Origin of the sequence: Cryobacterium luteum, from assembly GCF_900110125.1 — a bacterium.
Taxonomy (GTDB): domain Bacteria; phylum Actinomycetota; class Actinomycetes; order Actinomycetales; family Microbacteriaceae; genus Cryobacterium; species Cryobacterium luteum.
The window spans coordinates 57672-169324 of record NZ_FOCN01000001.1; the positions used below are offsets into that span (position 1 = coordinate 57672).

The window sequence follows — 111653 nt, forward strand, 5'->3', positions numbered from 1 at the left end:
CATGAAGCTCAAGACGCCCGCGTTGTAAGCGGGGTGGTCGCCGTCCCAAATGTCGACGGTGACGCCGTCGGACACCCGGGCGACGAACGCCCGAGCCTCCTCGCGAATGATCGCCAGACGCGCCTTCACCGGAGCCACATCGTCGGCGAAGTTGGCGATAATCGTCGACAACGACGAGAACGTCTGCCCCAGCGCCGCGGAATCCACGGCGACCGGCGCCATCACCTCCAGCAACTCGGCTGACTCCGGCGCCACATACACACCCGACAACCCCGCCCACTGCGTGACAACCGCGGCGCCCTTCTCGGTCACCGCCGTACCCGCCGTCGAAAAGCCCGTCGCCGACCCGGCCAGCGTCGCCGGATCGATATCCGCCCCCGGAATCAGATCGGGCTGAATCAGATCGCCATCAACCAGGCACATCTGCGCGGCCATCAGGACGCACCGGTGAAGAACGACAGGTCACCGGATGACGCGGCCTGGCTCGCCGCCGCCTGCGCGGTCGCCGCCATCTCCTCGTCACCCTGCACATACCCGATGGTGGCGGTGCTGGCCCCGAGCGAGCCCGCCGTGATGCGGTTGCCGATGGCGATCAGGCGGTTCTGCTCGCTCGTGATCAGCGCCTGCACGGCTGCCGGAACGTCGGCCAGGCCGGAGCCGGCACCGCTGCTGAGCTCGGAGAATGCCGTCGACATGCCGTCGAGCGCACTGCTCAGCTCGGTCGCGGCGGTTTCCACCGATGCGAGCACGGACTGCACGCCAGGCGCGTTGATACTCCAGCCGCTCATTCCCCCGAGCCTTTCCGTGCGCCCGAAGGCAGACGTTTATCCGATGTTTTGAACGGCGGAACGACCACGAGCGAGAGCGGCCTGAGCGGTCTCATCGTTCGACGCGAGGGAGGTGCGCAGGGACGTGATGATCTGCTTCACCTGCCCGGCCACCGTGTTCCAACGAATTTCCTTCGACGCGTACTCTTCCGACACGCCGTCTGCCTGGTAATCGGCCATCATGGCCTTCACATCGGCGTCGCGCTGGTCGATGAGGGCCTCGAGTCGACCCGCAATAGCGTTGAAGTTGTCCTGCGCATTCTGTGATGCAGCAATGTCATAGTCGCGACGATCCGCCGCGTTACCGCCTGAAGCCATGAGAGTGCCCCTATCCCCGTGAACCGAACCGAGCCGAGTCGAAACCCGCCCCGGATTGTGCTGATGTCGTCTGGTCAGCGAACTCCTGGTCGGCCTGGCCGAAGGCCACATCCTGGTCGGCGATACCGGTGAGGATCGACGACAGCGCGCCGTTCAACTCAGCCGAAATGGAATCCGTCTCGTTCTTGAACCGATCGAATGCCGCACGGCCAGCACCATTGAACCGGCCCTCGAGCGGCGCAGCGGCCTCGAACAACTGCTTCACCAGCGTGCCGAGGTCGTCAGACGACGTGCTGGTCTTCTTGACGAGATGCGACAGAACGTCGGCCCCCATCGCGAACTTCATGCCGGACATCGTGTACCCCCAATAGTCGGTGAGCCCTCAGGATAGGCCACCAAGCTGTACAGCGGGGGTTTTTGGGTAAAGCTGCACAATCCTAGATGAAATGCTACCCCCCGTACGCGCAGCGCCCACCCCACCCCCAAGGTGGGTGAGACCTCAGGATAGGCTACTCATTAACCTCGGGGATTTTGGGCAATGGGGCGACGTCGTTGGCGCGCCGGGGAACCCCACTGTGGGTGATCTATCGGAAGCTGGGGTGCACACGTGGGCAACGCACTCCTCGGCGCGATCAGTTGCGGCCGGTGCGGCGCCCGGTTGCCCACCCTCGGCCACTACTGCGACCGCTGCGGCGTCGTGCGCATCGCAGCCCTGGCGCCTGGATCGAGCCACGGCATGCTCGGCGGCGTCGTGCCGGCCAGCGTCAGCCTGCGGCTCTGGTCCCTTTCTCTCGATGCCGTCCCAGCCGTTGTGCTGGTCGCCCTCGCCGTGGGCGGGGCGCTCACCGGGCACGGTGCCGTGGCTGTCCTGCTCGCATTGCTGCTCGCGGCGTTCCTGGTGCTTCAGGTCGCACTCTTCACCACGTTCGGGCGCAGCGTGGGTCGGTTGCTGCTCGGGCTGCGCACGGTCGACTCCCTCACCGGCCTGCCGCCGACGACTGTTCGGGCCGCGGCCTCGGTGCTGGTCGTGACGCCCCAGGCGGCGGGCGCGACCGTCACCACCAACCTGCGTCGCGGACGCGACCCGCTTGCTCCCGCCCTGCCCCCGCTCGGCGCCGACCAACTCGGGCACAACGTGCGCCCCTCGCACTCGACCGCGCACACCGGCGGCCTCGAAGCCGTCAGCATCGATGCGGCCGGGCCAGCGACGGTGATGCCGGAGGTTGCGCGCGAACCCGTGGCGCAGCATCCGCTCGACGCACCGGCGACACTCGCAGCACCCGCAGCACCCGCAGCACCCGCGGTACCCGCGCGCGCGGTGCAGCCGGCCGACGACGGCTACGCGCCGAAGCCGCCGGAAGTGGCGATGGTCAGCATCGTGCTCGACAACGACCAGACCCTGCAGGTCGCGTCGTCGCTGCTGATGGGTCGACGACCGGCCAATCGAGCGGATGGCGCGCAGCATCCGCTGTTCGCCTGGGCCGACCTGTCGCGCACCCTGTCGAAGACGCATGCCCTGCTCACCTGGTCGGGATCACTGCTCTGGGTGACCGACCTCGGCTCCGCGAACGGAACCACCTTGGTGACGCCGTCAGGCGAGCGGATGCGCCTCGTCGCCGGAACACCCACCGCCGCCGCCAGCGGCTGCACGGTGGAGCTCGGCGATCGTACCTTCGGGGTGCGCGTGCCTGAGACCACCAACGCCGAGACAATGGAAAGAAGGTCGGCCGGTGTCTTCTGACCACGATGTGGTGCTGCTGGAAACAGTCAAAACGCACCGCGACCGGCTGCGTGCCGCCTTTCTGTTCGGCGAGTTGTCGGAGCGTCGCACGGCCAATGACAATGTGCGCCGAGTGATCGGGAGCATGGTGCTGGCCGCCGTGCTGTGTGCGGGCTGCATCGGCGTCTCGTTCGTGGTGGACCTGCTGGCGCAGCGCGCCGCTGCTGCCAGCCAGACCCAGACCCCCGTCGCCCCGGTGCCCACACCGACGACAGCAGTAGAAACGGACACCCCGTGAGTGGATTCACCCGGCTCACCATTGTGGGCCGCACGCGCAAGGCCGAAATCGTCGTGCCCAACGACGAGACGATCGCTGCGCTCATTCCCCAGCTGATGGACCTGCTCGACGAGAACACCGGGTCCGTGGCCCGCCCGCTCACCCTCGTACGCGCGACCGGTCAGCAGCTGGACACCGCGTTGACGCTGGCCGACCAGGAGGTCGCGGCCGGTGAGCTGCTGCGCCTGCTGCGGGTGGACGAAGCTCCGGCGCCGCCCGAAGTCGCCGACGTGACCGACGTCGTCGCTGAAGCCCGCGACGATCGGCGCGGCCTCTGGCAGGCTGCACACCGACAGGGCGTCGGTGCCGTGCTGGTCGGCCTGCTCACCGGCACCGCTGGCTGGCTCGCGATCCCCCTGGGAACGTCGGCCACCCCGGTCGCGCTCGGGCTCGGCATCGCCTTTCTGGGCTGCCTCGCCGTCGCCACGGCCCTCGGCCTGCTCGGTCGACGCTGGCCGGCCATCGGCTTCACCGCCGCCGCGTTCGGCCTGGTTCCGGCGACGGCGCTCGCTCTCGCATCCGCTCTGCTGCCAACGGATGCCGCAGCCCCCGCCGCCATCGTCGCCTTCGGCCTCGCCTGGCTCACGATCGGCCTGGCCCTCGGAATCGGTCTGGGCCTCCGCCCGGCCCTGCGGGCGAGCGCCCTCGCCCTTATTCTGGTCGTTCTCGCACTCGCGCTGCCGTTCATCGGTGTCGGCGGGCTGGAAACGGCCGGGATCGTCGGAATCACGGCTGCTCTGATGTGCGGCCTGCTGCCCTGGTACGCCATGAACAGTTCGGGACTGACCGGACTCGATGACCTCGTGATCGCGGGCCGGCTCACCCACCGCGCGGCGGTGCTGACGACCGTCAACGACGCCTATCGCTCGCTGACCTGGTCGACGGTGGCCGTGGCCGTGCCGCTCTTCGTCACCGCCACCGCGCTCGCCGCCTCGGCCAACGGGTGGGCGATCGCGCTCGGCGCTGCCCTCGCCGTGGTCACGGCCCTGCGCACGCGCGCCTTTCCGCTGGCCGCCCAGGCGATCACCCTGTGGGCGGCGGCGCTGCTCACCCTCGTGCTGGTGGCATTCGCGCACGCCGACGGCTGGGGCATCATCGTCGCGCTCGTGGCGCTGGCCGCGATCACCCTGGTGACCGTGGCGCTGACCCCGCCGCCGCACACCAGGGCCCGACTGCGACGGGTGGGCAACGGCATCGAGATGCTCGCTGTCGTCTCGCTGCTGCCCGTACTGCTGGGCATTTTCGGCATCTACCCCGACCTGCTGGGAACGTTCTAAGTGTCACGCATCGCGTCGGCGCTGCGCTCGCTTCCGCTGGCCGTGCTGGGCAGCGCGAGCGCCCGCCTGCACGACCTCACCCAAGCGGATGCGCGCATTCGCATGCCACTCACCCTCAACCGGCGCATCGGGGTGGTGCAGGTGGCCGGCGGCGTCGGGGCATCCGTTGTGGCGGCGAGCATCGCCAGCATCTTCGCGCACCGCCGCACCGGTCTGGTACTCGGCGTGAACGCCTCGGCCGGTTCGCACAATATGCTCTGGCACGCCGGAGTCGGCAGCGGTGACGCCGTCGCGGGCCAGGCCGCGCCGGCGACGCCGAGTGAGACCCGGCACGCCACCGCGGGGTTGGGCGTGGCACCGTCGGGCCTGATCGGGCTGGAACTGCGCGACCCGTCGCAACCGACCACTCCGGCCGCGAGCCGCACCTGGTTCGACCTGATCAACCCGCGCTCGCGCTTCTTCGACCTCGTCATCACCGACTGGGGAGTACGCGGCTGGCAGATCGACCTGTCCCAGGTGGCCGTGGCCAGCCACGTCATCTGCGTCGTCACCCGGTCGGAACGCCACGCCATCGAAGAAGCGGCCGCGATCGTTCCGGCCTTGCTCGGCCGGGCCGATGCCCCCCGCATCGTGTTCGTGATCGTCGATGTCGGTGGCGGGGCACGACTGACGCCCCGCCTGGGCATACTGCCGCACCTCGGCGTGCCGATCGTGCACGTGCCGTACGATGCGGCGGCCGGCGGCGCCACCCCCGTGGCCAGCGAAGACCTGAGCACGGCAGCCCGCATCGCCCACGCCATCCTGGCGGGCACCATCCTGGCCGAGGCGCAGCTGACGCTGCTGCCGGGCCCCGCCCGAATCGAGGCCCGGCGATGACCCTGAAACTCATCCACCGTCCCACCCGGGTCACCCGGCCGTTGCGACGCCCGGAACCCGAGATCATCTCCCCGCCGCCGGCCATGCAGGACGGAGCCCAGGGTGGGCTGCCCATCCAGGCGCTCATCCCGGTGCTCGGCGCGGCGACCAGCGTGGTCATGATGGTGACGCTGCGCGGCAACGCCCTGTTCATGGTGATCGGCGCTCTCATTCTCATCGTCGCGATCGTCGGCGGCCTGGCCATGGCCCTCACCCAGCGCGGCAACGCCGCCCGCACCCGCCGCGTGCAGCGCGAACGTTACCTCGACTACCTCGAACGGCTCCGCTCCCGTATGCGCGGCCGCGGCAAGGATGTACGCGCGCTGGCATCACTGCTGAGCCCCGAACCGGCCGCCCTGATCGAGCTCGTCCGCGATCCCGGCCGCCTGTGGGAGCGCCGCCGCCAGCACGCCGATTTTCTGCGTCCCCGGCTCGGTCTGGGCGATCAGACCTGGTTCGACCTGATCATTCCGGCTGAACAGAACCCGGTGCAGCCCTTCGACCCGATTCTTGCGGGCGAAGCCGGCCAGGTCGCCCTGCACTACTCCACCCTGCGCGGTATGCCGATCGAGCTGCGGCTCGACGGGGCCGGCACCGTCGCCATCATCGGCGACCGCTCCGACACCGTGCAGGTCGCGCGTGCGCTCATGCTGCAGCTGGCGGCCCTGCACGCCCCTGACGATGTGCACCTCGCCATCGCCTACCCACCCGGCGCGGCCGGCGACTGGGCCGGCGTCGACCTGCTCCCGCACTTCGTCGACGAATCCACCTTCGACGGACCGGTTCCGGCTCGCCGTGTCGCGCCCGATATCACGGCCCTGCGCAAGGTGCTCGGCCAGGAACTCGGAGATCGGGCGCGGCTCGCCGCGACATCCAAGCGCAGCGGCAGCAACGCCGTGGTCGCCGAGAACTCCCGGCTCATCGTTTTTGTCGACGACTACGGCCACGTGGCATCCGCCCTGCCGGTGCCCGATGCCGACCTGTCGCCGTCCGACCTGCGCATCACCATGGTGCACCTGCTCAGCGATCGGCTGCACGAGCCGTCGGACGTGACCATCCGGGTGACGGTCGCCGACGGAAACGCCGAAATAACGGATGCCCGCGACGACGCCGACGGTCAGGTCGCGGTGCAGCGGGCCGTGCTCGACCGCATTTCCGGGGCGCTGTTCGAGACGGTCGCCCGCATGCTCACGCCGCTGCGGCTGAATCTCACCCGTCAGGACGAGGTGGAATCAGCGCGAGCCGTGGATATCGCCGAGCTACTGGAGATCGACGACATTGCCAACTTCGACACGGCATCCGCTTGGGAACAGCGTTCACCGCGTGACTTTCTGCGCGTGCCGATCGGGCTCGATGATTTCGGCGAACCGGTGCTGCTCGACCTGAAGGAATCCGCCCAGCTCGGCATGGGACCGCACGGCCTGTGCATCGGGGCGACCGGTTCGGGCAAGAGCGAACTGCTGCGCACCCTGATTCTGGCGCTCGCCCTCTCGCACGGACCCAAGGACGTGAGCATGGTGCTCGTGGACTACAAGGGCGGCGCGGCCTTCGCCCCGTTCGCCGGTCTGCCGCACGTGGCCGGCATCATCGACAACCTCGCCGATGACCCGCAGCTCACCCAGCGGGCCCGCGTGAGCATCGCCGGGGAGGTGGTGCGGCGCCAGCAGTTGCTCAAGGACGCCGACAACTCCCCCTCGATCACCCACTACCGCGAGCTGCAGGCCACCCGGCCCGACCTGCCGGCACTGCCGCACCTGCTCATCGTGATCGACGAGTTCGGCGAGCTGCTCGCCGCCGAACCTGACTTCGTCGACCTGCTGCTGACCATTGGCCGCATCGGGCGCTCGATCGGGGTACACCTGTTGCTCTCCAGCCAGCGCATCGAAGCCGGAAAACTGCGCGGCCTCGAAACGTACCTCTCCTATCGCGTGGGGCTGCGCACGTTCTCGGCCTCGGAAAGCTCGATCGTGCTCGACACGCCCGATGCCTTTCACCTGCCGGCCATTCCCGGCTTCGCCTATCTCAAGGTCGACACCTCCGTGTACCGCCGGTTCCGCTCCGGCTACGTCTCCGGCGCCCTCGCCCTGGCTGAGCTGACGCCGAGCGACCTCGGCGGCGACCGGCTCGAAGCCCGCCGGCTGCCGCTGTACAACGGGCTCGGCCAGCGTGACGACTCCGAGACCGCCGAAGAGGCCCTCGCCCGACCGACGACCGGGCGCATCCTCGTTGACGCCGCCGTCGACGAACTGCGCCACGCCGACCAGGCCGTGCCGCCGATCTGGCTGTCGCCACTGCCAGAGCGGATGGCGCTCTCCCGCATCATCGCGGACGCGCCAGCGGCGAATCTGCAGGTGGCGATGGGCCTGCTCGACGAGCCCGAGAAGCAACGACAGGACCCGTGGCTGGTCGACCTCACCCGTAGCGGCGGCCACCTGGCCATCTTCGGGGCCCCGCAGACCGGGCGCAGCACCTTTCTGCGCACCATGGCCGTATCGCTGTCGCTGACCCACACGCCGCGGCAGGTCAGCGTGTACGCGATGGACTTCACCGGTTCCGGACTCACCCGGATCGACGGTTTTCCGCACGTGGGCGGCGTCGCGACCCGGTCGAATCCGGACCGGTTGCGGCGTCTACTGGAGGAACTCGCCGCCATGCTGAACGTGCGAGAACGCCTGTTCGCCGAACGCGGCATCGACTCGCTCGCCACCCTGCGCAGCCAGCACGCCGCCGGACGCATTCCCGAGCTCGTGGCCGCCGACATCGTGTTGCTGGTCGACGGGCTCGGGGCGCTGCGCGCCGACTTCGAAGGCCTCGAACCGGCGCTCTACGACCTGCTGGCACGCGGGTCGAGCTTCGGCATGCACGTGGTCATGTCGATGACCCGCTGGAACGAGCTGCGCATGGCGCAGCAACCCCTCATCGGCACCCGCATCGAACTGCGCCTGAACGACGCCATGGATTCGCAGATGGGCCGCAAACTGTCCGCCACGCTGCGGGTCGACCAGCCGGGGCGAGCGCTCACCGACTCCGGCCTGTTCGCGCAGATCGCGCTGCCGGTACTCGAAGACACCGCCGACGAGCTCATCGGTGACGAACTCGCAGCGCTCGCCGCCCGCTCGGCGCGCAGCTGGGAGGGCCCGGCGGCGGCACCGATTCGACTGCTGCCGGAGAGTTTCTCGGCCGACGAACTGCCCGACGCGATCGACTCCCCCGACGCGGTGCCGTTCGGGTTGCGCCAGGACACCATGGAACCCGCTTACCTCGACCTGGCCGCGACCGACCAGCACCTGCTGGTATTCGGTGACCACGCTTCGGGCAAGTCCACCCTGCTGCAGGGCCTGATCCAGGGCCTGACCGATCGGTACACACCCGACGAGCTCGTCATCGCGATCATGGACGTGCGGGGGGAAATCTCGGTGGCCTGCCCCGACGACTACCTGGGCGGAGTCGCCGCATCGAGCGGCGAGGCCCGTACGCTCGCCACGGCGATCGCTGGGGAACTGACGGCGCGGCAGGCATCCGCTGACCGCACCGTGGGGCCGCGCATCGTCGTCATCGCCGACGACCTCGATATTCTCGCCTCCGGCGGCACCGAACCGCTGAACCCGCTGCTGCCGTTTTTGCCGAGCGCCCGCGAGCTGCGACTGAACGTCATCGTGACGCGTCCGGTCGCCGGCGCGACGCGGGCACTCTACGACGTCGTGCTGCAGTCGCTGCGTGACACCGGGGCCACGAGCCTGATCCTCAACGGCGAACGCTCCGAAGGGCAGATCTCACCCGGTGTGTATGCCGAGCAGCTCCCGCCAGGGCGCGGGCGTCTGGTGCGACGCGGTGACCGGCCGCGCATCGTGCAGATCGCCCAGGCGCGCGTGCCGGTGGTGGTCTCGTGACCGTGCGCATCGTGCTCGCCGGCACAGCCGGCGGTGTGGGTACAACCACCCTCACGGCACTCTTGTTCGATCGCGTCTCCACCTCGGGCGGCGTCGCCACCCTGGCCGACCACACCTCGGGCGACCTCGGCGCGCGGCTGGCCAGGGGCGACGGCTCCGCCCTGGTCGACCCCACGGTCCTGCTGCATGACCTGGGCGCGCACGCCGAGGGTGAAGGACTCGACCTGCTCGAATCACCGAGCGGTCTCGGCATCGTGGTGACGGCGAACACTCCGATCGGGCTCGCGGCCGCGCATCGTGTGCTGCAGGCAGTGCGGGCGAGGTACAGCGAGGCGGGGCTGGCGCGCACAACCGTTGTGGCCATCTCCAACGGTCGGCGCCCGGGCACTGCCGGGCTGCTCGACGCCCTCTGGTCGGAGTTTGGGCGCGAGATTCTCGTGGTGCTCGGTCACGACCCGGCCCTCGCCGGCGGCGGCCCCATCGCCGCCCACCGGCTGGACTGGCGCACTGTGACGGTGCGCGACCAGATCGTTCGCCGGCTCCGGACCCTACCGGGCGGACTGTAGGCGGCTAGTTCGCTCGGGGCAGGCCGACTGCGGAGGTCGACCCTGTGCCGGGGTGAACTCACCGCACGCTGGATACTGTTCTGTACGGGAGTAAACCGGGGTCAGACGCCGGCGCGGTCGGCGAGGCCGCGCACGAAGGCGGCCTGGCCGGCGTGCTGCAGGTCGTCGGAGAGCACGCTCGCCAGACGCACGCCGACGGTGACGGCGGGGGTCCAGGACTCGTCGACGATCCGGTCGAGGTCGGCGGCGGCCAGGCTGCCCAGGTAGGCGACGGTTGCGGTGTGCACGGCGTCGTAGTAGCCGCCGAGCAGCTCGGCGTCGGCTTGCACTGCGGCGACATCGGCGGAGGTGTGTCCGTAACCGGTGGCCGTCGGCCCGAACGGCAGGGCGAAACGGTCAGCCCAGCCCTGGTCGGCATACACCTGGGCGGTGCCGGCAAGGTCGGCGAGGTGGTCGTCCTGCACGCGGGACAGGTGCCAGGTGAGCCAGGCGATGGTGTTGGCGTCGGCATCCGCTCGAAAGGTGAGGGTGGCCACGGTGGCATCCTTCAAGGCGCGATGCAGGGTGCCCTGAATGCGGGAGAACTCTTCGATGAGCAGTTCGGACGGGGTCATGGGTCTCCTTGGTTGTTCCTTCACCGTACTCCCGCTTGCGGACGGGGCCCGGGCCCCGTCCACCGGCCCAGTCTAAAAACTTGGCCCAGGAACGGGGCCCGGGCCCCGTCCCTGAAAAGCTCCGAGGGGGCACCGTGCGGGGGCCCGAAGTTTCGCAAATCTCCGCGGTCGTGAACGAGACCGGCCAGTATGACGACATCAGCGGTGGTACGCGCTCACCTCGGTGGCCTTGACCGAGAGCCAGACCGTTGAGCCCAGCTGCAGGCCGAGATCGGCGACCGCGGCGGGGGTGAGCTCCGCGATGATCTCGGGGTCGCCGCTCGTGCGCAGGCGCACCCCGCTGCTGCCCGGCTCGATGCCGGTCACCCGGGCCGACCAGACGTTGCGCGGGCTCGCGTGACGCGGCTGTTCCGTCTGCACCACAACGGATGCCGGGCGAAAGACAGCTGCGGCCGACGCGTTCCCCGACCCGGGCGCGAGCGGGATTCGCGGGCTCTCGGCGGGGTCATCGAGGGCTTCGAGGGCTTCGGCGATTCCGGCGGCTTCGGGGTCATCGGAGGCTATGGCTTCAGCGGCGGGTCCGGCGGAGGCGAGGGCTGCGGCATCCGCTGGACGCACCGCGAAGGTGCGGCCGTCGGGGGCCACGATGGCTCCGTTTTGCACGGTTCCGACCACGAGGTTGACCCCGGCGAGGGCCGCGACGAACGGGTTGCGGGGGGCGGCGAGCACGGCAGCGGTCGTGCCCTCGTCGATGAGGGTGCCGTCGTGCAGCACGGCGACGCGATCCGCGAGTACGACCGCGTCGACGATGTCGTGGGTGACGATGATGGCGCTCGTTCCGGTTTCGGCGAGCTGTTCGCGAATGAGTTGGCGCATGAGCGGCGCCGTTTCGGCGTCGAGGCCGGCCATCGGTTCGTCGAGCAGCAGCACGCGCGGGCCGGCGGCGAGGGCACGGGCGAGGGCTACGCGCTGCTGTTGTCCGCCGGAGAGCGCCCCGGGCACGCTGTCGCCGAGGCCGGTCAGGCCGACGCGGTCCAGCCAGCGGTCGGCCTGCTGTCGGGCCTGGGCAGCGTTCAGGCGGGCTTCGCCGACGCGCAGCGCGAAGGCCACGTTGGCGCGGGCGCTGAGGTGCGGAAAAAGCAGGGGCTCCTGCCCAAGCAGACCGATGGCCCTGTTTTCGGGCGCCACGACACGCCCCGGCGCGGTGAGAACGGTGCCGTCGAGGGCGACGCTTCCGCTGGACGGGGTGGCCAGGCCGGCGAGCAGCTCGAGCACGGTCGATTTGCCGGAGCCGTTCGGGCCGAGGAGTGCGAGCACTTCGCCGGGAGCGAGCGTGAGCCGCAGATCGAGGGAGAACGAGCCGCGGGTGAGCTGCAGATTGGCCGTGAGCAGTGCGTTGGCGGCGGATTTCCAGAGGGCGGGGGTCATGAATCGCTCCGATTCCGGCCAGCGGGGCGAGCAGGAATTAGGGTCGGTCGCGGGGTTGCGGCTCGCGTCGGTGCGGTTCTGGCCTGATGCGGACTCGCGGACCGGGCGCGGCCGGCGGCATCCGTGGCCGCCCGGGCGCGCGGGCAGAACGCGGGTCGAAGGTCGGCGCGACCGGCGGCATCCACTGCCATTCGTGTGCGCTGGCAGAACGCAGGTCGAAGGTCGGCGGGACCGGCGGCATCCACGGTGACCGGCGTCACGAGAGCACGCTCGCTCGGCGGGTTCCGACCAGCACGAGGATGATCACGGCGACCGCGATCAGCAGCAGCGACAGGGCGACGGCCTGGTCGGTCGTCACACCCGAGCCGTTGAAGGCGGTGTAGATGGCGAGGGGCATGGTGCGGGTGACTCCGGTCTGGTTGCCGGCGAACAGGGCTGTTGCGCCAAATTCGCCCAGGGCGCGAGCGAAGCTCAGCACCGTTCCGGCGAGCAGCCCCGGGCCGACGAGCGGCAGGGTGATGCGGGCGAAAACGGTGCCGCGACCGGCGCCGAGGGTCGCGGCGACCCGTTCGTAGCGCACGCCCGCGGTGCGCAGGGCGCCCTCGACCGCGATCACGAGGAACGGCAGGGCCACGAAGGTCTGCGCGATGACGACGGCGGCGGTCGTGAAGGGAATGCGCAGCCCGGCCAGTTCGAGGGTGCTGCCGAGCACACCGCCGCGTCCGAGCAGGGAGAGCAGCGCGATGCCGCCGACGAGGGGCGGCAATACGAGCGGCACGGTCACGAGGGTGCGCAGCAGGCCGGCCACGCGCGGCGTCGACCGGGCGATGACGACGGCCAGCGGCACGCCGAGCAGCAGGCAGAGCACGGTTGAAACGGATGCCGTCGCGAGCGACAGTCCCAGCGGCTGCAGGGCTTCCGCCGAGAGGAGCAGGGCGGGCAGGGCGGGCCAGTCAACCTTGAGCAGGAGTCCGGCGAGCGGCAACACCAGCAGGGCCAGGCCGATGCTCGCGGGCAGGTAGAGCAGGCGCGGGATCATGCGCGGCCGTCCGGGTTCGGGCGCTGTCCTCGCACCTTTTCTTCCCGGGCCCGGGAAGGCAGTCCAGGTCACGGGGCGAGAAATCCGTGGGCGGCGAGCACGGCCTGACCGGCGGGCGACAGCACGAGATCGACGAAAGCCTGGGCGGCCGCAGCGTGCGCGCTGCCCTGCACGACCGCGATCGGATAGTGCCCGACGACCGCGTCCGCTCCGGCCGGAGTGACGCCCTCGACGCGGCCCGGGTTGGCGGCGACGTCCGTCGTGTAGACGAGGCCGGCATCCGCTTCGCCGCCGGCGATCTTGGTGACGACGGCCGTCACATTCTGCTCCTCACTCGCCGGCGTGAGGGTGACGCCCGCGTTGGCGAGCAGGGTAGCGGATGCCGCCCCGCACGGAACCTGGGCCGCACACAACACGGTGATCACGCCGGGGCGGGCGAGATCTTCGAGATTTTCGATCTTCAGCGGGTTGCCCGGGGCGACCGCGATACGCAGGGTGTTCCCGGCGAACAGGGTGGCCGGGCCGGTGTACCCGGCGGAGGCGAGCGGCTGCAGGTTGATCTGGTCGGCGCTCGCGAACACGTCGGCGGGGGCACCGGCTCTGATCTGGGTGGCGAGGGTGGCGGATCCGTCGTAGGTGACCTGCACGTCGATGCCCGGATTCTCGTCTTCGAGAAGCACAGCGAGCGCGTCGAAAGCCCCGGTGAGGGACGCAGCGGCGTAGACGCTGAGGGTCTGCGGCTCGAGCTCGGTGGCCGGCGAGCCGGCGTCCGTGGCGGTCGATGGCGCACAGCCGGTCAGGGTCAGGGCGAGCACGGCCAGGGTTGCCAGGGCTAGGCGGGTCATGACATCCGTCCCGGGGTTTCGACGATCACGTTGGTGGCCTTGATCACGGCAACGCTGAGCGAGCCAATCTCGAGGCCAAGTTCGCGCACGGCCTCGCTCGACATGAGCGAGACGATGCGGTGCGGGCCACATTGCAGTTCGACCTGGGCCATGACCGTGTCCATCGTGATAGCCGTGACAATGCCGACGAACCGGTTGCGGGCGCTGCGGCCCACACTCGAGGGGTCTGCCGGGGCGCTCGCCTGGTCGACGGCGAACGCGGCGAGCGCTGCGCCGTCTACCGCACGGCGACCGGATGCGTCGGCATCCGCTGCGAGACGGCCACCGTCGACCCAGCGTCGCACAGTGTCGTCACTGACGCCGAGCAGCTCGGCGGCCTCGCTGATCCGATATTGCGTCATAAATTGCACGATAGCACCGCATTTGCGGTTTCAGGCCGCTGGTTGACCCTGGTTCTTCGCGACAACCCGTGGCTAATTCAGGAAGTCGGCGTTCGGATGGCCGAAATACCGTCGTTTCGGGGCGATTGCCGGGTGATTTCCTGAATTAGCCCCCGCACCGGCCGACGCACGCGCATAACTCCTGCACATTGGTCGCGACAGCCAGCACAGCCCACGGAAACAGGGCCATCACGCCTCGGGCGGCGGCAGATTGCAGGAGTTATGCGCGGCTACCCGGGGCAGACGAGGGGTCATGGCATCGCACGGGGCGAATGGTCCGGAGGCGAGCACGCGGGACGCTGGCCTGAAATGGGTGGCCGCGGCGCCGCGCAGCGCCTAGCGTTAAGTCATGGCTATTCCTCCCCTTGTTGAGCCCGTCGACCGGCTCAGCACATCCGAATCCGTGCGCACCGCTCGCCAGCGTCGCCTCCCCCAGCTCAATGAACTCGGCCAGCGCCGCCTCGCCAACGCCCGGGTGCTCGTGCTCGGCGCCGGCGGACTCGGCTCCCCCGCCCTGCTCTACCTCGCAGCGGCCGGAGTGGGCACCATCGGCATCGTCGACGGCGACGACGTGGAACCGAGCAATCTGCAGCGCCAGATCATCCACGGCCAAGCGGATGTCGGCCGCCCGAAGGTAGACAGCGCTGCGGAACGTATCGCCGAGATCGCCCCCGAATCCACCGTGGTGCGGCACACCGAACGCCTAGTCTTGGCCAACGCGGCCGAGATCATCGGCGGCTACGACGTGGTCATCGACGGCACCGACAATTTTCCGACCCGATTCCTCGTGAACGACACCTGCGCGCGCCTGGGACTGCCGCTGGTGTGGGCATCCGTTTTGCGCTTCGACGCGCAACTTTCGGTATTCTGGGCCACCCCGCCCAAGGGCTCGGGCGTGACGGGCGTGCACCTGCGCGACCTGTTCCCGACGCCGCCGGCCGAGGGAGAGGTGCCCAACTGCGCCGACGCCGGTGTGCTCGGCGCGCTCTGTGGTCAGGTCGGGTCGCTCATGGCGACCGAGACCATCAAGCTCATCACCGGCATCGGCTCGCCGCTGATCGGCCGAGTGCTCGTGATTGACGCGCTGTCGGGTCGGTTCAGCGAGATCCCCCTGCTCGGAACCGGCATTGCCGCCGAGCCGACCGCCGCCGAGATTGCCGCCGAGCTCGCGCAGGCTTCCACGGCGAGTATCCCTGAAATTTCGAGTGTTGAACTCGTCACTCGCCTCGCCGCCCAGAGCGCTGCCACCGACAATTTTCTCGTCGTGGATGTGCGCGAGCCGAGCGAGTACGCCGAGAGCTCGATTCCGACGGCTCGGCTGCTGCCCCTCGGCGAGCTGTTGACCGATGGCGTGCTCTCACCGAGCGGCCGCGCCGCCCTGCCCGACGACACCCCGCTGATCGTGCACTGTCACGCCGGCGGCCGCGCCGCCCGGGCCGCGAACGCGCTGCGCGAGGCCGGTTTCACCGACGTGTCGGTGCTGACCGGCGGGATCCTCGCCTGGGATGACCTCGTCACGGCCGGCCGGGCGCCCGGATTCGGCAGCCGCTGGGCTTCACTCGAGACCACCGCGACCGGGCGGCACGCGTCAGCGCGTGATGAGGCCGGCAGCACCGGCCGGCCCGACAGCCTGGTCTGACCGTGACCGACACGCACCGACCCGACCTGCCCGCAGGCGCTGCCGCCGGGCTTTTTGCCGAGTCGGGGCTTCCTGAGAGCGCTGCCCGCGCCGCAGCGACGAGCGACCGCGTGGGCAACTCCCACGACGGGCACCGCCACACGCACACCGACAAAGCGGATGCCTGCGCCCCCGCCGCGTCCGCCCGCACCGTTTCCGAGCAACTCGCGTTCGTGCTCGGCAGTGTCGCTCCCCTGCCGCCCGTGCGCGTCGAGCTCGACGCAGCCCGCGGGCTCGTGCTGGCCGAAGACGTGCTCACCGTGACCGACACGCCGCCCTTCCACAACTCCGCGATGGACGGTTACGCCGTCATCCGCGCGGACCTGCTCGGGGCATCCGTTCGGAACCCGATCACCCTGACCGTCGTCGCCGACCTCGCCGCCGGCACCGCCGAGAACCCGCGTCTGGTGCCCGGGCAGGTTGCGCGCATCATGACCGGCGCGCCGATTCCCGACGGAGCAGATGCCGTCGTGCCGATCGAGGACACCGACCAGGGCACCGAGTTGGTCACGATCGTTGCAGCGCCAGCGGTCGCGGCTCATGTGCGCCGGGCCGGCGAGGACGCCCACGCCGGCGATCGGGTGCTCGCCGCGGGCAGTGTGCTGTGGCCCGCCCGAGTCGCCGCTGCAGCGAGCGCCGGAACGAGCACGGTGCTCGTGCACCCCGCACCGCGGGTGGCCGTCATCTCGACCGGAAGCGAACTCGTCACACCGGGCAGCCCGACCCGTCGCGGCCAGATTCCCGACTCGAACTCCTTTCTGCTCTCGGCGGCCGTCGCCGAGGCCGGCGGCATTCCCGTGCGGATCGGCGCCGTGCCCGACGACGACGATGTGCTGCGTGCCTTGTTGGCCGAACTGGCCGGCACGGTCGACGTGATCGTGCTCTCCGGCGGTGTGAGCGTCGGAGCGTACGACGTGGTCAAAGCCGTGCTGAAACCGCTCGGCACCGTCGACTTCGGACCGGTCAAGATGCAACCCGGCAAGCCGCAGGGATTCGGACACTGGCCCGCCGACGACAACGTGCCCGGACCACTCATCTTCGCCCTGCCCGGCAACCCGGTTAGCGCCTACGTGTCGTTCGAGGTGTTCGTGCGTCCCGCGCTGCGGCGGCTGCTCGGGCACGGCACCGCCCAGCCCCCCGACCCGACGCTGGAGCCGACCGGCGCGGCGATCGACGAGCCCGCGTTGACGGACAGCGACACGGGTGCCGCCAGCACAAGAACCAGAACCAGCACCAGCACCAGCCACGCCGCAACAGACCAGCACACACCGGACCACCCGGCCCTGCACCGACGCACCGTCACTGCCACCGTGACCGACGGCTGGAACTCTCCGCCCGGACGCGCCCAATACATGCCTGTGATCGTGACCGACCACACCGTGATCGAGCACGATCCCGCCCTCATGACGGCCGAGGGCAGCACGAGTGCCAGCGCCGGCAGCATCCGCTTGGAAGTGCGCCCGGCCTCCCGCGGAGGGTCGGGTTCGCACCTGGTCGCCGGACTGGCCCAGGCCAAAGGACTCGCCATCGTGCCCGAAGACACGATTCACATTCGCGGCGGCGACCGCATCACTGTCATGCTGACATCATGACGCACACCACCGACACGACCGGCGCGCCCGTGCCCGCTCAGCCGTTCACCCACCTCGACTCGACCGGACAGGCCCGCATGGTCGACGTGACCAACAAGGTTCCCACCGTGCGCAGCGCCACCGCCGCCGGCTTCGTGCGCTGCGGCCCGAGAGTGATCGCGGCCCTCCGCGACGGCACCGCACCCAAGGGCGACGTGCTCGCCGTGGCCCGCATCGCCGGAATCCAGGGTGCCAAGAAGACCGCCGATCTGCTGCCCCTGGCCCACGTGATCGGGGTACACGGCGCCGTCGTCGACCTGATCGTTGAAGATGACCGCGTCAGCATCACCGCCACCGTGCGCACCGCCGACCGCACCGGCGTCGAAATGGAGGCATTCACCGCCGTCTCGGTCGCCGCCCTCGCCGTCGTGGACATGGTCAAGGGCCTCGACAAGTCCGTCACGATCGAGAACGTGCGCCTGCTCGCCAAGAGCGGCGGCAAGAGCGGCGACTGGCTGCGCGCGTGACCTGGCCGTCTGCCGCGCACACTGTTCGCTCAAACGGATGCCCCCACCCGGCGCGCACCCGCCGCGCACCCGCCGCACCCCGCCAACCATGAGCGCGCCCGAAACGGGTAGCCGCTACGCCGATTACCGTAGCGGCTACCCAAACCGGGCGCGGTCACGGCCTGGGAACCCCTCATGAGCCCACATCCCACCACCATCGACCTCATCGTGCTCGCCGGTGGACGCGGCAGCCGTCTCGGCGGCGCACTCAAGCCCGCTGTCGAAGTGGCGGGGCGCACCCTGCTCTCCCGCGTGCTCGACGCCCGCCCGGTCGCCCGGCACGCGGTCGTGGTCGGTCCGCCCGCTGCTCGGCCCGCTGCCGGCGACCATGCGGGTGCTGCCTTGAACTGGGCCCTCGAAGATCCACCGTTTGGCGGCCCGGTGGCCGGCATCGCGGCCGGCCTGACGACCCTCGCGGCGAACGCCGATGAGCCCGCCGACTGGTTGCTCGTGCTCGCCTGCGATCTGCCCTGGGGAGCGGATGCCGCGCGCCTGCTGGTCGCGGCAGCATCCGCTCTTGATACGGCGAGCCTCACGGCACCGCTCGACCCGGCACCGCTCGACCCGGCACCGCCGGCGCCTGCTCTCGACCGGCCGGAACACGATACCGTTCCGAGCGTCGACGGGGTGCACCTGTTCGACGCCAGCGGCCATGCGCAGTGGCTCGCCGCAATCTACCGGGCCCCCGCCCTGCGAGCCGCCGTCAGTCGCCTGGGCGATCGCGTCAACGGTGCCAGCATGCGCGAGCTGCTCGCGGGGCTGAACCTCGACGGGCTGCCAGACGAATCCGAAACCGGCACCGACGTCGACACGTGGCAGGATGTTGAGAGCAGTTCCAACCGTTTGACCCACGCAAACCCGACCGAGGAGTGACCCCGAATGAGCTCTGCACCGCTGCCTCCCGAGGCGCTCGACGAGTGGCTCACGGCCCTCGCCGATCGGCTCCAGCTCGATCCGGCCGACGTGCCGGTGGGTGACCTGCTCGATGTGGCCCGCGACGTCGCCCATAACGTGGCCCGACCGGCCGCGCCGCTCAGCACCTTTCTGATCGGCCTGGCCGCCGCGAAGAACGGCGGAACCGGCGCCGACATCGAAGCCGCCTGCACCGCCGCGAGCGAACTCGCCCGCGACTGGGCGCCCGAGAAACTCTGATGGCAACCCTGCGATTTTTCGCCGGCGCCGCCGAAGCCGCGCAGACCGAGACGGCCACGCTCGACGCCGGCACGATCGGCGAACTGCGCACCCAGCTCGGCGAGCACTACGGCAGCAAGTTCGTGCGCGTGCTCGGCCTCTGCTCACTCCTCGTGAACGGCGCCCGCGCGAGCGATGACGCGGTCACGCTCGCGCCCACCGACACGGTCGACGTACTTCCACCCTTCGCCGGCGGCTGACCCCGTTCATATCTGCGGAGATTTTTAGCTGAACGCCCCGGCCCGGCGGCGAAACAGGCGTTTTCGCGCCGATCTCCGCAGTTCTGAACGGCCACCCCGGTAGTACGTCACAAACCGACCCAGGAATTCGTTCCGTCGACCTCGTATTGCTTCTTCCAGATCGGAACCTCGGCCTTCACGGTTTCCACGAGCGATTCGCAGGCCGCGAATGCATCACCGCGGTGCGCGCTCGCGACCGCCGCGACGAGGGCAAGGTCGCCCACGTCGAGATGTCCGATGCGGTGACTGACCGCCAACACCACGAGCGGATGCTGCCCCCGCACCCGGTCGGCGATCTCACTGATACGGCGCCCCGCGTCGGGATGCGCACTGTAGTCGAGACCCGTGACGCGGCCCGTGGCATCGGGATCGTGGTCGCGCACCTGCCCGATGAACGTCACCACGGCGCCGTGCGTCGCATCGGACACGGCCGAAATGTGCTCGCCGACGTCGAGCGGCGACTGTGTGACCCGGGCGAAGCCGGCAGCCATCAGTGGTCGCCGCCGTCGAGCTGATCGATGACGTGCCGTACGAGCGGCGCGAGGATGGCCACACCGTCGCGCACCGCGCCGACCGAGCCGGGCAGGTTCACCACCAGCGCACCGTTGTTGCCGACCGAATCGGCGATGCCGGCGATACCGCGGGAGAGCACCGCGGTGGGGATCGTCGCGACGCTGACGGCGCGCATCCGCTCGGAGATGCCCGGCAGAATCGTGTTCAGCAGCGTGGCCGTGCCCTCGGGCGTGAGGTCGCGGGCCGAGACCCCGGTGCCGCCGGTCGTCACGACGAGGCGGGCGCCGTCGCCGAGCGCCGCCGAAATGGCCCCGGCCACACTCTCGATTCCGTCAGGCACCACGCGCGGCGCACCAGCCGGAATGCCGACCTCCAAGAGCGCATCGACCGCGGCCGGCCCCGACCGATCCTCGCGTTCGCCGCGCGAACAGCGATCAGACACGGTGATCACGACGGCCCCGAGTTCGGCCCCAAGCTTGAGCTGAGTTTTCACCGTTCCACAGTACCCCGACGCAGGCAGAGCGCTCCGACCCAAGCGGATGCCCGCCCGTGCTCGCGGCAGGCGGTCGAGCTCCCGGCACGGGTTGGAACACGTGCCAACCGGGCGTACGCGTGCCACGAGCGACCGGAGGAGGCAGCGGGCCGGCCACCGGCATCCGCTTTGGCGGGATTCATTTGTCACGGTGTTTGCCCGATGCACCCCGATCGGCAAGCGAACAAGCTTGCTAGTACAACGGGCCGCATGCCCGACCGAACAACCGAGGAAGCCCATGTCAACCGTCTCACCCCCACGTGTCACGTCCACGCTGAAGCCGGACCTCTCCAACTGGGATCCGGAACACGACGAAACCTGGGATTCACGCCTCGCCTGGCGCACGCTGTGGATCACGACCTTCAGCATGACCCTCGGTTTCGCCGCCTGGTACCTGGTCAGCGCGATCGCGCCCAGGCTCAATGACATTGGCTTCGACCTCAGCACCAGCCAGCTGTATTGGCTCGTCGCGCTGCCCGGCTTGGCCGCCGGACTGCTGCGCCTCGTGTTCATGTTCCTGCCGCCGATTCTCGGCACCCGCATTCTCGTCGCCCTCTCCAGCGCCCTGCTGCTGCTGCCGATGATCGGCTGGACCCTCGTCGCTCGCGACGTGTCCACCCCATACTGGGTGCTGCTCGCGCTCTCGTTCGCGGCCGGTATCGGCGGCGGCAGCTTCTCTGGTTTCATGGCCTCGACCAGCTACTTCTTTCCCAAGCGCCTCGCCGGAACCGCACTCGGCCTGCAGGCGGGCCTCGGCAACTTCGGCATCGGCCTCATCCAGCTGCTCACCCCCTGGGTCGTCGGTTTCGGCCTGCTCGGCACGGCCGCCCTCACCCCGGAGAGCGACTCGAACGGTGAACTGGTCTGGCTGCACAACGGCGGACTCGTGCTCATCCCCTGGGTCATCCTCGCTGTCATCCTCGCTCTGCTCTTTCTCAAGCGAGTGCCGATCAAGGCCAACTTTCGGCAGCAGCTCGACATCTTCAAGGTCAAGCACACCTGGATCATGACCGCCATCTACCTGATGAGTTTCGGCGCCTTCAGCGGCCTGGCCGCGCAGATGGGCCTGATCATTCTCAACGTCTACGGCGACTTTCCCGACGCTCCCAACCCGCTCGCCTTCGCTTTCATCGGCCCCGTCGTCGGCGCCCTGGTGCGCGCGGCCTCCGGCCCGCTCTGCGACCGGTTCGGCGGCGCCATCTTCACCTTCATCGGCGGCGCGGGCATGGCTGTCGGTACCCTGGTCACAGTGTTCTTCCTCACCCCGACGAGCGTCAACGAGTTCTCCGGCTTTCTCACCGGCATGATCATCATCTTCTTCTTCTCCGGCCTGGCCAACGCCGGAACGTTCAAGCAGATGCCGATGATCTTCCCCAAGCGGCAGGCCGGCGGCGCGATCGGCTGGACCGCCGCGATCGCCGCCTTCGGACCGTTCATCGTAGGTATGGCCCTCACCGCCATGAGCCCGACGGCGTTCTTCATCGGCTGCTCGGTGTTCTGCGTGATCTGCACCGGCCTCGCCTGGTTCTACTACGCCCGGCCCGGCGCGCCCAACCCGAGCTGACGCTCCCTCCTCCCACCCGAGGCCCCCTCTCCTCCAGCGGGGGTCCTCGGGTCTTTTTCTGCCCGGGGGGCCATACTGGAACGATGGAACCCATCGGCGGCGACCCGGTCTGCTGGCTCGAACAGGTCTGCCCGGAGTGCGGCGCCTACGTCTCCGGCGAGCTGCCCGCCCCCTGCTGGCGCTGCAATACGGTGGTCTCGCCGAGCTGAGCCTGCCCGCGGGGGCCGCGCGCGGCATCCGTCACCCGCCCGCGCCCAGCGGATGCCGCCTCGCCGCCCGCAAACCGCCCCCTCGCCCAAACGGGCAAACCCTCATACAGTCAGAGCACGCTTTCGAGGGAGGACCACGCAATGGCCGACCAACAGACTTTCGTGATTGTGGGGGCGTCGCTCGCGGGGGCGAGCGCGGCCCGCACCCTGCGCGATGAGGGCTTTCGCGGGGAGGTCCACCTCATCGGCGCCGAAGAACACCTTCCCTATATTCGCCCGCCGCTGTCGAAGGACTATCTCGCCGGCAGCGCCGACCGGGCATCGGTCTTCGTGGAAAGCAAGTCCTGGTACTCCGACTGCGACGTGCAGTTTCACCCCGGCACGCGCGCGGTCAGCCTCGACCTCGAGGATCGCCGGGTCGGCACGGATGATGGCGGATCACGCCGGTACGACCGTCTGCTGTTGACCACGGGTTCCCGGCCTCGCCGCCTGACCGTGCCGGGGGCCACCCTGGCCGGCGTGCATTACCTGCGCACCCTCGACGACTCCGACCTGTTGCACTCGCTGCTCGCCGACGGCGGCAAACGGCTCGTCGTCGTGGGTTCGGGCTGGATCGGCCTGGAAGTAGCCGCGACGGCCCGAACCCTCGGCAACGACATCACCGTTCTCGAACGCGGCGCCGTACCGCTCGCTGCGGCGCTCGGCAGTGAACTCGGCGCCCTGTTCGCAACCCTGCACGAGGAGCACGGGGTGACCGTGCGCCGATCCGTGGTGGTCGAGGGCCTGGTCGGTGTCGGCGGCCAGGTGACCGGGGTGCTGCTGGCCGGCGGCGAAATCGTACCCGCCGACCTCGTACTGGTGGGCATCGGCGTTGTCCCGAACGTGGAACTCGCCCAGAAGGCCGGGCTGGCCGTCGACAATGGAATCCTGGTCGACGCCAACCTGGAGACGAGCGACCCGCACGTGTTCGCGGCGGGCGATGTGGCCAACGCGCAGCATCCGCTCGTGAATCTGCGCCTGCGCAGTGAACACTGGGCGAACGCCCTGAACGGCGGCCCGGTCGCAGCCAGGGCGATGCTCGGCCAGGATGTCTCTTTCGACGCCATCCCGTACTTCTACACCGACCAGTTCGACCTCGGCATGGAGTATTCCGGCTTTGGACCGCTCACGCGCGGCGCCGAGCTGGTCTACCGCGGCGACCGAGCCAGCCGGGAGTTCGTGGTGTTCTGGCTGAACGCCGGCCGGGTGGTCGCCGGCATGAACGTGAACGTCTGGAACGTCAACGACGCCGTGCAGGCCCTCATTCGCCGCGGTGACCCGGTCGATCCTGCCCGCCTGGCCGACGAGTCCATCTCCCTCGAGCGGGTCTAGCGCCCCGACACACGACCGGTGCAAGCGGATGCCGCCGCACCGGTCGTGCCGCGAGCTGCTGCCGCACATCCGGACTGAGGGGGCGAGCTGCGCGGCTACTCCTCGAGGTACTCCGCGAGCAACCGGGCATGGTTGACGTGCGGGTCCTTGGCCCCGTAGATCAGGGTGGTGACCCCCTGGGCGGCGAGCGCGCGCAGCTGCACGACGGCCGCTTTCGTCTCGGGCTGAGAGTCGAGCTCGGCGCGGTAGCGTAGCGCGAACTCGTCCAGGCGCTCGGGGTCGTGGTTCCACCAGGTGCGCAATGCGGGCGAGGGGGCAACCTCCTTCAACCACTCGGTGAGATCGGCGCGCTCCTTGGAGACACCGCGCGGCCAGAGTCGATCGACCAGCACCCGACATCCATCGGCAGTGGATGCCTCCTCATAAGCCCTCTTGATACGCACCATAAAAAAAGACTACTTGCGTGAACGTTCCAGCGGGCGTTCGCTCTTCTCCCAACCGCGGCGCGGGGCGCGCGATCCGGCGCCGCGGGGGTTGTCCCGTGAGCGGTAGACCACGTAGGGGCGCACGAGGTAGCCGAGCGGCGCCGAGAACACGTGCACCAGACGGGTGAACGGCCAGAGCAGGAACAGCGTCGTGGCGGTGAGCACGTGCAGCTGAAAGAAGAACGGCACATCGCTCATGAGCGAGGGGTCGGGCTGCAGGCTGTACAGCGAGCGGATCCACGGCGAGATCGACCCGCGGTAGTCGTAGCCGCCGCCGAAGATCTGGTACAGCACGGTGGCGGTCGTGCCGAAGGCGATGGTTCCGGCCAGGAACACATACATGACCTTGTCCATCACCGTCGTGACGAGCAGCACCCGCTTGGTCAGGCGGCGCCGGTAGATCAAAATGGCGAGCCCGGCCACGGTGAGCACGGCCGCGAAACTGCCGAGCCAGGTGGCCCCGAGGTGGTACATGTGCTCGGTCACGCCGAAGAATTCCAGCCACGGCTTGGGAATGAACAGGCCAACGACATGCCCGCCGATCACCATCAGAATGCCGTAATGGAACATGGGCGATCCCCAGCGCAGCAGCCGGTTCTCGTAGGTCTGGCTCGAGCGCGACGTCCAGCCGAACTGGTCGTAGCGGTAGCGCAGCAGGTGGCCGACCACGAACACCCCGGAGGCGGCGTAGGGAAAGGCGACCCAGAGCAGGTAATCCCAGGCGGTCATACTCTCACATCTTCGTTCGTGTGCGCGGAAAACGGCTTCAAATTGCCGAGGTAGGTCATACCGACCGTCTCGGTCGGCGGTCCCTCATTGACCAGGTTGAGGTAACGTTCGCGGGTCTCGTCGTCGATCACCGGCAGCGAGAGGCACACCGCCTCGACGAGGTGCGCGTATGGGCTCTCGAACTTCTCGAGCGCCGCACGCAGCACCTCGATGCCGTCGCGGTGCGCGGAGAGCAGCTCCTGCGCGATCGGGGAGTCCGACAGCGCCGAGAATTCGAGCACCATCGGCAGGTAGTCGGGCAATTCGTCGGCGTCTACCTGCCAGCCGGCCGCCCGGTAGGCCTCGACGAACCGTACCAACGCCATGCCGCGACGACGGGTGTCGCCGGCCGCATAGTAGGTGAGGTACGGGCAGCACTTGCGTTTCAGGTCGAAGGTTGCGGTGAAGTGGGTCTCGAGCTGCTGCTGGCTGAGCGGGTTGACCGCGGTGAAAAACGCCGCGAAGCTGCGGTGCAGCTCACCCGGCAGATCTGCAACGGATGCCTCCACCAGCGCGAACTGCGCCCGCCTTGCCGGCGTGGGGTAGTCCAACAGGATGGACGCCGCCATGTGCGCGAGGACCCCCTGCTCAGGCGTCAGCGGAACGGCCGCGAACGACCTGGGGGCGACCTTGGGCGCGCGAAAACCGAAGTTCATGCGGCGCGCGAGCGTGGCGGTGTTCATGCCGGGCTCCCGGCATCCGCTACCGGCGGGAACATGCCCTTGGGCACGCCGCCACCGTTCCAATTGAGCAGGTTGATGCGGCCGGGGGTCGCCGGGCGGGTCTTGATGATCGGGGAGTCCCCGACCATCTGGTTGTAGTTGTCGACCGTCGCGTTCAGCGGCATGCCGGGGGTGTTGCCATAGGGGCCCGAGGGACCGGGGTCGCCGGCGTTGTGGGGGCCGGCGTGCGACGTGGGGCCGCCCATGCCGGGACCGCCGTCGTTGTCGAGCGAGCAGCCGAGCTCGTCGAGCTCCCGCGCGGTCTCTACGTGTGCCTTGGGAATGACGTAGCGATCCTCGTACTTGGCGATCGCGAGCAGCCGGTACATGGCGGTGATGGTCTCACCGGTCATGCCGACCGCGTTGGGAATGCGCTCATCGGGCTCGTTGCCGAGGAAGATGCCGCGCATGTAGGCGCGCATCGCGGCGAGCTTGCGGAGCGACAGTTCCACCGGCACGACGTCGCCAGCCGAGAACAGCCCGGCGAGGTATTCCACCGGAATGCGCAGCTTGTCGATGGCGGCGAACAGGGTGCGTGCGTCTTCGCCGTCGCTGCCGGAGTTGCTCACGACGTCGACGACGGGCGAGAGCGGGGGGATGTACCAGACCATGGGCATGGTGCGGTATTCCGGGTGCAGCGGCAGGGCCACCTCGAACTCGGAGATGAGCTTGTAAATAGGGCTGTTCTGGGCGGCTTCGATCCAATCGTCAGCCATGCCCTCCGCCTTGGCGGCGGCGATGACCTCGGGGTCGAAGGGGTCGAGAAAACAGGCGCGCTGGGCATTGAGCAGGTCCTGATCGTTCTCGATCGAGGCTGCGGCGAGCACGGCATCGGCGTCGTACAGCATGAGGCCAAGGTAACGCAGACGTCCGACACAGGTTTCGGAGCAGATGGTGGGCTTGCCCTGCTCGATCAACGGGTAGCAGAGCGTGCACTTCTCGGCCTTGCCCGTTTTGTGGTTGAAGTAGACCTTCTTGTATGGGCAGGCGGAGACGCACATGCGCCAGCCACGGCAGGCGTCTTCGTCGACGAGCACGATGCCGTCTTCTTCACGCTTGTACATGGCGCCGGACGGGCAGGCCGCAACGCAGGCGGGGTTCAGGCAGTGCTCGCAGATGCGCGGCAGGTAGAACATGAAGGTCTCTTCGAACTCCATCTTCACCTTCTCGCTCATGGTCGCGAGGATCGGGTCTTGCGCAGCCGTCTCCTGCGAGCCGCCGAGGTCGTCGTCCCAGTTGCCCGACCATTTGATGTCGATGTCCTGGCCGGTCAGCAGCGACTTGGGGCGCGCGACCGGGCTCTGCGTGCCCGCCGGGGCGGTGGTGAGCATGTCGTAGTCGTAGGTCCACGGCTCGTAGTAGTCGTCGATCTGCGGCAGGTTGGGGTTGTTGAAGATCTGGGAGAGCTTCTTCAGCCGCCCGCCGGCCTTGAGCTGCAGGCGGCCGCGCTTATTGCGCACCCAGCCGCCCTTCCACTTCTCCTGGTCTTCGTATTCGCGCGGGTAGCCGAGGCCTGGCCGGGTTTCCACGTTGTTGAACCAGGCGTATTCCACGCCGGTGCGGTTGGTCCACACCTGCTTGCAGGTGACCGAGCAGGTGTGACACCCGATGCACTTGTCGAGGTTCATGATCATCGACATCTGGGCCATGACACGCATTAGTAATCCACTTTCTGGCTGCGACGACGAATCACGGTGACCTCGTCGCGTTGGTTCCCGGTCGGGCCGAGGTAGTTGAAGGCGAACGACAGCTGGGCGTAGCCGCCGATCAGGTGAGAAGGTTTCAAGAGGATGCGGGTGAGCGAGTTGTTGGTACCGCCGCGCATGCCGCTGGTTTCAGCGACCGGCACGTTGATGGTGCGGTCCTTCGCGTGGTACATGTACACCGTGCCCTCCGGCATGCGGTGCGACACGACCGCCCGCGCGACGACGACGCCGTTGCGGTTATAGGACTCGATCCACTCGTTGTCGCGCACGCCGATCTTGTCGGCGTCCTGCGGGCTCATCCAGATGGTGGGCCCGCCCCGCGACAGCGAGAGCATGAGCAGGTTGTCCTGGTACTCGGAGTGGATCGACCACTTCGAGTGCGGGGTGAGATAACGCACGGCGACCTCGGCGTGACCTTTGGCGCCGGGCGCCCCGGTCGAGGTGGTTGCGCCGACGATGGAGTCGTCGAACAGGCGGTGCATGTCAAGCGGCGGCCGAAAGATGGGCAGTTGCTCGCCGAGTTCGATCATCCAGTCGTGGTCGAGGTAGAAGTGCTGGCGGCCGGTGAGGGTGTGCCAGGGCTTCAGGTGTTCAACGTTGATGGTGAAGGCGCTGTAGCGGCGACCGCCGTGCTCGGAGCCCGACCATTCCGGGGAGGTGAGCACCGGAACCGGCGCACCCTGAACATCCGGGTAGGAGAAGCGTCGGCCCTCGTTGTCGCTGGCCAGCTGGGCGAGCTTCACGCCGGTGCGTTCCTCGAGCTGCCGAAAACCCTGCGTGCCGAGGCGGCCGTTGGTGGTGCCCGAGAGGGCGAGCACCATTTCGCAGGCGTGGATCGCAGTCGAGAGTCGGGGCCGTCCGGCGGCGGGCCCGCTGGGCACCAGTCCGTTCTTCTTGCCGAGGTAGGCCACCTCCACGTCGGGGTTGAACTTCACGCCCTTGGTGACCATGCCGAGCTTCTCGGTGAGCGGGCCGAGCGCGCCGAGCTTTGCGGCGAAGGCCGGGTAGTCGCGTTCCACGACGACGAGTTTGGGCATGGTGACCCCGGGAATGAGCGGCTGGTCGTTCAGCACGGTGCCGTGCGGGGTGGCCATGCCGTCGGGGGTGTCATGCTGCAGGGGCGCCGCGACCAGGTCCTTGCGCACCCCGAGGTGCGTCACCGACATCTCGGAGATCTTCGCGGCGAGCACGTGAAAGATGTCGAAGTCGGTCTTGGCCTGCCACGGCGGGGCGATCGCCGGGTTGAACGAGTGAATGAACGGATGCATGTCCGTCGTCGACAGGTCGTTCTTCTCGTACCAGGTGGCCGGCGGCAGCACGACGTCGCTGTAGATGGTCGTCGACGTCATGCGGAAATCGCTCGTGACGAGCAGGTCGAGCTTGCCTTCCGGGGCGCTTTCGTGCCATTTCATGGTCTGCGGGCGGCGAGCCGGCATGGATTCGACGGCGCGCACGGCGGAAGGCGCTCCGAGCAGGTGCTTGAGAAAATACTCGTTGCCCTTACCCGAGGAGCCGAGCACGTTGGCGCGCCACACCACGAGCACCCGCGGAAAGTTCTCGGGCGCGTCGGGGTCTTCGCAGGAGAACTCGAGCGAGCCGTCTTTCAGCGAATCGACGACGTATTCGGCCGGTTCCTGCCCCGCGGCAACCGCGTCGTCGACGAGGTCGAGCGAGTTGCGGTTGAAGGTGGGGTAGCTCGGCATCCAGCCGCGCTTGGCCGATTCGACCATGGTGTCCGCGGTGGTGCGGCCCTTGAAGATGCCGGCGCCGAGCGGGCTGGAGAGGGTGTCGGCGGAGAGGCCGTCGTAGCGCCACTGGTCGGTGGCGAGGTAGAAGAAGCCGGTGCCGATCATCTGGCGCGGCGGCCTCACCCAGTCCAGGCCGAAGGCGTACTGGCCGTAGCCGGTGAGCGGTCGCACCTTTTCCTGGCCGACATAGTGGGCCCAGCCGCCGCCGTTGACGCCCTGGCAGCCGGTCATGGTGGTCAGGGCGAGAAAGGCGCGGTAGATGGTGTCGGAGTGGAACCAGTGGTTGGTGCCGGCTCCCATCAGAATCATCGAGCGCCCCTCGGAGTCCTCGGCGTTCTGGGCGAACTCCCGGCCGATGCGGGCGGCGGCCTGCCACGGCACGGAGGTGATCTCCTCCTGCCAGGCGGGGGTGCCCGGGGTGGAGGCGTCGTCGTAGCCGGTGGGCCATTCGCCCGGCAGGCCGGGCCGGCCGACGCCGTACTGGGCGAGCAGCAGGTCGAACACGGTCGTCACGAGCACACCGGCGACCTCCCGCACGGGCACGCCGCGGCGCACGATGCCGGCGGCGCCGGCGTGCTGTTCGCCGACGCTGTCAGCGCCCGGCGTTTCGTCGAAGCGGGGCAGGTCGATCGCGACGGTGGCACCGTCGTAGTCGGGGGCATCCGCTATAGAGAGGAGCGGGTCGCGGCCCTCGAGGTCGAGGTTCCACTTGCCCTTGTCGGCCTCGCTGAACCGGTGGCCGATCGAACCGTTCGGCACGAAGGCCTCACCGTTCTCGTCGAGCATGACGGTTTTGAAGGCGGCACTCGAAACGGATGCGTCGGTGCCGGGCAGCGCGTCGGCCGTCAGGAATTTGCCGGGAACCCAGGCGTCCTGGCGCGGGGTGAGCGCGATCAGGTAGGCCGAGTCGCTGAACTTCTTCATGTACTCGACGAAGCGCGGCGTGCGGCGGTCAACCAGGAATTCTTTCAGAATGACGTGGCCCATGGCGAGGGCGAGGGCGCCGTCGGTGCCGGGGTGCACGGCGAGCCACTCGTCGGCGAACTTGGAGTTGTCGGCGTAGTCGGGCGAGACGGTGATGACCTTCTGGCCGCGATAGCGGGCCTCGACCATAAAGTGGGCGTCGGGGGTGCGGGTGACGGGCACGTTGGAGCCCCACATGATGAGGTAGCTGGAGTTCCACCAGTCGGCCGATTCGGGCACGTCGGTCTGGTCGCCGAACACCTGCGGGCTCGCCACGGGCAGGTCGGCGTACCAGTCGTAGAACGAGAGCATGGTGCCGCCGAGCAGCGAGATGAAACGGTTGCCGACGCCCTGCGACACGATCGACATGGCCGGAATCGGGCTGAAGCCGACGACCCGGTCTGGGCCGAACTTCTTGATGGTGTGCACGTGGGCGGCGGCGACGATCTCGGCGGCTTCATCCCAGCTGGCACGCACCAGGCCGCCCTGGCCGCGGGCGCTCTTGTACTGGCGGGCGGTCTCGGGGTTGCCGGTGATCTCGGCCCAGGCCAGCACGGGGTCGCCGAGGCGGGCCTTGGCTTCGCGGTAGAGGTTGAGCAGCACGCCGCGCACGTAGGGGTAACGCACCCGGGTGGGCGAGTAGGTGTACCAGCTGAAGGCGGCGCCGCGGGGGCAGCCCCGCGGCTCGTACTCGGGGCTGTCCGGGCCGACACTGGGGTAGTCGGTCTGCTGGGTTTCCCAGGTGATGATGCCGTCCTTGACGTACACCTTCCAGGAGCAGCTGCCGGTGCAGTTCACGCCGTGGGTGCTGCGCACCTCTTTGTCGTGGGTCCAGCGGTCACGGTAGAACGTGTCGGCGCTGCGGCCGCCGTTCTTGAACACCGTGCGCAGGTCTTCGCTGGTCTCGCCCCGGCGCAGAAAGCGACCGAGCTTGATCAGCGAGTCGGCGACGGGGCCGTCGGTGCCGGGCTTGGTCGTGCCGGCGGAGGTACTGATGCGCTTGTTCACGGCTGTCCCTTGCTTATGCGGGCAGTGCCGAAGCGGCATCAACCCTCAAACAAGCTTCGCCGCACCTTAAATTCGCAACAACGGCAAACCACCGTGAATAATGTTTTGACCCGGCGCATAACAAACACGAAAGGGCGGGGAAAGCGGTGGTCGGGGGTGGTGGACCCGGTTTTGGTGGCTAAATCAGGAAAACCGGGCTTCGGCGTGCGGTGCGCCCCTGATTCAGTGCCCAGGGCGCGAGGCGCCGGGTAGATTTCCTGAATTAGCCACCGCTCGCGGTGCAGCAGGAGTGCTTGGGGCGGGCTCGTCGTCGCGGGCCACCGGAATGGCGACGACATCGATCACGCAGAGGTGGGGCGCATCGACGAGGTTCAGGCCCACCGCACGTAGTGGGCCGTCAGCCTGCTCCAGCACACCCTGAATCAGGCGGTAGTGCACTCCGCAGACCTCGGGGTGGTCTTTGACCATTTCCGAGTACGGGCAGTCGCGCAGGTGGAGCTGTTCGCGGTTCGCGGCGATACTCGCGTCAAAGCCGGCCTGGTCGAGGTGGTCGTCGAGCGCGTCGAGCTGGCGTTGCGCGGCCGGACCGGCGCAACCGGCCACGGCGGCCTGGCCGGCGGGCAGCATGCGTCGCAGCTGATCGGCACGCTCCTGCGCGGCCTCGATCTTGCGGCTGCGAATCGAGCCCAGCTCGGTGCTGACCCCGCCCGCAGCGCTGTAGAGCATCTTGGGCCGGCCCTTGCTGTCACGCGGCTGGGGCGCACAGGTGACGAAACCCTCGCTGATCAGACGGTCGAGGTGTTCGCGGGCGGTGTTGTGGTGCAGGCCGGCCGCTTCGGCGAGGTCGTTCACGGTCATCGTTCCGCGGCTCTGCAGCTGGTAGAGCAAATTCATGCGGCTCAGACTGGCGAGCGTCTTGTAACTCGGGGGTTGGGCGGCCATGGTCCCATTATGTCTCCCCAAAATAGGTGGCACCCGAGTTCGAGATATTTTGTACCCATTTACCCAGCACCGGTTTTACAGGAAAACTTTAGAAACAAAGCCTTAGGGTTGAAGAACGTAATCAGCAGGAAAGTGGGACCGAATGGCGGCCAAAGCGCGCACGCGATCGACAGCAGAAGTCAAGACTGCCGGTGGTGAACCCGCCGACAGCCTGCGTGGCTTCTACGAACAGATGTCGCTCGTGCGCGCGTTCGAGCTGCGCTCCAGCGAGATGTACGCCCGGGCCAAGATCGGCGGCTACTGCCATTTGAACCTCGGCGAAGAAGCCACCGTGGTCGGCCTGATGGCGGCCATCGAGGCCCGGGACTACCTGTTCACCGGCTACCGTGACCACGGCTACGCCTTGCTGCGCGGCCTGTCGCCCGAGCGGGTGATGGCTGAACTGTTCGGCAAGGTCACCGGCGTCTCCGGCGGACGCGGCGGCTCCATGCACCTCTTCGACCAGGAAACGCGCCTGTTCGGCGGCTACGGCATCGTCGGCGGGCAGATTCCCCCGGCCACCGGCGCCGCACTCGCCCTGAAGTACCAGGAGTCGGCCGGCCCCGACGCTGCCGCCGTGATGTGCCTGCTCGGCGACGGCACCACCAATATCGGTGCGTTCCACGAATCGCTCAACCTCGCCGGGCTGTGGAAGCTGCCGATCGTCTACGTGATCGTCAACAATGGGCTCGGCATGGGAACAACGGTGGAGAAGGCATCCGCTGAACCGGAATTGTACAAGCGGGCCGCCTCGTACCGCATGCCCGGCGTGCGGGTCGACGGCGACGATGTGCTCGCCGTGCGCGATGCCGCCCGCGACGCCCTGAAGCAAGCCCGCGAGACGCGCCAACCGGTGCTGCTCGAGGTCATGTGCTACCGGCTGCGCGGCCACTCCGTGGTCGACCCGGCCCGGTACCGCTCGAGCGAAGACACCACGATCGCCCAGCAGTCCGACCCGGTGCCGAGCTTTCGCACCGAGCTGATCACCGCCGGCGTGCTCAGCGAAGCGGATGCCGCCGCCATCGACGAGGCCGCCGATGCGCGGGTCACCGAGGCGGTCACCTTCGCCGAGGAAAGCCCGGAGCCCGACCCCAAGGACCTGTTCGCGTACGTGTACGCGACCGCGGTGGCGAACGCGCCATCCGCTCTGCCCGGAGAACCCGTTATGGACGCACTGTGACTGACAAAGTAGCACCCGCCACCCGCACGATCACCTACCGCCAGGCGCTCAACGAAACCCTGCGCGCCGAGCTCGAACACGACGACAAGGTCTTTCTCATCGGCGAAGAGATCGGCGTGTTTGAGGGGTCCTACAAGATCACCGCCGGCCTGCTCGAAGACTTCGGACCCGAGCGGGTGCTCGACGCGCCGATCGCCGAAGAAGGTTTCGTGGGCGCCGCCCTCGGCGCCGCCATGCTCGGCATGCGGCCCGTGGTCGAGATCATGACCATCAACTTCAGCCTCATCGCGATCGATCAGATCGTGAACCACGCCGCCAAGATGCGATCGATGTTCGCCGGGCAGGTCTCCATTCCGCTGGTCATTCGTATGCCCGGCGGCGGCGGCCAGCAGCTCGCCGCCACCCACTCGCAAAACCTCGAGGTCTGGTACGCGCACATTCCCGGGCTCAAGGTCGTGGCCCCGTCGACCCCGGCCGACGCCAAGGCGCTGCTCACCGCGGCCATTCGTGATGACGACCCGGTGATCTTTCTGGAGAACCTCTCGCTCTACAGCACCAAGGGCGAAGTGCCCGATGGCGAGCAGGTCGCCGAGATCGGCAAGGCCGCCGTCGTCAAGACCGGCACCGACCTCACCATTGTGAGCTATTCACGCGGTACAACGACCGCCCTCGAGGTGGCCCACCAGCTCGAAGCCGAGGGCCTCTCAATCGAGGTCGTCGACCTGCGCAGCCTCCGTCCGCTCGACCGCGACACCATCTGCGGCTCGGTTCGCAAGACCGGCCACGCCGTCGTCTTCGAAGACGACTGGCTCAGCTACGGCATCGGCGCCGAGATCTCGGCGACCATCGGCGAGGGCGTCTTCGACTTTCTCGACGCCCCGGTGCGCCGCGTCGCCGCCGCCGAGGTGCCGCTGCCCTACGCCAAATCGCTCGAGCGAACCGCGCTGCCCAGCGCCGCCGACCTCGCCCGCGTTGTGCGCGACGTGCTCAATATTTCCTCCACCCCGAACGACAAGTAGGAGCCGGCCATGCCCGACGTCATCATGCCCCGCCTCTCCGACACCATGGAGGAGGGCGAACTCAGCCGTTGGATGAAGCAGGTCGGCGACGAGATCCACAAGGGCGATGTGCTCGCCGAGATCGAGACCGACAAGGCCACGATGGATCTCGAAGCCTTCGACAACGGCATCCTCGAGCAACACCTCGTGGCCGCCGGCGCCCTCGTGCCCATCGGTGAGCCGGTGGCCCGCATCGGCGACGGCAGCAATATCGTCACGGGTGACGCGGCGCCCGCAGCGCCGGCTGTCGCAGCGCCGGCTGTCGTCGTGGCTCCCCCAGCGGATGCCCCCGCTCCCGTCGTGGCTGCAGCCGCGGCTGCCGCAGCCCCCGCCACGCCAACCCCCACCGGCGAGCTGCGTACCTCGCCCGCACCCACCGGCGAGCTGCGTACCTCGCCCGCACCCACCGGCGAGCTGCGTACCTCGCCCGCACCCACGGGCGAGCTGCGTACCTCGCCGCTGGCCCGCAAGATCGGCCGCGAGCACGGCATCGACCTGCACACCCTGACCGGCACCGGCCCGCAGGGCCGGATCACGCGCACCGACGTGGATTCGGCCATCGCGAAGCAGCAGACGGCTCCGGCGAAGGCCGCCGCTCCGGCACCCGTCGTCGCCACATCCGCCGCGGCATCCGGTGCGAACGAGTCCGTCGACGTGCCGGTCAGCCGCATTCGTGCCGTCACGGCCCGCCGACTCACCGAGAGCCAGGCCGTGCCGCACTTCTTCCTCACCAGCGTCGTCAACGTGGAACGCCTCGTCGCCTTCCGCGCCGACGTCAACGAGTCGCTCGCCGCGCTCGGCACCAAGGTGAGCCTGAACGACCTGTTCGTGCGGGCCAGCGCGGTCGCACTGCGCGCGCACCCCGAAGTCAACGCGTCCTGGGGCGACGGTGTCATCCGGCGCCACCAGCACGTCAACGTGGGCGTGGCCGTCGCGACCGACGACGGGCTGCTCGTTCCCGTCGTCGCCGATGCCGACCAGAAGCCGCTCGGCGCCATCGCCGTGGAGACCCGCGCACTGGCCGGCCTGGCCCGCAGCGGCGGCCTGTCCCTGGGGCAGATGACCGGCGGAACCTTCACCATCAGCAACCTCGGCATGTTCGGCATCGACTCCTTCACGGCCGTGTTGAACCCGCCGGAAGCCGGAATCCTGGCGATCGGCGCGGCAACCGACGTGCCCGCCGTGCGGGACGGCATTCTGGTGACCGTTCCCACGGTCAAGATCACCCTCACCGTCGATCATCGGGTGCTCGACGGGGCCGTCGCGGCCGCGTTCCTGCGCGACCTCGTCGCCCTGCTCGAGGAGCCGCTGCGCATCGTTCTGTGAGTCCAGCCTGATTAAGAGCACACTACTACTCGCAAATCAGGGCTACTGTTGAAGCGTGGACTCCGAAGAACGCACTCCCGCCTGGCATGCCGCGCTCGCGTCGCCGATCCGGCGCAGCGTGCTCGACTTTCTGGTTGCCTCCGGCGTGCCGCAGAGCGCAGCGGATGTCGCCGCCCAAATGAACCTGCACGTCACCACCGCCCGGTTCCACCTCGACCAGCTGCTGGCCGCCCGGCTGATTGAACGCGAGCCCGACCGGTCCGGCCAGCGCGGGCGGCCGCGCATCCGCTTCACCGCCGTGGTCGCCGCCCAGGGCAACCCGCAAAACCAGCTCAGCCATGCCCTCGCCAGCGTGCTCGCCGAGGATGACGACGGCGGCCGGGCCCGGGCCATTCGGGCGGGCGAGAAATGGTCGGAGGCCTTCGCCGGCGGCCTTGCCACCTCAAGCGGCACGGGCGCCGCACCGCTGGTCGACCTGCTCGAGCGGCTCGAATTCGCTCCGCAACTCAATGAGGAACAGCAATCGATCGCACTCACGACCTGCCCGTTTCGCGAGGCGGCCCGTGAGAACCCCACCGTGGTCTGCTCCGTGCACCTCGGGCTCATTCAACGGGCGGCCCGCACGCTCGGCCAGGACGACACGGCGGTTACGCTGCGCCCCTTCGTGGGCCCGCACCTCTGCGTCGTCAACCTCGGCAGCGACTGGACCGCGCAGCCCAGCCCCGCGGCCCTCGACGACGAGGTCAGCACCAACAACGCCCCGGAAGCTTAACCCCGTCGTAGCCGCGGCGGCGGCGCGGGCGGCACGAGCTTGGCAGCCACCACGTCCTGCATCGCGAGCGTGACCAGGCCGCGTTTGGTCTCCACCGAAACGGATGCCGCGCTCCGCTCCCGCAGAAACCCGAGCGCGTCGGTGTAGCCACCCGGGATGCGGGTGCGCACGACGACGCGGGTGCCGAGCGGGGCATCCGCTAGAAAAGTGAAGGGATCGCTCACCGCATCAGGCTGTACTCTTCGACCCGCGCGGACTCCCCGGCGATGAGAATGATGTCGCCGTCCTCGATCACGGTGTCGAGTGAGGTGTAGCTCCAGCCTCGGCCCGGCCGGTGGAACGCGGTCACGGTGACACCGTAGCGGGCACGCACCTTGGCCTCGCCGAGCGGCATACCGATCAGGGAGCGCGGCGGAGCCGTCTTGACCAGGGCGAAGTTCTCGCCGATCTCGATGTAGTCCTGCATGGCACCGCGCACCAGGTGGGCAACCCGCTGCCCCATGTCCTTCTCCGGCGAGATGACGTGGTGCACTCCCAGCTGGGTGAGAATTTCACCGTGCGGATCGCTGACCGCCTTGGCCCAGATATTGGGAATGCCGAGCTTGAGCAGCAGCGACGCGGTGAGGATATTCGCCTGAATATCACCGCCGATGGCCACGACCACGCTGGAGAAGTCAGGCACCGAGAGTTCCCGCAGGGTCGCCTCTTTGGTGGAGTCGGCGCGCACCACGTGGGTGAGCAGCCGGTTGTGCAGCTGTACGACCTCCTCGTCGCCATCGATACCGAGCACCTCGGTACCGCTCTTCATGAGCTCGAGGGCGAGAGCACTGCCGAACCGTCCCAGGCCAATCACGACAACCGATTCCGCTTCGGCGAGGCGGGCGGGGTCGCGATGCCCGAACAGCGAATATTTAGCCAATGATCGGCCTTTCCTTGGGGAGTTCGTAGGTGGTGTGCCGTTCGCGCAGGGCAATGGCCGAGGCGAACGTGATGGGTCCGAGCCGGCCGATGAACATGAGCAGGATCAGGATGACCTGCCCTTCCCACGGTAATCCCGCTGTGATTCCGGTCGATAGCCCCACAGTGGCGAAGGCACTGATCGCTTCGAACAGCAGGGCATCGAGCGAGATGTCCGTCATGAGCATGAGGGCCGCCGTCGCGGCGATGATCACCCCGACGGCGAGCAGGGCGATCGTGATGGCTTCCCGGTGCACCGCCCGGGAGAGCCGCTTGCCGAAGACGTTGACAGCGACCTGGCCGCGCACCTCGGTGTAGAGAATGAAGAACAGCACGGCGAAGGTCGTGATCTTGATCCCGCCGGCGGTACCGGCCGGGCCACCACCGATCAGCATCAGAACGTCCATACCGAGCAGGGTGGCCGAGTCGAGGTCGGCGATATCGACGCTGTTGAAACCGGCGGTGCGCGTCTGCACGGACTGGAAGAATCCGACCAGCAGCTTGCCGGGCCAGTCCAGGGCGCCGAGCGTATTCGGATTCGACCATTCCACGGCGGTGATATATGCCGTTCCAAGAATGAGCAGCACGAGGGTGCCGGTGATGACGATGCGGGTGTTCATGGTCCAGGTGCGAATCGACCAGCTGAACGGGCGCGCGCGCAGGTGCCGCCGTAGCTGCACGATCACGGGGAAGCCCAGCCCACCCAAAATGATCGCGGCGCAGATGGGCAGGCAGATCCAGGCATCCGTCGCGTAGCCCATGAGGTTGTCGCTGAACAGGGCGAAGCCCGCGTTGTTGAAACTGGATACGGAATGGAAGATTCCCAGCCAGATGGCGCGGCCGACCGGTTCGCCGTAGCCGAGCATGAAGCGCAGTGCGAGCAGCACCGCCACTGTGGCCTCGATGGCGAGCGAGATGCGCACGACACCGAACACGAGCCCCTTCACGTCTTCGAGTCCGACGCTTTTGGTTTCGGCTGCGGCCGTGATGCGGGAGCGAAGGGACAGCTTGCGGGCGATCGCGAGGCCCACGACGGAGGCGAAGGACATGATGCCGAAGCCGCCGATCTGAATGAGCAGCAGGATCACCACCTGACCGAACGACGTCCAAAAAACCGCCGTGTCGACGACCGTCAGCCCGGTGACGCACACGGCGCTGGTCGCGGTGAACAGCGCCTCCAGGAACGAGGCTCCGCCGGGTCCTACCCGGGCGGTCGGCAGCATGAGCAGCGCGGTGCCGACCAGAATGGTGAGGGCAAAGCCGGTGACGACGACCTGCGCCGGATGGAGGCGGTACCGCTTTGCTGTGTTGCCGCGTACGCGGACGGCCCGGGAATGCACGGAGCTAACTCTACGCCGGGCCGACCATCGGTTCTCGTGATTTCCGGGCGTCGGCTACTACTCGATCTAGACGGATTCGTCTACCCCCGCGGCGGAGTACAGAAATACCGCCCCAAGTGCGCGATACTCAAACCCTGGGGGAATACGAAATACATGGTGCGCGAGGGGCTTGAACCGGCAGATCTGCACGTTCTGCGACCCAGAAAGCAGCTGGTAGCCCGGGCGCTGATTGCCGCGTTGTCCTTGCTGCTCCCCCTGCTGCTCGTGCTGTACTGGCTCACCATCCCCCGAAACACCTGGATGTTCGTGGCCACCGTTCAGCTCGGGCTGACCATTCTGGCCGTCGTGGCCGTGTGCGGGGTGCGCAGGATGACCGTCACCGTCACCGCCGCGCGGGTGGAGAGCCGCAACCTGCTGGGTCGGGTGACCGCGTTCGATACCAGCGCGATCGCCAGTGTCGTACTCGTCAACCTGTACCAGAGCGGAACGCTCGACACGCTTACCCACCTGTATCTGCTCGACTCCGCCGGCGAGGTGCTGTTGCGCCTGCGCGGCCAGGTCTGGCCTCGATCAGGCCTGGAAGAGCTCGTCGACACGCTCGGGGTCGCGGTCCTGCGCCCCCCAGACCCGCTCACCATGGCCGATCTCGGCCGCCTCCGACCCCAGCTGGTGCGCCGGCGCGCGCGACGGGCAGCCCGCCAGGGCGTCTCGTGACCGCGGCCCGACCTCGTCACGCGGTCGCCCGGCGCTGATTCTCGACACGTCTGCGGGCGGCGCTCGGCGCATCCGTCAGGCTGTGGTCTCTTTGTGACGTAGTCGCTCGAGCCGGCGCCGAGCGGCAAGTTCACGTTCACCGTCGAGCTTGGCGGCGACCGGAGCCCACAACACGATGGCAACCCCGGCGCCGAGCAGCAACCCGCCGATGGTGTCGGTGAGCCAGTGCGCGCCCAAATAGGTGCGGCTGAGCAGCATCACGATCGTGTAGGCGGCGCCGGTGAGTGCCACCCACAGCCGCGGAAAGATGATTAAGAGGCAGACCGCCATGGTCGCCGCGTTCGCGACATGACCGGAGGGAAACGACCCGAAATCAGAGGTGACCAGCATATCCTCGGGGCGCGCGCGCCCGAACACCTGCTTGAGCAGCTGCACACCGCCCGCACTCAGCACTGTTGCCACGACGTAGTACCCGGCCGCCCAGGGCCGTTTGATGAGCACGACGATGAGGGTGACGGCGAGCGGTACGACGAGCACACCGAACAGACCACCGCCCAGGGCGTTCATGAACAGCGAGGGAATCTCCCAGATCGGCGAGCGGTGCTCGATGATCTCGTCCATCCACTCGGTGTCCACCTCGAGGGCGATTCCGTTGGCGCGCACGACCACGACGAGGCCGAGCAGGGCAGCGAGTGCCACGGCGGAAAACCCGCTGATGAGGGGCCAGCGACGGGAGATGCGGCGGGCAGCGGGGTCTGCGGCGCGTTCCGGTTTACTCATCCCGCCATAGTAGAGGAGCCGGCCACAATCGGGCCCGCAACCGGCCGTGCCACCATCCGCTCCCCCTCTTATTTTCCGGGCCCGGGCCCGGAAAGCGGGACCACGATAGAACATGGGCCCGGTTGCACAACATGGGCCCGGCCACAGCCTGGGACGGGGCCCGGGCCCCGTCCCAGGGCCCAGTTTATAAACTGGGCCCAGGGCCGCAACATGGGCCCGGGCGGCGAACGACGCGGCGGGCCGACTCAGCGGGCGAGTGCCGGAACGCGGCTCGGGCGCACAATGAGCCAGAGTGAGAGAATCGAGATCACCGCGGTGACGCCCATAACGGATGCCATCGGTATCGACGTTCCCACCCCGAGTACGCCCACGATCGGCGAGATCAGACCAGCCACCCCGAAGTTGGCCGCGCCGAGCAGCGACGCCGCCGTGCCGGCCTCATGACCATGGGCGTTGAGGGCGATGACCTGCACGCTGGGCAGCGTGAAGCCGCAGGCCGCGATGAAGAACCAGAGCGGCACGAGGGTGCCCCACAGGCCCATTCCGGCCACATCGAGCAGCACGATCGCCCCGGCGGTGATGGCCAGTACGACCGTGGAGACCGAGAGGATCCACTGCGGCCCAATATTGAACCGGTGCATCAGCCGCGAGCTCAGCTGCACCCCGGTGACCACGCCGAGGGAGTTGACGGCGAACAGCAGACCGTACTCCTGCGGGCTGAACGCGTACACATCCTGAAACAGAAACGGTGACGCCGATAGGTACGAGAACAGTCCGGTGAAGGTCATCGCGCCGATAATGGCCACACCGACGAAGGTGCGGTCGCTCAGCACCGCCTTGTAGCGCTGGCCCAGGGTGTTGTGCCCCTTGGCATGCCGTTCGCTCTCGGGCAGGGTCTCCACAATCCAGAAGGCGACCGCCAGAATCACGATGACGCCGTAGGCGGCGAGCACCCAGAAGATGCCGCGCCAGTTCATGACGAGCAGCAGCTGCGACCCGATCACCGGAGCCAGCACCGGCGCGAGTCCACTGACCAGCGCGAGGCGGGAGAGCATGCGCACGAGTGGCTTGCCACCGAACAGGTCGCGCACCATCGCCATCGCCACGACAGCGCCGGCCGCGGCTCCAAACCCCTGCAGCACCCGGAACACCGCGAGCATGACGATCTCGTTCGAGAGAGCAGCACCGACACAGGCGAGAATGTGCACGCCGGTCGCCAGCATGAGCGGCAGCCGGCGACCGACCTTGTCGCTCCACGGCCCCACGACCAGCTGCCCGAAGCCGAAACCGATCATGGTTCCGGTCAGGGTGAGCTGAATGACCGAGGGCAGCACACCGAATTCGCTTTCCAGGGTGGGGAACGCCGGCAGGTACAGGTCGATGGTGAACGGGCCGAGCGCGGTGAGCGCGCCGAGAATGAGAATGTAGACGATGCGCTGGCGGCGAGTCAGTTTGTCCCCGGGGTGCGCGGCGGTGGAGGTGAGTTGCGCGGCGCTAACCACGGGGATACTGGCAGTAATCACGAAAGCGGATGTCCTTGGCTGGTCTGCGGGCTGGTCTGCGGGCTGGTCTGCGGGCTGAATCGGGGAGCCGGGTCGGGCCCGGCAGGAGCGGGGGTGACGGTGTCGGTAACGGTGTCGGCCACCCTAGGACCAAGCGCACGCAGACCCGCAGTATTCCCGCGCTCTCGCTTCGGGTTCAGCAACAACGCCTCAAAAGCGAGTTCAGCCGCCCCGATCATGAGCAGGTTCGAGCCGAGCACGGTCGGCCTGATGGTCAGGTCAGCGAATGCCGCCGGCAGGGTCAACGCGGCGACGGCGACGTTCAGCCGGTCAGGGTCGACCGCCTGCAACGCCGCGAGAAAGCCGCCGAGCACGATCAGCTGCGGGTTGAGCACGTTGACCGCGCCGGCCAGGGCCACGGCCAGACAATCGAGCTGCCGGTTGACCAGGGCGCGCACGGCGGGCCGGTCGGAGGCGAGCAGCGCGCGTTCGAGGGCGTCAGCATCCGTTTCTGAAGCCGACAAGCCGAGCGCCGCGAGCAGGGCTCCGCGGGTGACTTCGGCTTCGAGGGTGCCGGCGAGGCCGGCCGAATCGGTGTCGGTCCCCGCGCTCACCCGGGTGTGGCCGAACTCCCCCGCGTAGCCGGCCCGTCCCGTGGCGGCGACTCCCCCGACGACGAGTCCGCCGCCGATGCCGCTCGACCCGCCGTTGAGATAGATCAGGTCGGTCAGGCCCCGGCCGGCACCGAAGTAGTGCTCGGCCGTGACGCCGAGGCTCGCATCGTTGGCCGCCACGACCGGCAGGCCCGTCGCCCGGGCCAGCAGGTCGCCGAGAGGCTCGTCGACCCAGCCGAGGTGCGGGGCATGGCGCACGAGGCCGTCGCTCGCCCGCACGAGGCCGGGCACCGCCACTCCTATTCCGATTATGGAATATTCGGCGGGGCTCGCGCGCAGCTCGGCGACGATGTTCGCGGTGATGCGCACGGCCTCGGCAACACTCGGCGACGACGACGTGGCCCAGCGGATGCGCCGGTGCACGACGCCGCTCAGGGCGACGACTCCCACGGTGATCGCGTCAACCTCCGGATTCACCGCAATGGCCACCACGCGATCGCTCGCGGCGACGATCGGACTGGGCCGGCCGGCCAGCCGGGTTGGATCGGGAGCACGCTCCTCGACCAGGTCGCGGGATGCCAGTTCAGAAACGAGGTCACCAACGGTCGACCGGTTGAGGCCGGTCACCCGGGTCAGTTCGGCGCGCGACGCAGCACCGTTGCGGTGCACCAGGCGCAGGATGATCGACAGATTGTGGCGACGGAGATCGTCGTGGTTGGTGCCCTGCACAGGATTCCTCTGTTCGTGTCGGGTCTCACGGGCCGTTCAAACGGACCGCAGACCATCGTGATACGTTGCCCCAGCCTACAAACCCGTCGAGCCCCCAGGAGTATCGCATGAGAATCATCGTCACCGGAGGAAGCGGAAAACTCGGCCGCAGCGTCGTCGCACGACTTGCCGGGGAGGGCCACGAAGTACTCAACCTGGATCAGGCCGGTACTCGCGGGCCTGGTTTTCTCAGCATCGACCTCACCAACTACGGCGAGGTTCTCGATGCGTTCCACGGTGTTGACGACACCGCGACCGGTTTCGACGCTCTCGTTCATCTGGCGGCCGTACCGGCCCCGGGCATCCGCTCTGATGTGGCGACGTTCCACAACAATATGCTCACGAGCTACAACGTGTTCCAGGCGGCTCGCCGCACCGGCATTCCGCGCATCGTGTACGCCTCGAGCGAGACGGTGCTCGGCCTGCCGTTCAACCTCGACCCGCCCTACCTGCCGGTCGACGAGGAGTATGCGGCCCGGCCGGAAAGCACCTATTCCCTGGTCAAACACCTCGAGGAACAATTGGCCATCCAGCTGGTGCGCTGGGACCCAACGCTGAGCGTGACCGCCCTGCGCTTCTCCAACGTGATGGACCCGGAGGACTACGCCGCCTTCGCCGGCTACGACGAGGACCCCCGCACCCGCAAATGGAACCTGTGGGGCTACATTGACGGGCGGGACGGCGCCCAGGCCGTTTCGCGCGCGCTGGCCACCGCCGGTGCGGGGTTCGAGACCTTCATCATTGCCGCGGCCGATACGGTGTCAAACCGATCAAGCTCCGACCTGGCCGCCCAGGTCTTTCCGCGGGTCGGGTTCACCCGCCCGGTGACCGAACACGAGACCCTGCTCGGCATCGACAAGGCTCGCCGCCTGCTCGGTTATTCTCCGGAGCACAGCTGGCGCGACCACGCGTAGCATCCGCTCAAAAAAATCGTCGCCGCACCCAAAAATGCGATATGTTGTACAAACCAACAAATCATCACTGCAGCTGATTGGACGTACCGATATGACCTTGAGCAACCTGAGCCTGACCCCCACCCGTGACGACAAATTCTCCTTCGGGCTGTGGACCGTCGGCTACGACGGCAGCGACCCGTTCGGTGGACCCACCCGGCCGAAACTCGACGTCGTCGACGCGGTGACCAATCTGGCCGAGCTCGGCGCCTACGGACTCACCTTTCATGACGACGACCTGTTCGATTTCGGTTCAACGGATGCCGCGCGCCAGTCGCAGATCGAGCGCCTCAAGCAGGCGCTCGCCGACACCGGCCTCGTCATTCCGATGGTCACCACCAACCTGTTCAGCGCGCCGGTCTTCAAGGACGGCGGCTTCACCTCCAACGACCGGGCCGTGCGCCGCTTCGCACTGCGCAAGGTGCTGCGCAATATCGACCTGGCCGCCGAGCTCGGCGCGAAGACGTTCGTCATGTGGGGCGGCCGGGAGGGCGCCGAGTATGACGCGGCCAAGGACATCCGTTCGGCGCTCGAACGGTATCGCGAGGCCGTCAACCTGCTCGGAGACTATGTCACCGATAAGGGTTACGACATCCGTTTCGCCATTGAGCCCAAACCCAACGAACCACGCGGCGATATTCTGCTGCCGACCGTCGGCCATGCGATGGCCTTCATCGAGACCCTCGAGCGCCCCGACATGGTCGGCGTGAACCCCGAGGTCGGGCACGAGCAGATGGCCGGACTCAACTTTGCCGCCGGCATCGCCCAGGCGCTGTACCAGGGCAAGCTGTTCCACATCGACCTGAACGGCCAGCGCGGCATCAAGTACGACCAGGACCTCGTGTTCGGCCACGGCGACCTGCAGAACGCGTTCGCGCTCGTGGACCTGCTCGAAAACGGCGGCCCAGACGGAGGCCAGACCTACACCGGGCCGCGTCACTTCGACTACAAGCCCAGCCGCACCGAAGACGTCGCCGGGGTCTGGACCTCGGCCGCCGCCAACATGCGCACCTATCTGCTGCTCAAGCAGCGTGCCGCGTCGTTCCGCGCCGACCCCGAGGTGCAGGCAGCCCTCGCCGCGTCGCGGGTGCCGGAGCTGGCCAACACCACCCTCGGCGCCGGGGAAAGCTACGACGACCTGCTCGCCGACCGCAGCGCGTATGAAGACTTCGAGACCGAGGCATACTTCGGCGGCCGGGGCTTCGGCTTCGTACACCTGCAGCAGCTGGCCCTCGAGCACCTGCTCGGCGCGCGGTAGCTCCCTGCCGTCGGCCCGCACCGGATGCCTCGGGGGCTAATTCAGGAAATCCGCCCGCGTTCGCCCCCGCGCGCCCCGTAACATCGGGGCCGAGCAAGAGCTCCCGCCCCCGATTTCCTGAATTAGCCCCACCTCGCGCATGACTCCTGCAAATTCCGGCCGGCGACTTTGGCACCCGCGTGTTTACGCCGAAGTCGGCGGGCGGCCGCGCAGATTGCAGGAGTCATGCGCCCTGAAGCTCAGAACGGAGAAAGTCACGTCGCTGGTTGCCGGGGTCGATTCGTCGACACGGAGTTGCACGGTGGTCATTCGGGAGGCCGACCCGGCCGTGCGCGCCAGTGCGGCGCAGGTGTTCGCCGCCCCGGTCGTGGTACGGGCACCCGGCGAAGATGTCGCTGACGGCGCCGCCGTGCAGGCGGCCTGGGCCCTCAGCGGCACCCGACCGGCCTGGGCGGCGACCAGCGCGGCCGAGCCGACGCCCGACTTTCGCCCGATCATCCGCGCCCGGTACGCGGCGCACGCGCTCGCCTGATCCCGGGCCTTCCGGCGAACAGAACGGATCAGCCGGCGAACAGAACGGGTCAGCCGGCGGCCATGGAACGGGTCAGCCGGCGAGCGACGCCACCATGGCCTCGATGCGGTCCGGGGACAGCGCGTGGTGGATGGCGAGCATGCTCGCGCCCAGAATGGCCGCATTGGGCCCGGCGCTGGACTGGGTGATCTGCAGATGCTGGGTGGCGAGCGGGTTGGAGCGTGAATAGACGATTTCCCGCACCCCCGCGATCAGATGCTCCCCGGCCTGGGCCATCGACCCGCCGAGCACGATGACCGAGGGATTGATCAGGTTGACGCACATGGTGAGCACCTCCCCCATGTCCCGCCCGGCCTGACGCACGGCCCGGATCGCCTCGAGGTTGCCCTGTTTCACGAGGTCGACCACGTGCTGGCTCGTGGTCACCGGCAGGCCCTCGGCGGCGAGCAGGCGGGTCAGCGCCGCCCCGGAGGCGACGGCTTCGAGGCAGCCATCGTTGCCGCAGCGGCAGGGCACGCCGGCACCACGGGCGATCTGAACGTGCCCGAGGTCACCGGCGATACCCTGCGCCCCGCGTTGCAGGTAGCCGCCGGAGATGACGCCGGCGCCGATGCCGGTGGCAACCTTCATGAAGATGAGGTGGTCGGTGCCCGACCAGGCGAATTCCCGTTCGCCGAGCGCCATGAGGTTCACGTCGTTGTCGACAAGCACGGGAACCCGAAAGCGCTGTTGAAGCCAGCCGGGCACGTCGAAGCGGTCCCAGCCCGGCATGATCGGCGGGTTGATCGGGCGCCCGCTTCGGTGCTCGACCGGGCCGGGCAGGCCCACGCCGATCGCGAGCAGGTCAGCCGTGGATCGTTTGCTGTCGCTGAACAACCGCGCGCCGGCGTCGATCACCCAGTTCAGCACGACCTCAGGGCCCTCCGAGATTTCGAGAGAGGTGGAGTCCTGCACGAGGGTGCTTCCGCCGAGGTCACTCAGCGCGATCCGAATGTGGCTCGCACCGATATCTACCGCCAGCACGAACTTGTTGCCGGACTGCAGGGCGAATTGCGACGACGGTCGTCCCCCGGTCGACGTGGCGTTTCCGGCCGGGCCGACCAGGCCGAGGCGGGTAAGGGCGTCGACGCGCAGGGCAACGGTGGATCGGGCCAGGCCCGACAGGTCGGCGAGTTCCGTGCGGGTACGCGGTTGTCCGTCGCGCAACACCTGAAAAAGGTCACTCGCTCCGGCCGAACCAAGGGCGTTGACGTGACTTATGTCGACCATCAGGCAATTCAACCACACGAATCATTCGAACTCCGGTACTTTCCAAGCGGATGCCGCGGCACCGGCCGCCCACATCGCCCGCGTCGGTCAGCGCCACGGCAGCAACGGCGACCCCGCCTGGGTCGCCGCCTCGGCCGGCGGGACCACCCCAGCCGCCACGGCGCCGGGCCGGGTGCGCCCCGTTTTCAATAGCGATTGGTAGGTGACGGGCTGCCCGGCCACGGCGTAGCCCAGCAGCGCGTAGAACAGCTGACCGCGACTGACCGAATGCCGCCGGTTGAACCGAAACACCCATTCGTCAACATAGGCGGGCAGGTGCTCAGCGCTGACCGCGCCCTGGCGCGGTCCCATCAGCCAGTGGTTCGCCTGGAACACCACGCGACGCACGGCCGGAAGCACCTGGCGGGTGGGGGCACCGGGCGTCAGGGTCGGTCGGGCCACGTGGGCGTACCGGTCCCGGATGCCGGCGGGGTACGCCGACCAGTCGTGGGTCACGACCCGGCTGCCCGGCTCGACCGAATCCAGCAGGAACGCGGCCAGCTGCGCGGTGCCGGCGGCGGGGATCACCGCGACGCGCGCGCGGCCGAGACCGTCGGCATCCACTTCGACCGCCACCGCAAACAGAACCCGGCTCAGCGCACCCCGCCCGGGAACCGAGCCGCCGAGATACGACACGTCCACCTCCACATTGCCGCGCAGGCGGTCCCGGCCCGGTTGCACCATGACGGAGCGGTAGCGGTGCAGCATCGCCCAGGCAGTCTGCAGCGAGCCAAGCTCGGTCTCCCGGTGCAGTTGGCTGGCCGACAGCCCGGTTTTGCTGTTCACGAGCAGCCAGGCGGCGCTGAACCAGACGAAGAGCGAGGTGCGGGTGCCGTGAAAGATGGTGCCGGCGAGGGCGGAGACCCGTTTGCCGCACCCGGCGCAGCGCCAACGCGCATCCGGCGCCCGCCAGCCGTGGGCGTGCGCACACGCCGGGCACCGAAAACCATTTGGCCAGCGCAGCCAGTCGAGGTAATCCAGGCACTTCCACTCTTCGTCGAACCACAGGCGCAGGTCGGCATACGAGTTCGGGTAGGCGGGTCGTGCCGGCACTGGCATACCCCCCAGACTAGGGCATCGAACACGAAACCCCGGGAGACCAAAAATAAGGGGGTTTCCACTTCGCTGCCCTCAAGCGGATGCCCCGGCGGCGCATTCCGAGGCGGGACCGGTGCCCGGTCGGGGCACCGAACGGCAAATACGTCGAGGTCCTTCCGGTTATTCAGACACCGAAGTGTGCACTTACCGTGGCGACAGCGGCCCGCTCACCTGCGAGTTGGGCCGTGATCTCAACGAGGAGAAGCAGATATGCGCACGAAGCACGGACTTCGACTGCCCGTGGGGGTAGTGATGGCCACCCTGATGGTCGCCGCCCTCACCGCGACACCGGCCGCAGCCGCCCCCGGTGACACAGCACCCCCGGGCAAGCCCGGCAAACCCAGCCCGACGGCCCCCACCGACTCGAGCTTTCAGAAAGTCACCCTCGACGCCACCCCGGGCGAGCCGCTCGACCTGGCCGTGCTGCCCAACAACGACGTGTTGCACACCACCCGGGCCGGTGACATCTGGCTCAACGACGCAACGACGGGGCTCAACACGCTCGCCGCGACGATCGACGTGTACCAGCACGACGAGGAGGGCCTGCAGAGCATCGCCCTCGACCCGAAGTTCGGCACACCGGGCAACAACTGGATCTACCTGTATTACTCCGCTCCGCAGAACACGCCGCTCGACGACCCCGCCACCGTAGGCGTGAACGAAGGCGACGCGCCGACCACCGGAACGGCGGCGGACTTCGCCCCGTTCGAGGGTTCGATCACGCTGTCCCGATTCCAGTTCGACGGCGCCGTGTTCGACCTCGCGAGCGAGCAGAACATCATGGAGGTCGACGTGGATCGCGGCATCTGCTGCCACGTCGGCGGAGACATCGTCTTCGATGCGGCCGGCAACCTCTACCTCTCCACCGGCGACGATTCGAACCCGTTCTCGTCCGACGGTTTCACGCCCATCGACGAGCGGCTCGAGAGCAACCCGGCCTTCGACGCGCAGCGCAGTTCGGGCAACACCAATGACCTGCGCGGCAAGATTTTGCGTATCACTCCCGGCGTCGATGGCGGCTATACCATTCCGGAGGGCAATCTGTTCGCCCCGGGAACCGATCTCACTCGGCCGGAAATCTACGTGATGGGCATGCGCAATCCGTTCCGCATCGAGCTCAACCAGAAAACCGGTGAGCTCTACGTGGCCGATTACTCGCCCGACGCCCGCACCGCCGACCCCCTGCGGGGACCGGCCGGAACCGGCAAGTGGACGAGCATCACCGCGGCGTCGAACTACGGCTGGCCGTACTGCGCCACCGCGGAGCTGCCCTATGTGGACTTCGACTTCGCCACCGGCATCTCGGGAGCGCCCTTCGACTGCGCCGCTCCCGTGAACGACTCGCCCCGCAACACCGGCCTGCGCGAGCTGCCCCCCGTGGTGCAGCCCGACGTCTGGTACGGCTACGGCGAGTCCGCCGAGTTCCCGCAGCTGGAAACCGGGGGCATCGGCCCGATGGCCGGCCCCGCGTATGTCTTCGACAAGAAGGCGTCAAAGGGAAAGGCATCCGTTGCCTGGCCCGAGTATTACGACGGCGTGTCCATGATGTACGAGTGGACCCGTGACTATATCAAGGGCATGACGCTCACCGACGGCGAGCTGGCCAAGATCGAGGCCGTGGTCGATTCGATCGTCGTCGACAACCCCATCGATATGGAGTTCGGCCCGAACGGCGCACTCTACGTACTCGAGTACGGCGACGGCTACTTCGCGCAGAACCCCGACGCGCAGCTCTCGCGCATCGACTTCGTGGGCGACCAGGGCAACCGTTCGCCCCTCCCGATGGCCGCCGGCACGCCCACCGCGGGCGCGTCACCGCTCACCGTGGAGTTCTCCAGCGAGGGAACCACCGACCCGGAGGGCGACAAGCTCAGCTACGCCTGGGACTTCGAGTCCGACGGAATCGTCGACTCGCGCGAACAGAATCCCACCCACACCTATGAGACCGACGGCGCGTTCACCGCCTCGCTGCAGGTGACGGATGCCGGCGGCAAGGACCGCGGTCGGTTCACCTCGGCCGAGGTCGAGATCGAGGTCGGCAACCAGGCACCGGTCGTGACCTTCATCACCCCGGTCGTCGGCCAGGACTTCGAGTTCGGCGACACGGTGGCCTACGAGATTCTCGTGACCGACGACCAGGCGGTCGACTGCTCGCTCGTGTCCGTGACCTACATTCTGGGTCACGACTCGCACGGCCACCCGATCACCACCTCCGGCGGCTGCACCGGAACCATCACCACCACGGTTCCTTCCGGCCACAACCCGGAGACCGACGATCTGTCGGGCGTCTTCAACGCCTCCTACACGGATGCCGGCGGCGACTCCTCGGGACCGCTCACCGGCAGTGCCGAAGTTGTTCTGCGCTCCAACTGATCTCTGCCTCGCACTCACTACCCAGGAAAGGTATTCCCATGTGTTTCGGATTTGACGGAGCGAGTGAACTGAACAAGTCGCTCGAAGGCAAGAAGAACCTCAACCGCCGCAATTTTCTGCGCGGCGCACTCGCGGCCGGTGCCGGTGCCGGCCTCGCCGTGGCCGGCGCAAGCTCGGCCATGGCGGCGCCGGGCGGCCACCCGGGCCACGGTTTGGGAGGCAAGCCCGGCAAGGGCCGCAAGGTGCCGCCGGGACTGATCAGCATCCAGCTGTACACGCTGCGCTCGATCATGAGCGGCGACGGCGTCGACGCCACGTTCGAGGCCCTCGCCGACTACGGCTATACCAAGGTGGAACTGGCCGGGCTCTACGGCCGTACCCCCGAGGCCATGCGGGCGTACCTCGACGAGCTCGGCATCACACCGAGCTCGAGCCACGACGGCATCAGCAATTCGCCCGCTGCGTTGCAGGCGAAGATCGCCGGCGCGGTGACCCTCGGCCAGACGTACATGAACGTGCCCTATCTGGCTTCGAGTGTGGCCGACGACTGGCGCCGGTGGGCTGACCAGATGAACGCCGAGGCAGCCGTTGCGCAGAAAGCCGGGATCAAGTACGGCTACCACAACCACGCACACGAGTTCACGACCGACCTCGGTGGCGGGCTCACCCCGTGGGAGGTCTTCACGTCCCGGCTCGACCCGAAGCTCGTGCACCTCGAGGTGGACCTGTACTGGGCTGTGACCGGCGGTGTGGGGGTCGGCGCGGCCGACCCGGTGCAGTTCGCGATCGACGTGATCACGGATGCGCCGCAGAAAGTGCTCGAGTACCACGTGAAGGACCGCGACGCGGCCGGCGGATTCGCCGACCTCGGCACCGGCACGATCGACTTCGCGCGCATCTTCGACGCCCACCCGGTGAAGCTGTACGCAGTCGAGAACGACCAGCCCGACGTGACCGCGTTGCAGACCGCGGAGGTGGGCTACAACTACCTGCGCGAACTGCGCTTCTAGCGCTCGCTGGCACGACAACGGCGCCCCCGTGAGGGGCGCCGTTGCTGTGCCACCCGAACCCTCGCGGCACGTGTTCGCCTGCGTGGCACTCGTTGGAACGAGTGCCACGTTCTCAAACGAGTGCCGCGAGCGGGTCGGGTGGAGCAGGTTAGACGGGAACGGGCGCCGCGAGGCCGGCGAGCTGCAGGAGCAGGTCGCGCACCTCGGTGGCGGCGATGACCTCCCGGGCGGCAGCCGGGTCGGAGCAGAGCAGCACGGGGCCGTCGGCGGCGCTCTCCGGCAGGCGCCCGTGGGAACCACGCACGCAGGAGGGATCGAGCGGCACTACGCGCATGGCGTAGCGCAGCCCCAGCTTCTTTTTGGCCAGGTTGCGGGCCGCTCGCAGCTTGACGAAGCGGTCGTCGGGGTCGAAGAACAGCTCGGCCGGGTCGTAGCCGGGTTTCTTGTGAATCTCCACGCCGCGCGCGAAGTCCGGCGCTTGGGCGTCGTCAAGCCAGTAGTAGTAGGTGAACCATGCCCGCTTCTCGGCCACCACCACGAACTCACCACTCCGCTCATGGTCGAGGCCGTACCGGGCCTGACCCTCAGCATCGAGCACCTCGGCCACGCCGGGCAGCGCTTCGAGCAGTGCGTGCACGTGGGAAAGATCGGCGGGATTCTGCACGTAGACGTGCGCGATCTGGTGGTCGGCGACGGCGAAAGCGCGCGACGTCCAGGGGTCGAGCAGCTCCCCGCTCGCATTCGTCTGAACCTCGAGCAGCCCCTCGCGGCGCAGCATCCGGTTCACGTCGACGGGCTGGTCGACGTTTGTGATGCCGTATTCGCTGAGCACCACGACGGTCACGCCCAGCCCGGCCGCATCATCGAGCAGCGGGGCGAGAACCCGGTCGAGCTCACGCGCGGCGTCGAAGGAGCGTGAGTCGTCGGGGCCGAACCGCTGCAGGTCGTAGTCGAGGTGCGGCACATAGACCAGGGTCAGGTCGTGGCCGGGCAACACGTGCCGGGCCGCGCCCACGATCCACTTCGAGGAGGCCAGGCCCGCGGTCGGACCCCAGTAGGTGAACAGCGGGAAGGCGCCGAGTTTCGCCACAAGTTCGTCGTGCAGCTCTGGCGGGCGGATGTAGGCATCCGGTGATTTGCGTCCGTCGGCGTGATAGACCGGGCGGGGGGTGATCGTGACGTCGGTCGTGGCCCCCATGGCGTACCACCAGCACACGTTCGCCACCCGGTAGCCGGGATTACTGCGGCGAGCGGTCTCCCAGACCTTCGCTCCGCCGACCAGCCGGTTGTGCTGGCGCCAGAGGTTGACCTCGCCGATATCGCGCAGGTACCAGCCGTTGCCGACGATTCCGTGTTCGGCCGGCGTGAGTCCGGTGAGAAAGGTGGACTGCGCCGAGCAGGTCACGGCGGGCAGCACGGTGCCGAGCTCGGCCGAAAAGCCGCGGGCCGCGACGCCCTGCAGGTGCGGCATCACGGCGAGCAGCCGCGGGGTCAGCCCGGCGACATCGATCACGAGCAGCGGCGTGGGGCCGGTCATGCGCGGGCACCGCGCATGATGGAATTACCGGCGAATTCGGCGGGCGCGGCGGCATCCGCTTGCCTGGTCGGGTCGAGGTCGAGGCGGCCGCTCTGGCCGTAGAATTCCATCGGGTTGCGCCAGAGGATGCGGTCGACCGCGTCGTCGTCGAAGCCGGCGGCGAGCATGGCCTCGCCGGTGCGGCGCGTGGTGAGGGGGTCGCTGCGGCCCCAGTCGGCGGCCGAGTTGACGAGCACCCGGTCGAGCCCGATGTCGCGAAGCACCGCGACCATGCGGGTGGGGTCCATTTTGGTGTCGGGGTAGATGCTGAAGCCCATCCAGCAGCCGGAATCGACGACCTCGGGCACGGTGACCTCGTTGAGGTGGTCCACGACGACCATGCCGGGCGCGATGCCGCTCTCCCGCACCACGTCGAGGGTGCGGCGGGTGCCGGCGAGCTTATCCCGGTGCGGGGTGTGCACGAGTGCGGGCAGCTCGTGCGCCACGGCGAGCGCGAGCTGCGCGGCGAAGGCGTGGTCTTCCTGCGGGGTCATCGAGTCGTAGCCGAGTTCGCCGACCGCCACGACGCCGTCCTTTTCCAGGTAGCGCGGCATGATGTCGAGCACCCCGGTCAGGCGCGGGTCGCCGGCCTCCTTAGGGTTGAGGCCGATCGTGCAGAAGTGCCGGATGCCGAACTGGCTGGCCCGAAACGGCTCCCAGCCCACGAGGGCGTCGAAGTAGTCGATGAACGAGTCGACGCTCGTGCGCGGCTGACCGAGCCAGAAGGCCGGCTCCACGACCGCGCGCACCCCGGCGCCGTACATGGCCTCATAGTCGGCGGTCGTGCGGGAACTCATGTGAATGTGCGGGTCCAGGATGCGCATGTGTCGTTACTCCTTATATATATGTGAGGCTGCAGTTCAGCGAGCAGGGCCCCCGGAAGGTCCGGGCGGTGCAGGCACTCGGGGAAGGCGGCGACCACGGCGGCAATATCGTCGGGAATATCCCGGCCGGCGGCGCTGCGTTCGTGGGCGAGATCGACGAGCATGCGGGCGAGTTCGATGGTCTGCCGCTCGGCGAGATTCGCTATGACATTCAGTGGCACGCCGGTGAAGACGCACTTGACCACTGCCTGGCGGTACGCGTCGGGGCCGAGGTAGTATGCGCCATACGGTTGCAGGGCCGCTGCCACCAGGCGCACGTCATTGGTGCGCAGGGCGTCGTCGATGAGCGGGAGCAGGGCCGGGCCGATCGGTTGCTCCGCGGTGTCGAGCCGGTGCAGCCCGCGCAGCACGCCACGCTTCTCGCCGGCATCGCCGTGCTGGTACAGATCGTCGAGCAGCTCGACGAGCGCCGGGCCGATGGGGGTGAGAGCGCCCAGCAGCACGCCGCGCGCCGCGTCGTCGATCGTGCCGTGGCGCAGTCCCCGCACATCGTCAGCCCAGAGCGGCACCCGCCCGCAGCGCCGGGACACGGCGGGAAAGTACCGGGTGATGGCTGACGGATGCTGCTGCACATCGATGCAGGCGGCCGCCAGCCAGGTCGCTGCGTCGCCGGTGAGGTGGTGCGCGAGCGTGATCGCCGCGCCGGAGCCCGCGCCGGTCATGTGGCTGATACCCGTCGGGTGAGGCGCCGGCCGAGCGGGAGCAGGGTGGCGACGGCGAGGCCGGTTTTAACGGAACCGGAGCGTGCGATGAGCGCCGCCTGCAGGCCGATCGTTCCGATCACCGAAGCTCCGACCGCCCGGCGCACGTCCGCGGCCGCGCGGGTGTTGCGGGCCCGCAGCTGGGCGGGGGCCACCGCGCCGAGGTAGGCGATGGCGAAGTAGGCCCCGACGACCCGGGGCAGCCATCCGTTTGCGGGCCGCCGTGCCGGGCCGGCGGCAGCGGCCACGGCAGCGCAGGCCGTGGCCGCGACGGCCAGGGTGCCCACCACGGGGCTCGTCGAGCCGTGAACTTCGTCGCGGCTGAGGGTGGTAGTGCCGAGGGTGTGGGTAAACACGGTGAGCGCGGCGGGCAGGGCGGCCGGCACCGAGGCGGCGCCGAGCAGCACGTCGAGCAGTCGCGTGCCGGCCATTGCGACCGGGCCGAGCGAGGTGGATTTGAATACGAGGTCATAGGCCCAGACGCTCGCGGCGAGCGGGAGTGCGACGGCGAGGGCCTGCCGCCCGCCGGCCAGCGCTGCGATGCCGACGCCGCACGCGGTGAGCACGATGGCCACCGTGAGGGCCTCGGCTGGTGTCACGTCGCCGGCCGGAATCGGCCGTTCCGGGCGCTCCACCGCGTCGAGTGCCCGGTCGGCGTAGTCGTTCAGGGCCATGCCCGCCCAGTAGATGAGGGTGGAGCAGAGTGGAAGCAGCACGGTGTGCGGTCCGAGGGAACGCCCGGAGGCTGCGGCTCCGGCGAGGGTGTCGCCGGGCGCGGTGAGCGCGGCCGGGAGTCGCACGAGACGGGCGAAAGCGGCGGGGGTCATCATGAGCGGCGCCCACTGGCTGCCACGCCGACCGGCGCATCAGCCAGGTTGTTCAGCACATTGTCGGGCCGGCGGTCCGGCCGGCTGTCCGCGCGACTGTCCGCCCGGCTGTCCGCCCGGCTGTCCGCCCGGCTGTCCGCCCGACCGAGCAGCGCGGTCATCGCGTCGAACAGGACGGCTTCGGGGTCGTCGGCGAGCCGGTGCGACCGCCAGCCGATGTGCTTGTCGGGCCGTACGAGCAGGGCGCCATCCTCGGCGACTTCGCGCAGTCGTGCCCAGTCGAAGTACAGGTCGGTCACCGGCTGCCCGGGTCCGATGATCACGGTCTCGAGCCGCACGCCGAGCCGCGCGCCCACTCGGGCCGCGGCATCCGCCCAGGCTGAGCCGGTGATTCCGGTGATCACTGTGAACTGCGTGAACGGTGCGAGGTCGTGGGTCGAGATCTTGTGCGCGCTGTCGCCCACCCAGGCGTGCGGCAGGCGGGAGCCCGGCACGGTCGAAGCCTGGTAATACAGTTCCGGGTCGCGTCGTGGCACGGGGCGAGCCGAACCGTCGGCGATGATGGCGGTCGATTCGTAGAACTGTCCGATCTCGACGCCGTGCGCGTTGAACTCGTAGTTCTTCACCTCCATCGCGTTCTGGATAGCCTGGCGTTTGGCTGCGCCAGCGGGGGTGTTCGCCTTTCGTTCCTCGATCATCTGGATCATCTCCGATTCGGTGCGGGCGTCGGTGACGCCGAGGGCGTCGAACAGCTGGCCGAACTCGCCAGCCGATTTGTTGGCCCGCAACACGATCTGCCGCGCTACCGGTGCCCGCTCCTCGGAGTAGGTGTCCAGCAGCTCGGGGCCGGCTGTGCCGGTCAGCACGGCGGCGAGCTTCCAGGCGAGGTTGTAGGAGTCCTGGATGGACGTGTTCGATCCCAGCCCGTTGCTCGGCGGATGCTTGTGCACCGCGTCGCCCACGCAGAACACCCGCCCGCGCTGCAGCCGGGTGGCGTACTGGGCGTTGTTTCCCCAGAGCGACGTCCCGGTGATCGCCACCTCGAGCTCGGGCAGGCCGAGCAGATTGCGCACGATCTGCGTCGCCGCGGCCGTATCGATCACCGGCGCCGGTTGCGTGATGTCGTAGCCCCAGACGACGAGCCACTGGTTCCACGGCCGGATCATGCGCACCAGGCCCGTTCCGATACCGCCGATGTTCGACCCGGGCTGCACCACCCAGTACAGCACCGAGGGGCGATGCCCCACGAAGGGCGTGATATCTGCGGTGAAGGTGATGTTCATCGAGCCGGCGATATCCATCTCCCCTTCCATCGGCAGGTCGAGGTCGGCGGCGACCTGGGAGCGTGCTCCGTCGGCGCCGATCAAATACTTCGCACGGATGCTGAACTCGAGACCCGTAAGCCGGTCCAGTACGTGCACGCTCACCCCCTCCGCGTCTTGCACGTGGGAGAGGTACTCCGTCGAGAACCTGGTCAGCGTTCCCCGTGTGGTGGCGTTCTTCACCAGGATGGGCTCGAGGTAGGTCTGTGGAATGTCGCACATGCTGGCGGCCGAGGCCAGTTCGTAGTCGGCGTGCCGGCCCGGATGCGTGCCGAAGGTGAGAATGCGCCCAAGTTCCTCGCCGGCGATCGAGGTGCAGAACACCGTGTCACCCATCATCTCGTTCGGCGTCGACTCGGCCCGCACCGCCGTTTCAATGCCGACGTCGCGAAAAATCTCCATCGTGCGCTGATTGGTGATGTGGGCGCGCGGCGTGTTGGCGGTCCACCGGTATTTGGTGATCATCAGGTTGGCGACGCCGAGGGTGGACAAAAACAGGGCTGCGGCGGATCCGGCCGGGCCGGATCCGACGATCAGTACCTCCGTCTGCACCTCGGTACCGTGCGGCAGGGCGGTCTCGCAGATCCCGTCGTCGAAGATCACCGGCACCCCGCTGCCCAGCACGGTCACTTGCTGCGGCTGCCGCGGGAGGCGAAACGCTGTTGCAGCAGCACGGCGGCCACGATGATGACGCCCTTCGCCACGTTCTGCACCGAGGTGGAGAGATTGTTCTGGGTGAAGACGTTGGTGAGCGTGCTGAAGATGAGTATTCCGAGCACGGATCCCACGATGGTGCCGCGGCCGCCGATGAGCAGGGTGCCGCCCACCACGACGGCCGCAATCACGTCGAGCTCAAGGAGCGTGCCGTGCGTCGAGGTACCGACCGTGGTGCGACCGAGGAACATGACCCCGGCGATGCCGGCGGTGAGGCCCGAGAGCATGTAGACGTACACCATGTGGCGCTTCACCTTGATGCCGGCGAGGCGGCTCGCCTCGGCATTGCCGCCGACGGCCACGGTGCGGCGGCCAAAGGTGGTGCGGTTGAGCAGAATCCAGCCGGCCACCGCCACGATTATGAAGATCCAGATCAGAATGGGCACGCCGAGCAGGTCGGCGCGAAAGAAGCCCATAAATTCCTGGTTGTTCACGATCTGGGTCGACCGGTTCGAGATGAGTTCGGCGAGGCCGCGCGCGCCCACGAGCATGGCGAGCGTCGCCATGAACGCCACGACGCCTCCGTAGGCGATCACCACGCCGTTCACGAAGCCGGCCAGGGTGCCGACGAGAAGCGCGACCACGACGATCAGCAGCCAGGACGACTGCGCGGAGGCGAGCTGCACCGCGGTGAGGCTCGCCACCACGCTCGACAGGCCCACCACGGAACCTACCGACAGGTCGATGCCTCCGGCCGTGATGACGAAGGTCATTCCGACGCAGACCACGCCGACGATCGAGGCGAAGCGGATGATGGTGACGAAGTTGTCGAAACTGGCGAACCGGTCGCCCGCGGTGAGGATTCCCACCACGATCAACAGCGCGAAGGCGATGACCAGCCCGAGGTTGCGGCCGGCCGAGCCGGCGAGCATCCGCTTGACGATGCCGGGTCGGGTGTCGGGCGTAACGGGGGTCGGCGGGGCCGGCTGGGTGATCTGCTCGCTCATGCGGCACTTCCTCTCATGACCAGGTCGAGAACACCGGGTTCGTCGATGTCGGTGGAATTCGTTGTGGTAAGAACGTCGCCGTCGCTGATGACCAGCACGCGATCAGCCAGGCCGAGCACCTCGTCGATCTCGCTGGAGACCACGATGATGGCGGTACCGGCCTCGGCGAGGCGGCGAATGAGGGCGTAGATCTCGGCGCGGGCACCGACATCCACCCCGCGAGTCGGTTCGTCGAGCAAGAGCACCGTGGTGCCGTGCACGAGCCACCGTGCGAGCAAAATCTTCTGCTGGTTTCCCCCGGACAGGCTGCGGGTCGTCAGGTTGGGATCGGGCGGCCGCAGCTCCAGGGCCTCGATTTGTTGTCGGGCGGCGTCGCGTTCAGCGCCCTCCCGCAGAAAACCGCCGCGAGCGAACCGGGCGAAGGATGACAGGGTGACGTTCTTGAAGATGGGTTCGTCGAGGATGAGGCCCTGGCTCTTGCGTTCCTCGGGCGAGAGGCCGATGCCGGCGCTGACCGCCGCGTCGACCGAGCCGGGGCGCAGCACCGTTCCGTTCACGGTGACCGTGCCGCTCGTGCTGCGGCGGGCACCGTAGATGGCCTCGAGAATTTCGGAGCGGCCGGAGCCGACCAGACCGGCGAGACCGACGATCTCGCCCGCGCGCACCTCGAGGGACACGTTGCGGAAGACGCCGCGCACGCCGAGCGCGTCGCAGCGCAGCACGATGGGCGCATCCGTCGGCAGCGGAGTGGACTGCGGAAAGACGTTGGCGACCTCACGACCGGTCATCAAGCGGATCAGGTGTGGCGTGGGAGTATCGGCCACGCTCAGGCCCGAGGCCGTGGTCTTGCCGTCTTTGATCACGGTGATGCGGTCGCCGATGCGGCGGATCTCCGCGAGCCGATGGGAGATGTAGACCACGGCGATGCCCTGCTCGGTGAGCTCGGCGACGACGCGGAACAGGTTCTCCACTTCCTGGGAGTCGAGCACCGCGCTGGGTTCGTCCATGATGATCAGCTTGGTGTCGCGGCTCAGCGCCCGAGCCATGCTCACGATCTGCTTGTTCGCGGCCGAAAGCTGGCCCACTTCGGTGCGCGGTGAGATCTCGCTGTGGCCGAGCCGCGCGAGGATCTGTTGCGTTCGGGCGTTGGCGGAGGCGACGTGCAGCACGCCGCCGGTGGCCTGCTCGTGGCCGAGAAAGACGTTCTCCGCGATGGTGAGGCCGTCGACCACGTCGAGTTCCTGGTACATCGTGGCGATGCCGAGTTCGAGGGCGGCCACCGGGCCACCGATGGTGACCGGCTCGCCCTGCCAGAAGATCTCGCCGGAGTCGGGCTGATAAGCGCCGGAGAGGGTCTTGATGAGGGTGGATTTTCCGGCACCGTTCTGGCCGAGCACGCAGTGCACCTCGCCGGGCCGCACCACCAGATCGACGCCCTGAAGCGCCTTCACCCCGGCGAAACTCTTTCTTAGCCCGCGAACTTCGAGTAATGCTGCGGAATGGTCGACAGTGATCATGCAAAAAACCTAACACAGGGTCGGTACTTACGTCGATGAACATCAATAAGTTGCGCGCAAACTGTCACCATCTGCTATCGTTCAACTCGTCAGCGTCGACGCCTTCCCAATTGTTCGACAATTGCCTCGCACGATCGCCGGCAGCACCACACTCCTGCACCTGCAGCCATTCACCGAGCCAGAGGGAATCACATGCTTGCACCCCGCACTGTCCGTCGCAGACTTCTTTTCGCCGCCGGCACCTCGCTGGCCGTCGTCGGCCTCATCACCGGCTGCACGGCCGGTACCGCCACGAACACGCAGCCCACCAACGCCAGCGTCGAGGGCAACGAAGCGCAGGGCGACACCATCGTCATCGGCTATTCAGGGCCCGCCGCCGACCACGGCTGGCTCGGTGCCATCAACAATGCGGCGATCGCCGAGGCCGACAAGTACGACGACATCGACCTGCGGGTGGCGGAGGGCACCAACGACGCCAACCTGCAGATCAGCCAGGTTGAAGGCTTCATCAACGATGGCGTCGATGCCATCGTGCTGCTGCCCACCGACGGCGCCGCGCTGACCCAGGTAGCCATCCGCGCTATGGAGGCCGGCATCCCGGTGATCAACGTGGACCGCGAGTTCTCCAGCACCTTCGCCGCCCGCGCCACCATCCTCGGTGACAATTACGGCATGGGCGTCAGCGCCGGCACCTACATCTGCGAGGAACTCAGCGACAACCCCGACGCCGTGGTCGCCGAGATCGCCGGCATCGACTCGCTCCCCCTGACCCAGGAGCGCAGCGCCGGCTTCGAGCAGGCACTCGGCGACTGCGGTCTGTCGGTCACCAACCGCGTCTCCGCCGACTTCACCGTGGCGGGCGGCGAGGCCACCACCTCGCAGCTGCTCGCCGCCGCCCCGCAGATCGACGCCCTCTGGAACCACGATGATGACCAGGGAATCGGCGTACTCGCGGCCATCGACGCCGCCGGGCGCGACGAGTTCATCATGGTCGGCGGTGCCGGATCCGCCAACGCCATGCGCCTGATCCAGGCCGGTGACAGCGTGATGAAGGCCACCGTGGTGTATCCGTCCACCCAGGCGGCCGACGGCATCCGTCTGGCCCGCCTGCTCGTGCAAAACAAGGCCATGAGCGACCTTGTCGAGGTGGAGATCCCCAACCGGATCGTGCTCAACGCCCCCGTGGTGACCAGCGAGAACGTGGATAAGTATCTGCCGACCGCCTTCGAGTCCTAAACCACCGGCGCGTCGCACGGGGAGCAAGCCGGTCTTGCTCCCCGTGACCATCAACAGGAAGAGTTTTCACATGAGCGCACCGCTTCGCGTCGCACTGGTCGGCCACGGATTCATGGGTGCCGCGCACTCCCAGGGCTGGCGCGTCGCCCCTCGCTTCTTCGACCTGGCCGCGCAGCCCGAGATGAGCGTTCTCGTGGGGCGCGACGCCGGGCAAGCGGCGGAGGCCGCCACCCGCTGGGGCTGGGCCGAGTCGTCCTCCGACTGGCGGGCGGTGATCGACCGGCCGGATATCGACGTGATCGACATCGTCACCCCCGGCACGTCACACGCCGAGATCGCGATCGCCGCGCTCGACGCGGGCAAACACGTTTTGTGCGAAAAGCCGCTCGCCAACACGGTCGCCGAGGCCGAGGCGATGGCGGATGCCGCCGCTCGCGCCTTCGACCGAGGCGTGTACGCCATGGTCGGGTTCACCTATCGGCGAATTCCTGCCGCCACACTCGCCCGCGATTTTGTCGCCGCCGGCAAGATCGGCGACATTCGTCAGGTGCGGGTGAACTACCTGCAGGACTGGCTGGTCGACCCGCAATCTCCGCTCACCTGGCGTCTGCAGAAGGAGCTCGCCGGCTCCGGGGCACTGGGCGATATCGGCGCCCACGCCATCGACCTCGCCCAGTTCATCACCGGGCAACGGCTCGAGAGCGTTTCGGGCATCATCGAGACGATCGTGAAGGAACGCCCGCTGCTGGGTGCCCGGCAGGGACTCTCCGGCACCGGCACCGCCGAGCGCGGCCTCGTGACCGTGGACGATCTGGCCCTGTTCACCGGCCGGTTCGAGGGCGGCGCGCTCGGCAGCTTCGAGGCCACACGCTTTTGCACCGGCCGCAAGAATTCCTTCCGCATCGAGGTTTCCGGCTCGACGGGCGCGATCTCGTTCGACCTGGAAGACCTCAACGATCTGAGCTTCTTCGACGGGAACGCCGCGAGCGGGCAGCAAGGGTTCACCAAGATTCTGGTGACCGAGCCGCAGCATCCGTATCTGGCCGCCTGGTGGCCGCCCGGGCATACGCTCGGCTATGAGCACGGTTTCACCCACCAGGCCAGGGACTTTGTCGAGGCCATCTCGGCTGGCCGGCAGCCGACCCCGTCGTTCGCCGACGGCCTGCAGGTGCAGCAGGTGCTCGCCGCCGTGGAGGCCAGCTCCAACAATGGAAGCGCCTGGACGCCCACCCTCACCCCTGTGCTCGCCGCACAGAAATAGCTCGCCGCACACAACTAGGAGAACTCATGGCCCGCCCAATCACCCTGTTCACCGGCCAGTGGGCCGACCTGCCCTTCGAAGAAGTTGCGCGGCTCGCCGCCGGGTGGGGCTACGACGGGCTGGAGATCGCCTGCTGGGGCGACCATCTCGACCCCAATCGCTGGAACGACACCGACTACGTCGCCGGCAAGCTCGCCGTACTCGAGAAGTACAACCTGAAGGTGTGGGCCATCTCCAACCACCTCAAAGGTCAAGCCGTCTGTGACGACCCGATCGACTCGCGGCACCGCGACATTCTGCCCGACTCGATCTGGGGCGACGGCGACCCGGAGGGCGTGCGCCAACGCGCCGCCGAGGAGATGAAGAACACCGCCCGGCTCGCCGCGAAACTCGGCGTGAAGACGGTCATCGGGTTCACCGGATCGTCGATCTGGAAGTACGTGGCCATGTTCCCGCCCGTTTCGCAGGAGCTCATCGATGCCGGCTATCAGGACTTCGCCGACCGGTGGAACCCGATCCTCGACGTGTTCGATGAGGTCGGCGTGCGCTTCGCCCACGAGGTGCACCCGAGTGAGATCGCCTTCGACTATTGGACGACGGAGCGCGCCCTCGAAGCCATCGGGCATCGCCCCGCGTTCGGCCTGAACTGGGACCCGAGCCATTTCATCTGGCAGGACCTCGACCCGGTCAGCTTTCTCTGGGATTTTCGCGATCGCATCTATCACGTGGATTGCAAAGACACCAAGAAGCGCCTGAACAACGGCCGCAACGGCCGACTCGGCTCACTGCTGGCCTGGGCCGACCCGCGCCGCGGCTGGGACTTCATCTCCACCGGCCACGGGGACGTACCCTGGGAGGACAGTTTTCGCATGCTCAGCACCATCGGCTATGACGGCCCGCTCTCGGTGGAATGGGAGGACGCCGGAATGGACCGCCTGGTCGGAGCTCCCGAAGCACTCGCCTTCGTGCGGTTGCTCGCCTTTGACGCACCGACCGCGGCGTTCGATGCGGCGTTCAGCACCCGTCGCTGACGATTCGCGTGCGCCGCGGCATCCGTTGTTCGCTGCCCCCCATTCGGGCGGGCCGAGCAGTGCTCCCAGCCAGCTCCCAGCCAGTCTGAACCGGACCGTTAGGCAGGGCCGCTAACGTCGTAGGCAACGGCTGCTTCGGCGGCGCAGCAACGAACGAACGGTGAACTCCCGCATGAGCACTTCCGGACCGGCCCGCCCACCCAAAAAAGACCGCCGCGAGGAAGCCCGTGAGCACGCCCGGTTGATGCGGGCCGAGCAGGTCAAACGGGAGTCCCGCCGTCGTCTCTTTCTGCGCGGCGGCATCGGCATCGGGCTGCTCGCCGTGGTCGCCATCGTCACCCTCGTCATCGTCAACACCGTGAACGCACCGACCGCGCCGGGACCGGCGAACATGGCCAGCGACGGCATTCTGCTCGGCAGCGACGGCACGACGGTCTCCGCCGCCTCGACGCCCGCCCTCGAAGCGGATGCCGACCCGACCGCCACGGACCAGACGGCACTCGCCGATACGGCCAACATTGTGATGTACGTCGACTACCTCTGCCCCATCTGCGGCGATTTCGAAAACACCAACGGCGAGCAGATCACGAGCTGGGTCACCGCCGGCAACGCAACGGTCGAGGTACACCCGATCTCGATTCTCGACCGACTGTCGTCGGGCACCAAGTACGCCACCCGAGCTGCCAACGCCGCCGCCTGCGTCGCCAACTACGAACCGAACAAATTTCTCGACTTCAACACCGCGATGTTCGCCCAGCAGCCCGCCGAGAATTCGAGCGGACTGAGCGATGCCGAACTGGCCAGCCTGGTCGAGGCGGCCGGGGTGACCGAGACCGAGGTTGCGAGCTGCATCACCGACCAGACCTACTCGGGCTGGGTTGACGCGTCGACGCAACGCGCGCTCGACGGGCCCATCCCCAACTCCGACATTAAGCAGGTCAAGGGAACCCCGACCATTTTGGTCAATGGCGCGAGCTACACCGGCTCCTTCACCGATGCCGCCGCGTTCGAAGCATTCGTCACCGCGCAGATGACCACCGCCGGCGAGTAGTCGCCGTCCACGCCCCATTTTATTGACCGGGCCCGGGCCCGGAAACTGGGACCATGATCAATCATGGTCCCAGTTGCGCAACCTGGGCCCAGCGCAAGCTGAGCCCGGCGCAACCTGGGCCCGGCGCAACCTGGGCCCAGCGCAACCTGGGCCCAGCGCGACCTGGGCCCAGCGCGACCTGGGCCCAGCGCGACTACCCCAGCGCGAGCCCGATCCACAGACCGAGCGCCGCCGCAGCAACGGATGCGACCAGCATGCCGACACCGTTGGCCAGCGCGGTCAGGTAGCGGTGTGCCTGCGCCAGCCGCACGGTTTCGAAACTGGCCGTGCTGAACGTCGTATACCCGCCGAGCAGGCCGACACCGAGCACGAGGCTCCACTCCGGTGCAACCAGGTGGTTCAGGGCCAGACCGGTGATGAGTCCGAGCAGCAGCGAGCCGCTCACGTTGATGATCGTGGTGCCGTAGGGGAACGCCCCACCGAGGCGTGCCCGCACGAAACCGTCTAGAGCAAAGCGGGCAGCCGCGCCCACGCCGCCAGCGGCAGCGACACCCAGGAACAGGAGTGGAGTCATCTGTTCTGCCCCCGAGCGGATTCCCGGTGCAGCGCCGCCGCCAGCACAACACCCAGCCAGGTGGCGAGGCCGCCGAGCAGAACCGTGCCCAAAGCGTAGGCCACGGCACGCTGAATCTCCCCGCCCTGCAGCAGCAGGGCGCTGTCGGAGGCGAGGGCACTGTAGGTCGTGAATCCGCCGAGCAGTCCGGTGCCGAGCAGCAGGCGCAGGCGGCGGCGACCGGCGGCGTCGGCTCCGCGACGCACGAGGGCCTCGAGCAGCAGCCCGAGCAGCAGGGCGCCGACCAGGTTGATGCCGAGGGTGATCAGCGGCAGGCCGGTGCCGGCCGGCAGCAGCAGGCCGAGGCCTTCGCGCAGGGCGGTTCCGGCGGTTCCGCCGACAAAGACAAGGCCGAGATAACGCCAGGTGAAGTGCGCAGGCCGCGGTGTGATCGTGTCGATTGTTCACCTACCCGCGGAATCACCAGTAGGGACGAAGCGGATGCTCCGGCGGGATCCATCGCCGTGGCCAGAATACACCGCCCTATTCCGTCGACTCCCAGGGCAGTTCATCACGGAAGGCCACCGGGGCCAGCGGAATGACCACGACCGGCCGATGCTGCCGGTGCGCGAGGTGCACCGCAACGGAACCGCCAAGGAATTGCTGCACGGTGGCCCTCACACCCCGCTCGCGGGTGCCGACCACGATCATGGCAGCATCGAGCGTGTCGGCGAGGTGGGCAAGGGCCCGAGCCGGATCTCCGGCCACGGCGCGGGTGGACCAGGCCAGGGTGCGCCCCACGAGCAGGGTCGTCAGGTGAGCGCGCAGGGAAACCGGAAAGCCCTCATCATCGAGGTCGAGCAGGTCGGGATCGACCGGCAGCGACAGGATGCTGCCGTCAGCGAACTCGTCGACGACGTAGCGGCCCGGCTCCACCGTGGCGCAGACCAATTCGGCGTGAAACCGATCCGCGAAGGCGGCCGCCTCCACGACGACCGCGTCGGGCTGGCCCAGCTTCACTCCGACGATCACGTAGGTGCTCACGAGGAGCTCCTTTCCGCCTCACGGCTGCGGTATTAGCTTGGCCGCTTTCCTGGCCCACGGCTAGTGCCGCCGCGCGAGTGTCGCCCGGGTCACACTCCCGCGAGCACCCCGGCGACGGAGCTCAGGGAGCCGGGCACGAGGCTGTAATACGACCAGGTGCCGCGTTTGGCGCGGGTCAGAAACCCGGAGTCGACGAGTACCTTGAGGTGGTGTGAGATGGTCGGCTGACTCAGGGTGAGCTGATCGGTCAGGTCGCAGACGCAGGCTTCCTGATCGGCGTGGGCGGAGACGATCGAGATGATGCGCAACCGGGCCGGGTCGGCGAGGGCTTTGAGTGAGCGGGCGAGGGTGTCGGCGCTCTCCGGGGCAATGGCCGCTCGGGCCAGCGGTGAGGAGCAAGCATCCGCTGTAATGTCGGTCAGCGGCAGCTGGGTAAACGTCACGTGAACACACTCTCCTTAGATTGACATTGGTCGATGCAATGATCTACCGTAGGCATCGACACCGATCAATGTTACCGCGACTCGCTGTTACAAAACTTTGGAGATTCGTGAGCATTACGGCACCCGCCCCCACCCGTCTCAGCGCGCTGGATCGACTGTTGCCGGTCTGGATCCTCGCCGCCATGGGCCTCGGCCTGCTGCTCGCCGTGTTCGTGCCGGCCGTCGGCGACCTGCTGCACTTGTGGACGATCGGGTCGATCAGCGTACCGATCGCCATCGGGCTGCTCGTCATGATGTATCCGGTGCTCGCCAAGGTTCGCTACACGGATGCCCGCGCCGTCGCCTCCGACAAGCGCCTGCTGGTCTCCTCCCTGCTGCTGAACTGGCTGGTGGGACCGGCACTTATGTTCACCCTGGCCTGGATCTTTCTGCCCGACCTGCCGGAATACCGCACCGGCCTCATCATCGTCGGCCTCGCCCGGTGCATTGCCATGGTGCTGATCTGGAACGACCTGGCCTGCGGCGACCGCGAAGCCGCCGCCTTTCTCGTGGCCGTGAACTCGGTGTTCCAGGTCGTGGCGTTCGGCGCCCTCGGCTGGTTCTACCTGCAGGTGCTGCCGGCCTGGCTCGGCCTGCCCACCACGAGCGCCGAGTTCTCGATCTGGGCGATCACCGCGAGCGTTCTGGTGTTCCTGGGTATTCCGCTGCTGGCCGGCTACCTGTCGCGGCGCATCGGCGAGGCTCAGCGCGGCCGGGAGTGGTACGAGGCGCGTTTTCTGCCCCGAGTCGGCCCGTTCGCGCTCTGGGGTCTGCTGTTCACGATCGTGATGCTCTTCGCACTGCAGGGGCAGCAGGTCATTGACCACCCCGGTGACGTCGCCCGCATCGCGCTGCCGATGCTGGTCTACTTCGCGGTCATGTTCCTGGTCGGCTTTCTCACCGGGCGCCTGCTGCGCATGACCTACGAGCGCACCACGACGCTCGCCTTCACCGCAGCCGGCAACAACTTCGAGCTCGCCATCGCCGTCGCGATCGGCACCTTCGGCGCGCTCAGCGGCCAGGCTCTGGCCGGCATCGTCGGGCCGCTCATCGAGGTTCCCGCCCTGATCGCGCTCGTCTACGTCGCGCTCTGGCTGAAGCCCCGCCTGTTCCCCGAGCGGATGCCGCCGGCCGACGCGCCGACGCCCGCCGCCGCATCCGCTCTCGTCTAAAGAAAGAAGCTCGACATGAAACCCTCCGTACTGTTCGTCTGCGTGCACAACGCCGGACGCTCGCAGATGGCCGCCGGCTTTCTGACCGCCCTGTCGCAGGGTCGGGTCGAGGTACTCTCGGCCGGCTCCGAACCGAAAGATCAGATCAACCCGGTCGCGATCGCTGCGATGGCTGAAGAGGGCATCGACATCGCCGGCAACGTGCCGAAGATCCTCACGACCGAGGCGGTCAAACAGTCCGACGTCGTGATCACCATGGGCTGCGGCGACGCCTGCCCCATCTTTCCGGGCAAGCGCTACGAGGACTGGAAGCTCGACGACCCGGCCGGTCAGGGCATCGAAAGCGTGCGCCCCATTCGCGACGAGATCAAGGCGCGCATCGAAGCGCTCCTCGCCGAGATTCTGCCGGCCTGATGCTTCCCGGCCTGAGCTACCCCGAAGAGTCACTGCGACGCCTCGCCGGGGACCTCGCGGAACGCTTTCACGGCATCTTCGCCGCCGAAACCGTGGAACGCTACGTGCTCGAGTCCTATATTGGGCTGCTGCGCACGTCGAGCGTCAAGGCGCACCTCACGACCCGCACCGCGCGGTTTGCGCTCGAACGCCTCACCGCGCTCGCGCAGGCCAAGGGCGCCATCACGCAGGCGGTGCCCGAGGTACTGTTCGTCTGTGAGCAGAATGCCGGTCGTTCGCAGATGGCCGCGGTCTTCACCAACGCTCTGTCGGGTGGAGCCGTGCACGTGCGCTCGGCCGGGTCTATGCCGTCGTCGGCGCTTGACCCCACGATGGTCGCGGTCATGACCGAGCTCGGCCTGTCGCTCGACGAGTCATTCCCGAAGCCACTGACCGATGACGTCGTGCAGGCCGCGGATGTCGTGATCACCATGGGCTGTGGCGATGCCTGCCCGATCTATCCCGGCAAACGCTACGTGGACTGGGAACTCGTGGACCCGGCCGGTCAGCCGATCGACGAGGTGCGGCGCATCCGCGACCAGATCCGGGCGAACGTCATCGAGCTGCTCGCCGGCCTCGGAGCGCCCTCCGCCTGACCCCCACTGCTGTGGACGGGGCCCGGGCCCCGTCCACAGGCCCAGTTTATAAACTGGGCCCCGGGCCATAAGGTGGGCCCGGCAAGCGGATGCCCCGCCCCGGCGGCCCCTGCCGGCCCGGCCGCGCTACGCGAGCGTCAGGAACAACTTCTCAAGCTCGGGCACCGTGAGCGAGTGCTCGCTGTCGGGATTCGCGATGCAGTCGCGCATGGCGGTGGACACGATGACGAAGCCGGCCTTGTCGAGCGCGCTCGACACCGCGGCCAGCTGGGTGACGACATCGCGGCAGTTGCCGCCGCCCTCAACCGCGGCGATCACGGCGGTCAGCTGCCCCTGCGCCCGGCGCAGCCGGTTCAGGATTTTCTTCTGCTCGGCGGCCCGGGTGTCCGTGGCGGCGTCCGTTGTCGGCGACACTTCGGTTGCCATCTCAGGCCCCTTGCTCGGTCGGAAGCCCGGCCTGCTGCCAGGCCCCGGTGCCGCCGGCGATGTTCACGGCGTCATGGCCGTGTGCGGCGAGATACTCGGTCACCTGCGCGCTGCGACCGCCGGCGGCGCAGATGACGTGCACCGGCACATCCGCTGGAATCTCGCCGATTCTCGCGACGACCTCGCCCATGGGGATGTGCACGACTCCGGGCACGTGGGCGGCTTCGTACTCCCACGGTTCGCGCACGTCGATGACGACGGGTTCGGCGAGCGCGGAAAGCTCGGTGACGGTGATCTCTTTCATACGAGGACCCTTTCAGCAATGGGGGAAACAACAAGGCTAGACGTTCCGGCGAGCCAGGTGCGGTAGCCGCCGTCAAGGTTTTGCACATCGAAGCCGTTCTGGGCCAGAATGCGTGCGGCGGTGTGGCCGCGCTGGCCCACCTGGCAGTGCACGATCAGCGGCACCCGGGGCAGGTCCCCGAGCCGATCGCGCAGCTCGTCGAGCGACACGTTGAGCGCACCGGGAATGCTGCCCGCCGCGAACTCTCCGGCCGAGCGCACGTCGATGAGCACGGCGCCCGCCGTACGTGCCGCGTCGAGTTCATGCCATTGCAGGTTCACACTCGTGCCCTGCGCGAGGTTCGAAGCCACATAGCCAAGCTGGTTGATCGGGTCTTTCGCCGAGGCGTACTGCGGCGCGTAGGCGAGTTCCAGACGCGTCAAAGCGGATGCCCCGAGCCCGGCAGCCATCGCGACCGCCAGCACGTCGATGCGCTTGTCCACTCCGGAGCCGCCCACGATCTGCGCGCCCAGAATGGCGTCGGACTCGGCGTCGATGAGCAGTTTGATCGACATGCCCTCCGCGCCGGGAAAGTAGCCGGCGTGGTTGGCGGGGTGGGTGTGCGCGATGCGGTGCCCGCGCCCGGCGGCGACGAGGCGTTTCTCGTTCCAGCCGACCAAGGCCACGGTGAGGCCGAAGATCCCGAGGATTCCGGTGCCGAGCGCCGGGGCGGCCTGCTCGGGCGTGCCGGCAATGCTGTCGGCCACGGAGCGGCCGTGGCGGTTCGCGAGGCCGGCCATGGTGACGAGCGTGCCGGAGCCGTCGACGGCATCCGTTTTCTCGACCCCGTCGCCGACGGCGAAGATGAGCGGATCGCTCGTGGCCTGGGTGCCATCGACCCAGACGCCGCCGCTCTCGCCGATGCGCAGGCCGGCCTGCTCGGCGAGGTTCACGTCGGGGCGCACGCCGCTCGCGTCGATCACAAGGTCGGCCGGCACGGTTGTGCCGTCGCTGAGCGACACGGTCTGCCCCCACTGCCCGGTCACGGTCGTGTTCAGCCGCACGTCGACGCCGCGCTCGCGCACGCGGTCGAGCACGGGCGCGGCCATTTCGGGGTCGAGCGGGGTAAAGATCTGCGACCCGCGCTGCACGAGGGTCACGCGCACACCGCGGTGCACGAGGTTTTCCACGGCTTCGAGGCCGATGAATCCGCCACCGATCACCACAGCGGATGCCGCGCTCGTCTCCGCGAGTACCGCCGTGATGTGGTCCACGTCATCGACCGTGCGCAGCGTGTGCGTGGGAATCGCAGCGCCGCCCGCAGCGCCGGCCCTGGCCGACGCTCCGGCTGCGAGCACGAGGCGGTCATAGTGTTCGACGCTCTCGTCGCCGGTGAGCATACTGCGAACGGTGACGGTCTGGGCTGCGCGGTCGATCTGCACGACCTCGGTGTCGACGCGCACGTCGAGGGCGAAACGTGCGTTGAGCGATTGGGGGGTCTGCAGCAGCAGGTCTCCGCGATTGCGGATGACTCCGCCGACGAAATAGGGCAGCCCGCAGTTCGCGAACGACACGTAATGGCCGCGCTCGAATACGATGATCTCGGCCGTCTCGTCGAGCCGGCGCAACCTCGTTGCCGCCGACATTCCGCCCGCAACTCCACCTACGATAATGATTTTCACGTTTGCCTCCGACTTCAGGATACCCCAAGGGGTATACGCGCACAAGGCCTGCGGGGCGGCATCCGCTCACCCGGGCCCACCTTAGAGACCGGGGCCCAGTCTATAAACTGGGCCCGTGGACGGGGCCCGGGCCCCGTCCAGAAGGAGAACACGCACATACCGGGCCCGGAAAGAAATGGTCAGACTGGCAGGGCCCGAAAACCGCGCAGACGCAGACTGTTGGTCACCACGAACACCGACGACAGGGCCATCGCCGCCCCGGCGATGAGCGGGTTCAGCAGCCCGGCCATCGCGAGCGGAATCGCCGCGACGTTGTAGGCGAAAGCCCAGAACAGGTTGGCCTTGATCGTCGTGAGGGTGCGGCGGGCCAAGCGGATGGCGTCCGCTGCGGCCAGCAGATCGCTGCGCATGAGCGTGAGATCGCTCGCCTCGATGGCCACATCAGTGCCCGACCCCATGGCAATACCGAGGTCAGCGGTCGCCAAGGCCACGGCGTCGTTCACCCCGTCACCGACCATCGCCACCACGTGCCCCTGCGCCTGCAGGTCAGCAATCACCCGCGCCTTGTCGGCGGGCAGCACCCCGGCGGTCACATCGGTGATGCCGCAGGCATCGGCGACAGTCTGCGCGGCGGCCGCATTGTCACCGGTCACGAGCATCGGAGTGAGTCCCAGCGCTCGAAACCGGGCCACCGCCGCAGCGCTCGTGGGTTTGAGCGTGTCGGCGACGGTGAGCACACCCCGCACCTGGCCCTCCCAGGCCACCATGACGGCCGTCTTGCCCAGTCCCTCTGCGGTGCCCATCACCGCCTGCATCTCGACCGGCACGACAATCTGCCACCGATCGATCAACCACGCGGGCCGCCCGACCAGAACCTGCCGGCCCTCGACCACGGCCTGCACGCCGAGCCCCTGCTCCGACGCAAACGAGGACGAGGCGGCCACCGCGCCCAGCTTCGCCACCGCGCCAGCGGTGATGGCCCGCGCAATCGGATGCTCCGACCCGCTCTCCGCCGCCCCAGCCAGCCCCAGCAGCTCATCAGCAGAACCGCACTCGTACGGCACAACGGTGGAGAGCGTCATGCGCCCGGTGGTGATCGTTCCGGTCTTGTCAAGAACGATCGTGTCGACGCGCCTCGTGGATTCCAGAACCTGCGGCCCCTTGATCAGGATGCCCAACTGCGCGCCGCGCCCGGTCCCCACGAGCAGCGCGGTCGGCGTGGCCAGCCCGAGCGCGCACGGGCAGGCGATGATCAGCGTCGCGACGGCCGCCGTGAACGCGACGGAAGCCCCGGCGCCGACCAGCAGCCAGCCGGCCAGCGTGGCCAGGGCGAGAAGAATCACGATCGGCACGAAGATGCCCGAAACCCGGTCGGCCAGCCGCTGCACCTCGGCCTTGCCGGTCTGCGCCTGCTCCACCAGCCGGCCGATCTGGGCCAGCTCGGTATCAGCGCCAACGCGCACCGCCTGCACCACGAGCCGCCCGCCGGAGTTCAGCGTGGCGCCCACAACGTTGTCGCCTGGCCCCACCTCGATCGGCACGGACTCGCCGGTGAGCAGGCTCGCATCGATCGCGCTCGAACCGTCAACGATGACTCCGTCGGTCGCGACCTTCTCCCCCGGTCGCACGACGAACTGGTCGCCGACCACGAGCAGCGCGGTGCTGATGCGACTCTCGACACCGTCCCGCAGCAGCGTGGTCTCCTTGGCACCGAGCTGGAGCAGCGCCTGCAGGGCCGCGCCGGAGTTGCGCTTGGCCCGCGCCTCGGCGTAACGACCGGCCAGAATGAACACGGTGACAGCGGATGCCACCTCCAGGTAGATCTCGTCGGCGCCGCCACCACCGATCATCGTGAAACTCATGGTCATGCCGGCCAGGCCGGCCATGCCGAAGAACAGCGCGTAGAGCGACCAGCCGAGGGCGGCGAGCACACCGACGCTGACCAGGGTGTCCATCGTCGCAGCACCGTGCCGGGCATTCACCCAGGCGGCGCGGTGGAACGGCCAGGCGCCCCAGATGGCGACCGGCGCCGCGAGGGTCAGGGCCAGCCACTGCCAGTTCGCGAACTGCAACACGGGAATCATCGACAGAACAGCAACCGGCAGGGCCAGCGCGGCCGAGATCAGAAGGCGCTGGCGCAGGGCAGCGACCTCGAGCGAGCCGGCGTCTTCCACGACCACCGGAGCCGGCAACGCCGCCGTGTAGCCGGTGGCTTCAATGGTCTTGATGGCGTCGTCGACGCTTGTACCGGCCGGCACGAAAACGCTCGCCTTCTCGGTGGCGTAGTTGACGGTGGCGGCGACCCCCGGCATGCGGTTGAGCTTCTTCTCGATCCGCGCGGCGCACGAGGTGCAGGTCATGCCCCCGACGAGCAGGTCAACCTGTTGACCGGCCGACATCAGAGGGCTACCAGCCGGTAGCCCGCCTCTTCGACGGCCGCTGCGACCAGGGCGGGGTCGAGCTTTGACGCGCTCGTGACGCTGACCTGGGAGGTGCCGCCCGTGACCAGGTTGACGGTGACGGATTCGGCGCCCGCAAGGGCTGATATCTCTTCGGTCACACTCGCTATGCAGTGGCTGCAGGTCATTCCGTCAACGCCGTAGGCGGTCGTGGTGCTCATGGTCGTGCCTTACTCTTCTACCCGCAAAGGTCTTCTCCCCCCGAAGGGGCTGTCCTTTCAGCATACCCCTTGGGGGTACCATTTCCGCAATTATACCCCGAGGGGGTACAGTGATGTCATGACCGAGTCAGAGACCCACGACGGCCCGCACGGCTACATCTCGAACAAGGACGCCTACCTCAAGCGCCTGCGCCGCATCGAGGGTCAGGCTCGCGGCCTGCAGGGCATGGTCACCGACGACAAGTACTGCATCGACATCCTCACCCAGATCTCGGCCATGACGAGTGCGCTTGAATCGGTCGCGCTCGGCCTGCTCGACGACCACCTGAATCACTGCGTGCTGCACGCGGCCATGGCCGGCGGCGCCGAAGCCGAGGCCAAGCTGCAGGAGGCATCCGCTGCCATCGCCCGACTGGTGCGCTCTTAAGGACCTTTGGCCCTAGTCGCCGGGTGAGCACGCGCGTCAGACTGGACAGACTTACCACCGAAAACCGCCCGCCTGCACCGCACCCGGCCGGGAAGGACCCCCATGATCACCCCAGCGCGCACGCCCGACCGCATTCGAGTCTTCATCCTCGACGACCACGAACTGGTGCGCCGCGGCCTGCGCGAGCTGCTCGAGGGTGAGGGTTTCGACGTGGTCGCCGACAGCGGCCTGGCGGCCGAGGCGACACCGCTGATTCTGCAGTTGCGCCCCGATGTGGCCATTCTTGACGCCCGCCTGCCCGACGGCACCGGCATCGAGGTCTGCCGCGACGTGCGTTCGGCCGATCCCTCGGTGCATTGCCTGATCCTCACGAGTTACGACGACGAACAGGCCCTGCGCGGAGCGGTCCTCGCCGGGGCGGCCGGGTACGTGCTGAAGGAGATTCGCAGCACCGACCTGCTCGGCAAGATTCGGCGTGCGGCGGCCGGCGATTCGCTGTTCGACCCGATGCTCAAGGCAGACATCATTGCCGGGCTGGCCGACCCGCAAGACGCCCGCCTCGCGTCACTCACCGCGCAGGAGCGCAAGGTGCTCGACCTGATCGGCGAGGGCCTGACCAACCGTGAAATCGGTCAGAGCATGTTCCTGGCCGAGAAGACGGTCAAGAACTACGTGTCGTCGATGCTGGCGAAGCTGGACTTTCAGCGCCGAACCCAGGCCGCCGTGTACGTTGCGAAACGTGGAGACGAACACCCACGGTAACCTCCGGCACCGGTACCGACCAGCGCAGCCGAGTTCCCTCGCCCACGACGCTGCGCACCGAGAACTTGCCGCCGAGCAGCGCCGCGCGCTCCTTGAGGTTGTCGAGGCCGCTGCGCCGGGTGGGCTTACCGAAGCCGCAACCATTGTCGGCGATGACGACCTTGATGCGGTCGGCGTCGGCGTCGACCGCGATCTCGATCGAACTTGCCCGGGAATGCCGCGCAGCATTGCTGAGCCCCTCCGAGATGACCGCGAGAAGGCTGCTGCCCAGCTCATCGGCGAGCGGCGCGTCGATCGGCCCCGATAAGCGGATGCGGGGCGCATAGGTGAGACTCGCCGCTCCCTCTTTAATGACGGCCAGGATGCGACTGCTGAGCGTGCCGGCGTCCTGCGCCATTCCGCGCAGCGAATAGATCGTGTCGCGCAGTTCCCGAATGGTGTCGTCGAGCTCGTTGGTCACGGCGTTGATCCGGTCGAGGGCGATCGGATCACTGGTGAACCGGCGCAGGCTCTGCATGCTCAGCCCGGCAGCGAACAGACGCTGAATGACCAGGTCGTGCAGGTCGCGGGCAATGCGGTCGCGGTCGCCGAGCACGGCCTGCTCCTCGCGCATGCGATGCACGGACGCCAGTTCGAGCGCGAGCGACACCTGGGTGCCGAAAACCGCGCTCATCTCCAAATCGGTCTGGCTGTAACCAGCGGATGCCGGCGCCCGAGACAGCAGAATCACGCCCTGCCCGTCCCCGGCCGGCCCGAGCGCGGCCACGAGGGTGGAACCCAGGAGCGACCAGTGCGCGGCGGGGCCGGGCGCGGCATCCGCTGCCATAGCCGGTGCCGGGTGCAGCGGCGGACCGGCGAGCATGACGGACCGGCCGGTCGCGCGCACGTCGTGCAGAACGTCGGCGTGGAGCAGTACGGTCGTACCGATCAAAGCGGATGCCGACACTTCGGACGCAGGCGCGCCGGCCGCAGCCGCACAGAACAGGCTGTCGCCGGTGGGAAACCCGATCACGGCCAGGTCGGCGCCGGACGCCGCGAGCACCCGTTCGGCCACGAGGTCGAGGCCGTTGTCTTCATCGCCGTCGACCGGTCGCAGCAGGTCGCGGCCCATTTCGGCGACCGCTTCGAGCCAGCGGGAACGGCCGCGGGCTTCGTCGTAGAGCCGAGCGTTTTCGATCGTGACGCCGGCGGCAGCGGCGAGCGCGACGGCGAGTTCCTGATCTTCGTCGGTGAAGTCGCCGCCGCCCTCTTTCTCGGTGAGATAGAGGTTGCCGAACACCGTGTCGCGTACCCGCACCGGCACCCCGAGGAACGACTTCATCGGCGGGTGGTGGGCGGGAAAACCGAAGGAGTCGGGGTGATCGTGCAGGTCGTGCAGGCGAATGGGGCGCGGTTCTCGAATGAGCAGGCCGAGCACACCGTGACCGACCGGCAGCGCGCCGATCTTGCTCACCGTCTCATCGTCGAAGCCCACGGTGACGAAGTGGCTGAGTGCCTGGCCGGCACCGATCACGCCGAGGGCACCGAACCGGGCCTGCACGAGCTGGCAGGCCGCGGTGACGACACGTTCCAGGACCGCTTCGAGGCTGAGGTCTTCGGCCACCGACACGACGGCATCGAGCAGGCCGCGCATTCGTTCCTGGGTGAGGGCAAGCTCGGCGGCAGTCTGATCCGTCATTGTTCTCGTCCCCACCCATCAAGTACGACTTAGGGTCTAACCTTCGCACGCTTTGACGGGTGTAAACCCTACTTGTGGGTTGTTCTGGTGACAATTGTCGGGCAGGTGATGTGCAGCAGCACCTCGTGGCTGACCGACCCCATCAACAGACGTTGCAGAGATCCGCGACCGCGGCTGCCCACCACGAGCAGTTGCGCGTGCCGGGCGGCGGCCACGAGCGCCCGGGCCGGCGACTCGTCGGTCTCGAGAATCTGGTGTACCACGAGGTCGGGGTAGCGGGCGCTGAGTCCCGCCACCGATTCGGCGAGCACGACGCGTTCTTCTTCCATGCGCTCGGTCACGGCCTCGGCCGGAATGCTGCGCAGCACACGACGATTCGGCAGGTGCACCGCATAGAGGGCGAACAGTTCCTGGCCGGTGCGGTCGGCTTCGGCCGCAGCGAAGGCCACGGCGGTCACCGAGTCGGCCGAGCCGTCGACGCCCACGTAGACGCCGGATCGCTCGGTCTCGGGCAGCGACGGAATGACGGCGACCGGGGAGGTCGCCAGCGCGGCGATCTGCAGGCTGACGCTGCCGAACAGTTCGCCCTCGACCCGGCCCTTGCGATCGGTGCCGACGACAACGAGGTCGGCGTCCTTCGACAGTTCGCTGAGAACGCGCGGTGCACTGCCGGTGCGCAGCTCGGTGTGGGTGACGACCGTGGGCGCGAGGGCCGAAGCGCGGGCGCCAGCGTCGGCGAGCAGCTTCTTCTCGGCGTCGAGAATGGAGTCGTAGTAGCCATAGCCGTCGGCCAGCCAGGTTTCGTACACGGTGTGCATGAGCGTCACCGGGCTCTTGACGTGCTCGGCCCGGGCCATGGCCCACGCGAGGGCGGTCTCGCCGGCAGCCGATTCGTCGACGCCGACCACAATCATCCGGTTCATTGCTCTACCTCATTCTGCATTCGAAAGGGCGGGCCCAGAGCTGGTGCCCCATCGCCTCATGTCCATCCTGTCAGTCGGCAGGCCTCGCGGATAGGGCCGGAAGTCCCGATTAGCCGCCCTTTCCCGCACCGGCGCCACGGGACTTTCGGCCCTAGCCACACCCGGATTCGGGTCGTAGCGTAGCTCTGACGGGTCGACTGCCCGCCCCCAATCACTTCAAAGGAGATACTCGTGAAGGCACTTGTTTATGGCGGTCCAGGTCTGAAGAGCTGGACCGATGTTCCCGACCCGACGCTGCAGAGCCCGACCGATGCGATCGTGCGCGTGGACACCACCACGATCTGCGGCACCGACCTGCACATTCTCAAGGGCGACGTTCCCGCCGTTACGGTCGGGCGCATCCTCGGCCATGAGGGCGTCGGCACGATCACCGAGGTCGGCTCAGCGGTGAGCAACCTCACCGTCGGCGACCGGGTCATCATCTCCTGCATCAAGAGCTGCGGGCACTGCAGCAACTGCAGCACCGGCCTGTACTCGCACTGCCTCGGCGACGAGGGTGCCTCCGGCATCGGCTGGGTCTTCGGCCACCTCATCGACGGCACCCAGGCCGAGTTCGTGCGCGTACCCTACGCCGACAATTCTTTGCACAAGCTGCCCGAGGGCGTCAGTGACGACCAGGGCGTCATGCTCAGCGACATTCTGCCGACCGGTTTTGAGATCGGCGTGCAGTACGGCCGGGTCAAGCCCGGCGATGTCGTCGCCGTGATCGGCGCCGGCCCGGTGGGACTGGCCGCCATCGCCACCGCCGGTCTCTACGGCGCGGCAAGCATCATCGCGATCGACCTCGATGAGAACCGCCTCGAGCAGGCCCGCTCCTTCGGCGCCACCGACACGGTCGTCTCCGGTGCCGCCGATTGGAAAGAGCAGGTGCTCGCCCTCACCGACGGCGCCGGCGTCGACGTGGCCATCGAGGCGGTCGGCATTCCGCAGACCTTCACCATGGCCACCGAGATCGTGCGCCCCGGCGGCAACGTCGCCAACGTGGGAGTGCACGGCAAACCGGTCGACCTGCACCTCGAGAACCTGTGGATTCAAAACATCAACATCAGCATGGGTTTGGTCAACGCCAACACCACGAAGATGCTGCTCAAGCTCGTTGCGAGTAAAAAGCTGGCGGCCGAGAAGCTCGCCACGCACCACTTCAGCTTCGACCAGTTCGTCGAGGCCTACGACACCTTCGCTCGAGCGGCTGAAACCAAGGCGCTCAAGGTCGTCATTTCCCGTTAGTTCGCTCTACCCTCTGGAGGTTTCATGCGCGCCCTGATCGTCTTTGAATCGATGTACGGCAACACCCGTCTCGTTGCCGAGGCGATCGGGCGCGGCCTGGCCCCGGCCGAGGTGATCCTCGTGCCCACGAGCCAGGCTGCGGGCATCGACCTGTCCCAGGTCGACCTGCTCGTGGTCGGCGGCCCCACCCACGTGCACGGCATGAGCCGTCCGAGCACCCGTCAGGGCGCGATCGACGCGGCCGTCACCCCCCAGCACACCCTGCACCTCGAAGCGGATGCCGCTGGCACCGGCGTGCGCGAATGGCTCGCGCCCCTGAGTGGGCTGGCCTGCCGCGCGGCAGCGTTCGACACCCGGCAGGAGGGGCCGATCCTGCTGACCGGGCACGCCTCCAAAAGCATCGGCAAGCACCTGCTCGCGGCCGGAGCCGATGTCGTGGCCGAGTCGGAGAGTTTTCTGGTGACCAAGAGCATCGCCCTGGTGCCCGGCGAGATTCGCCGAGCCGAAGCGTGGGGCGCATTGCTGCGGGAGCGGGCAACGGCCGGGCCGCAGCATCCGTTCACTATCACCGGGTCGATCACCACCGCCTGAGGCCGGGTCGGGTCTAACTCACCGCGGGAGGTGACTTAAGGCCCTACTCGGGGGCGGCGGCGATGGCTAACGTGAAAAACAATCATTGGTGGCGTTCACACGACCTCCCGCTCGTGGCCCGCCGCCGGAGAAGGGATTTCTCATGACGCACACACTCACCCGCAGCCAGACGGTGGTGGCCTGGGACGGTTCGGAACCCGCCAGGGCAGCCCTCGATTGGTCGCTCGCCCGCTCGAACGACGGCGACCTCACCCTCGTGCGCATCCTCGACCGCACGGTGTCGTCGGCCGACTACTTCAGCTTGGAGTCCTCGACGGAACGGGCCCGCGAGGTACTCAAGGACGACGCCGACCGGGTGAGCGCGCAGTATCCGGCCCTCACCGTGCACGCCGACCTGCGCTCCGGCGACCCACTCACCGAGCTGCGCGCACTGAGCGGCACCGACACCCTTGTCGTCGTCGGCACCCACCGTCGTCGCGGCTCGACCCTGCGCTACGAATGGTCGATGGGGGCCCGGCTGGCCGGTTCGGCCAACGGACCGATCGCGATCATCCCGGAGCGTGACAACAAGCAGCACTCGGGCGTCGTGGTCGGCGTCGACGGGTCCACGGCCGCGAACGCCGCCGTGGAATTCGCCGCAGCCGAAGCCGACCGCACCGGCCAGGAGCTGCACGCGATCCACGCCTGGCAGGAACCGCTGGTCTGGCGTGACACGACCGAACCCGACGCCCGGTTTCTGCAGACGCTGGAATCCTCGCATCGGCGAATCCTCGACGAGTCGCTGCTCGCCGTCTCCCGACGCTATCCGGCCCTCGGCATTCGCGCTTCGCTTGTGCGTGGCGCCCCGCAATCGGCGCTGCTCGACGCCGCCCGCGGCGCCGCGCTGCTCGTGGTCGGCGATCACGGGCTCAGGGGCATCTCCAAGCTGCTGCTCGGTTCGGTGAGCCACTCGATCGTGCTGAACATCCAGTCGCCCATGGTGGTCATCCCGGCACCGCCCGCCTGAGTCGCGCTCCGCGGGTGTTGCGCCAGTGCGCGGGAGCTGAGGCACTGCGCGGGACATACTGTCGGGCACATCCGCAGGGTGACGTCGCCCTGCGCAGGTGTTGCGCCAGTGCGCGGGACCTGCGGCAGCGGGCATCCGCCGGGTAAACGCGCTGCGCGGGACCTGCGGCCTGGCCCGATGTCCAGCGCGACGGGACGAGCAAATTCCCTGTGGTGGGGCCGAAAGACTCTGGTTGGCACGTCCTGGGCGGTCGTAACCTGAGCGGGGCAGAAGCGACCGAACACCGGCCGACCGAACACCGTGCAAATCGAATACCGGCCAACCGACTACCAGAACGGATGCAATCACGTGCTTTCGCTGAAACTTGTGTTCCGGGTGCTGGTCGGCCTGCTGGTGTTCGGTGCGGTTTCGGCGTGTGCCGGGGCGGTGCTCGGAATCGCCGCCAATGGGGCCGGAGTTCCGCTGAGCTATCTCGCCGGCACCCCGTTCTCCTCCTATGTCGTGCCCGGACTCATCCTCGGCATCGTCGTTGGCGGCACCCAGCTGGCCAGCGCCGTCGCACTGCTCGCACACTGGCGGGTGGCGTTGATCCTGTCGACCATCGCCGGATTCGGCATGGTGATCTGGGTCTTCGCCGAGCTGGCCGTGCTCACCGAATACTCGTGGCTGCAGACCCTCTACTTCGGGCTGGGCGCTGTTGAACTCATCGCCGTGCTCGCGCTTTTGGGCGTGGTACCCAGACTGGTTTCGGCTCCCCGGGCACGCACCGTGCCCGCCGGGATCGGATCCCGGCCTGCAGCCCGAACCGACTCGCCCCCGGCGGGGCCTGACGGCATGGACGTCGCGGAACTCCCCGGCACGGCGCGGCGTCAGCCGTTCGGCACCGCCCGCCAATAAACCCAACCAGCCGGCTCACGGCACTCGTAACGGTGGCTGGCACCGAAAGGAACACCTGCCCGCTTCCCTGACGGGTGCCGCGACCCGACCGAGCCGGTTAGGGTTTTGGTATGAGCTCCTTCGCGCAGACCCGTCATCGACTGCGCATGCTGGCGACCGGGATGGCCCTCGCCGGGCTCGCGGCGTCGCTCATTGCGCTGCCGACGACGTCGGCCACCGCGGTACAGCTGCGGGCCGTGGCTGACCAGACAACCACCGACCCAGCCCGCACCGACCCGGCACCAGCAGACCCGGAGACGTTCAACCCCGGCCTCATCATCAGCGACTACAACTTCTTCAACCCGGATGCCCTCACCACGGTGCAGATCCAGGATTTTCTCGAGCAGCGCTCCTGCCGCCCGAGCGGCGGCGTGCCGTGCCTCTGGGAGTACCGCGAGACGACGACCAGCCAACCGGCCCAGGGCGCCGGCCACTGCCGGCCCTACGTCGGTGCCGAGAACGAAACGGCCGCCCGCATCATCGCCAAGATCGCGGCGGCCTGCACGATCAGCCCCGAAGTGCTGCTGGTGCTGCTGCAGAAGGAGCAGTCGCTGCTGACCCGGCCCACGGCATCCGGTTATCTGCGCGCCACCGGTTACGGCTGCCCCGACACCGCGGACTGCGACGCCGAGTACTTCGGCTTCTTCAACCAGGTCTACAACGCGGCCTGGCAGTTTCGGCAGTACACCCAGGAGCCCGACCGGGCGTTCCAGATGGGCAGCGTCGACGTGGGTTTCAACCCCAACGCCCAGTGCGGGGCCTCCGCCGTGATCATCAAGAATCAGGCCACCGCCAACCTGTACAACTACACGCCGTACCAGCCCAACCCGGTTGCCATCGAGAACGCCGGCGACGAGGGCGACGCCTGCTCCACCTACGGCAACCTCAATTTCTGGCTGTTCTACAACAACTGGTTCGGAGACTCGACTCTCGAACCGTTCTCGGTGATCTTCGACGACTGCCTCAACTTCATCGACGGCCAGGGCTGCACGCCCCGGTCACTGCTGCCGAGCATCGCCGCGGCCGGCTAGCGCGCTGGCGGCCCGTCAGCGGAATAGACCCATGGCAGCCCGCCGATCTCGAGGCGGTGCCGCCCCCCGGCCTGCTCGGCGAGCGCGTCATCGGCGTAGGCGACATCTCCCGCCCAGAACAGCGCCGGCCCCTGTTCGCTCGCTCCGAGCCGGGTCTCGTAGTGCGCGAGTCCGCGCTGCTGTGCGCCAGCCACGATTTGGGCCACCGATTCGTGCCCCTGCAGCCCGTGGAGTGTCACCCAGGTCGGTGCCACCAGGGTCATTGAAGCGGATGCATGCCGCGCCAGCGCCTCCTGCGGGCGGAGCCAGACACAGTCGATGACCTCATCTTCGGCGAGCACGATGGTGCCCGGCGGCGCCGCCGTGACGTAGAACCAGGTGCGCAGCCGCTTCGGCACGTTCAGCGGAGGAACCCACAGCGCTGCGGCCACGAGGGTCTCGGGTGCGACCTCCAGCGCAGTCTCCTCGCGCACTTCGCGCACTGCGGCGCGGCGCGCGGCGAGCTCTTCGATGGCCTCGACCCGCAGTGCCGCAGCTGCCCCGCCGGCAGCACCAACGCCCCGGTCTGCTGCGCTGCCGGGCAGCTCCGCGAGCGGACGGGCGCGGCCGGCGGGCGCTGAGGAATCCGTTGGCAACCGATCGTCGGCATCGACGCCGCCGCCGGGAAAGACCCACGCGCCGGCGAAAGACCCACGGTGGCGCGGCCGCTCAAGCAGCAGCACCTCGGGGCCCTCCGGGCTGTCCCGCAGCAAAACCACGGTCGCCGCGACTCCGATCGGTGCTGGCACGGTCTCGGTGTCTAGCGTCATCGCTGGTCCTCAAGGTTCGGTAGTGCGGGGATTCCCACCCTATCGCCGGGCTCTGAACCCACAACGACCGCATCCCGGCGTAGGCTGAAAGCACCCCGGGGCGTACCGCAGGTGCCACGAGGGTACCGACGCTGCTTCGGTGCAAGGAGTAGTGACGCATCATGAAGGCAGCTCGTTTTCACGGCCCGGCGGACATTCGCATCGAGGACATTCCCGCCCCCGAGCTTCGACCGGGAGCCGTCGCCATCGACGTCGCCTGGTGTGGCATCTGCGGAACAGATTTGCATGAATACCTCGAAGGACCGATCTTCATTCCGGCCGAGGGCCACCCGCACCCGCTCTCCCACGAAGAAGAACCGGTCACGCTCGGCCACGAATTCTCGGGCACCATCAGCGCACTCGGCGAGGGCGTGACCGACCTCGCGGTCGGCGACAATGTCGTGGTCGAACCCTATTTCGTCTGCAACGAGTGCGCGCCCTGCCTGGCCGGCAACTATCACCTCTGCATCAAGATGGGCTTCATCGGCCTGGCCGGCGGAGGCGGCGGACTCAGCGAGAAGGTCGTCGTCGACCGCCGCTGGGTGCACGCCATCGGCGACATCCCCCTCGACGAAGCCGCGCTGATCGAACCGCTCTCCGTCGCCCACCACGCCTTCGTGCGCAGCGGAGCGAAAGCGGGCGATGTCGCCCTCATCGGCGGGGCCGGCCCGATCGGCCTGCTCGTCGCCGCCGTGCTCAAGGCCGAAGGCCTGACCGTGATCATGTCCGAACTCAGCGAGGCCCGCAAGGAGAAGGCGCGGGTCACCGGGGTCGCTGATTACGTGCTCGATCCCAGCAAGGAAGACGTCGTCGCCCGGGTGCACGAACTCACCGACGGCAACGGCGCCGACGTGTGCTTCGAGTGCACCAGCGTGAACGTCGTGCTGAACCAGCTGTTCGACGCTGTGCGGCCCGCCGGCGTCATCGTCAACGTGTCGATCTGGGGCAAGCCGGCCAGCATCGACATGCAGAAGCTCGTGCTCAAGGAGATCGACCTGCGCGGAACGATCGCCTACGTGCGCGATCACCCGGCCACGATCAAGCTCGTGCAGGAGGGCCGGGTCAAGCTGGCCCCGTTCATCACCGGACGCATCGCGCTCGATGACCTGATCACTCAGGGCTTTGACACGCTGATCAACCACAACGAGACCGCGGTCAAGATCATCGTGCACCCGTAGCACGCGCCAGGTGGCGCTTCCAGCCGGAAGCGCCACCGATCGCGGCGGTAAGCTGCCAACCATGCCCGCCGACATCACGCGCACGAGTGCGCTCACCCGCAGCCTGCTCGCGCCGAACGCCGGGCCGATGACACTCGACGGCACCAACAGCTATCTCATCGGCGCCTCGGACGCACCAGCGTTGGTCGTCGTCGACCCAGGGCCGCTGCACAAGGGTCACCTCGCCGCCCTCGCCGCCGTCGGCCGGGTGGAGCTCGTACTGATCACCCACCGGCACGCCGACCACACGGCGGGCAGCGTGCGATTCGCTGAGCTCACCGGCGCCCCGGTGCGGGCCTTCGACCCGGCCTTCTGCGTCAACGGTGACCCACTCGTCGACGGTGAGCTGCTTACGGTTGCCGGCACCAGCATCCGGGTGATCGCCACCCCCGGACACACCGACGACTCGGCCTGCCTGCACCTGCCGGGCGACGGAGAGGCCGGATCGGTGCTCACCGGCGACACCATTCTCGGCCGGGGAACGACGATCATCGACGGTTCCCTCACCGACTATCTCGCCTCCCTTGAAGCCCTGCGCGCGCTCGGACCGGCCACGGTGCTGCCCGCGCACGGCCCGGTACTGCCCGACCTCGCGGCCAGCTGCACCGCCTACCTTGCTCACCGCCACGAACGGCTCGACCAGGTGCGCGTTGCCCTCGCCACGCTCGGTTCCGCAGCGACCGTGGCTCGGGTCACCGATCTCGTCTACGCGCAAACGGATGCCGCGGTGCGGTTCGCCGCCGAAGCATCCGTTATAGCGCAGCTCGCCTACCTGCGCACGCACGCCTGAACTTTGCGCCGTGAGGTCTGGCCTGCACCGGCATGCGCGCGCGATACTGAGCTATGGCCGAGAACAAGACCCAACCCACCGATGCCTCCGTCGAAGATTTTCTGAACGCTGCGACACCCGCCCGCCGCCGTGACGACGGCAAGGCCCTCGACGCGATCTTTCGCGAGGTGACGGGTGCCGATCCCGTCTTGTGGGGACCGTCAATCGTGGGCTACGGAACATACCGGTACGTCTCACCGGTGAATCCACGCTCCAACGGCGACTGGATGAAGACCGGGTTCTCGCCGCGCAAGGCCCAACTGTCGATCTACGGCCTCAAGGACACAGCTGAGGGCGCCGCTCTGCTACCGCAGCTCGGCAAATACACCGAGGGCATGGGGTGCGTCTACGTGAGAAAGCTCGACGACATCGACCTCGACGTGCTGCGCCGACTCATCGCGATCGCCGCGGCACGGGGCGACGACCCGGCAGCAGTCCTTTAGTTCCGGGGGAACTTGCACCGCAAAAAGACCGACCAGTATGGTCTTTGTAGCGCTGCAACGTGGCGTTCACCCCCCCATTCGTCCGCGCAATGCGCTACCTTATGGGGAGATCGGGGGCGGCGATCAGTCACTGGCGCACCCACACAAAGTTCAAAGGGGAAACTTCATGCGCTATCGCTCACGTGTCACCGCCGTCGCCACCGCGGCCCTTCTGTCGCTGACGCTCGCAGGGTGCGGTGGCGACACGGCGGCCGCCAAGCTCGACCCGGCCGAGAGCCCGCTGTCGAAGTACATGTCATCGATGTACGGCGACTACGACGAAGACTCCATGATCGCGCAGCAAAACGAGCAGGAAGAGCTCATCGCCACCTGCATGGCCGACGAGGGCTTCGATTATGTTCCGGTCGACAACTCCCAGTACAGCGGAATGATGAGTGATGACGGCGAAGAATACGGCACCGAGAAGTGGGTGGCCGAGAATGGCTACGGCATGAGCCAGTCTCCCGAGCAGATCGCCGAGCAGCAGGAGCAAAGCGAATCGTACGTCGACCCGAACCAGGACTACGTGATGAGCCTGTCCGAAACCGAGCAGGCCGCGTATTACGAAGTGCTCTCCGGCGTTCAGCCTACCGAAGAGGAAATGAGCGAAGACGGCTCGTACGAATACAACTGGGAGACCTCGGGCTGCCAGGGTTTCGCCAGTCATGAGATCAACGGCGACCAGCCGTCACAGGACGAGCACGCGGCGCTGTACGACGCAATGAGCGCCATGTACGAAGCAGCCCAGTCTTCCCCCGCCATCGTCGCCCTCGACGCCGAGTGGGCAACCTGCATGGCCGACGCCGGGTACGCAACCTTCCTCAAGAAGGCCGATGCTCAGGAGTCGATCTCCAACGACCAAAACGCAATCTATGAGAACTCGGCAGAGACCGGTCCCGACGAGCAGGCCCTCGCCGACCTGCGCGAGAAGGAACTCGCCGTGGCCATGGCTGACTTCACCTGCTCCGAAGATCTCGACTACACCGAGGCCTCCACGAAGGTGCAGTTCGAGCTCGAAGAGCAGTTCATCATCGATCACAAGGCCGAACTCGACGCGCTCATCGCAGACTCCGAGCAAGGCAAGTAGGTGTCGCGATTCGGGCGACGACAGCGCGAGCCTGACGCCACGGAGGTGCTCGACCTCGTCGGCGCTGACGAGACCATCATTCCGGTTGCCCACTCGCGCAGCCAGGGCTGGCGCCGCCTGTTCGCGGGCAACCGGGTGATCTGGGTGATGGCCACGGTCGCCATCGTGGCGCTCGTGGCCGGCCTCGGGCTCGGTCAGTTGATCGTCTCGCCCGGGCAGGCCGCAGCGGATGCCGACGCTCCCGCCGCCGGCCTCATCACCGTTCCCATAGAAAACCGCACCCTCGCCAACGACGTCACCATGCGCGGCGACGCCAGCTACGCCGACTCGGTTGAGGTATCGATCGAAACCGGCGAACTCGCCGGCGCGCCCATCGTCACCGGGCAGGTGCCCGAAGTCGCCGCCGTCTTCGACACCGCCTCGATCGCACTCGAGGTCACCGGCCGCCCGGTGATCGTACTGCCCGGCGACCTGCCGGTCTACCGCACCCTGCGGGTCGGCGTTTCCGGCCCCGACGTGCTGCAGTTCAAGCAGGGCCTGAACGCTGCGGGCATCGACGCCGGTTCGCTCGACTCCGACGTATTCGACGCGCAAACGGCGAGCGCGGTCACCGCCCTCTACGCCAAGGTCGGCTACCCCGCTCCCACCGGCGGCGGCGACGTCGCCGATGCCGTGAGCGGCGCCGAAGCCGGGGTCACGGGCGCGCAGGCATCCGTTGACAGCGCCAACGGCGCACTCACCGTCGTGCAGGGCGCCGCGTCGAACGTTGACGTCGTCGAGCAGGGCAACCTGGTGCGCAGCGCCGAGCGCGCGCTCGCCCTGGCGCGAACCGAAGGAACCCCCACCGCGATAGCGGATGCCGAGGACGCCGTCACCCTGGCCGTGGCCCGCCAGGCCCAGGCCCTGGCCCCCCGCGACTCGAGCGCCGAAAAGGCGGCCGTCACCGCCGCCAAGGCCGAGCTGACGCGCGCCAGCGAGACCCTCCGCGACGCCCGCGACGGCGCGCTCGCCTACCTCCCCGCCGGTGAGGTGCTCTACCTGCCCGGCCTGCCCCGCCGGGTCGACGAAATCAGCGTGAAGCGCGGATCCAGCATCTCCGGACCGGTCATGCGGGTCTCCGGCGCCACCCTGGTGATCTCCGGCTCGGCGACCGCGAGCGATGCCGCCCTGCTCGAAGTCGGCGCCCCCGCCGTGCTCGCCATGCCCGACGGAGACCAGCCCGCCACGATCAGCTCGATTGTTCCGGCCGAACCGGCCAGCGGCGAGACAGCCAGCGGCCGCTTCACCGTTTTGTTCGCGCCCGACGCCCTCACCGACGAACAGATCCAGGCCGTGCAGGGCAGCAACGTGCGCGTGCGCATCCCCGTCAGCTCCACCGAGGGAGAGGTGCTCGCCGTTCCGCTCGCCGCGCTCACCGCCGGGGCCGGCGGTGAATCCCGAGTCGAATTCGACCCCGGAGACGGAGCCGAGACCGTGCTGGTCGAGGTGACCACCGGCCTCGCCGCCGAAGGCTTCGTCGAAATCACCGCGGTCGACGGTTCGCTCGGCGTCGGCGACCTCGTCGTGGTGGGCCGGTGACCGCGGCCCCGGTCGTCGAACTGGTCAACGTGACGCGGTCGTTTCCCGGTCCGCCCGAGGTGCAGGCGCTCAAATCGGTCAACCTGCGGGTGGAACGCGGCGACTACCTGTCGATCGTCGGCCCCAGCGGATCGGGCAAGTCGACCATGCTCAACCTGCTCGGCCTGCTCGACCGGCCGAGCGTCGGCGAGTACCACCTCGACGGCCGGGACACGAGCCTGCTCGATGAGAAGCAGCGCGCCATCGTGCGCGGCGGCACCATCGGCTTCGTCTTTCAGGCCTTCCACCTGCTGCCGCACCGCACCGTGCTGGACAACGTGCTGCTCGCCACCCTGTACAGCGGCGTGCCGCGCGCCGAACGTGAGGACCGCGCCCGCGCCGCCCTCGACCGCGTGAAACTCAACCACCGGCTGGACTTTCTGCCCGGCACCCTCTCCGGCGGTGAACGCCAGCGCGTGGCTGTGGCCCGCGCCGTCGTCGCCTCGCCCGAGCTGCTACTCGCCGACGAACCCACCGGAAACCTCGACGAGACCACCGGCGGCGAGGTCATGGACCTCTTCGAAGAACTGCACGCCGACGGCCTCACCCTCATCGTCATCACCCACGACCAGGCGGTCAGCGACCGGGCCGACCGCCGCGTGCGCATCACCAACGGCCGCCTGAGCGAGCTGTCATGAGCTTCTCCCTCAAGCGGATGCTGCGCCGCCGTCCGCGCGCCGCCGCCGTCCCCGGTACCGAGCCTGCGGCATCCGCTGAACTGACGGCGAGCATCGTGCCGGTCATTCGCCGGGCCGACCGGTTCTCGGTGCAAGACCTTTTGGTCGAGGCCAGCTACGGCGTCGGCGCCCGGCCCAGCCGACTCGTCATGACGACCCTCGGCACCGTGCTCGGCATCGCCTCGCTCGTGGTCACCATCGGGTTCGCGCAGACCGCCGCCGGGCAGATCTCCAACCAGTTCGACGCCGTGTCGGCGACCCAGGTCATGATCGAACCCGCCTCGACCCGCAACTCGAGCGGCGCGGAGCAGGCCACCGGCCGGCTGCCCTGGGATGCCCCGGAACGGGTCGACCGTCTCGCCGGGGTGGAACGCGCGGGTCTCGTGGCCGATGTCGACGTCGCCGGCCAGCCCGTGACTTCCGTTCCCGTCAACGATCCGTCGGCGGCGCAAACCCTGAGCCCCGCCGTCATCGCAACTTCGCCGGGCCTGCTTGCCGCAGTGCGCGGCAACATCGTCACCGGGCGCTTCTTCGATGCCGGTCACGACGAGCGCGGCGACCGGGTCGCGGTGCTCGGCTCAAGGGCCGCCGAAACCCTCGGCATCAACCGGGTCGACAGTCAGCCGTCCATCTTCATCGGCGAGGTGTCGTACACGGTCATCGGCATCATCGACGGCGTGGAACGCCGCGCCAACCTGCTCGACGCCGTCATCGTGCCGCTGAACACCGCGCGGGCGGAGTTCGGCCTGACCGCCCCGGCCGAACTTCACCTGCAGATTCAGGTTGGTGCCGGCACGCTCGTGTCCCGGCAGGCGCCGATCGCGCTCGATCCGAGTTCGCCCGAAAACTTCACTGTGCAGGCTCCCGCCGCTGCCTCGTCGCTGCAAGACAACATCCAGGCCGACATCAACATCGTCTTCCTCACGCTCGGCATTCTCGCGCTGCTCGCCGGTGGCCTGGGAATCGCCAACGTCACCCTGCTCTCGGTGATGGAACGGGTCGGCGAAATCGGCCTGCGGCGGGCCCTCGGCGCCACCAAGCGCGACATCGCCCGGCAGTTCATCGTGGAGTCGGCCGTGATCGGCCTGCTCGGCGGCCTGATCGGCTCGGCGCTCGGGGTGTTCGCGGTCGTCGTCGTGTCGCTGCTGCAGGGCTGGACGCCCATTCTCGATCCGTTCGTCGCCATCGGTGCCGCCCTGCTCGGAACCGTCGTGGGCCTCGCCGCCGGCGCCTATCCCGCCGTGCGCGCCTCCAACATCGAGCCGATCACCGCCCTCCGCGGTGGCACCTGATCCGCTCGCTCGCGGGTTTCAGGTGCACCCGGGTTCGCCGGGTGCAGCGGCCAGAGTCACCGTGCTACCGGGGTGAGGGGTCAGTTCCATGAAACAACCGGGCATGCTCTTCTACCTGGCTACCGTCAGCACCCCGTGCGGCGCTTGGGCGCAGTCCGAGGACCACAACGGGTACTGAGCCCGGGTGGCTCGCCTGCTTGCGCGCACTGGTACATCAGCCTCTGACAGGCCAGTCAGTCACAGCACTAGTTCGTCGAGAACAGCGGACCGCCCGAAACACTCAGCGCCGACTCGATGATCTCAGCGACACTCGCCTCGGCAAAATGTGAGAATTGCACGTCCGGCTGCAATCGGTACGGGTCGTTATGGACGAACCTGACGGGAGGCCGTTCTCCCACCACGATCGTCACCCTGCCATCGTCTTCGTGCGCACTCGCCCGCGCGGCATACTCGCCTATGCGTCCGGGGATCTGCAGTCGGGCCAGACCCTCCCGCTCACGCACATCATCAGCAAGTTTGACCGCAAGATACCGTTCGATGTCGATCAGGTCGGACGAACTCATTATGAAGCCCTCCGGTTCGCTTCGCTCAGCTCGCGTGAGCGAAAACCCAGCCAGACCCCCGAAATGAACGTAATAGCGAATCTCACCGCCAACGTCGGCGATAAGAGCGACTGGGCCCTCGTCGCTGACCTCGATGGCGTACCGCGCCCGGATAACCCACGCACTGAACGGCTCCGAAAACATATCCGGCTTCACTGCATCACGGCCACCGGCGACATTGTCGCGGTCGGCGGTCCAGACTCACTTGTCATTGAGAACATCGCCTCCAAAATACGTAACGACTTCTTGATCGGTTGCCTCGAAGGCGAGCCGCTCATCCATAGTCCACCAAGTCCTGCACACACTGCATCGGTAGAGCTCCACGTGCATAGGAACGTTTTCAGCGACGAAGTCCGGCCGTTCGGCCGTCTCCCACTGACGGCGGCACAGGGCGCAGCCCTGCTCTTCCCAACTCTTCATTCTCTACTTGTCCCGAGCAGCGAGCCGGGCACGCCCCTCAGCCAACCGCAACTTCAACCATTCAGGCTGCTGGTCCACATTGCGAGGAAACTTCTCCTGGTCGGTCACGTAACTGATCGGATCTATGCCGCCAAGACTGAAGTCGACCTCCCGGTCGTAGTTGTACTCCACGCTTGCCGCACCTGACGCCTGAACGACGACCAAAACGCTGAACCACGTACCTGCACCGGGGCGGTAGCACGCCTGTCGTAAAACCTTGAAAGCGCGGTCCAGTGCGTAAGGGGTATCGGGCGTGTTGTACCGTCCCGATGGCGCTTCGAGTCTCCCGGCCGGGTTGAACGCCATCACCTTGCTTGCTACACCAGCCACAGTCATACTCGAGCGATACTCGATACGTTCGTCACCATCGACCAGCAACCCAAACAAGATGCTGCCCACCGTATTGAAGGCTTCCTGCTCCGCGAACAACCCAGACGGTTCAGACATTTTCGAAAACTTCCTTGAAGGTGTCTCCACCGTCCATTGCGTAGTTGACTGTGAACGCTTCGGGCACTTTGCCTCCGTCTGGGTCGTGCGGTCGAACATCGACCATCATCCTGGTATCTGGGTCCGCGGTCGGCATCGTGCGCCAGCTGTTCGCCCAATTGAAGAATCTCTCGCCGCCGCCCCGGTGAAGCGAGGTAAGCATTGCGGCCATGTTGGCGTACTCGCCACCACCACCGTAACTGTTCCCAAACAGGTGGCCACCATCGTAATCCGCACCCCCCTCGTTCCGTCGTGCTCGACGGCCAGGCCTTTCTGCAAGCGGATGCCGCCACCTCGGCCGCGCTCGGCCTCACCCCCGGCGGCTACACCTGCCACGCCCTGGGCGACGCGGTTCTCGACGAGTGGCGCACCGTGCTCGACCCGGCGCTGCTCCTCGAGTCGCTCGCCGGCGGTGCCGCCTTGTCGAGCGGACCGGTCACCGGCGAACCGGCGCGCATCAGTGTTGTGATCGACTCGGGCGAGGGGTCGGCGAGCAGTCTCGTGATCGCGGCGGAAGGGCATCCGCTGCCCAGCCGTCTCACTGTGGGCGACGCGCTCGGGGTCGCCGACGTGCGCTTTTCGGCGGGGGCACAGCCGTCGAGGTTTCAACGCCGGCCCCGGTCGTGCAGGCCTGCTAGAACGCGCTACCAGCCGGCGATGCCGGCGCAGGCGAAGCCGAGGCGGTTCAGGCCGGATTCCTGGTCGGTGAAGGCGCGCCACACCCCTGCGGTGTCGCCCGATCGGGCGGTCTGTTCCATCGCGTCGAGCGTACGCGGGGCGCCCTGGGCCCACGTCACGTAGTCAGTGTTGTCGATGCCGGTCGATCCCTCGGCCGCGCCAGGGGCACCGGACCGATCAGCGAAACGACCGGGGGCAGCACTTTCGCATTGCCCTGACTCTCGATCACACGCTGCATGAGCGCGACGACGGGTTCGGCCAGAGGGGTGCACCGGTCCTGCAGCACGTCGGTCATCAGTTCGCCTTCGGCTGGTTGCTTCTGGGCATGTACCAGGCCGAGGTGTTCGTCACGTCGTAGGTCACGGCAACACCGTGACGCTCCGCAGCGGTCACAAGAGCCTGAACCGCGTCTTGAAAAACGGGGCCGACCATTCCCTGACCCCAGACGCCTTTGAATCCGGTCACCTTTTTGTCGGCGTCGAGAGCGCGCAACACCTTCGGCGGGTTGCCGACCCGCGCCAGCACCGCGTCGGAGTCTGTGACGAAGACGTCGACGAACATCGTCGAGTCCGTGCCGAACAGGTGCGTCACGGTTGAGGTGTACGGCGACATCCCCCGCGGCGTCAGCGAGTGGTCGTAGATTCGCACGTACCGAACCTCAGCCCACGTGATCGTTGCCAGTCGCGGCAGGCCGAGACCGACATCGGAGACGGAGAGCGCAAGACGATTGTCGGCATTCCACTTGTTCTCGGCCTGACGCGCGGTGAACAGGCTGGTCGCTGCGCCAATCCCGAAGACGAGAATGACGAAGACGTACGCGAACCACGAACGGGCCGTGAGGGCGCTGGCGACCAGGCCGCCCAGCAGAAAGAGCGTGAATACCACGCCGGCGACGGTGTTAGCTCGCCGGTACCTGGCGGCGAGCCCCGGAGCATACCGGGCGACGTAGGCGTTCTGCAGAAACGGAGGTGTCGGTTCCATGCTGGTGCGCTCCTCAGACCGGTCGTTGGCAGCGAAGAATCCAACGAGCCGCCCTGACCCCCATTCGCGGACTAGTCAACGAGTCTCCATCGTACAGGCCTGCCCGTGCGCATCCGCTTCTCTGGCCCGTCTTCGCCGAACGAGGGCTAGGGCGTCCACCACGGCCGCAGCGGATGCCCGCCCCCACCGCTCCGCTCGTCTGGCCTGGCCAGCAGCACCTGGTGCAGCTGGATCCCGTTGCTCTCGAACCCGAGCCGCGAGCCCGCCATGTACAACCCCCACACCTTCGCGGTGGCAAGCCCGACCTCGGCGACCGCCTCGTCCCAATGCTCGACGAGGTTGGCGCCCCAGTCGCGCAGCGTCAGCGCGTAGTGGTGACGCAGGTTCTCTTCGTGCAGCACTTCCCAGCCGGCATCCTGCGCTTCGCTGATGATCCGGCCCGAACCGGTGAGCTCGCCGTCGGGAAAGACGTAGCGATCGATGAACCCGCGGGTAGACGGTTCAGTTCGATTCTCCGGCCGGGTGATGCAGTGATTGAGCAATAAGCCGCCGGGCCGCAATCGGGATTGCAGAAAACGAAAGTACGCCGCATAGTTGCGAACGCCGATGTGCTCGAGCAGCCCAATGGACGACACCGCGTCAAACCCGGTTTCGGTGATGTCGCGGTAGTCGCCGAAGCGCACCTCCGCCAGATCGTTCAGGCCCTCCGCAGCGATCGAGCGCTGGGCCCAGGCGGCCTGCTCGCTCGACAGCGTCACGCCGGTGGCCCGCACGCCGCGGCGAGCGGCGTAGCGCACCATGCCGCCCCAACCGCACCCGACGTCGAGCAGCCGGTCGCCCGCCGCCAGGTGCAGCTTCTCGAAGACGAGGCGGTATTTGTTTTCCTGGGCATCGTCGAGGGAGACGTCGCCGCGTGGGTAGCAGGCGCAGGTGTACGTCATCGACGGCCCGAGCACCCACTCGTAAAACCGGTTCGAGACGTCGTAATGGTGATGGATCGCTTCGGCGTCACGGGTCTTGCTGTGTCGCAGCCCTCCGGCGACGCGGTGCCAGCGCGGCCCTGCTTCCTCCGGCGGCGGCGCGATCGGGCGCAGCTGCCGCACACCGATGGAGCGCACAATGTCCAGCATCGTTCGCGCCGGCGGGCGGGTGAACTCCAGGCTGTCGGCGAGCGCCTTGAGCAGTTCGTAGGGATCACCGGGGTGAACCCCGTGCAGGTCGAGGTCGCCGGAAATATAGGCGCGGGCCAGTCCGAGGTCGCCGCGGCTCGTGGCAAGGTAGGTCGTGCCGCGCGGGGTCAGCAGGTCCAGCCCGAACGGTGCACCAGGCGGTCCGGCCGTGCTTCCGTCGTAGGCGGTGAATCGCACCGGGAGGCGACCGCCGGCAAGAATCTCCAACACCTGAGCGAGGGTGAATTTACCGGCCGGGGCATCCGTCGCTGTTGTCGCCTTCGTGGCACGATCCTTGAACGTCGTCATCGTCGTTGCACCGCCTTGGAATAGAGGTCGAGGAGCCGGGAATCGGGGTCGTAGCGTTTCTTCGCGGCCCGGTAGCTATCGCCGCCGTAGAGTTCGTCGAACTCCTCGCGGGAGTAGTAGGAGTCGGAATAGAGCGATTTGCGCCCGTCGAGTTCGCCGACTTTGTGTTCGATCAGTCGGTTGGTCTCCCCCTCGATGCTCCCGACCGGCACTGTCGACCAGAACCCGACGTTGACGTAGCCTTGCTTGGGCCGGATCGGGTAGAGCGGCCAGCGTTCCTCGCCCCGCAAACGCAGCGGGCACAGCCAGATCGGCTCGATCGGCACGTTGTTCAGAAACCAGCCGAGAAACTCCGCGCACCGTTCGATCGGTATCTCAACGTCTTGGACGACTCGCTCGCGGGGCGGCCTGCGGTGGAGTTGTTCAATGCGATCGCCGAGATGAAACCGCTGTTCGATGCGCATCAGCTTGCCGTACGTGCTGCTGCGCCGAAGCGTTCGAGGCCAGATCCGGCGAACAAGCGGATGCTGCGCGCCGAACGCTTGAGAGCACCAGAACCAGTCGGTGTCCCAGCGCCACAGGTAGTCGTGGATGGTGAGGCGATCGGTTGTCACGCCCCGCTCGTGCCTCAGGGAACGGTAGTAGATCTGCTGGCCCGAGTAGTCGCTGACCGGGCCGGGATCGCTGGTCTTCCGGCCCAGGCAGAGGTAGCTTTCGTCGGCGCCGAACACGACGCCGTCAAGATAGTCGACGGCAACCCCGTCGAGGCTGCCGGTCATCAGGATGCCGTCCATCGCCGCGACCAGGTCGTCGAGCGAGTGGAATCGCACGTGGGTGAGCGCCACGAACCGCTCGACGGGTTCGAGTTCGATTCTCAGACGCACCGTGTAGCCGAGCGTGCCGTAGCAGTTGGGGAAGGCGCGAAACAGCTCGGAATTCCCGGTCGGCGACGCGGTGAGCACGTCTCCGGCGCCGGTGAGAATGTCCATCTCCAGTACCGACTCGTGCGGCAGACCGTTGCGGAACGACGTCGACTCAAGGCCAAGGCCGGTGACCGCGCCGCCGAGGGTGATGGTCTTCAGTTGCGGCACCACCAGCGGCGCCAATCCGTAGCGCAGCGTCTCGGCGACGAGATTCTCGTAGGTGCACATGCCGGCCACGTCGGCCGTCCGGGCCGCCGCGTCAATAGAGATGACGTTGGTCAGCCCCGACGTGTCGAGGCCTGGAACGCGGGTGTTCGTTCGGGTTCGGAACAGATTCGAGGTGCGCTTGGCCAGCCGAATCGGGGCCGTCACCGGCACGGCGCGATAGCTTGCCAGAAGGCGCTGCACGCCGGCGGCGTGAGCGCTCCGGGCGTTGAGCACAGCAGCGGGCACGCCCTCACGTTAGTCCCGGTCTGGGCAATCGCACCAGTGCTCGGTACCACCTCAATCGTGCCGATTACGGGGGCCTCAATCCGGTGCCGTCTGGCAGACTCGGGGCATGTCCACGATAGGTACGCCCGGCGGCACACCAGAGCGCCCGGCGGTCTTCTTCGCCACGCCCGGAGAGTTCCGCAACTGGCTCGAGGCGAATCATGCCACCGCAACGGAACTCTGGATGGGCCTCTACAAGAAGCACGTGCCCGACCGCGGGCTCAGTTGGGAGCAGGCCGTGCCCGAAGCCTTGTGCTTCGGCTGGATCGATTCCGTGGCCCAGCGCATCGATGACACGGCACGGCGCCAACGGTGGACTCCGCGTAAGCCCGCGAGCATCTGGTCAAGCGTCAACATTGCGTTGGTGGAGAAGCTCACCGCTGAGGGGCGCATGCGCGAGGCCGGCATTGCCGCGTTCGAGCGGCGGCGTGCAGACAGATCGGGGGTGTATTCCCACGAGAATCCCGACCGGGAGCTGCCTCCTGCGGCAGCGGAACGACTGGCGGCGAACCCCGCTGCATCCGCGTTCTGGGAGGCAGCAACAGTGACCTACCGCCGACAGGTCACCCACTGGGCGCTCACTGCCAAGCAGGACGCCACCCGCGAACGACGGCTGGCTCAGCTCATCGATGACAGCGCAGCCGGTCGGCTGGTTCCCTTCCAGCGCTATGGCGAAGTGCCCAAGTGGGCGCAGCGCGCCGCCGACGCGGCGCGAGCGGCGGCATCCGGCCAATAGATCCGAACGTCGGGCCCGGGCGCTCGCGGTCAGCATCAGCTTTGAAAATCTTCCGGGTCGACGTGCTCCAGAAAATCTTTGAATTCGTCGAGCGATTGCTCCCGGTCAGGGGTCTCCTCCACGTTGCCGCCAGATTCAACCAGCGCGGCGGGAATACCCTCGGCCTGCAACACGTCGTCGGCGACGAAGATCGGCGCTCCGGCGCGCAGAGCGAGTGCGACGGAATCCGAGGGCCGAGCATCGAGCACGAATGGGCCGGCCGCAGTGCCGAGAGTGATTTCGGCGTAGAAGATTCCTTCGTCGATGCGGGTGACGTCGACTCGCTCGAGGTGGGCATCAACGGTGTCGATCAGCGTCTTCATCAGATCGTGCGATAACGGTCGTGGCGGCGCCTCACCGCTGAGGGCGATCAGCGTGGAAGTCGCTTCCTGTTCCCCGACCACAATCGCCAGAACGGTTCCAACGGCCTGCGGCTCCCCGATCGGTTTCAGCAGGATGATGTGCTGGCTCTCACTGTCGATTGCAACCCCGAGAACGCGTACCTCTACCATGGCGACCCTCTCGAATCATTGTGCAGAACACCGCCATCGTACGTCCGCTCACCGGTCAGGGGCCTTGGCAGCGACAAACTTAGATACTTAGAAGTCCCAGTCGTCGTCCTCGGTGACTACAGCTTTGCCGATCACGTACGACGAGCCCGAGCCGCTGAAAAAGTCGTGATTCTCGTCGCCGTTCGGTGAGAGCGCGGAAAGAATCGCCGGGTTCACGTCGCAGACATCCTTCGGGAAGATGGCCTCATAGCCGAGGTTCATCAGCGCCTTGTTGGCGTTGTAGTGCAGAAACATCTTGACGTCTTCGGTCAGGCCGACCTCGTCGTACAGGTCTTGGGTGTACTGCACCTCGTTCTCGTACAGCTCGAAGACGAGGTTGAAGGCGTAGTCCTTGATCTCGTCGCGACGCTCCTGCGTGGACTTCTCGAGACCCTTCTGAAACTTGTAACCGATGTAGTAGCCGTGCACGGCTTCATCACGAATGATCAAACGGATGAGGTCGGCCGTGTTGGTCAGGCGCGCCCGGCTGGAGAAATACATGGGCAGGTAGAAACCCGAGTAGAACAAAAACGACTCCAGCAGAACCGAGGCGACCTTGCGCTTGAGCGGGTCGTCACCCTGGTAGTAATCCATGACGATGGAGGCTTTTTTCTGCAGGTTCACGTTCTCGGTCGACCAGCGAAAAGCTTCGTCGATGTCCTTGGTGTTGCTCAGGGTCGAGAAGATCGACGAGTAGCTCTTGGCGTGCACCGATTCCATGAACGCGATGTTCGTGTAGACGGCCTCTTCGTGCGGGGTGATGGCATCGGGAATCAGCGACACGGCACCGACCGTGCCCTGAATCGTGTCGAGCAGAGTCAACCCGGTGAACACGCGCAGGGTGAGCTGCTGCTCGACCGGTGTGAGCTGGTTCCACGACTGGATGTCGTTGCTGAGCGGAATCTTCTCCGGCAGCCAGAAGTTGTTGGTCAGTCGGTTCCAGACCTCGACGTCTTTCTCGTCTTCGATCCGGTTCCAGTTGATCGCGTCAACGTGCGACACCAGCTTGAGCTTGTCAATCATTGGAGGTGTTCCTTCGTTCAAGATTTATGCAGAAAACAATCAGCAAACTCACAACATGCACGAGACGCAGTTGTCCACCTCCGTGCCAGCGAGGGCCATCTGACGCAGGCGAATGTAGTAAATGGTCTTGATGCCCTTTTTCCAGGCGTAGATCTGGGCGCGGTTGATGTCGCGGGTCGTCGCGGTGTCCTTGAAGAACAGGGTGAGCGACAGCCCCTGGTCCACGTGCTGCGTCGCCGCGGCGTACACGTCGATGACCTTCTCGGAACCGATCTCGTAGGCATCCTGGTAGTAGTCCAGGTTGTCGTTCGTCATGAACGGCGCCGGGTAGTACACGCGGCCCAACTTGCCTTCCTTGCGAATCTCGATCTTCGCAGCGATCGGGTGAATCGACGCGGTCGAGTTGTTGATGTACGAGATCGACCCGGTCGGCGGCACGGCCTGCAGGTTCTGGTTGTAGATGCCGTGCTTCACAACGGATGCCTTCAGCTCGGCCCAGTCGGCCTGCGTCGGAATCGACACCCCGGCCTGCGTGAAGAGTTCGGCACCGCGGGCGGTCGTGGGCTCCCAGACCTGGTCGGTGTACTTGTCGAAGAATGCGCCCGAGGCGTAGGTGGAGTTTTCGAAGCCCTCGAAGGTGCGGCCGCGTTCAATGGCGATGGCGTTCGAGGCGCGCAGGGCGTGGAATAACACCGTGTAGAAGTAGATGTTGGTGAAGTCGATGCTCTCTTCGCTGCCGTAGTAGACGCGCTCGCGGGCGAGGTAGCCGTGCAGGTTCATCTGGCCGAGGCCGATGGCGTGCGAGCGGTCATTGCCGTCTTCGATGGAACGAACCGAGCTGATGTGGCTCTGTTCCGACACCGCGTTGAGACCGCGAATGGCGGCGTCCACGGTGCGGCCGAGGTCGCCGGAATCCATCGCGAGCGCAATGTTCATCGACCCCAGGTTGCAGGAGATGTCCTTGCCGATCTCGTTGTACGAAAGGTCTTCGTTGTACGTGGTCGGGGTGTTCACCTGCAAAATCTCGGAGCACAGGTTCGACATGTTGATGCGGCCCTCGATGGGGTTGGCCTTGTTCACCGTGTCTTCAAACATGATGTACGGGTAGCCCGACTCGAACTGAATCTCGGCGAGCGTCTGGAAGAACTCACGCGCCTTCATCTTCGACTTCTTGATGCGGGGGTTGTCGACCATCTCGTGGTACTTCTCGGTCACCGAGATGTCGGCGAAGGGCACGCCGTAGACGCGCTCCACGTCGTAGGGCGAGAAGAGGTACATCCACTCGTCGTTCTTGGCCAGCTCAAAGGTGATGTCGGGAATGACGACACCCAGAGAGAGGGTCTTGATGCGAATCTTCTCGTCGGCGTTCTCACGCTTGGTGTCGAGAAACCGCATGATGTCGGGGTGGTGCGCGTGCAGGTACACCGCGCCGGCGCCCTGGCGGGCACCGAGCTGGTTGGCGTAGCTGAAGGAGTCTTCGAGCAGCTTCATGACGGGGATGATGCCGCTCGACTGGTTCTCGATCTGCTTGATCGGCGCGCCGGCCTCACGAATGTTGCTGAGCAGCAGGGCCACGCCGCCGCCGCGCTTGGAGAGCTGCAGCGAGGAGTTGATGCCGCGGGAGATCGACTCCATGTTGTCTTCGATGCGCAGCAAAAAGCACGAGACGAGCTCGCCGCGCTGGGCCTTGCCGGAGTTCAAAAAGGTGGGGGTTGCGGGCTGAAAACGGCCGGCAATGATCTCCTCGACCAGGGCGACGGCGAGCTTCTCATCGCCGGAGGCGAGACCGAGCGCGGTCATCACGACGCGGTCTTCGAAACGTTCGAGGTAGCGCTTACCATCGAAGGTCTTGAGCGTGTACGAGGTGTAGTACTTGAACGCACCGAGAAAACTCTGAAAGCGGAACTTCTTGGAGTAGGCCAGGTCGTTCAGGCGCGTGATGAACTCGAACGAGTACTGGTCGAGCACGGCCTGCTCGTAGTATTCCTTCTCGACCAGGTAGTCGAGGCGCTCGCGCAGCGAGTGAAAGAACACCGTGTTCTGGTTGACATGCTGCAAAAAGAACTCGCGGGCCGCCTCGCGGTCCTTGTCGAACTGGATCTCCCCGTTCGGGCCGTACAGGTTGAGCATCGCGTTGAGCGAGTGGTAATCCATGCCAGAGGGCGCGTCGATGGGTGTGATCTTCACGGCTGTTGTTTCCAAAATTCTTCCAATCCGTCGTGAACGATGCGTACATCATCCGGTGTTCCAAATACTTCAAAGCGATAGAGGTGGGGCACCTTGCACTTGGCGGCAATGATGTCGCCGGCCAGGCAGTAGGCCGTACCGAAGTTCATGTTGCCGGCGCCGATAACGCCGCGAATCAACGAACGATTGGTCTCGTTGTTCAAAAATTTGATGACCTGCTTGGGCACCGCCCCGCCCACGCTGCCGCCACCGTAGGTGGGTACGCAGAGCACGAAGGGTTCCTGGGCGACGAGCGGCTCTTCGCGTGCGTGCAGAGGAATGCGCGCTGCCGGCCGACCGAGCTTCTCGACGAACCGACGCGTATTGCCCGAGGTGCTCGAGAAGTACACAATGTCAGTCATCTAGGGTGGCGATTCTGGTCGGGCGGCAGAGTGGTGCGGGGTGTTGCGCGTTGATGGTGACTACGCGAGGCGAGCGGCGAGGGCGTTGATCTTGTCGGGGCGAAAGCCCGACCAGTGCTCTTCGTCGGTGATCACGACAGGCGCCTGCAGGTAACCAAGGGCTTTCACGGCCTCCAGGGCATTCTCGTCGACCGAGAGGTCGAGTACCTCGTACTCGATGCCCTTGTTGTCGAGGGCGCGGTAGGTGGCCGTGCACTGCACGCAGGAGGGCTTCGTGTAAACGGTGATTGCCATGGTTATGGCCTTTCTGCTTGGCTGTTCAGTCTAAATCTGTTCGACATACTTCGCAAGTATGTTCGATGAAACTCGGTGATCACCGGCAAGAAATCGCTGGTGATCACGGTGCATACCATCGTGCAAAGTGAGCAAGTTTACTGTCTGGCCGTAGTGCCTGACTAGAGTTTCAATACTACATCTAGTGATCTTCCGGCTCAATAGCCACTACATGCAGTAATTACAATTATGTAGTTATCCACCGACATTCCACATGTTGCTCACAGTTCCCGGCCGCGGAAGCGCCCTGATTCCGCGGAACTTCAGCCGGTTATCCACAGGCATGGTTCTCGACATTATTTTGCCTGTGGAATCGCGGTCGGCGTGTCGCAGCCGATCGCTTGCGGGCATCCGCTGGTTGACGGCGAAGCCGGCCAGACGCGCGAAAACGGGCCGGCCCCACCGAAGTGATGACCGGCCCGTCAGGGCGTGCGCGCGAAGCGGATGCCGACGCTCTACTTGGTCAGCGGCTCCAGGTTCGGGTCGTTGGCGTAGGCCTCAGCCGCATTCTCCTTGGTCACGATGACCGGGGGGATCAGGTACGCCGGCACGATCTTGTTGCCGTTGTCGTAGGTGTCGTCGTTGGTCTCGGGAGTACCGCCGGTCTGCAGCGCCTTGACCATGTCAATGGCCTGCGCAACGAGAAGACGGGTGTCCTTGTTAATGGTGGAGTACTGCTCCCCCGCCATGATCGACTTGACCGACTCCACTTCGGAGTCCTGACCCGTGACGACCGGAATGGGCTTGCCGGCTGCCTTCACCGAGGTGATGATGGCGCGGGCCAGGGTGTCGTTGGGCGAGAGCACGCCGTCGAGTTCCTGGTCGCCGTAGGTGCTCGTGAGCAGCGAGTCCATGCGGCTCTGGGCATTCTCGGCCTTCCAATCGGCCGTCGCGGTCTGCTTGATGTCGGTCTGACCGGAGGCGACGACGAGGGTTCCGTCATCGATCTTCGGCTGCAGAACGCTCATCGCACCGTTGAAGAACACCGGCGCATTGGCGTCGGCGGAGTTACCCGAGAACAGCTCAATGTTGTACGGCCCCTCGGGCTTCACCGCGGCAAGTCCGTCGAGGAGTGCCTGCCCCTGCAGTTCGCCCACCTTGAAGTTGTCGAACGCTACGTAGTAGTCGACGTCGTCGGTGTTGAGGATGAGGCGGTCGTAGGCGATAACGATGGCACCAGCGTCATGGGCATCCTTGACCTGCGTGCCAAGCTGTCCGCCGTCCTGGGCGCCCACGATGATGACCTTGGCCCCGTTGGTGACCATCGCGGAGATCTGGTCCTGCTGGTCCTTGACCGTGGTCGATGCCCCGGCGTACTGCACGTCACCCTCGAAGCCAGCCTCGGCGAGGCCGTCCTCGAAGAGTCCGCCGGCCAGCACCCAGTTCTCGCTCGTCTTTGAGGGAAGCGCAACACCGATGACGGAATCTTCGGCAAACCCGGCTGCGGCACTGCCACCACCGGCCGTTTCGGGTGCTCGGCTTGAGCAGCCGGAGAGCGCCATGAGCGCTACCGCGGCGACCGCTGTGACGGTGAGAATTTTTCGCATGTCAATCACTTTCTGTTTTGGGTTAAAGGAACTGGAGTGGGAAAAACGTCGGACCGGTGACTTTCGAGGAACGCTGGCGTTCAATTCGAAGCGTTGTCCGCTGGCCGCGCTGAGGCCGGCGTGCCGGCATCCGGAAGCACCGCAGGCGGAGGTTGCGGCGGGTCCGACAACTTGCGGTTGCGGGTGAGCAAGCCGATGATCGACGGTCGTCCCTGACTCTTGTTCCAGACGTCTACGCCGACGGCCACGAGAAGCACGAGGCCCTTGATGATCTGCACCAGGTCGGAACCCACGCCGAGCAGTTGCAGCCCGTTGTTCAGAACGGCCATGACCAGGCCACCGACAATGGAGCCGATCACGGTGCCGATGCCGCCCGAGACCGCCGCGCCGCCGATGAAGACCGCCGCGATGGCGTCGAGTTCCCAGCTGAGACCGTCCTGCGGGCCGGATGCCCCGGCGCGAGCCACGAAGATCATGCCCGCCAGGCTCGACAGGATCGACATGTTCATCATGACGAGAAAGTTGACCCTGCGGGAGTTGACGCCGGAGAGTTCCGCGGCGAGCTTGTTGCCACCCACAGCGTAGACATGACGGCCGACGATGGTGTTGCGGGTGACGAAACTGTAGAACAGCACCAGCACGCCGAGGATGATTCCCGACACTGGAAAACTCGTGCCGACGCGGCCACCGGCGAAGAGGAAGGTTGCATAAATGACGACGGCAACGAGTAGTCCCACCTTGAGCACGCTGCCCCACAGTGGGGATATCTCGGAGTGCATCGTCTTCTGCACTTTGCGAGCCCGCCACTCGCGCACGGCAATCGCGATGGCGATCAGAAAACCGAGCACGAGCGTGAGGTTGTTGAAGCCGGTGATCGGGCCCACTTCGGGAAGGTAGCCCGCACCGATCAGAGTGAAGCCGTCCGGAACCGGAACGGTATCGGCGTTACCGATCAACTGGTTACCGCCACGAAAGATCAGCATGCCGGCGAGCGTCACGATGAAGGCGGGAACACCGATGTAGGCCACCCAGAATCCCTGCCAGGCTCCGATCAGCGCTCCAACGAAGAGGCCGAAAAGTATGGCGAGGGGCCACGGAAAGTTCCAGTCCGACATGGAGATTGCCACCACGATGCCGGAGAAAGCCGCGACCGAACCGACCGACAGGTCGATGTGGCCGGCGATGATAACCATGACCATGCCGATGGCGAGAATGAGGATGTAGGAGTACTGACTGACGAGGTTGATCAGGTTGCCTGACGAGAGGGTGAGGCCGTCGGTCAGAAACTGGAACAGCAGGATGATGGCGATCAGGCTGAAGAGGATTCCGAATTGACGCAGGTTACCCTTGCCGCGGCCGAAGATCGGCTTGCGACCTTCGTCTTTTTTCGTGTCGATCGGGGCTGTGTTGCTGCTCATATGCTGCGCACCTTCTTCTTGGCAGAGGTCATGCTTTTCATCAGGGATTCCGGGTCGGCATCGGCACCGTCAATGCAGTCGGTGATGGTGCCCTCGAAGATCGTGTAGATGCGGTCGGCCAAGCCGAGCAGCTCGGGCAGCTCCGACGAGATCAGGATCACACCCTTGCCCTGGGCGGCGAGGGCCTGGATGATGCCGTAGATCTCGTATTTTGCCCCGACATCGATGCCCCGGGTGGGTTCATCCAAAATGAGGATGTCGGGATCAGTGAACATCCACTTGGCCAGCACGACCTTTTGCTGGTTGCCGCCGGACAGTTTGCTCACGCCCATGTCGACGTTGGGCGTCTTGATGCGCAGGTTTTTGCGGTATTCCTCGGCGATGGAGTATTCCTTGGCGTCGTTCACGACGGGGCCGGCGGAGATTTTTGAGAGCTTGGCCGAGACGATGGAGCGCTTGATGTCGTCGAGCAGATTGAGCCCCAGCGCTTTGCGGTCTTCACTCACGTAGGCGAGACCATGCTCGATGGCCTCCCCTACGTTGCGCAGTTCGATCTCTTTGCCGTCCTTGAAGATGTGGCCGGAGATGAAGTTGCCGTACGATCGGCCGAAGATGCTCATGGCGAGCTCGGTGCGGCCCGCACCCATCAGACCGGCGATTCCGACGATCTCGCCGGTGCGCACGGTCAGGTTGGACCCTTTGACGACCATCCGCTCGGACACCTGAGGGTGTTGCACGGTCCAGTCCCGAACCTCGAAGAACACCTCCCCGATTTTCGGTGTGCGGTCGGGAAACCGGCTCTCCAGGCTGCGGCCGACCATGCCGCGAATGATGCGGTCTTCATTGACGCCGTCGGCGGCGATATCGAGAGTCTCGATCGCCCGGCCGTCGCGAATAATGGTGATGGAGTCCGCGATCTGCTCGATCTCGTTGAGCTTGTGCGAGATCATGATCGAGCTGATGCCCTTGCCCTTGAGCCCCCGAATCAAGTCGAGCAAGTGCTGGGAGTCGGCCTCGTTGAGCGCGGCGGTCGGCTCGTCGAGAATAAGCACCTTCACCGATTTGTTGAGGGCTTTGGCGATTTCAACGAGCTGCTGCTTGCCGACGCCGATGTTCTTGATCAGGGTGTCTGGATCGTCGCGAAGGCCGACCCGAGCGAGGAGCTCGTAAGCGGTTCGCTTGGCACCGACCCAGTCGATAGCGCCCCACTTGGTGGGTTCATTGCCAAGAAAAATGTTCTCGGTGATTGAGAGTTCGGGAATGAGGGCCAGTTCCTGATGGATGATGGCAATTCCAGCGGCTTCGCTCGACCGAATGTCCTTGAACCGCATCTCAGTGCCCTGAAAGATGATGTCACCCGAATACGAACCGTATGGGTAGACCCCGGAGAGCACCTTCATGAGCGTGGACTTGCCAGCGCCGTTCTCGCCGCAGATCGCGTGGATCTCTCCGGCCATAACGGTGAGCGACACATTGGAGAGCGCTTTCACGCCGGGAAACTCCTTGGTGATGGAACGCATCTCCAGGATCACGTGCTCAACCGCCATTGGTTTACTCCTCCGTCAGCGGTCATTGTGACCGTTCACATCGAAGTCAATGCTGGCCTTTGCGCCCAGCCGTGTCAAGGGCCGTTAATAACGCTTAAGTAACGGCAGCCGGGAAACCGGCACCGGTCCGGTCGATCCGCGCACGACCAACCGCGGAGCGATGGGGGCCGTCGGCAGTTCCGTGCCCGTTCCCATCTCGCGCAGCAGCGTCGCAAAAGCGAGACGGCCGATCCCGTCAAAATCCTGATGCACCGTGGTGAGTGGCGGCCAGCTGTGGCTGGCCACCGGCACATCATCGAATCCCACTACGCTCACGTCGCCCGGAACCTTGAGCCTGGCGTCGTGCAAAGCGTGCAGCAGGCCCAACGCCATCTCGTCGTTGGCCGCGAACACCGCCGAGAAATCCCGAGATCGAAGCAGCTCCTGACCCGCGAAATAGCCGAAGTCGGCGGTCCAGTCCCCCAGAATCGGCGGATTGGTTATCAGGTCGGCGTCGTCAATCTCGAGCAGGAAGCCACGCATGCGCGCTTCCGCCTCGTTCCAGTCCTGCGGGCCAGCCAGGTGAACAATCTCCCGGTGACCCAGTTCGATGAGGTGGCGGGTGGCCATCCTGGCACCCAGAATCTGGTCTGCCGCGAGCGCCCGCAGGTCATGTTTTCCCGTGGATTGCAGGCTGACGTAAGGAACAGCGATGTCCAGACGCTCGAGCACATCAAACACCCGTTCCTGCGGCGCTATGATGACGAGACCCTCGACCGCCTGGTCGAGAAGATGCTCCAGGGCATCCTCGATCGCCGCCGGGTCGGCCACGCCCAGGTTGGCGGTATCAACGAAGTATCCCTGCCGCCGGGCGGCGTCCTCGATGGCCGCGACGCTGCGGGCCGGGCCATACTGGGCGCTCGACGCGGTGAGAACACCGATCGTGCGGGAGCGCCCCTTCGACAGCGCCCTGGCTGCCTGGTTCGGGCGGTATTGCAGCTCCTCCATCGCCTGCAGGATGCGGGCCTTCGTGGTCTCACGAATGCTGGGGTGGTCGTTGAGCACGCGCGACACTGTCTGGTGCGATACCCCGGCGAGGCGCGCAACATCACGGATGCTGGGCGCGCGATCTTTAGGAAGATCTGCCGACATGGACAACCTTGCTCGCATGTGCACGGTCACAATTGTGAGCGCAGGTCCATTATGCTCCCCGGCCCGTTTTCCCGCGGACCTAGTTTTTCGCACACCGATCGGTCCGGCGCGCGGCACCGACGGGGCGCGACGAAACCGACGGAACAGGTCACACTGTACGCATGCCCATTCTGAACAAAGATATGACCCTGTGCATTTCGCTGTCGGCCCGACCGAGCAATCTGGGCACCCGGTTTCACAATTATCTCTATGAGGAGTTGGACCTGAACTACATCTACAAAGCGTTCGCCCCGACCAATCTGGCCGATGCCATTGCGGGCGTGCGCGGGTTGGGCATCCGTGGGTGTGCGGTGTCGATGCCTTACAAGGAAGACGTCATCGCGCTTGTCGATGACCTGGATGCATCGGCGTCGGCCATTGACTCGGTCAACACGATCGTGAACGACAACGGCCACCTGACCGCCTACAACACTGACTATTCTGCCGTGCAGCGCCTGCTGACCGAACACGAGGTACCGCGCGGGTACTCGGTCATCGTACGCGGCAGCGGCGGCATGGCGAAGGCCGTTGCCGCAGCTCTGCACGACGCCGGGTTCGCCCGCGGCACGATCGTGGCACGCAATGAGGCCACCGGCCGGGCCCTGGCCGCGCTCTACGGCTACGACTGGGCATCCGAGGTGGCAGACCTCACCGCCGAGCTGATCGTCAATGTCACTCCGGTCGGCATGGCTGGCGGCGCTGAGGCCGACCATGCGTCGTTCCCGGCTGCGGCGATCGAGGCGGCGTGCGTGGTCTTCGACGTCGTCGCCTCGCCCGCCGAGACACCGCTCATTATGGCGGCGCGGTCGCTCGCCAAACCGGTCATCACGGGGGCTGAGGTGGTGGCCCTGCAGGCTGAGGAGCAGTTCTTTCTGTACACGGGCATCCGTCCCACCCCCGACCAGGTGCGCCGCGCCTCCGCCTTCTCCCGGCTCCCCTGACCCGTGTTCCATTTTCCGGGCCCGGGCCCGGAAACCGGGCCCATGATCAATCGTGGGCCCAGTTCCCGAAGGTGGGCCCGGCACCGCAGTACCCCGAAATATGGTCCAACTCCCCATCCGATCCGCAAGTTGGACGGGGCCCGGGCCCCGTCCCACGAGCAGGCCGGGTCAGGCGCGGGGCAGCGCGCTCTCCAGGTCGGCGATGAGGTCGGCGACGTCTTCGATACCGACCGACAGGCGCACGATGTTGTCGGGAACCTCAAGCTCTGTGCCGCGCACCGAGGCGTGCGTCATCTCGGAGGGGTAGTTCACGAGCGACTCGACCCCACCGAGCGACTCCGCCAGCTGGAACAGCTGCATCGACTCGGCGAACAGGCGCGCAGCGGCCGCGCCACCAGCGAACGCGATGGAGATCATGCCACCGAAGCCGGACATCTGCTTCTTCGCCAGTTCGTGGCCGGGGTGTGCGGGCAGACCCGGGTAGTAGACCTGCTCGATGGCGGGGTGATCGTCGAGGAACTCGGCGATCGCCTGGGCGTTGCTGCAGTGACGGTCCATGCGCACCGAGAGCGTCTTGATGCCGCGCACGGTGAGCCAGGAGTCGAGTGGCGCCGACACCGGCCCGGCCGCGAACTGCAGAAACTGGGCTTTCTCGTGCAGCTCGTCGTCGTTGATGATGAGCGCCCCGCCGAGCACGTCGGAGTGGCCGCCGAGGTACTTGGTGGTCGAGTGCACGACAACGTCGGCGCCGAATTCAAGCGGATGCTGCAGCGCCGGTGACGCAAAGGTGTTGTCGACGATCGCGACCACGCCGTGCCGGTGCGCAATTTGGGCGAGCGCCGCGATGTCGCTGATCTTCATGAGCGGGTTGCTCGGCGTCTCGACCCAGAGGATCTTCGTTTCCGGGCGGATCGCTGCTTCGACCGCCGCGAGGTCGCTCATCTCGACCGTGGTGTTGAGCACGCCCCAGGCGGCGTGCACGGTATTGATGAGGCGGTGGGTTCCGCCGTAGACATCGTTACCGAGCACAACATGGTCTCCCGGCTTGAGCATGGCGCGCAGGATGGTGTCTTCCGCGGCGAGTCCGCTCGCGAACGCCAGGCCGTGCTTGCCGCCCTCGAGCGCGGCGAGCAGGGTCTCGAGCACGGTGCGGGTGGGATTGCCGCCACGACTGTACTCATAGCCGCCGCGCAGGTTGCCGATGCCGTCCTGCACGTAGGTGGAGGTCTGGTAGATCGGCGGGATGACGGCGCCGGTGGTCGGGTCGAAGGCCTGGCCGGCGTGGATGGCGATCGTGTCGAACTTCTGGCTGTTGGCCATGGGTGCTCCTTCGTTGAAAATGATGATTAAACGCTCAGGTAGCTGAGCAGGTCGTGCCGGGTGATCACGCCGAGCGGCTTCCCGCCGTCGGTCACGAGCAGGGCGTCGTGTTCGGCGAAGGCGGCGCGCGCGGCAGCCACGGGTTCGTTGACGCCGATCAGCGGCAGCGCGTCGCCGACGATGGAGCCGACCCGGTCGGTGAGCTTGGCGTCGCCGGAGAAGACCAGGCCCATCAGGGCGCGCTCATCCACGGCGCCGAGTACCTCGCCCATTACGACGGGCGGTTTGGCGCTCAACACCAGCAGCTGTGACACGCCCTTGCTGGTCATGGTCTCGATTGCATCGTGCACCGTGTCGCTCGGGTGCACGTAGACCAGGGCTGGCAGGGTGCCCATCTTCGATTCCAGCAGGTTGGCGACCGTGTGGCCGGCCGGGGCGTTGCTGAAACCGTAGCTGCGCATCCACCCGTCGTTGAAGATTTTGCCGAGATAGCCGCGACCGCCGTCGGGCAAAAGCACCACGATTGTGTCATCGGGGCCGAGCTTTTCGGCCGCGCGCAGGGCGGCGACGACGGCCATTCCGCTCGAGCCGCCCACGAGGATACCCTCCTCGAGTGCGAGGCGGCGGGTCATCGCGAAGGAGTCGGCGTCAGAGACGGCGATGACCTCGTGCACGACCGTGGGGTCGTAGGCGCCCGGCCAGAAATCCTCGCCCACGCCCTCCACGAGGTAGGGGCGGCCGGTTCCCCCGGAGTAGACCGAACCTTCCGGGTCGGCGCCAATAATTTGCACGGTGTCGTTGGAAACCTCACGCAGATATCGACCGGTGCCGGTGATGGTGCCGCCGGTGCCGACGCCCGCGACGAAATGGGTGACGGTGCCGTCGGTGTCGCGCCAGATTTCGGGGCCGGTCGTCTCATAGTGGCTGAGCGGCCCGTTCGGGTTGAAGTACTGGTTGGGCTTGAAGGCGCCGGGAATGTCACGGGCCAGCCGGTCCGAGACGCTGTAATACGACTCGGGGTCCTCCGGGGCGACCGAGGTCGGCGTCACGACGATTTCGGCACCGTAGGCCGTGAGCACGTTCCTCTTGTCTTCGCCCACCTTGTCGGGCAGCACGAACACGCACTTGTATCCGCGCTGTTGGGCCACCAGGGCCAGGCCGACCCCGGTGTTGCCCGAGGTGGGCTCGACGATCGTGCCGCCCGGCAACAACTGCCCGTCGCGCTCAGCAGCGTCGATGATGCGCACCGCGATGCGGTCCTTCGCCGAGCCGCCCGGATTAAGGTATTCGAGCTTCACGAGCACGGTGGCGCGAACTCCTGCGGTGACCTTATGGAGTTTGACCAGCGGGGTGTCCCCGATGAGGTCAAGGATGGTGTTTGCGATCTTCATGGAAATTCCTTCTATCGAGCCGCACGCCATCAGGCGGACACGGCCTCGGATGACACACCGGGCAAGCTACACTCTGGCTTGTCGGCGGCCGGTTACGAACGTGAAGGGTCGGCTAGCGACAGCAGCAACACGACAAATGAACGGGCACCATTCCACTCTATCGGGCGGGGAGAGTCGGCGACCAGCCTGAGAAATAACTGTGAGGGCGCCATCGAGGGAAGCTACAGGCTCGACTGATACGTTCGAATAGGTGTAGATCCAACAGAGAGGCCCACGTGACCCCCCAGCCCGGCTCCCCCGTGAATAAA

Annotated in this window: 112 protein-coding genes (2 of these 112 cut by a window edge); 50 read left to right on the top strand and 62 right to left on the bottom strand. The window is 67.1% G+C overall.

Annotated features, from left to right (window positions below; genetic code table 11):
• The 4 genes in view from BMW72_RS00220 to BMW72_RS00235 are tightly spaced (at most 36 nt apart) and all read right to left on the bottom strand, a layout consistent with a single transcriptional unit that may run on beyond the window.
• A protein-coding gene (locus tag BMW72_RS00220) for a hypothetical protein (protein ID WP_092106082.1) crosses the window boundary here: on the bottom strand, nucleotides 1-435 show its beginning. It extends 2115 nt beyond the left edge of the window; the window shows 435 of its 2550 coding nt (coding positions 1-435); it begins with the start codon at nucleotides 433-435; its stop codon lies off the left edge, out of view.
• A complete protein-coding gene (locus BMW72_RS00225) occupies nucleotides 435-788 on the bottom strand; it encodes a DUF6507 family protein (protein WP_092106084.1) in 354 nt (117 codons plus the stop codon). Before BMW72_RS00225 ends, BMW72_RS00220 begins: the two co-directional genes overlap by 1 nt.
• 36 nt (nucleotides 789-824) lie before the next feature.
• Nucleotides 825-1145: a pore-forming ESAT-6 family protein gene (locus BMW72_RS00230; protein WP_092106086.1), complete on the bottom strand. Its 321-nt coding sequence runs from the start codon at nucleotides 1143-1145 to the stop codon at nucleotides 825-827.
• Between the two features lie 10 nt (nucleotides 1146-1155).
• Nucleotides 1156-1491: a hypothetical protein gene (locus BMW72_RS00235; protein WP_092106088.1), complete on the bottom strand. Its 336-nt coding sequence runs from the start codon at nucleotides 1489-1491 to the stop codon at nucleotides 1156-1158.
• A 261-nt stretch (nucleotides 1492-1752) separates the two neighbouring features.
• On the opposite strand from BMW72_RS00235, the gene BMW72_RS00240 reads away from it, so the two are divergent.
• The 6 genes from BMW72_RS00240 to BMW72_RS00260 are packed head-to-tail and all read left to right on the top strand — an operon-like array spanning nucleotide 1753 to nucleotide 9850.
• A complete protein-coding gene (locus BMW72_RS00240; RefSeq protein WP_092106090.1) occupies nucleotides 1753-2886 on the top strand; it encodes an FHA domain-containing protein in 1134 nt (377 codons plus the stop codon).
• Nucleotides 2876-3163, top strand: a complete 288-nt coding sequence (locus tag BMW72_RS18585; protein ID WP_166787755.1) for a hypothetical protein — start codon at nucleotides 2876-2878, stop codon at nucleotides 3161-3163. The genes BMW72_RS00240 and BMW72_RS18585 overlap by 11 nt, the downstream gene beginning before the upstream one ends.
• Nucleotides 3160-4479, top strand: a complete 1320-nt coding sequence (locus BMW72_RS00245) for an EsaB/YukD family protein (protein ID WP_166787756.1) — start codon at nucleotides 3160-3162, stop codon at nucleotides 4477-4479. Before BMW72_RS18585 ends, BMW72_RS00245 begins: the two co-directional genes overlap by 4 nt.
• On the top strand, nucleotides 4480-5355 hold the full coding sequence (locus BMW72_RS00250; RefSeq protein ID WP_092106093.1) for a hypothetical protein: 876 nt from the start codon (nucleotides 4480-4482) through the stop codon (nucleotides 5353-5355). It begins immediately after the preceding gene.
• The gene (gene eccCa / locus BMW72_RS00255; protein WP_092106095.1) at nucleotides 5352-9284 is read left to right on the top strand and encodes a type VII secretion protein EccCa; all 3933 of its coding nucleotides are present in this window, start codon (nucleotides 5352-5354) and stop codon (nucleotides 9282-9284) included. Before BMW72_RS00250 ends, eccCa begins: the two co-directional genes overlap by 4 nt.
• The gene (locus BMW72_RS00260; protein ID WP_092106097.1) at nucleotides 9281-9850 is read left to right on the top strand and encodes a hypothetical protein; all 570 of its coding nucleotides are present in this window, start codon (nucleotides 9281-9283) and stop codon (nucleotides 9848-9850) included. Before eccCa ends, BMW72_RS00260 begins: the two co-directional genes overlap by 4 nt.
• Nucleotides 9851-9951: 101 nt before the next feature.
• On the opposite strand, the gene BMW72_RS00265 is transcribed toward BMW72_RS00260, so the two are convergent.
• The 5 genes from BMW72_RS00265 to BMW72_RS00285 form a co-directional block, all read right to left on the bottom strand.
• The gene (locus BMW72_RS00265) at nucleotides 9952-10464 is read right to left on the bottom strand and encodes a mycothiol transferase (RefSeq protein ID WP_092106099.1); all 513 of its coding nucleotides are present in this window, start codon (nucleotides 10462-10464) and stop codon (nucleotides 9952-9954) included.
• Between the two features lie 198 nt (nucleotides 10465-10662).
• Nucleotides 10663-11892: a sulfate/molybdate ABC transporter ATP-binding protein gene (locus tag BMW72_RS00270; protein ID WP_092106101.1), complete on the bottom strand. Its 1230-nt coding sequence runs from the start codon at nucleotides 11890-11892 to the stop codon at nucleotides 10663-10665.
• 256 nt (nucleotides 11893-12148) lie between these two features.
• Nucleotides 12149-12931 carry an ABC transporter permease gene (locus tag BMW72_RS00275; RefSeq protein ID WP_092106103.1) on the bottom strand — a complete coding sequence of 261 codons (783 nt, stop codon included), beginning with the start codon at nucleotides 12929-12931 and terminating at the stop codon, nucleotides 12149-12151.
• A 68-nt stretch (nucleotides 12932-12999) separates the two neighbouring features.
• Nucleotides 13000-13776 carry a molybdate ABC transporter substrate-binding protein gene (gene modA / locus BMW72_RS00280; protein ID WP_092106105.1) on the bottom strand — a complete coding sequence of 259 codons (777 nt, stop codon included), beginning with the start codon at nucleotides 13774-13776 and terminating at the stop codon, nucleotides 13000-13002.
• The gene (locus tag BMW72_RS00285; protein WP_092106107.1) at nucleotides 13773-14177 is read right to left on the bottom strand and encodes a TOBE domain-containing protein; all 405 of its coding nucleotides are present in this window, start codon (nucleotides 14175-14177) and stop codon (nucleotides 13773-13775) included. The genes modA and BMW72_RS00285 overlap by 4 nt, the downstream gene beginning before the upstream one ends.
• Nucleotides 14178-14565: 388 nt before the next feature.
• Here BMW72_RS00285 and BMW72_RS00290 point away from each other — a divergent pair, with 388 nt between their 5' ends.
• The 6 genes from BMW72_RS00290 to BMW72_RS00315 all read left to right on the top strand — a co-directional run bounded on the left by BMW72_RS00290 (nucleotide 14566) and on the right by BMW72_RS00315 (nucleotide 19422).
• Complete coding sequence (locus BMW72_RS00290) at nucleotides 14566-15855, top strand: ThiF family adenylyltransferase (RefSeq protein WP_092106109.1); 1290 nt, start codon at nucleotides 14566-14568, stop codon at nucleotides 15853-15855.
• A gap of 2 nt (nucleotides 15856-15857) precedes the next feature.
• Nucleotides 15858-17486 carry a molybdopterin molybdotransferase MoeA gene (locus BMW72_RS18920; RefSeq protein ID WP_198416344.1) on the top strand — a complete coding sequence of 543 codons (1629 nt, stop codon included), beginning with the start codon at nucleotides 15858-15860 and terminating at the stop codon, nucleotides 17484-17486.
• Nucleotides 17483-17992, top strand: a complete 510-nt coding sequence (gene moaC, locus BMW72_RS00300; protein ID WP_092106111.1) for a cyclic pyranopterin monophosphate synthase MoaC — start codon at nucleotides 17483-17485, stop codon at nucleotides 17990-17992. The genes BMW72_RS18920 and moaC overlap by 4 nt, the downstream gene beginning before the upstream one ends.
• Nucleotides 17993-18166: 174 nt before the next feature.
• Complete coding sequence (gene mobA, locus BMW72_RS00305) at nucleotides 18167-18904, top strand: molybdenum cofactor guanylyltransferase (protein ID WP_092106114.1); 738 nt, start codon at nucleotides 18167-18169, stop codon at nucleotides 18902-18904.
• A gap of 6 nt (nucleotides 18905-18910) precedes the next feature.
• Nucleotides 18911-19183, top strand: a complete 273-nt coding sequence (locus BMW72_RS00310; RefSeq protein ID WP_092106117.1) for a DUF6457 domain-containing protein — start codon at nucleotides 18911-18913, stop codon at nucleotides 19181-19183.
• Nucleotides 19183-19422: a MoaD/ThiS family protein gene (locus tag BMW72_RS00315; RefSeq protein ID WP_092106119.1), complete on the top strand. Its 240-nt coding sequence runs from the start codon at nucleotides 19183-19185 to the stop codon at nucleotides 19420-19422. The genes BMW72_RS00310 and BMW72_RS00315 overlap by 1 nt, the downstream gene beginning before the upstream one ends.
• Nucleotides 19423-19529: 107 nt before the next feature.
• On the opposite strand, the gene BMW72_RS00320 is transcribed toward BMW72_RS00315, so the two are convergent.
• Both BMW72_RS00320 and BMW72_RS19110 read right to left on the bottom strand, forming a co-directional pair.
• Nucleotides 19530-19952 (bottom strand): molybdenum cofactor biosynthesis protein MoaE, encoded by a 423-nt coding sequence (locus BMW72_RS00320; protein WP_092106121.1) that lies wholly within the window; start codon nucleotides 19950-19952, stop codon nucleotides 19530-19532.
• The gene (locus BMW72_RS19110; RefSeq protein ID WP_241983960.1) at nucleotides 19952-20467 is read right to left on the bottom strand and encodes a MogA/MoaB family molybdenum cofactor biosynthesis protein; all 516 of its coding nucleotides are present in this window, start codon (nucleotides 20465-20467) and stop codon (nucleotides 19952-19954) included. Before BMW72_RS19110 ends, BMW72_RS00320 begins: the two co-directional genes overlap by 1 nt.
• 277 nt (nucleotides 20468-20744) lie before the next feature.
• On the opposite strand from BMW72_RS19110, the gene BMW72_RS00330 reads away from it, so the two are divergent.
• From BMW72_RS00330 to BMW72_RS00335, 3 genes are all read left to right on the top strand, one after another.
• Entirely contained in the window at nucleotides 20745-22070 is a 1326-nt protein-coding gene (locus BMW72_RS00330) for an MFS transporter (protein WP_092106123.1), read from the top strand.
• Between the two features lie 83 nt (nucleotides 22071-22153).
• A complete protein-coding gene (locus tag BMW72_RS19450; RefSeq protein ID WP_255576223.1) occupies nucleotides 22154-22279 on the top strand; it encodes a hypothetical protein in 126 nt (41 codons plus the stop codon).
• A gap of 141 nt (nucleotides 22280-22420) precedes the next feature.
• Complete coding sequence (locus BMW72_RS00335; protein WP_092106125.1) at nucleotides 22421-23650, top strand: NAD(P)/FAD-dependent oxidoreductase; 1230 nt, start codon at nucleotides 22421-22423, stop codon at nucleotides 23648-23650.
• Nucleotides 23651-23745: 95 nt separating this feature from the next.
• On the opposite strand, the gene BMW72_RS00340 is transcribed toward BMW72_RS00335, so the two are convergent.
• From BMW72_RS00340 to BMW72_RS00365, 6 genes are all read right to left on the bottom strand, one after another.
• On the bottom strand, nucleotides 23746-24096 hold the full coding sequence (locus BMW72_RS00340) for a DUF488 domain-containing protein (RefSeq protein WP_092106127.1): 351 nt from the start codon (nucleotides 24094-24096) through the stop codon (nucleotides 23746-23748).
• Nucleotides 24097-24105: 9 nt separating this feature from the next.
• Nucleotides 24106-24864, bottom strand: coding sequence for a respiratory nitrate reductase subunit gamma (narI, locus tag BMW72_RS00345; RefSeq protein WP_092106129.1), 759 nt, complete (start codon nucleotides 24862-24864; stop codon nucleotides 24106-24108).
• Nucleotides 24861-25586, bottom strand: a complete 726-nt coding sequence (gene narJ, locus BMW72_RS00350) for a nitrate reductase molybdenum cofactor assembly chaperone (protein ID WP_241983961.1) — start codon at nucleotides 25584-25586, stop codon at nucleotides 24861-24863. Before narJ ends, narI begins: the two co-directional genes overlap by 4 nt.
• Complete coding sequence (gene narH, locus BMW72_RS00355; RefSeq protein ID WP_092106131.1) at nucleotides 25583-27283, bottom strand: nitrate reductase subunit beta; 1701 nt, start codon at nucleotides 27281-27283, stop codon at nucleotides 25583-25585. Before narH ends, narJ begins: the two co-directional genes overlap by 4 nt.
• Nucleotides 27283-31050, bottom strand: a complete 3768-nt coding sequence (locus tag BMW72_RS00360) for a nitrate reductase subunit alpha (RefSeq protein ID WP_241983962.1) — start codon at nucleotides 31048-31050, stop codon at nucleotides 27283-27285. Before BMW72_RS00360 ends, narH begins: the two co-directional genes overlap by 1 nt.
• A 222-nt stretch (nucleotides 31051-31272) precedes the next feature.
• On the bottom strand, nucleotides 31273-31992 hold the full coding sequence (locus BMW72_RS00365) for a helix-turn-helix transcriptional regulator (RefSeq protein ID WP_092106135.1): 720 nt from the start codon (nucleotides 31990-31992) through the stop codon (nucleotides 31273-31275).
• Between the two features lie 142 nt (nucleotides 31993-32134).
• On the opposite strand from BMW72_RS00365, the gene pdhA reads away from it, so the two are divergent.
• The 4 genes from pdhA to BMW72_RS00385 are packed head-to-tail and all read left to right on the top strand — an operon-like array spanning nucleotide 32135 to nucleotide 36367.
• On the top strand, nucleotides 32135-33211 hold the full coding sequence (gene pdhA / locus BMW72_RS00370; protein WP_092106137.1) for a pyruvate dehydrogenase (acetyl-transferring) E1 component subunit alpha: 1077 nt from the start codon (nucleotides 32135-32137) through the stop codon (nucleotides 33209-33211).
• Nucleotides 33208-34230, top strand: a complete 1023-nt coding sequence (locus BMW72_RS00375; protein ID WP_241983963.1) for an alpha-ketoacid dehydrogenase subunit beta — start codon at nucleotides 33208-33210, stop codon at nucleotides 34228-34230. Before pdhA ends, BMW72_RS00375 begins: the two co-directional genes overlap by 4 nt.
• 9 nt (nucleotides 34231-34239) lie before the next feature.
• On the top strand, nucleotides 34240-35595 hold the full coding sequence (locus tag BMW72_RS00380) for a dihydrolipoamide acetyltransferase family protein (RefSeq protein ID WP_166787757.1): 1356 nt from the start codon (nucleotides 34240-34242) through the stop codon (nucleotides 35593-35595).
• 55 nt (nucleotides 35596-35650) lie between these two features.
• Entirely contained in the window at nucleotides 35651-36367 is a 717-nt protein-coding gene (locus BMW72_RS00385) for a helix-turn-helix transcriptional regulator (RefSeq protein ID WP_092106139.1), read from the top strand.
• Here the strand turns inward: BMW72_RS00385 and BMW72_RS00390 are convergent.
• The 3 genes from BMW72_RS00390 to BMW72_RS00400 are packed head-to-tail and all read right to left on the bottom strand — an operon-like array spanning nucleotide 36364 to nucleotide 38664.
• On the bottom strand, nucleotides 36364-36591 hold the full coding sequence (locus tag BMW72_RS00390; RefSeq protein WP_092106141.1) for a putative acetyltransferase: 228 nt from the start codon (nucleotides 36589-36591) through the stop codon (nucleotides 36364-36366). The genes BMW72_RS00385 and BMW72_RS00390 overlap by 4 nt on opposite strands.
• Nucleotides 36588-37286: a potassium channel family protein gene (locus BMW72_RS00395; protein WP_092106143.1), complete on the bottom strand. Its 699-nt coding sequence runs from the start codon at nucleotides 37284-37286 to the stop codon at nucleotides 36588-36590. Before BMW72_RS00395 ends, BMW72_RS00390 begins: the two co-directional genes overlap by 4 nt.
• Nucleotides 37279-38664: a TrkH family potassium uptake protein gene (locus BMW72_RS00400; protein ID WP_092106145.1), complete on the bottom strand. Its 1386-nt coding sequence runs from the start codon at nucleotides 38662-38664 to the stop codon at nucleotides 37279-37281. Before BMW72_RS00400 ends, BMW72_RS00395 begins: the two co-directional genes overlap by 8 nt.
• A 36-nt stretch (nucleotides 38665-38700) precedes the next feature.
• On the opposite strand from BMW72_RS00400, the gene BMW72_RS00405 reads away from it, so the two are divergent.
• Nucleotides 38701-39378, top strand: coding sequence for a hypothetical protein (locus tag BMW72_RS00405; protein WP_134450399.1), 678 nt, complete (start codon nucleotides 38701-38703; stop codon nucleotides 39376-39378).
• A 75-nt stretch (nucleotides 39379-39453) separates the two neighbouring features.
• On the opposite strand, the gene BMW72_RS00410 is transcribed toward BMW72_RS00405, so the two are convergent.
• The 3 genes from BMW72_RS00410 to BMW72_RS00420 form a co-directional block, all read right to left on the bottom strand.
• Nucleotides 39454-40158 carry a phosphatase PAP2 family protein gene (locus tag BMW72_RS00410; RefSeq protein ID WP_092106149.1) on the bottom strand — a complete coding sequence of 235 codons (705 nt, stop codon included), beginning with the start codon at nucleotides 40156-40158 and terminating at the stop codon, nucleotides 39454-39456.
• Nucleotides 40159-40403: 245 nt separating this feature from the next.
• Complete coding sequence (locus tag BMW72_RS00415; RefSeq protein WP_174843172.1) at nucleotides 40404-41681, bottom strand: multidrug effflux MFS transporter; 1278 nt, start codon at nucleotides 41679-41681, stop codon at nucleotides 40404-40406.
• Entirely contained in the window at nucleotides 41678-43003 is a 1326-nt protein-coding gene (locus BMW72_RS00420; RefSeq protein WP_092106151.1) for an ROK family transcriptional regulator, read from the bottom strand. The genes BMW72_RS00415 and BMW72_RS00420 overlap by 4 nt, the downstream gene beginning before the upstream one ends.
• A gap of 107 nt (nucleotides 43004-43110) precedes the next feature.
• Between BMW72_RS00420 and BMW72_RS00425 the strand changes: the two genes are divergently transcribed.
• The 3 genes from BMW72_RS00425 to BMW72_RS00435 all read left to right on the top strand — a co-directional run bounded on the left by BMW72_RS00425 (nucleotide 43111) and on the right by BMW72_RS00435 (nucleotide 45785).
• The gene (locus tag BMW72_RS00425; protein ID WP_092106153.1) at nucleotides 43111-43956 is read left to right on the top strand and encodes an NAD-dependent epimerase/dehydratase family protein; all 846 of its coding nucleotides are present in this window, start codon (nucleotides 43111-43113) and stop codon (nucleotides 43954-43956) included.
• Between the two features lie 91 nt (nucleotides 43957-44047).
• Complete coding sequence (gene xylA, locus BMW72_RS00430) at nucleotides 44048-45253, top strand: xylose isomerase (protein ID WP_092106155.1); 1206 nt, start codon at nucleotides 44048-44050, stop codon at nucleotides 45251-45253.
• Nucleotides 45254-45554: 301 nt separating this feature from the next.
• Nucleotides 45555-45785: a hypothetical protein gene (locus BMW72_RS00435; RefSeq protein WP_092106157.1), complete on the top strand. Its 231-nt coding sequence runs from the start codon at nucleotides 45555-45557 to the stop codon at nucleotides 45783-45785.
• Between the two features lie 72 nt (nucleotides 45786-45857).
• Here the strand turns inward: BMW72_RS00435 and BMW72_RS00440 are convergent, their stop codons facing one another.
• Nucleotides 45858-47054 (bottom strand): ROK family transcriptional regulator, encoded by a 1197-nt coding sequence (locus BMW72_RS00440; protein ID WP_174721748.1) that lies wholly within the window; start codon nucleotides 47052-47054, stop codon nucleotides 45858-45860.
• An 87-nt stretch (nucleotides 47055-47141) separates the two neighbouring features.
• The gene (locus BMW72_RS00445; protein ID WP_092106159.1) at nucleotides 47142-48152 is read right to left on the bottom strand and encodes an IS1595 family transposase; all 1011 of its coding nucleotides are present in this window, start codon (nucleotides 48150-48152) and stop codon (nucleotides 47142-47144) included.
• Between the two features lie 249 nt (nucleotides 48153-48401).
• Between BMW72_RS00445 and BMW72_RS00450 the strand changes: the two genes are divergently transcribed.
• Nucleotides 48402-50564: a PQQ-dependent sugar dehydrogenase gene (locus BMW72_RS00450; protein WP_198416345.1), complete on the top strand. Its 2163-nt coding sequence runs from the start codon at nucleotides 48402-48404 to the stop codon at nucleotides 50562-50564.
• A gap of 38 nt (nucleotides 50565-50602) precedes the next feature.
• Complete coding sequence (locus BMW72_RS00455) at nucleotides 50603-51574, top strand: sugar phosphate isomerase/epimerase family protein (protein ID WP_092106161.1); 972 nt, start codon at nucleotides 50603-50605, stop codon at nucleotides 51572-51574.
• Between the two features lie 148 nt (nucleotides 51575-51722).
• Here the strand turns inward: BMW72_RS00455 and BMW72_RS00460 are convergent, their stop codons facing one another.
• From BMW72_RS00460 to BMW72_RS00490, 7 genes are read right to left on the bottom strand one after another with little or no spacing between them, the layout of a single operon-like run.
• Nucleotides 51723-53111 carry an alkaline phosphatase family protein gene (locus BMW72_RS00460; RefSeq protein ID WP_092106163.1) on the bottom strand — a complete coding sequence of 463 codons (1389 nt, stop codon included), beginning with the start codon at nucleotides 53109-53111 and terminating at the stop codon, nucleotides 51723-51725.
• A complete protein-coding gene (locus BMW72_RS00465) occupies nucleotides 53108-53974 on the bottom strand; it encodes a TatD family hydrolase (RefSeq protein ID WP_092106165.1) in 867 nt (288 codons plus the stop codon). The genes BMW72_RS00460 and BMW72_RS00465 overlap by 4 nt, the downstream gene beginning before the upstream one ends.
• Complete coding sequence (locus BMW72_RS00470) at nucleotides 53944-54696, bottom strand: EboA domain-containing protein (RefSeq protein WP_092106167.1); 753 nt, start codon at nucleotides 54694-54696, stop codon at nucleotides 53944-53946. The genes BMW72_RS00465 and BMW72_RS00470 overlap by 31 nt, the downstream gene beginning before the upstream one ends.
• Complete coding sequence (locus BMW72_RS00475; RefSeq protein ID WP_241983964.1) at nucleotides 54693-55565, bottom strand: SCO3242 family prenyltransferase; 873 nt, start codon at nucleotides 55563-55565, stop codon at nucleotides 54693-54695. Before BMW72_RS00475 ends, BMW72_RS00470 begins: the two co-directional genes overlap by 4 nt.
• The gene (locus BMW72_RS00480) at nucleotides 55562-57514 is read right to left on the bottom strand and encodes an FAD-dependent oxidoreductase (RefSeq protein ID WP_277871552.1); all 1953 of its coding nucleotides are present in this window, start codon (nucleotides 57512-57514) and stop codon (nucleotides 55562-55564) included. The genes BMW72_RS00475 and BMW72_RS00480 overlap by 4 nt, the downstream gene beginning before the upstream one ends.
• Nucleotides 57511-58545: an ABC transporter permease gene (locus BMW72_RS00485; protein ID WP_092106171.1), complete on the bottom strand. Its 1035-nt coding sequence runs from the start codon at nucleotides 58543-58545 to the stop codon at nucleotides 57511-57513. The genes BMW72_RS00480 and BMW72_RS00485 overlap by 4 nt, the downstream gene beginning before the upstream one ends.
• On the bottom strand, nucleotides 58542-60062 hold the full coding sequence (locus BMW72_RS00490) for a sugar ABC transporter ATP-binding protein (RefSeq protein WP_092106173.1): 1521 nt from the start codon (nucleotides 60060-60062) through the stop codon (nucleotides 58542-58544). Before BMW72_RS00490 ends, BMW72_RS00485 begins: the two co-directional genes overlap by 4 nt.
• A 192-nt stretch (nucleotides 60063-60254) precedes the next feature.
• Between BMW72_RS00490 and BMW72_RS00495 the strand changes: the two genes are divergently transcribed.
• The 4 genes from BMW72_RS00495 to BMW72_RS00510 all read left to right on the top strand — a co-directional run bounded on the left by BMW72_RS00495 (nucleotide 60255) and on the right by BMW72_RS00510 (nucleotide 64641).
• A complete protein-coding gene (locus BMW72_RS00495; protein WP_092106175.1) occupies nucleotides 60255-61298 on the top strand; it encodes a substrate-binding domain-containing protein in 1044 nt (347 codons plus the stop codon).
• A gap of 70 nt (nucleotides 61299-61368) precedes the next feature.
• Nucleotides 61369-62559, top strand: a complete 1191-nt coding sequence (locus BMW72_RS00500) for a Gfo/Idh/MocA family protein (protein ID WP_166787758.1) — start codon at nucleotides 61369-61371, stop codon at nucleotides 62557-62559.
• A 26-nt stretch (nucleotides 62560-62585) separates the two neighbouring features.
• Entirely contained in the window at nucleotides 62586-63590 is a 1005-nt protein-coding gene (locus tag BMW72_RS00505) for a sugar phosphate isomerase/epimerase family protein (RefSeq protein ID WP_092106177.1), read from the top strand.
• Nucleotides 63591-63762: 172 nt separating this feature from the next.
• Nucleotides 63763-64641, top strand: coding sequence for a thioredoxin domain-containing protein (locus tag BMW72_RS00510; protein WP_092106179.1), 879 nt, complete (start codon nucleotides 63763-63765; stop codon nucleotides 64639-64641).
• Between the two features lie 193 nt (nucleotides 64642-64834).
• On the opposite strand, the gene crcB is transcribed toward BMW72_RS00510, so the two are convergent.
• The 4 genes from crcB to BMW72_RS00530 all read right to left on the bottom strand — a co-directional run bounded on the left by crcB (nucleotide 64835) and on the right by BMW72_RS00530 (nucleotide 66681).
• Entirely contained in the window at nucleotides 64835-65215 is a 381-nt protein-coding gene (gene crcB, locus BMW72_RS00515; protein ID WP_092106181.1) for a fluoride efflux transporter CrcB, read from the bottom strand.
• Complete coding sequence (locus BMW72_RS00520; protein WP_174843176.1) at nucleotides 65212-65655, bottom strand: CrcB family protein; 444 nt, start codon at nucleotides 65653-65655, stop codon at nucleotides 65212-65214. Before BMW72_RS00520 ends, crcB begins: the two co-directional genes overlap by 4 nt.
• A gap of 82 nt (nucleotides 65656-65737) precedes the next feature.
• Complete coding sequence (locus BMW72_RS00525; protein WP_092106185.1) at nucleotides 65738-66238, bottom strand: universal stress protein; 501 nt, start codon at nucleotides 66236-66238, stop codon at nucleotides 65738-65740.
• 89 nt (nucleotides 66239-66327) lie between these two features.
• Nucleotides 66328-66681, bottom strand: coding sequence for an ArsR/SmtB family transcription factor (locus BMW72_RS00530; protein WP_092106187.1), 354 nt, complete (start codon nucleotides 66679-66681; stop codon nucleotides 66328-66330).
• A gap of 68 nt (nucleotides 66682-66749) precedes the next feature.
• Between BMW72_RS00530 and arsB the strand changes: the two genes are divergently transcribed.
• Genes arsB through BMW72_RS00545 form a run of 3 tightly spaced genes read left to right on the top strand, consistent with a single transcriptional unit; the run spans nucleotide 66750 to nucleotide 68941 of the window.
• Nucleotides 66750-67892: an ACR3 family arsenite efflux transporter gene (gene arsB, locus BMW72_RS00535; RefSeq protein WP_092106189.1), complete on the top strand. Its 1143-nt coding sequence runs from the start codon at nucleotides 66750-66752 to the stop codon at nucleotides 67890-67892.
• 15 nt (nucleotides 67893-67907) lie between these two features.
• Nucleotides 67908-68306, top strand: a complete 399-nt coding sequence (locus tag BMW72_RS00540; RefSeq protein WP_092106191.1) for an arsenate reductase ArsC — start codon at nucleotides 67908-67910, stop codon at nucleotides 68304-68306.
• Entirely contained in the window at nucleotides 68306-68941 is a 636-nt protein-coding gene (locus BMW72_RS00545; protein WP_092106193.1) for an arsenate reductase ArsC, read from the top strand. Before BMW72_RS00540 ends, BMW72_RS00545 begins: the two co-directional genes overlap by 1 nt.
• Before the next feature lie 126 nt (nucleotides 68942-69067).
• Here the strand turns inward: BMW72_RS00545 and BMW72_RS00550 are convergent, their stop codons facing one another.
• The 5 genes from BMW72_RS00550 to BMW72_RS00570 form a co-directional block, all read right to left on the bottom strand.
• Nucleotides 69068-69367 (bottom strand): metal-sensitive transcriptional regulator, encoded by a 300-nt coding sequence (locus BMW72_RS00550; protein WP_092106195.1) that lies wholly within the window; start codon nucleotides 69365-69367, stop codon nucleotides 69068-69070.
• A 1-nt stretch (nucleotide 69368) separates the two neighbouring features.
• Entirely contained in the window at nucleotides 69369-69671 is a 303-nt protein-coding gene (locus BMW72_RS00555) for a rhodanese-like domain-containing protein (RefSeq protein WP_092106197.1), read from the bottom strand.
• Entirely contained in the window at nucleotides 69668-71332 is a 1665-nt protein-coding gene (locus BMW72_RS00560) for an FAD-dependent oxidoreductase (RefSeq protein WP_092106199.1), read from the bottom strand. Before BMW72_RS00560 ends, BMW72_RS00555 begins: the two co-directional genes overlap by 4 nt.
• A 179-nt stretch (nucleotides 71333-71511) precedes the next feature.
• Complete coding sequence (locus BMW72_RS00565; protein ID WP_092106201.1) at nucleotides 71512-73731, bottom strand: heavy metal translocating P-type ATPase; 2220 nt, start codon at nucleotides 73729-73731, stop codon at nucleotides 71512-71514.
• The gene (locus BMW72_RS00570; protein ID WP_092106203.1) at nucleotides 73731-73952 is read right to left on the bottom strand and encodes a heavy-metal-associated domain-containing protein; all 222 of its coding nucleotides are present in this window, start codon (nucleotides 73950-73952) and stop codon (nucleotides 73731-73733) included. The genes BMW72_RS00565 and BMW72_RS00570 overlap by 1 nt, the downstream gene beginning before the upstream one ends.
• A 118-nt stretch (nucleotides 73953-74070) precedes the next feature.
• Here BMW72_RS00570 and BMW72_RS00575 point away from each other — a divergent pair, with 118 nt between their 5' ends.
• Entirely contained in the window at nucleotides 74071-74379 is a 309-nt protein-coding gene (locus BMW72_RS00575; RefSeq protein WP_092106205.1) for a metal-sensitive transcriptional regulator, read from the top strand.
• Nucleotides 74380-74481: 102 nt separating this feature from the next.
• On the top strand, nucleotides 74482-75141 hold the full coding sequence (locus BMW72_RS00580) for a response regulator (RefSeq protein ID WP_092106207.1): 660 nt from the start codon (nucleotides 74482-74484) through the stop codon (nucleotides 75139-75141).
• On the opposite strand, the gene BMW72_RS00585 is transcribed toward BMW72_RS00580, so the two are convergent.
• Nucleotides 75041-76819 carry a GAF domain-containing sensor histidine kinase gene (locus BMW72_RS00585; RefSeq protein WP_092106208.1) on the bottom strand — a complete coding sequence of 593 codons (1779 nt, stop codon included), beginning with the start codon at nucleotides 76817-76819 and terminating at the stop codon, nucleotides 75041-75043. The two genes, BMW72_RS00580 and BMW72_RS00585, sit on opposite strands and share 101 nt — an antisense overlap.
• 68 nt (nucleotides 76820-76887) lie before the next feature.
• A complete protein-coding gene (locus BMW72_RS00590) occupies nucleotides 76888-77742 on the bottom strand; it encodes a universal stress protein (RefSeq protein WP_092106210.1) in 855 nt (284 codons plus the stop codon).
• 231 nt (nucleotides 77743-77973) lie between these two features.
• On the opposite strand from BMW72_RS00590, the gene BMW72_RS00595 reads away from it, so the two are divergent.
• From BMW72_RS00595 to BMW72_RS00615, 5 genes are all read left to right on the top strand, one after another.
• Nucleotides 77974-79029, top strand: a complete 1056-nt coding sequence (locus tag BMW72_RS00595; RefSeq protein WP_092106212.1) for a zinc-dependent alcohol dehydrogenase family protein — start codon at nucleotides 77974-77976, stop codon at nucleotides 79027-79029.
• 24 nt (nucleotides 79030-79053) lie between these two features.
• A complete protein-coding gene (locus BMW72_RS00600; protein ID WP_092106214.1) occupies nucleotides 79054-79620 on the top strand; it encodes a flavodoxin family protein in 567 nt (188 codons plus the stop codon).
• 142 nt (nucleotides 79621-79762) lie between these two features.
• Nucleotides 79763-80626 carry a universal stress protein gene (locus BMW72_RS00605; RefSeq protein ID WP_092106217.1) on the top strand — a complete coding sequence of 288 codons (864 nt, stop codon included), beginning with the start codon at nucleotides 79763-79765 and terminating at the stop codon, nucleotides 80624-80626.
• A gap of 348 nt (nucleotides 80627-80974) precedes the next feature.
• Nucleotides 80975-81523 carry a hypothetical protein gene (locus BMW72_RS00610; RefSeq protein ID WP_134361550.1) on the top strand — a complete coding sequence of 183 codons (549 nt, stop codon included), beginning with the start codon at nucleotides 80975-80977 and terminating at the stop codon, nucleotides 81521-81523.
• Nucleotides 81524-81633: 110 nt separating this feature from the next.
• Nucleotides 81634-82593 carry a hypothetical protein gene (locus BMW72_RS00615; RefSeq protein WP_092106221.1) on the top strand — a complete coding sequence of 320 codons (960 nt, stop codon included), beginning with the start codon at nucleotides 81634-81636 and terminating at the stop codon, nucleotides 82591-82593.
• Here BMW72_RS00615 and BMW72_RS18275 read toward each other — a convergent pair.
• The gene (locus BMW72_RS18275; RefSeq protein ID WP_134361551.1) at nucleotides 82590-83402 is read right to left on the bottom strand and encodes an NUDIX hydrolase; all 813 of its coding nucleotides are present in this window, start codon (nucleotides 83400-83402) and stop codon (nucleotides 82590-82592) included. The two genes, BMW72_RS00615 and BMW72_RS18275, sit on opposite strands and share 4 nt — an antisense overlap.
• 161 nt (nucleotides 83403-83563) lie before the next feature.
• On the opposite strand from BMW72_RS18275, the gene BMW72_RS00625 reads away from it, so the two are divergent.
• From BMW72_RS00625 to BMW72_RS00655, 7 genes are all read left to right on the top strand, one after another.
• Complete coding sequence (locus tag BMW72_RS00625) at nucleotides 83564-84619, top strand: 2,3-butanediol dehydrogenase (RefSeq protein WP_092106223.1); 1056 nt, start codon at nucleotides 83564-83566, stop codon at nucleotides 84617-84619.
• A 61-nt stretch (nucleotides 84620-84680) separates the two neighbouring features.
• Nucleotides 84681-85448: an MBL fold metallo-hydrolase gene (locus tag BMW72_RS00630; protein ID WP_092106790.1), complete on the top strand. Its 768-nt coding sequence runs from the start codon at nucleotides 84681-84683 to the stop codon at nucleotides 85446-85448.
• A gap of 53 nt (nucleotides 85449-85501) precedes the next feature.
• Nucleotides 85502-85930 (top strand): DUF1801 domain-containing protein, encoded by a 429-nt coding sequence (locus BMW72_RS00635; protein ID WP_092106225.1) that lies wholly within the window; start codon nucleotides 85502-85504, stop codon nucleotides 85928-85930.
• 166 nt (nucleotides 85931-86096) lie between these two features.
• The gene (locus tag BMW72_RS00640; protein WP_092106227.1) at nucleotides 86097-87056 is read left to right on the top strand and encodes a hypothetical protein; all 960 of its coding nucleotides are present in this window, start codon (nucleotides 86097-86099) and stop codon (nucleotides 87054-87056) included.
• Nucleotides 87057-88634, top strand: coding sequence for an efflux RND transporter periplasmic adaptor subunit (locus BMW72_RS00645; RefSeq protein ID WP_241983965.1), 1578 nt, complete (start codon nucleotides 87057-87059; stop codon nucleotides 88632-88634). It abuts the gene before it with no gap.
• Nucleotides 88631-89311, top strand: coding sequence for an ABC transporter ATP-binding protein (locus BMW72_RS00650; RefSeq protein ID WP_092106229.1), 681 nt, complete (start codon nucleotides 88631-88633; stop codon nucleotides 89309-89311). Before BMW72_RS00645 ends, BMW72_RS00650 begins: the two co-directional genes overlap by 4 nt.
• Complete coding sequence (locus tag BMW72_RS00655; protein ID WP_241983966.1) at nucleotides 89308-90642, top strand: ABC transporter permease; 1335 nt, start codon at nucleotides 89308-89310, stop codon at nucleotides 90640-90642. The genes BMW72_RS00650 and BMW72_RS00655 overlap by 4 nt, the downstream gene beginning before the upstream one ends.
• Nucleotides 90643-90887: 245 nt before the next feature.
• Here BMW72_RS00655 and BMW72_RS00660 read toward each other — a convergent pair whose 3' ends face one another.
• From BMW72_RS00660 to BMW72_RS19650, 3 genes are all read right to left on the bottom strand, one after another.
• Nucleotides 90888-91388: an Imm61 family immunity protein gene (locus BMW72_RS00660; RefSeq protein WP_092106233.1), complete on the bottom strand. Its 501-nt coding sequence runs from the start codon at nucleotides 91386-91388 to the stop codon at nucleotides 90888-90890.
• A gap of 279 nt (nucleotides 91389-91667) precedes the next feature.
• On the bottom strand, nucleotides 91668-92150 hold the full coding sequence (locus BMW72_RS00670; protein WP_092106237.1) for a hypothetical protein: 483 nt from the start codon (nucleotides 92148-92150) through the stop codon (nucleotides 91668-91670).
• On the bottom strand, nucleotides 92143-92403 hold the full coding sequence (locus tag BMW72_RS19650) for a DNA/RNA non-specific endonuclease (RefSeq protein WP_422386315.1): 261 nt from the start codon (nucleotides 92401-92403) through the stop codon (nucleotides 92143-92145). Before BMW72_RS19650 ends, BMW72_RS00670 begins: the two co-directional genes overlap by 8 nt.
• A gap of 38 nt (nucleotides 92404-92441) precedes the next feature.
• Between BMW72_RS19650 and BMW72_RS00680 the strand changes: the two genes are divergently transcribed.
• On the top strand, nucleotides 92442-92990 hold the full coding sequence (locus tag BMW72_RS00680) for a hypothetical protein (RefSeq protein ID WP_092106241.1): 549 nt from the start codon (nucleotides 92442-92444) through the stop codon (nucleotides 92988-92990).
• Here BMW72_RS00680 and BMW72_RS00685 read toward each other — a convergent pair.
• The 4 genes from BMW72_RS00685 to BMW72_RS00700 all read right to left on the bottom strand — a co-directional run bounded on the left by BMW72_RS00685 (nucleotide 92983) and on the right by BMW72_RS00700 (nucleotide 96702).
• Complete coding sequence (locus tag BMW72_RS00685; RefSeq protein WP_092106243.1) at nucleotides 92983-93162, bottom strand: hypothetical protein; 180 nt, start codon at nucleotides 93160-93162, stop codon at nucleotides 92983-92985. The genes BMW72_RS00680 and BMW72_RS00685 overlap by 8 nt on opposite strands.
• Nucleotides 93162-93848 (bottom strand): hypothetical protein, encoded by a 687-nt coding sequence (locus BMW72_RS00690; RefSeq protein WP_092106245.1) that lies wholly within the window; start codon nucleotides 93846-93848, stop codon nucleotides 93162-93164. The genes BMW72_RS00685 and BMW72_RS00690 overlap by 1 nt, the downstream gene beginning before the upstream one ends.
• Before the next feature lie 146 nt (nucleotides 93849-93994).
• On the bottom strand, nucleotides 93995-95326 hold the full coding sequence (locus BMW72_RS00695; RefSeq protein ID WP_092106247.1) for a class I SAM-dependent methyltransferase: 1332 nt from the start codon (nucleotides 95324-95326) through the stop codon (nucleotides 93995-93997).
• The gene (locus tag BMW72_RS00700; protein WP_092106249.1) at nucleotides 95323-96702 is read right to left on the bottom strand and encodes an FAD-binding oxidoreductase; all 1380 of its coding nucleotides are present in this window, start codon (nucleotides 96700-96702) and stop codon (nucleotides 95323-95325) included. The genes BMW72_RS00695 and BMW72_RS00700 overlap by 4 nt, the downstream gene beginning before the upstream one ends.
• Nucleotides 96703-96808: 106 nt before the next feature.
• Between BMW72_RS00700 and BMW72_RS00705 the strand changes: the two genes are divergently transcribed.
• Entirely contained in the window at nucleotides 96809-97477 is a 669-nt protein-coding gene (locus tag BMW72_RS00705) for a YdeI/OmpD-associated family protein (protein WP_092106251.1), read from the top strand.
• Between the two features lie 35 nt (nucleotides 97478-97512).
• Here the strand turns inward: BMW72_RS00705 and BMW72_RS00710 are convergent, their stop codons facing one another.
• The 9 genes from BMW72_RS00710 to BMW72_RS00750 all read right to left on the bottom strand — a co-directional run bounded on the left by BMW72_RS00710 (nucleotide 97513) and on the right by BMW72_RS00750 (nucleotide 107654).
• A complete protein-coding gene (locus BMW72_RS00710) occupies nucleotides 97513-98028 on the bottom strand; it encodes a bifunctional nuclease family protein (RefSeq protein WP_092106253.1) in 516 nt (171 codons plus the stop codon).
• A gap of 87 nt (nucleotides 98029-98115) precedes the next feature.
• Nucleotides 98116-99090 carry a class 1b ribonucleoside-diphosphate reductase subunit beta gene (nrdF, locus tag BMW72_RS00715; protein WP_092106255.1) on the bottom strand — a complete coding sequence of 325 codons (975 nt, stop codon included), beginning with the start codon at nucleotides 99088-99090 and terminating at the stop codon, nucleotides 98116-98118.
• Nucleotides 99091-99138: 48 nt separating this feature from the next.
• Nucleotides 99139-101244 (bottom strand): class 1b ribonucleoside-diphosphate reductase subunit alpha, encoded by a 2106-nt coding sequence (gene nrdE, locus BMW72_RS00720; protein WP_092106794.1) that lies wholly within the window; start codon nucleotides 101242-101244, stop codon nucleotides 99139-99141.
• Between the two features lie 29 nt (nucleotides 101245-101273).
• Nucleotides 101274-101678 carry a class Ib ribonucleoside-diphosphate reductase assembly flavoprotein NrdI gene (gene nrdI, locus BMW72_RS00725; protein WP_092106257.1) on the bottom strand — a complete coding sequence of 135 codons (405 nt, stop codon included), beginning with the start codon at nucleotides 101676-101678 and terminating at the stop codon, nucleotides 101274-101276.
• A 60-nt stretch (nucleotides 101679-101738) separates the two neighbouring features.
• On the bottom strand, nucleotides 101739-101972 hold the full coding sequence (gene nrdH / locus BMW72_RS00730) for a glutaredoxin-like protein NrdH (RefSeq protein ID WP_035880942.1): 234 nt from the start codon (nucleotides 101970-101972) through the stop codon (nucleotides 101739-101741).
• 494 nt (nucleotides 101973-102466) lie between these two features.
• Nucleotides 102467-103558 (bottom strand): substrate-binding domain-containing protein, encoded by a 1092-nt coding sequence (locus BMW72_RS00735; RefSeq protein ID WP_092106259.1) that lies wholly within the window; start codon nucleotides 103556-103558, stop codon nucleotides 102467-102469.
• Between the two features lie 80 nt (nucleotides 103559-103638).
• A complete protein-coding gene (gene mmsB, locus BMW72_RS00740) occupies nucleotides 103639-104976 on the bottom strand; it encodes a multiple monosaccharide ABC transporter permease (protein WP_092106261.1) in 1338 nt (445 codons plus the stop codon).
• The gene (gene mmsA / locus BMW72_RS00745; protein ID WP_092106263.1) at nucleotides 104973-106523 is read right to left on the bottom strand and encodes a multiple monosaccharide ABC transporter ATP-binding protein; all 1551 of its coding nucleotides are present in this window, start codon (nucleotides 106521-106523) and stop codon (nucleotides 104973-104975) included. The genes mmsB and mmsA overlap by 4 nt, the downstream gene beginning before the upstream one ends.
• Before the next feature lie 84 nt (nucleotides 106524-106607).
• On the bottom strand, nucleotides 106608-107654 hold the full coding sequence (locus BMW72_RS00750; protein ID WP_092106265.1) for a LacI family DNA-binding transcriptional regulator: 1047 nt from the start codon (nucleotides 107652-107654) through the stop codon (nucleotides 106608-106610).
• A gap of 161 nt (nucleotides 107655-107815) precedes the next feature.
• Between BMW72_RS00750 and BMW72_RS00755 the strand changes: the two genes are divergently transcribed.
• Nucleotides 107816-108634: a shikimate 5-dehydrogenase gene (locus BMW72_RS00755; RefSeq protein ID WP_092106267.1), complete on the top strand. Its 819-nt coding sequence runs from the start codon at nucleotides 107816-107818 to the stop codon at nucleotides 108632-108634.
• 168 nt (nucleotides 108635-108802) lie between these two features.
• On the opposite strand, the gene BMW72_RS00760 is transcribed toward BMW72_RS00755, so the two are convergent.
• Both BMW72_RS00760 and BMW72_RS00765 read right to left on the bottom strand, forming a co-directional pair.
• On the bottom strand, nucleotides 108803-109954 hold the full coding sequence (locus BMW72_RS00760; protein WP_092106269.1) for a cystathionine gamma-synthase: 1152 nt from the start codon (nucleotides 109952-109954) through the stop codon (nucleotides 108803-108805).
• A gap of 26 nt (nucleotides 109955-109980) precedes the next feature.
• Nucleotides 109981-111345: a cystathionine beta-synthase gene (locus tag BMW72_RS00765; RefSeq protein WP_092106271.1), complete on the bottom strand. Its 1365-nt coding sequence runs from the start codon at nucleotides 111343-111345 to the stop codon at nucleotides 109981-109983.
• 275 nt (nucleotides 111346-111620) lie between these two features.
• Here BMW72_RS00765 and BMW72_RS00770 point away from each other — a divergent pair, with 275 nt between their 5' ends.
• Nucleotides 111621-111653 carry the 5' portion of a DUF3105 domain-containing protein gene (locus tag BMW72_RS00770; protein ID WP_092106273.1) on the top strand. 648 nt of this gene lie beyond the right edge of the window, so 33 of the gene's 681 nt are visible here — the first part of the coding sequence; the start codon lies at nucleotides 111621-111623; the stop codon falls past the right edge of the window.

Excerpts from the sequence above, each read along its gene's own strand:
- BMW72_RS00225 (WP_092106084.1), bottom strand. The coding sequence starts at position 788 with ATGAGCGGCTGGAGTATCAACGCGCCTGGCGTGCAGTCCGTGCTCGCA.
- BMW72_RS00230 (WP_092106086.1), bottom strand. The coding sequence starts at position 1,145 with ATGGCTTCAGGCGGTAACGCGGCGGATCGTCGCGACTATGACATTGCT.
- BMW72_RS00235 (WP_092106088.1), bottom strand. The coding sequence starts at position 1,491 with ATGAAGTTCGCGATGGGGGCCGACGTTCTGTCGCATCTCGTCAAGAAG.
- eccCa (WP_092106095.1), top strand. The coding sequence starts at position 5,352 with ATGACCCTGAAACTCATCCACCGTCCCACCCGGGTCACCCGGCCGTTG.
- BMW72_RS00265 (WP_092106099.1), bottom strand. The coding sequence starts at position 10,464 with ATGACCCCGTCCGAACTGCTCATCGAAGAGTTCTCCCGCATTCAGGGC.
- BMW72_RS00270 (WP_092106101.1), bottom strand. The coding sequence starts at position 11,892 with ATGACCCCCGCCCTCTGGAAATCCGCCGCCAACGCACTGCTCACGGCC.
- BMW72_RS00275 (WP_092106103.1), bottom strand. The coding sequence starts at position 12,931 with ATGATCCCGCGCCTGCTCTACCTGCCCGCGAGCATCGGCCTGGCCCTG.
- modA (WP_092106105.1), bottom strand. The coding sequence starts at position 13,776 with ATGACCCGCCTAGCCCTGGCAACCCTGGCCGTGCTCGCCCTGACCCTG.
- BMW72_RS00285 (WP_092106107.1), bottom strand. The coding sequence starts at position 14,177 with ATGACGCAATATCGGATCAGCGAGGCCGCCGAGCTGCTCGGCGTCAGT.
- BMW72_RS00290 (WP_092106109.1), top strand. The coding sequence starts at position 14,566 with ATGGCTATTCCTCCCCTTGTTGAGCCCGTCGACCGGCTCAGCACATCC.
- moaC (WP_092106111.1), top strand. The coding sequence starts at position 17,483 with ATGACGCACACCACCGACACGACCGGCGCGCCCGTGCCCGCTCAGCCG.
- mobA (WP_092106114.1), top strand. The coding sequence starts at position 18,167 with ATGAGCCCACATCCCACCACCATCGACCTCATCGTGCTCGCCGGTGGA.
- BMW72_RS00310 (WP_092106117.1), top strand. The coding sequence starts at position 18,911 with ATGAGCTCTGCACCGCTGCCTCCCGAGGCGCTCGACGAGTGGCTCACG.
- BMW72_RS00315 (WP_092106119.1), top strand. The coding sequence starts at position 19,183 with ATGGCAACCCTGCGATTTTTCGCCGGCGCCGCCGAAGCCGCGCAGACC.
- BMW72_RS00320 (WP_092106121.1), bottom strand. The coding sequence starts at position 19,952 with ATGGCTGCCGGCTTCGCCCGGGTCACACAGTCGCCGCTCGACGTCGGC.
- BMW72_RS00330 (WP_092106123.1), top strand. The coding sequence starts at position 20,745 with ATGTCAACCGTCTCACCCCCACGTGTCACGTCCACGCTGAAGCCGGAC.
- BMW72_RS19450 (WP_255576223.1), top strand. The coding sequence starts at position 22,154 with ATGGAACCCATCGGCGGCGACCCGGTCTGCTGGCTCGAACAGGTCTGC.
- BMW72_RS00335 (WP_092106125.1), top strand. The coding sequence starts at position 22,421 with ATGGCCGACCAACAGACTTTCGTGATTGTGGGGGCGTCGCTCGCGGGG.
- BMW72_RS00340 (WP_092106127.1), bottom strand. The coding sequence starts at position 24,096 with ATGGTGCGTATCAAGAGGGCTTATGAGGAGGCATCCACTGCCGATGGA.
- narI (WP_092106129.1), bottom strand. The coding sequence starts at position 24,864 with ATGACCGCCTGGGATTACCTGCTCTGGGTCGCCTTTCCCTACGCCGCC.
- narJ (WP_241983961.1), bottom strand. The coding sequence starts at position 25,586 with ATGAACACCGCCACGCTCGCGCGCCGCATGAACTTCGGTTTTCGCGCG.
- narH (WP_092106131.1), bottom strand. The coding sequence starts at position 27,283 with ATGCGTGTCATGGCCCAGATGTCGATGATCATGAACCTCGACAAGTGC.
- BMW72_RS00365 (WP_092106135.1), bottom strand. The coding sequence starts at position 31,992 with ATGGCCGCCCAACCCCCGAGTTACAAGACGCTCGCCAGTCTGAGCCGC.
- pdhA (WP_092106137.1), top strand. The coding sequence starts at position 32,135 with ATGGCGGCCAAAGCGCGCACGCGATCGACAGCAGAAGTCAAGACTGCC.
- BMW72_RS00380 (WP_166787757.1), top strand. The coding sequence starts at position 34,240 with ATGCCCGACGTCATCATGCCCCGCCTCTCCGACACCATGGAGGAGGGC.
- BMW72_RS00410 (WP_092106149.1), bottom strand. The coding sequence starts at position 40,158 with ATGAGTAAACCGGAACGCGCCGCAGACCCCGCTGCCCGCCGCATCTCC.
- BMW72_RS00425 (WP_092106153.1), top strand. The coding sequence starts at position 43,111 with ATGAGAATCATCGTCACCGGAGGAAGCGGAAAACTCGGCCGCAGCGTC.
- xylA (WP_092106155.1), top strand. The coding sequence starts at position 44,048 with ATGACCTTGAGCAACCTGAGCCTGACCCCCACCCGTGACGACAAATTC.
- BMW72_RS00440 (WP_174721748.1), bottom strand. The coding sequence starts at position 47,054 with ATGGTCGACATAAGTCACGTCAACGCCCTTGGTTCGGCCGGAGCGAGT.
- BMW72_RS00445 (WP_092106159.1), bottom strand. The coding sequence starts at position 48,152 with ATGCCAGTGCCGGCACGACCCGCCTACCCGAACTCGTATGCCGACCTG.
- BMW72_RS00450 (WP_198416345.1), top strand. The coding sequence starts at position 48,402 with ATGCGCACGAAGCACGGACTTCGACTGCCCGTGGGGGTAGTGATGGCC.
- BMW72_RS00455 (WP_092106161.1), top strand. The coding sequence starts at position 50,603 with ATGTGTTTCGGATTTGACGGAGCGAGTGAACTGAACAAGTCGCTCGAA.
- BMW72_RS00460 (WP_092106163.1), bottom strand. The coding sequence starts at position 53,111 with ATGACCGGCCCCACGCCGCTGCTCGTGATCGATGTCGCCGGGCTGACC.
- BMW72_RS00465 (WP_092106165.1), bottom strand. The coding sequence starts at position 53,974 with ATGCGCATCCTGGACCCGCACATTCACATGAGTTCCCGCACGACCGCC.
- BMW72_RS00470 (WP_092106167.1), bottom strand. The coding sequence starts at position 54,696 with ATGACCGGCGCGGGCTCCGGCGCGGCGATCACGCTCGCGCACCACCTC.
- BMW72_RS00475 (WP_241983964.1), bottom strand. The coding sequence starts at position 55,565 with ATGATGACCCCCGCCGCTTTCGCCCGTCTCGTGCGACTCCCGGCCGCG.
- BMW72_RS00485 (WP_092106171.1), bottom strand. The coding sequence starts at position 58,545 with ATGAGCGAGCAGATCACCCAGCCGGCCCCGCCGACCCCCGTTACGCCC.
- BMW72_RS00490 (WP_092106173.1), bottom strand. The coding sequence starts at position 60,062 with ATGATCACTGTCGACCATTCCGCAGCATTACTCGAAGTTCGCGGGCTA.
- BMW72_RS00495 (WP_092106175.1), top strand. The coding sequence starts at position 60,255 with ATGCTTGCACCCCGCACTGTCCGTCGCAGACTTCTTTTCGCCGCCGGC.
- BMW72_RS00500 (WP_166787758.1), top strand. The coding sequence starts at position 61,369 with ATGAGCGCACCGCTTCGCGTCGCACTGGTCGGCCACGGATTCATGGGT.
- BMW72_RS00505 (WP_092106177.1), top strand. The coding sequence starts at position 62,586 with ATGGCCCGCCCAATCACCCTGTTCACCGGCCAGTGGGCCGACCTGCCC.
- BMW72_RS00510 (WP_092106179.1), top strand. The coding sequence starts at position 63,763 with ATGAGCACTTCCGGACCGGCCCGCCCACCCAAAAAAGACCGCCGCGAG.
- crcB (WP_092106181.1), bottom strand. The coding sequence starts at position 65,215 with ATGACTCCACTCCTGTTCCTGGGTGTCGCTGCCGCTGGCGGCGTGGGC.
- arsB (WP_092106189.1), top strand. The coding sequence starts at position 66,750 with ATGTTACCGCGACTCGCTGTTACAAAACTTTGGAGATTCGTGAGCATT.
- BMW72_RS00540 (WP_092106191.1), top strand. The coding sequence starts at position 67,908 with ATGAAACCCTCCGTACTGTTCGTCTGCGTGCACAACGCCGGACGCTCG.
- BMW72_RS00545 (WP_092106193.1), top strand. The coding sequence starts at position 68,306 with ATGCTTCCCGGCCTGAGCTACCCCGAAGAGTCACTGCGACGCCTCGCC.
- BMW72_RS00550 (WP_092106195.1), bottom strand. The coding sequence starts at position 69,367 with ATGGCAACCGAAGTGTCGCCGACAACGGACGCCGCCACGGACACCCGG.
- BMW72_RS00555 (WP_092106197.1), bottom strand. The coding sequence starts at position 69,671 with ATGAAAGAGATCACCGTCACCGAGCTTTCCGCGCTCGCCGAACCCGTC.
- BMW72_RS00565 (WP_092106201.1), bottom strand. The coding sequence starts at position 73,731 with ATGTCGGCCGGTCAACAGGTTGACCTGCTCGTCGGGGGCATGACCTGC.
- BMW72_RS00570 (WP_092106203.1), bottom strand. The coding sequence starts at position 73,952 with ATGAGCACCACGACCGCCTACGGCGTTGACGGAATGACCTGCAGCCAC.
- BMW72_RS00575 (WP_092106205.1), top strand. The coding sequence starts at position 74,071 with ATGACCGAGTCAGAGACCCACGACGGCCCGCACGGCTACATCTCGAAC.
- BMW72_RS00580 (WP_092106207.1), top strand. The coding sequence starts at position 74,482 with ATGATCACCCCAGCGCGCACGCCCGACCGCATTCGAGTCTTCATCCTC.
- BMW72_RS00585 (WP_092106208.1), bottom strand. The coding sequence starts at position 76,819 with ATGACGGATCAGACTGCCGCCGAGCTTGCCCTCACCCAGGAACGAATG.
- BMW72_RS00590 (WP_092106210.1), bottom strand. The coding sequence starts at position 77,742 with ATGAACCGGATGATTGTGGTCGGCGTCGACGAATCGGCTGCCGGCGAG.
- BMW72_RS00600 (WP_092106214.1), top strand. The coding sequence starts at position 79,054 with ATGCGCGCCCTGATCGTCTTTGAATCGATGTACGGCAACACCCGTCTC.
- BMW72_RS00605 (WP_092106217.1), top strand. The coding sequence starts at position 79,763 with ATGACGCACACACTCACCCGCAGCCAGACGGTGGTGGCCTGGGACGGT.
- BMW72_RS00615 (WP_092106221.1), top strand. The coding sequence starts at position 81,634 with ATGAGCTCCTTCGCGCAGACCCGTCATCGACTGCGCATGCTGGCGACC.
- BMW72_RS18275 (WP_134361551.1), bottom strand. The coding sequence starts at position 83,402 with ATGACGCTAGACACCGAGACCGTGCCAGCACCGATCGGAGTCGCGGCG.
- BMW72_RS00625 (WP_092106223.1), top strand. The coding sequence starts at position 83,564 with ATGAAGGCAGCTCGTTTTCACGGCCCGGCGGACATTCGCATCGAGGAC.
- BMW72_RS00630 (WP_092106790.1), top strand. The coding sequence starts at position 84,681 with ATGCCCGCCGACATCACGCGCACGAGTGCGCTCACCCGCAGCCTGCTC.
- BMW72_RS00635 (WP_092106225.1), top strand. The coding sequence starts at position 85,502 with ATGGCCGAGAACAAGACCCAACCCACCGATGCCTCCGTCGAAGATTTT.
- BMW72_RS00640 (WP_092106227.1), top strand. The coding sequence starts at position 86,097 with ATGCGCTATCGCTCACGTGTCACCGCCGTCGCCACCGCGGCCCTTCTG.
- BMW72_RS00655 (WP_241983966.1), top strand. The coding sequence starts at position 89,308 with ATGAGCTTCTCCCTCAAGCGGATGCTGCGCCGCCGTCCGCGCGCCGCC.
- BMW72_RS00660 (WP_092106233.1), bottom strand. The coding sequence starts at position 91,388 with ATGTTTTCGGAGCCGTTCAGTGCGTGGGTTATCCGGGCGCGGTACGCC.
- BMW72_RS00670 (WP_092106237.1), bottom strand. The coding sequence starts at position 92,150 with ATGTCTGAACCGTCTGGGTTGTTCGCGGAGCAGGAAGCCTTCAATACG.
- BMW72_RS00685 (WP_092106243.1), bottom strand. The coding sequence starts at position 93,162 with ATGACCGACGTGCTGCAGGACCGGTGCACCCCTCTGGCCGAACCCGTC.
- BMW72_RS00690 (WP_092106245.1), bottom strand. The coding sequence starts at position 93,848 with ATGGAACCGACACCTCCGTTTCTGCAGAACGCCTACGTCGCCCGGTAT.
- BMW72_RS00695 (WP_092106247.1), bottom strand. The coding sequence starts at position 95,326 with ATGACGACGTTCAAGGATCGTGCCACGAAGGCGACAACAGCGACGGAT.
- BMW72_RS00705 (WP_092106251.1), top strand. The coding sequence starts at position 96,809 with ATGTCCACGATAGGTACGCCCGGCGGCACACCAGAGCGCCCGGCGGTC.
- BMW72_RS00710 (WP_092106253.1), bottom strand. The coding sequence starts at position 98,028 with ATGGTAGAGGTACGCGTTCTCGGGGTTGCAATCGACAGTGAGAGCCAG.
- nrdF (WP_092106255.1), bottom strand. The coding sequence starts at position 99,090 with ATGATTGACAAGCTCAAGCTGGTGTCGCACGTTGACGCGATCAACTGG.
- nrdE (WP_092106794.1), bottom strand. The coding sequence starts at position 101,244 with ATGGATTACCACTCGCTCAACGCGATGCTCAACCTGTACGGCCCGAAC.
- nrdI (WP_092106257.1), bottom strand. The coding sequence starts at position 101,678 with ATGACTGACATTGTGTACTTCTCGAGCACCTCGGGCAATACGCGTCGG.
- nrdH (WP_035880942.1), bottom strand. The coding sequence starts at position 101,972 with ATGGCAATCACCGTTTACACGAAGCCCTCCTGCGTGCAGTGCACGGCC.
- BMW72_RS00735 (WP_092106259.1), bottom strand. The coding sequence starts at position 103,558 with ATGCGAAAAATTCTCACCGTCACAGCGGTCGCCGCGGTAGCGCTCATG.
- mmsB (WP_092106261.1), bottom strand. The coding sequence starts at position 104,976 with ATGAGCAGCAACACAGCCCCGATCGACACGAAAAAAGACGAAGGTCGC.
- mmsA (WP_092106263.1), bottom strand. The coding sequence starts at position 106,523 with ATGGCGGTTGAGCACGTGATCCTGGAGATGCGTTCCATCACCAAGGAG.
- BMW72_RS00750 (WP_092106265.1), bottom strand. The coding sequence starts at position 107,654 with ATGTCGGCAGATCTTCCTAAAGATCGCGCGCCCAGCATCCGTGATGTT.
- BMW72_RS00755 (WP_092106267.1), top strand. The coding sequence starts at position 107,816 with ATGCCCATTCTGAACAAAGATATGACCCTGTGCATTTCGCTGTCGGCC.
- BMW72_RS00760 (WP_092106269.1), bottom strand. The coding sequence starts at position 109,954 with ATGGCCAACAGCCAGAAGTTCGACACGATCGCCATCCACGCCGGCCAG.
- BMW72_RS00765 (WP_092106271.1), bottom strand. The coding sequence starts at position 111,345 with ATGAAGATCGCAAACACCATCCTTGACCTCATCGGGGACACCCCGCTG.